Genomic DNA, 115,343 nt, shown 5'->3' on the forward strand with positions numbered 1-115,343 from the left:
TTACCACGAGATGGGCTTAAGTGCTGTATTAAACCCATTTTTTCGAAGTATTCATTAATATTTACCTTATGTATTTGTTGTGCTGTTTTATGATTAAGGGCGCTAAGCACAATCACTAATAAACCACGAATAATTTTGGCATCACTGTCGGCTTTAAACGAATAGTAGCCTTGGCTATCTTGTGCAACTTTCAGCCAAGCAAGGCTTTCGCAGCCAGAGATGAGGGTTTCATCATCACGCAGCGATTTTTCCATTCTAGGTAATTTTTTACCCAGCAGCATAATTTCTCTATGTCGGCTATCCCAACCTTTCGTTTTGGCAAAGAGGGTAAGAATATCAACCATTTCATTACTCGATGCCCTTTTTCCACTGCCATTTTCATCGGGCTGTTCTTGTTCGAGACAAGCATTAAGTAAAAATTTATTTAAGCACTCAATAAGGTAATCAATTTCCACCTTAGTATTATAAGCAGCTAGAGAAACCCTTAGGCAACCATCGATGTTTAAATGCGCCATTAAAGGCATAGCACAATGATGACCCGAGCGAACAGCGATACCATAAGTATCCAACGAAGTCGCTACATCGTGATTATGATGTCCGGTTAAGGTAAAAGCGATAACGCCAATATCAGGTTTGCCTTCGACTATAAATTTAACTTGCGCTATTTTAGCTAAGGCGTGATAACAATAATCAAGCAGTTGTTGTTCATATTCCTGGTAACTTTTACTAATATCGGCTAACAAAGGTGCTAAGAAGTTGATACTTTCACCAAAAGCGATCACCCCGGCAATATTGGGTGTACCCGCTTCAAACTTAAAAGGTAAGGAGTTAAAGCGAGTACCTTGAGTAAAACTGACTGTTTTAATCATTTCCCCTCCCCCCTGATATGGCGGCATAGTATCAAGCAGCTCTTTTTTACCATAAAGGACACCAATACCTGTTGGGCCATACATTTTATGAGCCGAAAAAACATAAAAATCACAGTCAAGCGCTTGTACATCGATAGATAAATGTGCCACTGCTTGAGCGCCATCTATTAAGGTTATAGCACCAACAGCTTTTGCCTTAGCTATAACTTTCTCAATGGGGTTTATCCGCCCTAACACATTAGAAATATGGGCACAGGCGACAAATTTTGTCTTATCCGTAATGACATTATCTAGCTTAGTACTATCGATATAACCTTGCTTAGTTAAAGGTAAAATCTTGATCACCGCGCCAGTTTGCTCGGCAACTATTTGCCAGGGAACAATATTTGCGTGGTGCTCACTAGTACACAGGACTATTTCATCCCCTGGCATTAAGGTATTTCTAGCCAAGCTTTGCACCACAATATTGATACTTTCCGTGGCACCCTTAGTCCAAATAACTTCTTTAATACTACGCGCACCGATAAAGCCTTGAACTAGGGTACGGGCATTTTCAAAAGCTAAGGTAGCTTTGCTACTTAGTTGATGTGAAGCTCTATGGACATTGGCATTATATTGGCAATAAAAATCTTGCTGGCTATCAATAACAGTTCGTGGTTTTTGTGTGGTCGCTGCATTATCAAAATACACTATAGCGTGATGTTGGTCGTCTTTATCATGCCTAGGTGAGCAGATATTTTGTAATAATGGAAATTGCTTTCTAAAGAGGTAAGGCTCAAATGTTTTCATAAATACTCTGATAAATAAAATTGTGCTATAGACAAACCAAAATCTACAACTAAACATTATAACTTATTTTTCCGCTACAATTTAAGTACTTAGTAAAACTCGCCCATTTTGTAAACTAATGAAGATAGAAAAACAAGCGTATACCTAGGTAAAAATGAGGTATTTAGACTATAACTAATAAAGTGTCCTCTCAAAGGGTATCAGAATGAGATTTTTTGCCTACCTATATCAGTTTAAAAGCAATCTATATCGTTTTTTTCAATTGAAAAGAACCATTATCACTAAAGAACAAAAAACTACATATGCTGATGAATTAAGGCTCGTTCAAAAAAATGACCTTAGGCTGAGGTGTAAAAAAGCCGCCCAAGAGATCCAATACTTAGGGCGTTTTAGCCACTGGCCAATTGCTAAAGTGAAGGTAAAGATAGAAAAAAACTCGTTGATCTATTTAGATGTTAGCCGCAGCAGACGAACATTTTTTGCAGATAAAATTCAAGGACAGGATAAAATCATGAGGGTTTTTGATAAGACGTTATTGTCTGATAAAAGAGTCAAAAGACTTCCTTAACCCTAATCTAGGCTTGCACTAGCAAAGCCTGGATTAAAAGCTGCCTGATAATATCCGAGCTTTCCTTAACGCTTCACTTTCCCATACTGCCGCTTGCGCTAACCAGAACTTTGCGCCAACAATATCACCTTGCTGGTATAAAGCTAAGGCAATATTGTAATGAAAACTCGGCATCAAATAGGCAAACGGTTTTGCTTTTAATATATTCAGGTATTCTTGAGGAAATTCATTGGCGAAATATCTTAGTTGTGTACGCCGATTTAACGGCTTAAAAGCTGAATAACGTGGCGCAACATGACTTGCTGATAAGGCTTTGCCCGTACTAGACTGTTGACAACTTTCGGCCAAATAGAGGCCAACTTGCTCTTTAAATGCTATCGGCGTACCTAAACGCCATTTTATTTTCTCGTTGAAATTTTCATCAACGGCTTGTAAAATTGGTGTACTGGCTTTTATTTTACTGGCCCATGCTACCTCGGCTAATACCCTGGCTCTGACCTGTTTCCGTTCACCTTGATAGTAATTGGCCAATACCGCAATATTATGGGCAAAGGGTTTATGCTGTACTCCTTGGCATTTATCATGGTTTTTACTTAAGGGGTATTCATCAACAAAACCGAGCAAATGGCTTATTTCATGGCTAAAAACATCCGCATTATCCTCGACATCAAAATAGAGAATTCCTAAATGGACATTGGCACCACCTTCGTTAAGCATTAAACCTATATGCCGGCTAGTCACGTCCTTGGCGACACTTTGCCAATGTGCTTCATTACAATAAATAGCTTGCTGTGCATGTGCCTGACAATCAAGACGTTTGCGGCTAATGTAGCGCGGTATTGGCAAACACACATACTGTGCCAGCACTTGCTGCTCATTAAAGCTATTAATCAGCTGTTCAAGGTGCTTTAAGTGCTCCAGATTAGTCGCAAAAAGTTGTAAACTGGTAATGCAACTTGATAACGCTTCAAAGGGCAGTTGGACTTGGCCATTAACTTTACTTATTAGTAATGGGCTATCTTTGATGACCGCATATTTATCTAGCTGCGCTAATAGAGGCTGAATTTTACTATTAGCCTCTTGCTTAAACACCGTAGAATTTACTAGCTGCTTCACCAGAGCCACATCGCCTAAAGAGACGGCTATTTTAATGGCTAAAACTGAGTGAGTTTCAGCTAAGTTAATATTGTTAATCATTGCTGGCAATTGCCCTAATGTCGTTTGTGCTAGGGCAAACTTACCTTGTTGAAAATATAACTGTGCAAGCGCGACCATGGCTTGTTGCGACTGTAAGCGAATTGCTTGTTCAAACCACATAATAGCCGTGGTCACTAGAGCGATATTATCTTCTTGTTGAGCTTTTTTTTGATACCAATAAGCAAGCTTTAATGCCGCGTTTTTTTGGCTTTTGGCTAGGGTTTGGTTCAGTGTTAACCAATGAGTACTAGCAATATTCGCTGTTTTTTCGGCAATGGTTAGCGCGGCAATGTAGTCATGCTTTAATGCGTAGGAAAACTGCCCTGCATGGTAATTATTTTTATGCAATTGCTGAGTTAAATAATCAGCTAAAAAAAATGAGCTTGATGACAAAGATATCATCAAGCTCAACAGTAATATATAACAATAGATTTTATCGAAACGCATTGAGTCGCTAATAAATTAAGGCTGAGTATTCGTAGTTTTTTTAGTACGCATTAAATCTAATTCAAGCTTAGCGTATCTATGCTCAACAAATTCATAAACGTTGGTACTTAATGCCAGTTTAAAGAAGTTAGCCGCACTGCCCCGAAAGCCTAAGGCTTGGTTATACTTACCTAAATAAAAATAAGCTTCACATAGTCGCTCAGTTAACTCTTTATTTGAGCGAACATTTTTTGTTAAGCCTTTAACAAAGTCTCCTTGAGATATTTCGCCAAGATAAAGGAATATCACCTGCTTCGCCCAGGTACTATCCGCAACTAATTCTGCCCGCTGTTTTAATGACTGCTTTGCTGCAATAGGGTCCAGTTCATATTCAGTCAAATACAACCACAATAGACGATACGGATCATCCTGCTGTTTTTGATGAAAGGCTTTAAAATCAAGGCTAGCTAACTCAGGTCGAGCACCATAATAAAGGGCTATGCCCCGATTTAAATAGGCATATTCATGTCCAGGCGCTAACTCTAAGGCGGAGTCGAATTTTTCATAAGCTTGGGCAAACTCTTGTAACTGGGTGTAATGAATACCCAAGAAATTATAAGCGTCAATTAAGTCAGGTTTTAATTGTAGGGCATGGGAAAAGTCAAATCTTGCCAGCGAACGTAAGCCAACACTGTCATACAAGACACCACGATCATAAAAAAGTTGTGCTCTTTGTTCATCCGGTATCTTGGCCCTATTTATCACTTCAGATAAACGCGCGATGGCTATTTCACTTTTAAAGTTAATCGCTAACGGCTCGGCAATGACCAGATTATTCATTATCGAAAAAGGTCCATTATTATCAGCTCCTTGACTAGAGGCACAGCCTTGCGTCAGCAGCGTACTACTTAACAGTAATATTAGAAGAGTAGTTTTAACAAGTGAATGCACAGAAATGCCTTATAAATAAATGACTAACAATATAAATTAATTCATTATAAACAAAAAAGGAGCCAATTGGCTCCTTTTTTACTTAATCAAATGTAAATATTTTTTACTGAGAAAGTTACTCAGCGGCAGGTGTTTCTGTCGCAGCTGGCTTTTCAATAGCTTCTTTGATACTTAAACGAACACGACCTTGGCGATCAACTTCTAGTACCTTAACTTTCACTTCTTGACCTTCTGTTAAGACATCGCTAACGTTATTAACGCGCTCTTCAGAAATTTGAGAAATGTGTACTAAGCCGTCTTTACCTGGTAATACATTAACAAAAGCACCAAAATCAACGATACGTACTACTTTACCGGTGTAAAGTGTACCTACTTCAATTTCAGCGGTTAATGCCTTAATACGGTTAATCGCATCTTGTGCTTGTTCATTTGAAGTTGCCGCTATTTTAATAGTACCGTCATCTTCAATTTCAATGGTAGTACCGGTTTCTTCCGTCAATTGACGAATAGTCGCGCCACCTTTACCAATAATGTCACGAATCTTATCTTGGCTTACTTTCATGGTGTGAATGCGTGGTGCAAACTCAGAAATATCATCTCTGTGTCCAGAAATAGCTTCATCCATCACAGATAAAATATGAGTACGTGCAGCTTTTGCTTGGTTTAAAGCAATTTGCATTATTTCTTGAGTAATACCTTCAATTTTAATATCCATTTGCAGGGCAGTAATACCACCTGTGGTACCGGCTACTTTAAAGTCCATATCACCTAAGTGATCTTCATCACCTAAGATGTCAGAAAGCACAACAAACTTGTCACCTTCTTTAACCAGGCCCATCGCAATACCAGCAACAGAAGCTTTAATGGGTACACCCGCATCCATCAAGGCTAATGAAGCACCACATACTGACGCCATTGAAGAGGAGCCATTTGATTCAGTGATTTCAGAAACAATACGGATAGCATACGGGAATTCTTCTAGTGTAGGCATAACCGCTAACATACCACGTTTCGCCAGACGGCCATGGCCAATTTCACGACGTTTAGGGCTACCAACAAATCCAGTTTCACCTACACAGTATGGAGGGAAGTTGTAATGAAACATAAATGGGTCAGTTTTATCACCCATTAAGGTATCAAGGCGTTGGGCATCACGTTGCGTACCCAGTGTTGCAGTAACTAATGCTTGAGTTTCACCACGAGTAAATACCGCAGAGCCGTGAGTTCTTGGTAAAACACCCGTCATTACGTCTAAGGCACGAATTGACTCAGGATCACGACCATCAATACGAGGGCTACCATCAATGATGCGGCCACGTACAACCGTTTTTTCTAAATCGTGGAATAAATCTTTTGCTTCTTGCACGTTTAGATCAGCATCTTGTGCTAATAAAGTTTCAACAACAGAGTTACGGATCTCGGTAATTTTTTCATAACGAACCGCTTTTTCAGTAATTTGGTAAGCTTCGTTTAATTGTGCTTCACTTAACTCTGCAATTTTGGCTAATAACTCAGTATTTTTAACGGGTGCAGACCATTCCCATACTGGGGTGTTTACTTCAGCTTTAAATTCTTTAATGGCCGTAACCACTGTTTGCATTTGCTCATGGCCGTACATTACTGCACCAAGCATTACTTCTTCAGATAATACATCAGCTTCAGACTCAACCATTAATACCGCGTTATCAGTACCGGCTACCACTAAGTCTAATTTACTTTCTGGTAATTCAGATTGCAGTGGGTTAAGTATGTATTGACCATCAACATAACCAACACGTGCTGCGCCAATTGGACCATTAAATGGTGCACCTGAAATAGCAAGAGCGGCAGAAGCACCAATTAATGAAATGATGTCTGGGGCAATTTCAGGGTTAACAGAAATAACCGTGATAATTACTTGTACTTCGTTAATAAACCCTTCTGGGAATAACGGACGAAGTGGACGGTCAATTAAACGTGCAATCAGTGTTTCTTCTTCTGAAGGGCGACCTTCACGTTTAAAGAAACTTCCTGGAATTTTACCCGCAGCGTAGGCACGCTCTTGGTAGTTTATTGTTAACGGGAAAAAGTCTTGCCCTGCTTTCGCTTCTTTTTTAGCAACAACAGTGACTAATACACAGGTATCATCCATGCTTGCCATTACAGCACCAGAAGCTTGACGAGCAATAGCGCCCGTTTCAAGTGTTACAGTATGTTTACCGTATTGAAATTTTTTAGTAATTGGATTTAGCATCTAATTAATTTCCTTAATTTTCATTATTAATATCATTTACCAATCTGTACAATTATTTATTCACTAAGTATCTTGGCCAAATACATGACAGCAAATATGCTACTAAGTTGAACAAAAAATTATACAGTTTGGATTGGTTGGTGTTAGAAAAAACATCAATGCAGTTTTAGATTTATTCGAAGAACAGCATAGGTATATTTTCACCGACATTATACTAAGTAAGCAGGTGAATGCTAGCGTCAAAGCGCAATTATTACCTTAAAGCACAGATTAACTGACATTTTATTATCTATTTTTAATCGTGTTAACGGCAGAGCACAAAAAAGGAGCCAAAGGCTCCTTTTTTTAAATCTTATAAGTTACGTTCGTTAGCAAGTTGCTATTAACGACGTAGACCTAATTTACCGATTAATGTACCGTAACGCTCAACATTTCTACCTTTCAAGTAATCAAGTAATTTACGACGTTGGGCAACCATACGTAATAAACCACGACGTGAATGGTGATCATGGATGTGCTCTTTAAAATGACCTTGTAAGTGGTTGATTTGTGTAGTTAACAAAGCAACTTGAACTTCTGGAGAACCAGTGTCACCTTCTGATTGAGCATATTCTGCAACGATTGCAGCTTTTTGTGAAGCATTTAAAGACATAAAAAATCCTTAGTGTGTTAACCCTTCCCTCAATATTATTGAGTTAAAGGTAATTAAAAAACGCATCAAGCCAAACACTAATTTAGCCTTGATGACGAAAGAGCGCGTATTTTAGCAGCGAATAATTAAAAAGCAAGACATTACTGCCTCGATAGTTTAACAACTGTAATACGTACCAAAACCTGTCTTATCACCTATAGAACAAAGACGCTATACAAGGAAGCGCTTTTATACAACAACGATACGTTTAGGTGCGAGTAAGCCATCATCATCGATAAAACCTACTCCAATAAATTCAGCGTTAACATCGTTCTCATCTTCACCGATATACACTTGCACGCAACCCTCACTTGGCGAATTATGAGCTTGCACAGGGTTACCATGGCGTAAGAAATTTGCCGACATATCGTCAACATAAACACAATGCATGCCATCTACAGCACTATTCATCGGCAGCAATAAGGGGTCAAGTAACTCTGATGGGCTTATTTCTTCTTCATTCGCTTGTTCGAGTAAGGCTTCAAGCTGAGGCAGGGTTACCATTTTATCCATGGGATAATTCCCCACGGCAGAGCGTCTAAGGTCAGCTACGTGTGCGCCACAACCTAGCAGTTCACCTAAATCATCAACTATGGTGCGAATATAAGTACCCTTTGATACATGGATATTTAATTCAACTTCATCATGCTCAAAACGTAATAACTCAAGGTTATAAACAGTAATGTCCCGCGCTACTCGTGGCACCTCAATACCTTCTCTGGCATATTTATACAAAGGCTGGCCTTGGTATTTAAGTGCTGAATACATAGAAGGTATTTGTTTAGTGGTGCCGCGAAAGCTATCTAAAGCTGCGGCTAACTGTTCATCAGAAACGTTAACCGCTTTTTCACTGACAATTTCACCATCGGCATCACTGGTGGTGGTACGAATACCTAGCTTGGCTGTGACTTGATAGGTTTTATCGGTATCAAGCAAGAATTGTGAGAACTTAGTGCCCTCACCCAAACAAATTGGCAACATGCCTGTTGCCAATGGATCTAATGCACCGGTGTGCCCTGCTTTTTGAGCAAAAAAGATGCGTTTAACCGCTTGCAAAGCATGGTTTGATGACATTTCATAAGGCTTATCTAATAACAATACGCCATTAATCGGGCGGCCCTTTCTACGTTTAGCCATGTATTAGTCGCCTTGCTCACTATCATTATTTTTTTCACTGTCCACGGCTGAGTTATCCGCCTGTTTATCTTTATTTTTATCACTAGCAACCGCTTTGTCAACCAAGGCACCTATACGCACACCTTCTTTCATGGAGCTATCATAAACAAAACGTAAATGCGGCATTATACGGGCACGTAAACGTTTACCTAATAATGAACGAATATAACCTTCAGCTTCAGCTAAAACGCTAAGCGAGGCCTTAATTTCGTCAGCATTATCGTTGATAAACGTCACAAAAATCTTAGCGTAAGCTAGGTCGCGTGTTACTTCAACCGCAGAAACTGTGGTCATGCTTAAACGTGGATCTTTAATTTCGCGCATTAAAATAACGGCGATTTCTTTTTGGATTTGCTGACCAACTCGGTCAGTACGGGCATATTCTCTAGCCATCGTATACTCCTATGAAGCTGTTACTCACAATTCGCAGCTTTCTTGGTTTATTAATTAGTTATAAATTATCAACACAAAAGGGGCATAAGCCCCTTTTAAAAGTATTTAACTCTCTGTTGCTTTAGATTAAAGCATATTACGTTGCGAGCATAGAGGAAGCACGGAGTTGACACAGGTCAATGAGTACTTCCGATGATGCTATCGGTGTAATTTGCAAAAATATAAAGTTACAGCGTTCGTTTAACTTCAATCGTTTCAAATACTTCGATTTGGTCGCCGACACGGACATCATTGTAGTTCTTAACACCGATACCACACTCAGTACCGTTACGAACTTCTTGTACGTCGTCTTTAAAGCGACGTAATGATTCAAGTTCACCTTCGTAAATAACTACGTTTTCACGTAAGACACGAATTGGCGCAGAACGTTTGATAAGACCTTCAGTAACCATACAACCAGCAATAGAGCCAATTTTAGGTGATTTGAATACGTCACGAACTTGGGCAAGACCAAGAATTACTTGCTTGAATTCTGGCGCTAACATACCACTCATGGCTTGTTTAACTTCATCTATTAATGAGTAGATAACACTGTAATAACGTAAATCAATATTTTCCGAGTCAATCACTTTACGGGCAGGTACATCTGCACGAACGTTAAAGCCAATCACTATAGCGTTTGATGCTGCAGCAAGTGTGGCATCCGTTTCAGTAATAGCGCCGACACCAGAGCCAATAATTTTAACTTTTACTTCATCGGTAGAAAGTTTCAATAATGAATCGGTAATAGCTTCTAATGACCCTTGTACATCAGCCTTTAATACCACGTTCACTGCTGAAATTTCACCAGATGCCATGCTAGCAAACATGTTTTCAAGTTTAGCTTTTTGTTGACGAGCAAGTTTCACATCACGGAATTTACCTTGACGGAACAAGGCAACTTCACGGGCTTTTTTCTCATCTTTAACAACGGTAACTTCATCACCTGCAATGGGTACACCACTCAGACCAATGATTTCTACCGGTATAGCGGGTCCTGCTGACTTAATCGCGTCACCGTTTTCATCACGCATGGCACGAACACGACCGTATTCTAAACCACACAGTACGATATCGCCTTGTTTTAAGGTACCTTCTTGAATAAGTACTGTGGCAACAGGGCCGCGACCTTTATCTAATCTAGCCTCAATGACCACACCACTTGCCATGGTGTCAACAACAGCCGTTAGCTCTAATACTTCTGATTGCAGGAGAATTGCATCAAGCAACTCCTCAATACCTAAGCCAGTTTTTGCTGATACATGACAGAATTGTACCTCACCGCCCCACTCTTCTGACAGCACATCGTGTTGTGATAACTCACTCTTAACGCGATCTGGATCAGCTGACTCTTTATCCATTTTGTTAACGGCAATGATAATTGGCGCATCAGATGCCTTAGCATGTTGAATTGCTTCAATGGTTTGTGGCATAACACCATCATCGGCAGCGACCACAATAATAACAATATCCGTGGCTTGAGCGCCACGAGCACGCATTGCCGTAAAAGCAGCATGACCTGGTGTATCTAAGAAAGTGATCATGCCATGACCCGTTTCTACATGATAAGCACCAATGTGCTGAGTAATACCACCGGCTTCAGTATCTACTACTTTTGCTTTACGAATATAATCAAGTAATGATGTTTTACCATGATCTACGTGACCCATGATAGTAACAACGGGAGCTCGAGTTACCGCTTCACCGGCATTATCACGATCGGCCAATACTGCTTCTTCTAAAGCGTTTTCTTTAACAAGTACTACGTTAAAACCCAATTCTTCAGAAACTAATGCCGCCGTTTCTTGGTCAATAATTTGGTTAATGGTTGCCATGGCGCCCATTTTAAACATAGCTTTAACGACTTCAGCACCTTTCTTCGACATTTTATTGGCAAGTTCAGCAACCGAAATTGTTTCGCCAATACGAATGTCTTGTACTTTTGTTTCAACTGGCTTAGTAAAACCATGTTGTAAACTTTGTGGGCTTAACAAGCCTTGCTTACGACCACGGGCATTACGACCACGGGCATTACGATCGGCTGGTTTTTTCTTCTTACGGCGACGACCGGCAGTTTCATCGGCAGCATCACCTTTATCTTCAGCTTCTTGTGCGTATTTAGAAGAAGTTACATGAACCACTTCTTTTTCTTTCGCTTTACGTTCAGCTTCTTGCTCTTTCCAGCGACCTTCATTTTCTTCTGCTAATTTTTTAGCCGCTTCACTGGCTTCTTTCGCTTCAACTTCAATTTTAGCGGCAACTTCTTTTTCTTGGGCTAAACGAAGGTTTTTTGCTTCTTCTGTTTCTACCACTTTAGCAGGAGCATTCTCAGCATTTTTTACTTTATCAACCGCGGCTTGTTTTGCTTTTGCAGCAGCTTCAACTTTAGCTGCTGATTTACGTTCAGCTTCAACTTCAGCTTTTACTACGGCCACTGCTTTAGCATTTTCAGCTTCTTTTGCTTGAGCATCCGCATCAACTTTAGCTTTAGTATCAGCTAAAATAGCGGCTTGTGCTTCTGCTTGTGCAGCTTCTTTAGCTAATTTTTCATCTTCTAATTCACTACGTTTTACATAAGTACGTTTTTTACGTACTTCAACATTGATCGACTTAGCTTTAGAGCCATGACCCATGGTCAACGTAGATTTTGTTTTACGGTTTAGCGTAAGTTTGCTCGGATTTGCGGCCGAATCGTCACCATGTTGTTTTTTTAGGTGACCTAATAAGGCTTCTTTTTCATCTTGCGAAATAGCATCGGCAGCCGATTTCTTCACGCCTGAGTCAGCTAACTGACTGACTAAGCGATCCACCGGTGTTCCGATTTCTTTGGCAAGTTCTGCTACAGTTATATCTGCCATCTATAATATTCTCCGGTGTTATTATTCTTCGTTAAACCAACAAATGTTACGTGCAGCCATGATTAGCTCACCCGCTTTGGTTTCAGTTAATTCTTCAATATCGCTAATTTCATCGATACCTTGTTCCGCTAAGTCTTCTAAGGTGCGAACACCGCGACTTGCTAAAACAAAAGCTAAATGACGATCTAACCCTTCAAGGTCAAGTAAATCTTGTGCAGGCTCTGCACCTTCTAACGTTTCTTCACTCGCTAGCGCTTGGGTAGTTAACGCTTCTTTAGCACGCTCACGTAACTGTTCAACAATTTCTTCAGTGAGACCATCTATATCTAGCATTTCAGCTACTGGTACATAAGCAATCTCTTCTAATGAAGTAAAACCTTCATCGGCAAGTAATGCCGCGAAATCTTCATCAAGGTCGAGCTTATCAATAAATAAATTTAATACTTTATCGTTTTCTGCCTGATGTTTCTCTTTCATGTCAGCAACAGTCATTACATTCAATTCCCAGCCAGTTAACTGACTCGCTAAACGAATGTTTTGGCCATTACGGCCGATGGCCATGGCTAAATTACCTTCTTCAACGGCAATATCCATAGTGCCCTTGTCTTCATCAACAATAATTGAGTCAACTTCCGCAGGTGACATAGCATTAATTACGTATTGGGCAGGGTTGTCATCATATAAAACGATATCAACACGCTCACCGCCTAGCTCGCTAGAGACGGCTTGTACACGTGAGCCACGCATACCAACACACGCACCAACAGGGTCAATACGCTTATCATTACTTTTAACGGCAATTTTAGCACGAGAACCAGGATCGCGAGCGGCGCCTTTGATTTCTAACATTTCTTCGCCAATTTCAGGTACTTCAACGCGGAAAAGTTCAATTAACATTTCCGGTTTAGTACGGCTGACAAATAATTGAGCGCCACGTGCTTCTGGTTTAATTTCATATAATAAACCACGTACTCTATCACCTGGACGGAATGTTTCACGTGGTAACATATCATCGCGATAGATTACTGCTTCCGCATTATTACCTAGATCAATAATGACACTGTCACGGCTGGCTTTTTTAACAACACCGGTAACAATTTCGCCTAACTGGTCTTGATAAGCATCAACAATTAAAGCACGTTCAGCTTCTCTGATTTTCTGAACAATAACTTGCTTAGCTGTCTGTGTGGTGACACGGTCAAACGTTACTGACTTAATTAGATCTTCAACATAATCACCGGCATTTAATTCTGGCTCATCATATTGAGCGGCTGCCAATGTAATTTCAGCATAAGGGTTTTCTAACAACTCACCCTTATCATCAATAATTAACCAACGGCGATAAGTTTCAAACTCTCCCGTAACACGGTCGATAGCAACACGTACTTCAATGTCACCTTCGTATTTTTTCTTAGTAGCTGTTTCTAAAGCTGTTTCCATCGCTTCAAATATGCTTTCTCGCGGTAATGCTTTTTCATTAGAAACCGCATCAACAACCAGTAATATTTCCTTACTCATGCTAGTTAGCCTTTAATTTATGTTAATTTTCATCAAATATATTTAACGTTTACAACTTTGCGACAAGGTTCGCTTTATCTACGTTCTTGAACACAAGTTCGTAATCAATGCTATCAACTTCCACTATTAAGGTGTCTTTATCTACGGCAATTAATGGCCCTTTAAATTTTCGACGACCATTTAAAGGTAACGATAACTTTACGTTAATAGTTTCACCAATAATTTCTTGAAAATGTGCTAATTCAAATAAAGGACGATCAACACCTGGTGATGAAACTTCTAAGCTATATTCACTGCTAATGGGATCTTCTACATCTAATAATGCACCTGCTTGACGACTTACTTCTGCGCAATCATCAACATTGATGCCATTTTCATGGTCAATAAACAAACGTAAAACAGAGTTATTACCTGCACTGATAAATTCAATGCCCAGCAAGGTTTTACCAGTTTCCTCAACTGCAGGCCTTAATAAATCAGTTAGTTTTTGCTCAAATTTAGCCAAGCGTTTTCTCCTGTTACTCTCCCCATGATAAATTCATGAGCAGTACAATTAAAATTTTAGATATAAAAAAAGGGCATATAGCCCAGCGAAATTTTGCCGTATTCATTTTTATTAGCGACATTGCCCACTATAAAAAACAAAAAACCCCAAATCAGGGGCTTATTCCACTGTTTTCCCCCTAGATTAAACAAGTGACGCTGTTTAATCAGGTTATTAATAGCAGGACTATCAATAATATTAATAAGAATATAAACAACACAAAATTTGCGGGTTTATCCAGTGACATCTTACTAAGTTCTATTATGACAAATTATATAATGGTGCGCTAGTAAGCGCAAGAGACATTAAGCATTATCGATTAGAAAAGTATATTCTTTTACTATAGTCAGTCTCTATTAATAATGTTAAAACATGATCTAAAATTAATTTATATTTTACAATATGTTAGTATTGACCCTATAATATAGCTATCGTTTCTTATAAAGAAATTGCACTGCTAATAAGAAGTACTACCCCCCCTCTTGATAGGATTTAAACGGAGCATTTAATTTCATCATGTATAAGTATTCTAAGTTATTTATCAAAAATGCATTATTCGCATTAACCTTTATTATAGCCTTCGTGGTTATCGCATTTTCTTTATTAACACTCTATATAGATAAACAAACTCAAGCACATAAAAAAACCATACAAACCATTAGTCAGCAGTTTGTTAGCAATGAGCAGTCTATAGAAGAAATAGCAGCAAAGCTCGCTACTATTTTAACAGCCAGCACAGATTACCAAACATTAATTATCAAAAATAATGCCACAGTATTATTTAGTTTTCAGAGTAAACAAATACCACCACTCAATATTGTTTTAACGAAACGAAAAACAGTCTCTACCGGTAAACTAAATTTGCAAGTTCAATATAAGCTAGGTTTTACTGGCATAATTGATTTTCTAATACAATTATTTATCGGCGTTATGGTATTAGCTATTATTTTTGTATTTATCTCGGCACAACTGAATTATAAATTACAGTCGATTATTTTTGGTATAATTAGCAAACAAATCAGTAACGAATTAGCCAAGATTAATGACGCGGATTTTATCACCCAAGAAAATGATAATGAGCAGTTATTCGAGATCCCGGCATTAAAAAAAGGCATCACCGAAATTCGAGCTATGATGACCGAGCAATTCAAAAACACCACTAATCTAGAAATAGAAGCACATGTTGATAGTTTAACTGGGATTGAGAATCGCAACCGGTTTGTGCAGTTTTATGAAAAACAAATAGTACAAGAAAGTCCGGTTAAATTTGGTGTGCTGCTGATCACTCGCTGCTCTGAACTGCAGACCATTAATCAGGTACATGGCTATAACTCAGGTGACAACTATATTATAAAAGTTGCCGACATAATCAAAAGCGCATTAGTAACTCGGCCTGCTGGTAAACTTTTCCGTTTAAATAGTTCCGACTTCGCCACCATATTACCCAACGAGCAGTTAAAGTCGGCGGAACAATATGCCAGCGAATTAACCCTTAAATTTAATGATTACCAGCAAATTAATGAGTTAGACTCCGTCGCTTTTACTGGTTTAGTTTATTTTGATAAGTCTAAACCTTTGGGTGAATTATTAGCCTTAGCAGACACAGGCGTCAGTGTTGCTCAAACACAAAAACCGAACTCATGGTACTCACAAACCAATATCAATATTTTAACCGATAACAGCGCTAATTTTGGCAGTCAAAATTGGCGACAAGAGATAGATGGTGTATTAGAATTTGGGCGCATTAATTTATTAGTACAACCAATCCAACCTAGTGGCCGTAATACCCGTGTCTATGGAGAAATTTTAGCGCGTTTTCTAAATGCTAACAATGACATGTTACCTACTGCTACTTTTATCGCCATGGCCGAAAAACTCGATAAAATAATCCAAATAGATAGATTGATTATTGAAACGGCTATTAAAGTGATAACCAGTAAAAACATGCTCGATAGTAGCTATGGCATTAATCTTAGTGCTAGAAGCATAAATGATGAACACTTTATGATTTGGCTTGAACGTAAATTACTACGTGAACCGGGTATTGCCCCTCGATTAGTGTTTGAAATATCTGAGTTAGGACTACAGCAAAATATAAAGACAGCTAAACGTTTAGTAGACATGTTACATCGTGTTGGCTCTAGAGTAACAGTAGAGCGATTTGGTGTTGGTTTAACCTCCTTTAAGTTTTTTAGAGATTTAACCCCTGACTTTATTAAAATGGATAGCTCTTATACACGTGATATCGATGACGATAAAAACAACCAATACTTCCTACGTTTAATGGTTGATCTAGCCCATAGGCTCGGTATTAATGTCCTGGCAGAAAGTGTCGAAAGCCAAGAAGAAAAACATACTTTAGAAAAACTATTTATAGATGGTTGCCAAGGTTATTACGTGGGCAAGCCTACACCACTATAATAATAAAAAAGCACCAGCAGGTATTATCCCCGTTAACAGGAAAAATGCCAACTTTCAATGGACATTTACCTGACTCTAGGTAAGTAAATTTAACGAGTGTCATGCTATGCTTTGATTATATAACGCGGTATAAAGTGAGTTAAAATCCGTCAAATAAGCGCTAGAGTTATATCACTGCGGCGTTGCTATCACTTCCTAATGAATATAATTGAAATAGCGCTAGCGCTCTGAAACATGCACCTTGATTGCTAACGGCTATATAAAGCGTAATACCCCTACTGCTGATGTGTTGTTATATAGGATAAAAACACGGATAATAGCGGTACTATGATAATAAATAACCTAATGACCTTTAAAGTAAATGACTGATTACCTGTTACTTCTCGTTGGTACTGTACTTGTAAATAACTTTGTTTTAGTACAGTTTCTTGGCCTGTGCCCTTTTATGGGGGTTTCTTCACGTACTGAAACCGCTATTGGCATGTCATTCGCCACTATTTTTGTGATGACGTTAGCATCACTATTAAGTTATTTAGTAACCACCTATCTGCTTGTGCCCCTCGACCTTGAATACCTAACAACCATGAGTTTTATTTTGGTGATTGCTGTCGTGGTGCAGTTTACTGAAATGGTGGTCCATAAAACCAGTGCTAGCCTTTATCGATTACTCGGTATTTTTTTACCGCTTATCACCACAAACTGTGCGGTATTAGGTGTGGCCTTATTAAACTTAAGACAACAACATAGTTTCTTTGAATCCATTATTTATGGCTTTGGTGCCTCATTGGGTTTTTCATTAGTACTCATAATGTTCTCTGCCATGCGGGAGAAGCTAGCGAATGCCGATGTCCCTGCACCTTTTAAAGGCACTGCCATTGCGATGATTACCGCTGGTTTAATGTCATTGGCTTTCCTTGGCTTTACCGGTTTGGTGAAGATTTAACATGAATATTCTTCTTGCCATTCTTGTGCTTGGTAGTATTGCTGCCATATTTGGTGCGCTATTAGGTTATGCCTCTGTTCGCTTTAAAGTGGATGCTGATCCCATTGTTGAGCAACTTGATGATCTTCTTCCACAAACACAGTGTGGTCAATGTGGTTACCCTGGTTGTAAACCCTACGCGCAAGCGGTTGCTGATGGCGAGGCCATCAACAAATGTGCACCTGGTGGTGAAGATACCATAAAGAAAATCGCTGACTTAATGGGGGTTGAAGTGCAGCCCCTTGATGAAAGCCATGTCCAAGGTGACACAACAGCAAGTAACCGCCCTAAAGTTGCTTTTATTATTGAAGAAGATTGCATTGGCTGTACAAAGTGCATTCAAGCGTGCCCTGTTGATGCCATTATTGGCGCAGCAAAACAAATGCATACCATTATCATAGATGAGTGTACCGGCTGTGATTTATGTGTCGCCCCCTGCCCGGTAGATTGCATTGAAATGCGTGAATTGCCAGATACCATTCATAATTGGCAATGGGATTTAACCAGTATTCCAGTAAAACAACTGGATTAGGAGAGTATGGTGGAATCAGTTATAGAGCGCATCACCCGTGGCCATTTTTGGGATTTTCATGGCGGCATTCATCCTCCTGAACAAAAAATGCTAACCGCAAGTAAACCTATCAAACAACTGGCTTTACCAAAACAGTTAATCATCCCGCTACAACAGCATATTGGCCGTGAAGGTGATTTACTGGTTAAAATCGGCGATAAAGTATTAAAAGGGCAAGCCCTAACCTTAAGTACCAACCCTATGGTGGTGCCAATTCATGCACCGACCAGTGGTACTATCAGTGCCATAAAAATGTCAGTCATAGCCCACCCTTCTGGCTTAAGTCAATTGTGTGTATTTCTTGATGTAGATGGTGAAGATACCTGGCGTAAAAAAACTGTGTGTGCCGATATCGAGCAGTTATCGAACAGTGAAATAATTGAAAAAATTGCTGATGCAGGTATTGCGGGGATGGGCGGCGCAGGTTTTCCAACACATATCAAAGTAAACAGTAAAACTGATATTAACTTCCTCATTATCAATGGCGCGGAATGTGAGCCTTATATCACCGCTGATGACTTGTTAATGATGGAGCAAAGTAACGCCATCGTCGATGGCATTAAAATTCTCGATAAGTTGTTAACCCCTAATTTTATTTTAATTGCCATAGAAGATAACAAGCCCAAAGCAATTAAAGCGCTACAACAAGCAACTGCTGCTATTGAAAAAATAAAAGTCTGTGTTGTGCCAACTAAATACCCTGCAGGTGGTGAAAAGCAACTTATTCAAATATTAACCGGCCAAGAAGTTCCTTCAGGTCGTTTGCCGATTCATACCGGCATTGTCATGCAAAATATTGCCACCTGTTTTGCTATTAATGACGCCGTTAGACATGACATCCCCTTGATTCGTCGTGTGGTTACTGTCACTGGACAAGCGTTAAATAAACCACAAAATGTATGGGCGTTACTTGGCACGCCAATTAACTTTTTGCTGAAACAATGTGATGTACAAGCCATCGAAAATGAGCAGCAACCAGTGATAATGGGCGGCCCTATGATGGGCTTTAGTGTATCGAGTGAGCTAGTCCCGATAGTTAAAACCAGTAACTGTATTTTAGTGCCCAGTAAAACAGAAATGCCAAGTGCTTTTGAAAAAGAAAGTAAAGAAGTTGAATGCATTCGCTGTGGTCAATGCAGTGATGTATGCCCAAGTCAGTTACTCCCGCAAGAGTTGCAGTGGAGCGCCAAAGCTAAAGATTACCCACAGTTAGAAAAACTCAATTTAAGTGATTGTATTGATTGTGGTGCCTGTGCTTATGTTTGCCCAAGTCAAATTCCTCTGGTGCATTACTACCGTATTGCTAAAGCTGAAATACGTCAACAACAACAATTAGATTTAAAAGCAGAAAAGGCAAAAACTCGCTTTGAAGCCCGTAATTTACGGTTAGAAAAAGAAAAAACAGCCCGCCAAGAAAAACATAAAAAAGCGGCCGCGGCACGAAAAGCAGCAATGAATATAGCGACACCAGAAGCGACCGGCGCAAAATCAGCCGTCGCAGCAGCACTAGCACGGGTAAAAGCTAAAAAAGCCGCTCAAAGTCAAAGTCAAAGCCAAGCCAGTACAGCAGAGGCACAAAAAAACCTAGCACAGAGTAATGAGCTAGCAACTGAGGCAACTAACCCGGTTGATGAGCAAAAGACGGAAGTAGCAGCCGCAATTGCTAGGGCCAAAGCGAAGAGGATACTTAAACAAGAAGCGGCCAATAAGCCCATAAGCTCTAATGAAGGGGTTAAGCAAACAGTAACGGCACAACTTGAGGTGTCTCAACCACCAAGCAATGATGATAAAAAAGCAATAATTGCCGCTGCTATTGCTAAAGCAAAAGCAAAAAAACTCAGTAAAGCTGCTGACGCTGTTAAGTCAGTAAACCTGGCAGAAAGCACAGCGGCTGAAAAAGCAGTCAATTTAACGGATAAAAAGGCAAAAATAGCTGCCGCAATTGCTAAAGCAAAAAGTAAAGCGCTGGCAAAAAAAGCCAACCAAGAAACGCCAATAACAACGGCAGAAGATATTCACCTTGAGAAAATCAAAGCAGTGCGTGTTGAAAGTAAAGATGAAAGCGACAGTAAAGCCAATGCTGCGGCCGATAAAAAAATAAGAATTTCCGCCGCCATAGCGAAAGCTAAAGCAAAGAAAAAACTAAAAGAAGCCCGCAATCTTGCCGGTACCGTCAAAAATAACGACCAAGATAGTGGCTAAACATGAGTAACAAAAAAACAAACTTGAATAAAAATTATCAGCTAAACAACCCGACGAGTCGACATAAATAATGGCATTTTGGATAGCAAGTTCACCACATAACCATAACCAAACAAAAACACCTAATTTAATGCGTTTGGTTATTTACGCCACCCTGCCTGGCATTTTAGCTCAATGGTATTTCTTTGGTTGGGGAAATTTAATTCATATTGGCATAGCCATGATAACGGCACTGGTTTGTGAATTTACCGTGCTGTCACTGCGTAAAAAACCTATTGCCCATGAATTACTCGATGGTAGTGCCTTATTAACCGCTTTATTGCTCGGTATATGTTTACCGGCATTAGCCCCTTGGTGGATTTCGGTTATTGGTACGATTTTTGCCATTGTCATTGTTAAACAGCTATATGGTGGCCTTGGTCATAACCCATTCAACCCTGCCATGGCTGGTTATGTCATGTTGTTGGTGTCTTTTCCTTTGCAGATGACACTCTGGCAACCACCCTTGAGTTTAGTGGCTGTTGATTTAAATTTTACCAACACCTTAACTACCATTTTAACGGGCTTTACCGTTGAAGGTTATTCAGTAGAACAAGTGCGTAACACCCTTGACGGTATCACCATGGCAACCCCCCTTGATACCCTTAAAACAAACATTAACCAAGGTTTGACCGTATTGGAAAGTCTTAACAATCCAGTGTTCGGTGATAATTTCGCTTTAGGCTGGGAATGGATAAATGCTGGCTTTTTATTGGGTGGGCTTTTTCTTATCTTTAAAAAAGCCATTGCATGGCAAACACCGGTTAGCTTTTTAATCAGTTTATTTATCTGTTCTTTTATCGGCTATAGTATGAGCCCTGATAGCAGTGCTTCCACTATGTTTCACTGGTTTTCTGGCGCAACCATGCTCGGGGCATTCTTTATTTTAACCGACCCGGTTACTGGCGCTACCAGTACTAAAGGTCGTATCATCGTTGGTTTACTTGCTGGACTGTTAGTCTATTTAATTCGCACCGCTGGTGGCTATCCTGATGGTATTGCTTTTGCTATTTTACTCTGTAACATGTCGGCGCCCTTGATTGATCAATATACTCGCCCGCGGACTTATGGTCACCTAAAGGGAGATAAGTGATGTCTAATTCAGATAATGATATCCCCAAAAAAAGCAGCACTAAGCCGACTAAAAATGTCGTGGAAAAATCTGCTCTAACTATTGCCATCTCTAAAAACACAAAAATTCTTGCGCTCTTTGCCATCGCTTGTACTTTTGCTGTGGGTTTAGTCAGCGAACTGACTAAAGAACGCATAAAACAACAAGAGCAAATATATTTATTAAAGACCTTACATAGCATTATAGAGCCGAGTCGTTATGACAATGACATCGCCAATGACTGTATTATGATAAGTGCTCCTGAGCTAGGCATAAATAAAGTCCACACGGCTTATATCGCTAGAAAAGCTGGACAAGTCATTGCGGTGGCCATGACCAGTACCGCACCAAAAGGCTACAATGGCAACATTGATTTTATTATGGCGATCAACAATGACGGCAGTGTCAGTGGTGTTCGAGTGCTCAAACACCAAGAAACCCCTGGTTTAGGTGACAAAATTGAAATTAGAAAAAGTAACTGGATTACCAGTTTTACCGGTAAACGCATGCTGTCAGAAGACGATAGCCGCTGGGCGGTAAGTAAAGATAATGGTATGTTCGATCAATTTACCGGAGCGACCATTACCCCACGTGCAATAGTAGACGGGGTTAAAAATACCCTAATTTACTTTACTAAAAATAAAGCAAGTTTATTAACTCGCCCTAATGCTTGTGGCGAAGATAAACTAAAATCAACATCGACCCCCATAAAGCATGAGGCTGAAAATGAGCAATGATATAGCCCCACAAAACAGTAAGGCAGCGGATATTGCTGACGACCTGGATGAGCAGGAAAAAGCGGCTGAAAAATCACAAGCCGCAGCGGATCTTAAAGCAGAATATAAAGAATTAGCCCTACAAGGGTTATGGAAAAATAACCCTGGCTTAGTACAACTACTTGGTTTGTGTCCTTTGCTGGCAGTAACGTCAACTGTGACTAATGCCCTAGGTCTTGGCTTGGCGACACTGCTGGTACTTGTTTGTTCAAATGTTACTGTATCGGCAATCCGCCATTGGGTACCTAAAGAAATTCGTATACCCATTTTTGTCTTGATCATTGCCGCTTTTGTCACCTGTGTGCAATTGCTGATGAATGCCTATGCCTATGGTATTTACCAATCTTTAGGCATCTTCCTGCCGTTGATTGTCACTAACTGCGCCATTATTGGTCGAGCAGAAGCTTATGCGTCAAAAAATCCGGTTAAACAATCCGCTTTTGATGGACTTATGATGGGGCTAGGCTTCGCCATTATATTAATTATATTAGGCGTAATAAGAGAGGTACTAGGGCAAGGTACCCTCTTTGATGGCGCAGACTTATTACTAGGTGACTGGGCAAGTGTACTTCGAATTGAAGTGATGCAACTTGATAGTCAGTTCTTACTTGCGATTTTACCACCCGGAGCCTTTATCGCCATGGGGTTTTTAATTGCACTTAAAAACACCATTGATAGCCATATAAAAGCTAAAGAAGTGGCCGATACTGACCTAGTTATTGAACGAGTACGGGTAAATTTTGACTCGTAGCGCCAATATTATTAAAGAGCCATTAATAAAGAACAATCAATAACAAATCACCAAGCAGCCAAGACAGTAAAGAGAAATAGAGAAGAGCAAAGCCATGAATAAAGAGAAACGCTTAGAAATGTTAACGCGGCTGCGTGATGAGAATCCAGAGCCAACGACAGAATTAAACTTTTCTAGCCCGTTTGAACTGCTTATTGCCGTATTACTTTCAGCACAAGCAACGGATGTTGGTGTCAATAAAGCCACCGATAAGCTCTACCCTGTTGCCAATACACCACAAGCTATTTTAGACCTAGGCCTTGATGGTTTAAAAAGCTATATCAAAACCATTGGTTTGTTTAATACCAAAGCCGCTAATACCATAAAAACTTGTCAAATGTTAGTGGACTTACACGGTGGTGAAGTACCCGAAAATAGAGCGGCATTAGAAGCATTACCAGGGGTAGGTCGAAAAACGGCGAATGTGGTATTAAATACCGCCTTTGGCTGGCTAAAAGATAATGAAGGCAAATATTTTTTAGCTGTCGATACTCATATATATCGGCTTGCTAACCGAACTAGATATGCTCCAGGTAAAAATGTTGACCAGGTTGAAGCCAATATAATAAAACTAACACCACGAAAAACAGAGTTTATGTTTAACTTACATCATTGGTTCATCTTGCATGGTCGTTACATCTGTACCGCGAAAAAACCTAAATGTGGCGCTTGTATCATTGAAGATTTATGTGAGTTTAAAGAAAAGACCAGCTGATAGCGGCTATTGATAAACAACACGTTGAATGCCAATTAACTCGGTTTAGCGAGGTGATATACCGATATACCATTGTTACTTCAAAGTATAGACTTCAAAGTACAGACTTCAAAGTGCAGGCTTCAATTGGAATTGGAAACGCCTTTAGACCGAACTTAACCTTAAAAGTAGAGAGCCTTATGAAATTTTTACATACCATGGTACGTGTCCGTGATTTAGATGAATCACTCGATTTTTATATCAATAAACTTGGCTTAATTGAAACAAGACGCAGTGAAGTAGCCGCGGGTAAATTTACCTTAGTTTATTTAGCCACCGAAATCGGCGGCCCAGAGGTTGAATTGACTTACAACTGGGGCTCTACTGAAGAATACTCTGCAGGACGCAGCTTCGGCCACCTAGCTTTTGAAGTCGATGATATATATAAAACGTGTCAAAAATTACAAGACGCAGGCATAACTATTAATAGACCGCCACGTTGTGGACGTATGGCCTTTATTAACTCACCCGATGGTATCGCTATCGAGTTATTGCAAAAAAATGGCGCTTTAGCGCCGCAAGAGCCGTGGTTAAGCATGAAAAACAGCGGCAGTTGGTAAACGGTTACCCATAAATCAATACCCTAGCGAGTACTGATAGCGATGAATAAAGAACAAATCCCGCTACCGACAAAGTTCAGTAGCGGGCTTTTTAGTTAGCTCAACAGTTTTAGCAGCATTATATGGCTGGCTTACTGCTTATGTGGCTACTGTCTCTCCGGCTTTAAAGCTTCTTTTAGCGCCGCTAAACACAAGACAACATTTTCATTACGTGCCGCATAGCCCATTAAACCAATACGCCATGCTTTACCAGCAAAAGCACCTAAACCTGCGCCAATTTCTAAATTATATTCATTTAATAAAAACTGTCGTACTTTGACATCATCAACACCTTGAGGAATAGTTACCGCATTAAGCTGCGGTAAGCGCTCGGATTCTGGCACAATAAAATCTAGCCCTAAATCCCTTAAACCAACACTTAATTTATCATGCATGGCTTTATGTCTAGCCCAGCTATTTTCCAAGCCTTCATTTTGTAATATCACTAATGATTCATGCAAGGCATATAAAGAATTAACCGGGGCGGTATGGTGATAACTGCGTTTACCTGCTCCTGACCAATAGCCCATTACCAGTGTTTGATCTAAAAACCAACTTTGCACAGCCGTGCTGCGATTTTGAATGACCGCGACGGCTTTATCACTAAAACTCACCGGTGATAAACCAGGAACACAAGATAAACATTTTTGACTACCTGAATACACGGCATCTATTTGCCATTCATCAACGCGAAGTTCAACACCACCAAGTGATGTCACCGCATCAACTATGGTTAAACAATCATATTGCTTGGCAATAGCGCATAACGCTTTGGCATCTGATAACGCCCCCGTTGAAGTTTCTGCATGAACAAAGGCGACAAAATTGGCTTGTGGGTTGGCTTGTAAAGCTGCCTCTAAAGCAGATGGTTGCACCGCTCTGCCCCATTCTCCCTCAACAACCACCAATTTGGCACCAATACGATTAACATTTTCAATCATGCGCAGGCCAAATACGCCATTAACACAAACAACCACAGTATCATTTACCGTCAGCAAGTTAACAAAACACGTTTCCATACCGGCAGAGCCGGGAGCAGATACCGCCATGGTAAAGTTGTTTTTAGTTTGAAAAGCATATTGCAGTAATTCTTTTATTTCATCCATCATACCGATAAAACAAGGGTCAAGGTGTCCTATGGTCGGCCTTGCCAGCGCAGATAAAACACGGGGACTCACATCTGATGGTCCTGGACCCATTAAAGTACGTTGCGGTGGAAAAAAAGATTGGATTGTCATGTACGCCTCTCAAAGGTTTCATTATAAAATAATGTAAAATTTATCACTGGCTTTATCATGCTTTAAAACCAGCCATAAGTAGAATAAATCATCCTTATCCTAATTATTCACTTGATAAATATCAATCAAATAGTAGGTATACTACCTGCTGCTCAGTATAAGTCTTACCAAGCCTTATACTGACTTTTGGCAAGATAAGCATCATGCTGTTATGATAGCCGCCATTATTCCTTACCTCTAAGTACATATGGCCCTTAAAGCGACTATATATAAAGCTAATATCGAACTTGCCGATATGGATCGTAATTATTACGATAGCTTGCAACTTACCCTTGCTCAACATCCCTCTGAAACACCGCAACGATTAATGGTGCGTTTAATGGCTTTTATCCTTAATGCTCACCAAGACTTACGGTTTGGTAAAGGCTTGAGTGATGAAAGTGAAGCGGCACTTTGGCAAGTTAATTACAGCGATGAAATTAACCTGTGGATTGAGCTAGGACAGCTCGATGAAAAGCGCTTGAAGAAAGCCTGTAATCAAGCAAAAGCGGTTAAGCTGTATTGTTATGGCACCAGTGTAAAGACCTGGTGGTCACAAGTTGAACAAAAACTGAATAAATTTGAGCGCTTAACCATAGAGCAATTTGAGCCAAGTACCTGTGAAGCTTTAGTTAAGCTACTTAGCCGTAATATGGATTTTCAATGCAGTATTCAAGATGGTCAATTATGGTTAACTTCAGATGAAGAAACCCTTTTGGTTGAAACCATAAAACTCAAGTAAGAGACTCGCCTTTCATGACAATGATGACCCGAACAACGATGAATAAACGTTTTAAGCCTGTTGCCCTAGCAACCTCTATAACCCTAATTTCACTGGCCAGCTTATCTTTGACCGGCTGTAACAACGTGAATCTAGCACACGATGCTGAGCCGATTTTTACACCCAGTGCTGATCAGACTCAAAAAAGTGTCGCCGCTAGCGTAGATAACACCATCACCTTAGCGCAAATCACCAAAGATGTTAGCTATTTAGCCAGTGATGCGCTCAAAGGCCGTAATAACTTTACCTTAGAAATTCGCCAAGCCGCCGATTTTATCGCAAAACGCTTTAACGAGGTAGGTCTTAGCCCAGCACCGAGCGCACCCAATTTCAAACAGTACTATTCGCTCCAGAAAATCATACCCGATACGCTTAGCGTGGAAATTAATGGCCAAGAAATTGCTGCTGAATCGTTAGCAATGGCAACAACAAAAATTGATTTTTTATGGGACAGTAATACCCTAAAAGGTAATCAATCAATAAAACGTTCTCCCGTCAATACTGTCATGATTGGTGAAAACGACAATTTACGTAAAGCGCTACGTGAGCTAAACCACCAAGGCGGTCAACATTTAGTTTTATTGCACCCAAAACATGAAAAAAGTTTTAAACGCTATCAAAGTTATTTTGCTCGTGGGCTAACTAAACTGGTCGATGAAAAGTCCACTGCAGATAGCGGTGGCGTAATCGTTATCGCCTTAACAGATATCAGCCAAATAAAGCGTTTTACCGTTAAGGGTAAAGCCAAAGTTACTGATACCAGCTTAAGTAATGTCGTTGGCATTTTACCCGGTAAAAGCAAAGCGCATGAAATTGTGCTCTATTCAGCGCATTATGATCACCTAGGTGTTAAACCCAGCGTTGATACGACACCTAACAGTACTCCCCTAACAGGTAATGAAATTTTTAATGGCGCCGATGATGATGCATCAGGTGTTTCAGCCATTATCAATTTAGCCAATCACTTTGCCATAATGGGCAACAATGAAAGAACCTTAATGTTCGCGGCTTTTAGTGCCGAAGAGATTGGCGGTTTTGGCTCACGTCATTTTTCTACCCAGGTAGAGCCAAAACAAATTACCGCCATGATCAACATTGAGATGATTGGCAAGCCCGCGATATTTGGCGAAGGTACTGTGTGGATGACCGGTATGGATCGCTCAAATTTAGGAGAGCAATTAAATCAGGCACTAGCATCACAAAACTTAAAAATTTATGCCGACCCTTATCCTAAACAAAATTTATTTTATCGCTCAGATAATGCTACCTTAGCTAGATTAGGGGTACCAGCACATAGTTTTAGCAGTACACAACTAGATAAGGATCAACATTATCACCAAGTCAGCGATGATATTAATAGCTTGAACTTACCGTCAATGCTGCAAGTCATTAGAATGCTAGCGACCGCAACTACGCCACTGGTAGATGGCTCTATTACCCCTTCACGTATTGACCCAAATAAAGTAAAACGTAACGGACTTATTTATTAAGGACAGTTACTAGGCTCTTTAACCCAGTAAGTTTACCACGCTATTTTACTTAGGCGTTTTATGCAATTCGTTTCCTTAGTTCGAGAGTAAGGGTTGCTGCTTAGCTTAAACTAAGCGGCAATCACCTCTAATGGGCAACGTAATAGATATTCCAAGCGAGTTTTTTTCTCTACTTGAAAACCATGCCTAAGATACAAACCTCTCGCTGGATTTTTCAATAAAACATTTAGGGTGATCGGTAAGCATAATTGCAAAGCCCGCTTTTTCACTACCGTCAGCACCTTACTACCTATGCCCTTACCTTGGTATTTAGGCATAATTTGTATCTGTCGAATGTGTAAGCTTTTATGGGTATTATTAAGCGCCACCACACCCATTTTGAGCAAACCAATAGGTTTACGGTCCGCCAAAATAATGTGACTTTCATAAAAATGTTCTTTGATGCGAACTAAGTGTTGTTCGTCGGTCATACGAATACCTGCCGCGAGCAAATGCTGGGTCATGGTTTTTCTACGTAATGACAACAAAAAATCTATATCTTCATGTTTAACTTTTCGAAAGCCAAGGGTAAATTTCATGTTTGAGTGTCCATTTACGCTTAGAAGTAAGATTATCACTAAGTTTACTTCTTTTGTGCAGAGCACAACACCTATTGGTCGTAATTATATAACAATCTATCGAGCTTTCATTGAATTAGTGCTACACCTTAGGGCACACTAGAAACAATGCAAATTATATAAGTGGAATGAGAAATAGTATGACCTTTAAAAAAACCCTCTTAGTCGTTGCTGTTACGACGGCTTTATTGAGTGCTTGCTCAGCAGAAAAAATTGCCCAACAAGATAATAACAAGCAAGCAACTGCCGCAGCTAATGTAACCGCGCTAACAACACAAACAGCCTCAGAGCAAGCGAATGAATTATTCGATACTATTTTCCAGCAAGGCGTTGACCGTGACCCCGTTAGACAGACTTATTTAGGTATTAAAAAAGATTATGACAAATGGCATGATCTTTCCGAAGAAAACGCAGCCAAAGAGCTAGCCATAGCCAAAGAAAACCTCGCCTTAATCCAAGCCATTGATGTCAGCGCTCTTGATGCACAAACTAAAATAAGTCGCAGTTTATACATTCAAAACTTTGAAAATCACATCGCCGATTATAAATGGCGTTTTCATAGTTACCCGGTTAATCAAATGTACGGTACTCATTCACAAATACCTGCCTTTTTAATTAACCAACATTCCATCAGTAATGTAAAAGAAGCGCAAGATTATATTGCTCGTGTGCACGGGGCGCATAAATTATTAGTACAACTTGTTGAGCAACTAAAATTACGCGAAGCAAAAGGCATTATTGCCCCTAAATTTGTTTTTCCACATGTCATTAGAGATTCAAGAAACATTCTAGTCGGCGCGCCATTTGATGATGGAGAAAACAGCACGATATTTGCCGATTTCACCGGTAAAATAGCTAAACTCAGTATTAGTGATGACGAAAAGGCGACTCTAATTACCGAGGTGAAAGCCGCATTAATCGACAGTTTAAAACCAGGTTATGAGCAATTAGTCACCTACTTAACCGCCCTTGAGAAAAAAGCTGATACTCGTGATGGTGCATGGAAATTCCCTGACGGAGAAGCTTTTTACAACAATGCTTTAAAACGTACTACTACCACCGATTTAACCTCAGAACAAATTCATAACATTGGCTTAAGTGAAGTTGCACGTATTCATGATGAAATGCGCGTCATCATGAAGAAAGTCGCTTTTGACGGCAGTCTAAACGAGTTTTTCGACTTTATGCGTAACGACAAGCAATTTTATTACCCGGCGACCGTTGAAGGTAGACAACGCTATATCGACGAAGCAGTAGCACTTATCGATGATATGGAAGGCCGACTAGATAGCTTGTTTTTAACCAAGCCCAAAGCGGCATTAAAAGTTAAAGCGGTAGAAAGCTTTAGAGAGAAATCTGCCGGTAAAGCGTTTTATGAACGCCCTGCTCCAGATGGCTCACGTCCGGGTATTTATTACGCCAATCTTTATGACATGAAAGCTATGCCTATTTATCAAATGGCCGCTTTAGCGTACCACGAAGGTATTCCAGGACATCACATGCAATTAGCTATCAAGCAAGAATTAACCGGCATTCCAATGTTCCGTAAATTTGGTGGTTATACTGCCCATACTGAAGGTTGGGGCTTATATTCAGAGATGATCCCAAAAGAAATTGGCTTATACCAAGACCCTTACTCTGACTTTGGTCGCTTAGCCATGGAACTATGGCGCGCGTGTCGTTTAGTGGTTGATACCGGTATTCACACAAAAAAATGGACACTAAAAGAAGGTATAGAATATTACGCCACTAATACCCCTAACGCTATGTCTGATGCAGTTAAGATGGTAGAACGCCATGTAGTTATGCCTTCGCAAGCCACTGCTTATAAAATTGGTATGAACAAAATAATTGAATTACGCGAACATGCCAAAGTTCAGCTGGGTGACAAGTTTGATATTCGTGAATTTCATGACGTAGTATTAAAAAATGGTCCGGTACCGCTTAACGTTTTAGCCGACTTAATTAATGACTACATAAAAACTAAAAAATCCTAGTTTAATGTTTGTTAACCCTAGCTAAGGTTAACTGTCCTTAGCTAGGGCAACACTTAAACACTTAATATTTTCGATAAAATCCGCGCTGACCCCGCGGTTTTTTATGCTCGACTTTTCTACAGTAACCACTTAACCTTAATTTATAACTCTTTGATTTTAAGAGAACAATACAGTAATCTCTAGGCCTTATAATACTATGGACGATTAAGTTCATCTGCTAGAAAATATAAATATCCTCTTAATTATTACCTTTAAAATCTAAATAAAGTAAGCATCACTTTTTGAAAACCATCATAAAATCAATGCTATTACCTTTAACGCTAGTGGTATCATCTCCAACATTTGCAAGCGACGATTTCACTTTTGGCATAGGTCTTGGCAGCCTTTACAGTGGTATTGGTGTTAATACCGGCATGCAATCTAATGTTGATTTAAAATACATTTCTGCTGGTTGTGTTAGTTACTCCTCTCAGGGATCGACCTGTGCCATGGGCATTGGCTGGGTAAAAACCGATATATTTGGCTTCAAACACCAAATCATGGTGCCAGTTTATATCTTGGCGTTATTGGCAGTGAGCACGGTTATGATGGTGCCCAAGCTGTTTACGGAGCAGGCTTAGGCTATCATTATTTTTTTAATGGCATAGGTAAATCGGCCGTTAATCTAGGCGTGACTATAGTTTCAGGCAAAGGAGATTACGGCAGACTTACGGGGTTAATGTTGCAACTTGGTTATCAATATTTAAACATAACACCAAACGCTTGGCCACGCTCGTGCCTCGCGTATTTAAGCCAATAATTACAAGCCCTTTATTGTGACATTATAACGATAAGGTGTACTCAGTGAGTCGTGAAAATATTATCAAGTTAACTACTACTGCTTTAACATTTCCCATACTGTTTTTATTATTAGCCTACGTTACTGCAGGCGGTATGCTTTCTATTTTAACTTTTATATCTTACTTGTTACTTGCTGTTGTTGGTGGGCTAATTGATCATTTTGTTTTTTTAGCTTGAGCAATGAAATCGTTGAAGTAGTCAATATGCTGGTCGGTCTTGCGAATACCGACAAAGATCTGTTTACTAATTCCTTGCTCGCCAAAACGAAGACTCTTGATAGGCATTGATTTTGAGTACTCATCTACTAGCCAGCCCGGCAAGGCACAAACACCTCGACCCGCGGCGACCATCTGTAACATGATCTCAGTTGTTTCAATGTGTTTGTGTTTCTTTACTGAACACTTTGCTGGATTAAGAAATTGGCTAAAAATATCGAGTCTCAGGGGCTCAACAGGGTAAGTAAACAGTACTTCTTCGCTTAATTGCTCGGGTAAGACAAAATTTTGCTTTGCTAATTTGTGAGACGCAGAAACGACCAGTCTATGTTCATAAGAAAAAACGGGTATGTAGGCTATTTTAGGTTTAAAGAGCGGATCTGGGGTAATAAGTACATCTATTTCGTAGCTAAGTAATGCACCTAAAGCGCCAAACTGGAACTCCTGCTTCACGTCCATATCAATATCTGGCCACCGCTCTAGATAAGGCTGAATAACTCTAAGTAGCCATTGATAACAAGGATGGCACTCCATGCCTATGCGTAGCGAGCCCATCTCACCTTTTGCAATCTGATTCAGTAATAATTCCGCGTGTAAAAACTGAGGCAATACTCTATTAGCAAGCGTTTGGATGCGTTCTCCAGCAGCGGTAAGACGCAAGTTTCGACCGTCTTTTTTCCATATCGGCGTCGCAATTTGGCCTTCTAATTTTTTAATACTATGACTTAACGCAGATTGGGATAAGTGCAACGAATCAGCCGCTTTAGTCAGGGTGCCATGCTCTTTTATTGCAGTTAGTATTTCTAAATGAATCCTCTCCAGCACCGGTTAACTCCTATCTTTAGTTTTAATGATGAACGACAGTCATTGATTGATAAAATTATATCATTGTATCAATCAAACAAGTTTATTTACCATGGGAATAGAATAAATAATTACCACCATACCTTGCCTTGGCTTTTGCCAGAATCGAGCTGCTGAGACATGCTTGAGCTGTTGTTTTACTTAAAGAGCTAACAACGGCGGCTGCAGCTGACCTTGAATTTTTGCTGTTTAATAATTCACTGCAAAAGTAATCTCGACAGATCAACAGCCCCTATTAACAGCAATAAAAGCTATATAAGCTATAAGAAAAATTGCACCAGCATACGTAAGCCCGTAAATAGTAAGACCAAGGCAAAGATCTTTTTCAGTTTTACCGCATCTAATTTTGCTGCCAGTGATGCCCCTACCGGTGCGAATAATACCGTTAGCGGCACAATACACGTGAAGGCAAACAGATTGACCAAGCCAAAGGTACCCGCGGGAGCATCGGTTGGTGTACTGCCCAAGGTCAACATTATTAGCGCAGCTGGCAACGAAATGATTAACCCTATTGCCGCCGCTGTGCCAATGGCCTTGTGGGCGGGATAGTTATATAGGGTGAGTAGTGGCACCGAGAGTGTGCCGCCGCCGATTCCTACCATAGAACTGAAAAAGCCAATGGATGCCCCCATAACCGATTGTCCGGTTTTATTAGGCAGTTTTTGGTACAGAGCGGATTTTCCCGTTCGAAACAGCATGTTTAGTGCCGATAAAACCGCGATCACCCCAAACAATATAGTCAGCATAGTGCCTTCAATACGAGTCACTAACCAGCTACCAAGCAATACCCCCATAAGAATAAATACCGCCCAACGTTTGAGCAGGTCAAAATCCACATTACCTTTTTGATGGTGAGCACGAATGGAACTAATAGACGTGGGTACTATGGTGGCCAGTGAGGTTGCTGTCGCAACTAGCATCGCCGACTCTGGTGATACACCAAAACTCTGGAACAAGAAAAATAGCACAGGTACGATTACGATACCGCCACCTACACCTAACAAGCCAGCTAAAATGCCGGCGAATACACCGGTGGCAACCAAGGCCAAAATGGTAGAGATATTATTTGTTATAAATTCAATGATATTCATTAACGACTACTTCTATTTTTAATCACGGCAAAAATCTTATAGCAATGGTATTACTATCAATTAAGGCTATTGCTGTTAATTGTTATTGAACAGTAAATGGTATGCCCCCTATAAGCATTATTATACATACCTATGACGTTTACTCAGGAACTCTTTGTAAACGTCATCTTCGAAGTCTCTGATCGAAGATCCATTGCTCTTTTAGAAATGGCTCCAGGACAATAAGCTCAGGATAATATGCTCCTGCATTATCTAATAAGGTACTTCCTGTACCGTCAGCATTGTCTAATAAGTGCCATCCATGGCAAGTCCGATTAAAACACCACGGGGATGACGATCCTGAGCCAAGTGCATAGGCATGTTTTATATGGGTTAGTTACTGGTGGCGAGTTCTCTTCGTACTATTGCTGCGCCTGCAGTTAAAGCATTGAGCTTGCCTCTTGCCACTTGCTGAGATAAAGGTGCCATGCCACAGTTGGTAGAAGGATAAAGCTTGTCGGCATCGACATACTTTAGTGCTTCTCGTAGGGTCTTGGCGACTTCCTCTGGTGTCTCAATGGTATTGCTTGCGACATCAATGGCACCTACCATCACTTTTTTACCGCGAATAAGTTCAAGTAGCTCCATTGGCACACGAGAGTTATGACATTCTAGCGAGATAATATCGATATTAGATTTTTGCAGTTTGGGAAAAGCTTGTTCATATTGTCGCCACTCAGAGCCCAAGGTATTTTTCCAATCGGTATTGGCTTTTATGCCATAGCCATAGCAAATATGTACCGCCGTTTCACACTTAAGCCCTTCGATTGCTCTTTCTAAACAAGCAATACCCCAATCATTAACCTCATCAAAAAACACATTAAATGCCGGCTCATCAAATTGGATAATATCAACACCCGCCGCCTCTAATTCTTTAGCTTCTTGATTAAGGATTTTGGCAAATTCCCAGGCGAGTTTTTCGCGACTTTTATAATGATCATCATAAAGCGTATCTACCATCGTCATGGGACCAGGCAGCGCCCATTTAATAGTTTGCTTGGTTTGCTGACGTAAAAACTTGGCATCGTCAACAAAAACTGGCTTTTGACGACTAACAGGGCCAACGACCGTTGGTACACTTGCCTCATAACGATCACGAATTTTAACGGTCTTACGTTGCTCAAAATCAACACCGTTGAGATGCTCAAGAAACGTAGTGACAAAATGTTGCCGGGTTTGCTCGCCATCACTGACAATATCAAGTCCTGCTTGTTGTTGATCTTGTAATGACAAACGTAACGCATCGTGTTTGCCGGCAATTAATTCATCACCCTGCAATTTCCAAGGTGACCAAAGTGTCTCAGGTTGTGCAAGCCAAGCCGGTTTAGGTAAGCTACCTGCAGTTGAAGTAGGTAATAATGCTTTAAGAATATTAGTTTTCATAAGTGATGATGCCGTAAATTTGGGTTAACTTTTAAACGTAACTTTTAACATAGTAATTGAACGTAACTATTGAACGTAACTATTGAACCTAGTTATTGAGCGTAGCTAGCAGACCATTGCTCAAGAACAGCTTGATAGGGTTTGATGAAATGCTCCTCAGTAAATTTTGCCTGCTCATGAGCCAACTGACCACGTTCTTCTCGATCATAAACAATTTGAGTTAATGAATGATCTAGGTTCTGTAAATTTGGCTGATAGGATTTTCCTGCAACAGCATTGGCATTATAAATCTCAGGTCGGTATATTTTTTGAAAAGTTTCCATCGTGCTGATGGTACTTATCAGCTCAAGATTAGTGTAATCATTAAGTAAATCACCAAAGAAATAAAAAGCCAAAGGCGCAACACTATTTGGCGGCATAAAATAACGAACCTGTAAGCCCATTTTTTTGAAATATTGCTCAGTCAAAGAAGATTCATTTGGCTGGTATTCAACCCCTAATACCGGGTGATTATTTTCAGTTTGATGATAGGTCTTGTTATCTGAAACACTGAGACATATCACCGGTGGCTTATTAAAATTCTGCTTATAAATATTTGAATTGACAAAAGACTGAAAGAGCTTGCCATGCAGTTCGCCAAAGTTATCTGGAATGCTAAATTTGGGCTGATTCTTATTATGAGCCTGCAGTAATACGCTAAAATCATAATCTCGCACATAAGAGGAAAAATTATTGCCGACAATGCCGGCAATGCGTTGATTAGTTTTATGATCAACAATATTGGTTTTTAATATTTCAATCGATGGGAAGGTTTGACCACTGCCTTCAATATCTATATCAACCGAAATGATGTCAAGTTCGACCGAATATCGTTCTCCTTTGGGGTTATCCCAATGCGCTAAGGCATTAAAACTATTGTCAATCATATTTAAAGCGTTGCGTAAGTTCGCTTGGCGGTAGCTTCCTCTGGCCAAATTAGCAAAGTTGGTAGTGATACGTGTATTGTCTGATGGGTGATAATTTTCATCGAAACGAATGCTCTTAATAGTAAAAGTAAAGTCTTTATTCATGGTGATCTGTATCCTATTTTCTTAGGTAAAAGCTGAGGTAAAATCCTGAGATAAAACCTAAATGTATTGGTTGCTCTCTCTGGACTTGCCAATCTTCTTTACTGATTTTCTCAGTCAGTAGTCTTTTGGCTTTATGCCTAAAGTTAAAAGCAGAGTGTGTTTTATACGTGGTTAGTTACATGAATAAAATTGATTTTATTTCATTGATATATGAACTATGTTCATGGATTGTTTTATTGGTAAGTTTTGGCGCCTTGCTACCAGTCATTTCGGGCTTATAGCCGAATTACGTAAATTGTTGAAAAGAATAAAATAAGGCGCTCAAACCAGCAGTCACCGCGGGTGGTGACTCCTTGCTTTGGACTATTAGCTAACCATTATTTTCTGCTTATTTAAGCGTAAACCGCCTATAAATGAGAGGAATATTCCAATATAGAGTATGCTATTACTCATTGAATTTTTTGTTGTTATTTATGATCATTAGCGTAAAAAATATACCGGTTGCCGAAGTCACCTGTTCAAACTGCCAAGCATGTTGTTGTAGTTCCGAAGTCAGGATCATTTCCGAGACTGGGGTTCCTGATCAGCATATTTATGTTGATCAGTATGGCAATGAATCCATGTTGCGATTAGATGATGGCTGGTGCTCAGCTTTAGATCGAAATACTTTACTCTGTTCTATCTATGAAAATCGACCGTGGATTTGCCGAGAATTTGAAATGGGCTCATATGAATGTATCAGTGAACGCACAGAAAAAATGTAGTGTGCTACGCCTTTAGCACAGTGAACTTTCCTTCCCTACACCTTGCTAAACTCAACATACCGTTGGCGGTGTTTCCTTGCTCAACAATTTCCAGGCCCTTATTGAGGCTCTAACAACTTAGGATATTTAGTTATGCCATCCATTTTAGCTTTTTTAATTTTATTTTATTTAGTTGCTTATGCTTATGACAAAACCATTGATAATGAAATTAAAAGCAATCAAGCATTAGCTAACAAGTTAACCGAATTTAAATATTTTCATTCATTACAATCACGACCTAAAGCACTTTCTTCCGTGTTAACGTTCAAATTTATGGGTATCTCAACGGCTTTAAATATTGTTGGTAGTATATTTTCTTTAATGATGTATCTAGGTTTAGGTTTTGGTCTCTATTTTATCGCACAATAATTAGCGCATAAACCGCATCACTTGGTGGGACTGTTTGAAATTTTCATGATTTAAAATCAGCTATTTTTGTTAGCTGTCTTGGTATAGAATCCGCCTATAATTTTACTTATTAAAATGTTCTAAAACGATAAAGTCCAAAACAGTAAGCTTTACTGGCAACACCTTCTTATCACTTTCTAACATGACACCAAACAAATGAATGATATAACAATAGCAACCCACAACGGTAATTTTCATGCAGATGATGTTTTCAGTATCGCTGCACTTAAGCACATTTTCCCTGCTTTTAACCTAGTACGCACCCGTGATTTAGACATTATCGCCAAGGCCGATATTGTCATTGATGTTGGTGGTGAATATGATCCAGATACCGGCCGCTTTGATCATCATCAACGAGGTGGTGCGGGTGCCCGTGAAAATGGTATTCCCTATTCCTCGTTTGGTTTAATTTGGCAGAAATATGGCCTAGCAATATGCCAGGATAACCAAGAGCTAGCCGATGCTGTGGATACTGAGCTCGTATCAACCATTGATGCCATCGATTGTGGTCATGTTGAAGGTGTTGCTACAGGTATTAGCCTTAGCCAAACTATTGCCATGTTTAACCCAACTTGGCAAGAAGATAGTCACTTTGATAGCTGTTTTGATGAAGCCGTTGATTTTGCCGCACGGGTATTAACACGATTCATTGCCGCGGCTAACGGCGGCATCAGTGCGAAGGACATTGTCGCTAAAGCTATTGAAAATGCTGAAGATGCAAGAGTGATAGTCTTAGAAAAATATACCCCGTGGAAAAGAACGGTGCATGCCTTATCTACCGAGGCTTTATATATGGTTTACCCCTCTGGCTCTGGTCAATGGCGCATTCAAACAGTACCGGTTGAACCGGGTTCATTCGAAGACAGAAAGTCGCTGCCTAAAGCATGGGCTGGCTTATCCGAGCAAGCACTTCGAGATGTGACCGGACTTGATGATGCTATGTTTTGCCATAATGGTTTATTTATTGCGGGTGCAGAGTCATTTGCCAGCACAATGAAAATGGCTGCTATGGCACTTAAAGAATAACAACATAACAATTCAAATTAGCATCTAGCACCTTCTATCGTTAACTTATCGCTACTATAGAAGGTGATAAATGACTGCCGGTTAGGTCGACTTACAAGGTAAATAATACATCACTGCGGATAATGTATTTAACCCCTTTCGTGATGGCAACTGAGCTATGTATACAGTGCAATGGATGCATACCATGAGGAAAGCATAATACGCTACCGGCTGGTGTGCGAACATCAATATTGACCACATCATCACCCGCTTGTGCCGGCTTAGTTGGCTCGTTTGCATTCACTAAGAAACGTGTTGCACCGCCTTGAAAGTCGTCACTGAGGAAAATTAACAAGGTCATTTGACTATATCGGTCGGGAAAAGCATTCGCTATCAGCTCATTATCTATGATGCGGCTACCTGGCCAAGAGCCATCAGAATGAGGCTTAAAAAAATCATCTTGGTTATATCGATAAAATCGAAAACGGGCGTTAATGCCTACCGCTTTATCACCGTTAAAAATCCCTTGCCTATCATCCATTAAGTGAGCCATACGCTGCCAAATAGTGCCATCCGTTTTTTCATCAACAATCCAGGTTAAACTGTCGTTATGACGGACACTTCGAGGTAAAGACACCGGTGCATCGGGCAAGTAACCAAGTAGCTCACTAATCTCTATTAAATTTTCACATTCGGCTTTAGACAAGACGTTCAATAGCTGAAATGCACCGGGTACTTGCGCTAACTCGTGGCGCTCAACTTGACCATTATCGTGATCATGACGTAATTTTGCCGGGTTTTCCTCGGTATTACCCCAGGCTGGTAATGATGGATTTTCAGCGCCCGGCTCTAACGCTACCACAAAAAATTTAGCCTTGGTGTCTCTATCTAACTTCATAGTTATCTCTTATCGTTATTTCTTTTTGCTCAAGTGTCTTAATCAAGACAGCTCCCTGTCATTGCTTATCCGCCTTATTTACTGATAATGCGCAGCTGAGTAAACTGTCGATGACCGGCGGCTGTGCCATGAAAACCAAAGCCACTTTGCTTAGCACCTACCCATGGCCCTGCCCCACCCGGACCTTGATTCACTCCCACCATGCCGGCTTCCATTTGTTCGGCAACGTCAGCAGCACCCGCGCCACCAAATACCGTAGCACCTAAGCCATAAGGGCTAGCATTAGCACGGGTAATCGCCTCAGAAATATGATTAAAACGGCTAATAGCTACGATAGGACCAAAGGTTTCATCATGCTCTAAACACATATCAGCCGTGATATCTGCCACTACGGTAGGTTGAATAAAAGGCAGCTCATAGTCTGCTGTACCTAACAGGAATCTTGCGCCTTTTTCCTCGGCATCTTTAAGCTGGGAAAGGACACTTTTATGTTGTTTCTGATTAACAATAGGCCCGATATTGACGTTTTTTTGGTCCCAAGGGCCCACTTGGTAACGGCTAGCAAGTGCCACGACCTTTTGTTCAAATTCATCGGCAATACGAGCATCAACATAGACACGCTCAGTTGACGTACACATCTGTCCGGCATTTTCAAAGGAACTGGCGACAGCAAATTGCACCGCTTTATCAATATCAGCGCTGGCCATAACAATCATGGCATCATTACCTCCTAGCTCCATCACTAAGCGTTTAAGCGATGATGCGGCACTGGCCATGATGTGTTTACCCGCCGCGAGCGAACCGGTAAACGCCACCATATTGATATCAGCATTGACCAAGGCTTTTCCCGTTTCGGCGTCGCCATGGGCAATTTGTAACACCCCCTCAGGCAATACTTCATTGAGGGTATTGACAAAAAGCTCGGCCACTAACGGTGTTTCTTCTGACGGTTTTAACACCACAGTGTTACCCGCCATTAATGCTGGCAACAGTAAATTATTTGCCATAGCCAGTGGATAATTCCAAGGGGAAATAACAGCGACTACACCTAGGGGCCGATATTGCAGTTCAACGCCATGTCCCTGCGACTCGGGAGCAAGAGCACTGGCAATTTCTTGGCAAAAGTAATCGGCATTTTGCACAGTACCAGTCACTTCATAACTCGCCCGTTGATAGTCTTTGCCCATCTCTTTACTGATCAACAGTGTCAGTGGCTCTTGCACTTTAACGAGCTGCTCATAGGCAAGTATTACTTGCTGGTGCCGTTCACTTAATGACAACGCAGCCCAAGATTTTTGTGCGTGCTTGGCTCGTTTAACAACACCGGACATTTTTTCAGCGGTCGTTATTGGCACTTCACCCAGTGCGAGTTGAGTGATGGGATCGTAAGAGACGAGCATGGACATCGATTTTTTCCTTAAAGCTACATTTGCTTTCGTTATAACAAGTTATCATTGGTTCTTGTGCTACATTATGATAGCGTGGAGAATTAAAGCAACCAGTATACTTTTAGTAACCAGGCTAACTTGATTGAAATTAAGATGAAAAGTACTTTAAAAACAAAGAATAAAAATATAAAAATAAATAGTGATAGCTGTGCAGAACCCTGTTCAATTGAGCGGGGTATGCGAATATTAGGAGGCAAGTGGAAGGCTTCAATCCTATGGCATGTCAAAGATGGGCCAGTGCGCTTTAATGACCTCTCTCGCATGCTTGGTGGTGCGAGTAAGAAAATGGTCGACCAACGCCTGAAAGAACTAGAAAGCCAAGGGCTCGTTACCCGAGAAGTAATTTGTACTCGCCCTATTGCGGTTACTTATGAAATCACCGATTTTGGTCGTAGTGCACTCGATATATTAGAGAAGCTTAAAGATTGGACCGAAGAAAATAACCTCTAAAACAAGAAAAACTAGCTAACGAGTTGGCACTGAGACTGGCTTTTTGCTTATTCTTCGTTATGATAGCCAGCTTAATTTTGCCTATATGCGGGCGTTTGTTATATTGGAGTATGTCAAAATGAATAGCATTGATCTATTTGTAAAAAACTGGGGCAGTAAAAACGTCATGGTACCAATAGCCAGTGATGATATTGCCGATCTTGAAGAAAAATTAAATGCTTTTTTACCTGACTCATATAAATATTTAATTTCAAGCTATGGCTTGGTGCACTCGCCAAATGTGTTAACTAAAATATGTGATTTAGGCGTCAATATTTCTGAAGTGCAAGACTTCTTAAGCCTAGACGATGTATTTTCGCTATCAAAACTCTATGAAATGGGTGGTATGCCAAAGGGGCATATTTTGTTTGCCTCTGATTGTAAGGGCAACATGTTTTGTTTCAAACTGAGCGATTGTACAAGTGCACAAACAGATAGCGCCGTATGGTTCTATAACTATGGTTTATGCACAGTGACAAAAGTATCTGACTCTTTCAGCGAGTGGCTAGAACAGTTTAATGACCTTTAAATAAATGGCGCTTTATCAGTGTTAAAGTTAATGCTAGCGATAACACTAAATAAACCTCTGCCTAGCTGACAATAGTCCTAGTCGGGGTTTAAACTGGATAGATGATGAGTAGCTAAAAAGTGCTAATAATCACCGGTGCGGGACGAGGCATTGGTGCGGGACGAGGCATTGGCGCGACAACAGCAAAACTTTTTGCCGAAAAAGCATCCGTATTAACTGTGTTCGCCCTGGTTTGATCTACACCGATATACATGCCGATGGTATTCCCCCCTCTGAATGTCCTTTCATCCACATATTATGGTTCATCAAGGTGATCTAGCTTTCAATGGGGTTAGATATTGGCATTATTTAGCTGTTAGCCGATTAGGTAAAATGCCGAAACACTTAGTCACTTAATTAGAGGTATTATGCGTAGAGCCGAGTGAACTTTAGCAGAGACAGTAATCTGCTGTTTTTATGCCTTCTTAGTGATAACACTGAGCTAAGCTCATAGTCAATGTTCAATGAAAAACAGCTCAGCGTTAATGACTTCTTGGTGCGCTTAGTTGACGTTAACTATAGGTCAATCGTTAGATCTTCTGCTTGCTAAAAGAAGACCTTGATGGCTGAATTTTAATTGATGATTTTTTCTTGTAAGCGCTAGCCTCAATAAATAATTTACGGCGATACTTTATTCACCGCTTTGCAAATTAAATAATATTCTAGCTCTCTTGTTAATGCTATGGTTTTAGTTGCTGATTGCTCTGATTGTCGAATCCGTAAGCTATAACCAAAGTGATTGACACCAAAAATATACTCAGCTAAATGTTTTAGATCTTCTTCTGACCACGTTGAGCCATAGCGGCGCAAAACATAAATAAGACAGTCATAAAGTTCATTTAAAATAGGCTGTACTGCATGCTTCAATTGCGGATTTTCAGCAATAGCCTTAGTTAGCTCAATATCCTCTATTCTTCCCCAGCCAACATTCGCTAATTTTTGCTCTAGTAATTGATAAAACTCAGCGAGAGATAACGAAAAATTTTCCTCGGTTGAGGCCAATTTAAAAGCACCTACCGAATCTTTTAATCGTTCGCCATAAAGGGTAAATAAAATTTGCTCTTTATTGCCAAAGTATTGATAAATAGAACCTGGGCTAACGCCAGTAATTTTAGCAATATTACGGGTAGTTATTGCATCGGCGCCTTGCTCTTTTAATAGTTGCCACGTTCCGTCTAATACTTTTCTTACTGTGCTTTTCGCTCGTTGTTGACTTGGCGTTTTACGCTTTGATGTTGGATTTTCTATCATGTTATTATCATTTATACGTTATAAATCGCGATTATTATGAATACTGGCATTAACGTAACAGTACTGCAATAAGCGAAATAACATTGCCAACAATTATTGTCGATAAAGCCCATGATTTGTATTGCGTTGGATTGGTTGAGGCCAACTTTTTACACCCTAAAGTAGCACCAAACCACATAAACGGAAAACAAGCGAGTGCGATGATAAAAGGAAGCATAGAAAAATCATCAATGATTAACAACACTATTAGTACATAAAAATCAATAAAACCAAAATAGTAGATTAATGTAGCACGAATTTCCATATGGTTATGCCGCCATGATAATAAATACAAGACCACTGGCGGACCACTAATACCAGCGATGCCACAAAAAAATCCAGAGACTCCTCCTACGGTAATTTCTTTTACTTTTGTTGATGATTCTTTACGTTTATAGCCGAATAACAATGCTAACGCAGCAATAATTACCAATAAAGAAATAACTTGCCCTGCTGATTTAGCTGAAAGCACTTGCAACGAGAGCACACCAAAAGGCGCGATAAAAATAGCACCTAAAAGTAAACGTTTAACCAAGGACCAATTGACATCTTGTTTAGCTGCTTTCATTAACGGTAGAGAAATACATGTCTCTAATATGATAATAGTGGCAACAGCAATGGTCGGTTCAAGAAGCAATGCCATTGGTCCTGCCATTAACATACCCGAGCCAAACCCGGCAAGACCACGTAAAAAACCTGCAATAATAGCAATGGCGCAAAGCAACATTATCGTTCCTAAAGATAACCTTGCCATTTCATTCATTAGTAATTCGAGCATGTAATCCTACTATTTATAAATTACTGGAAAATCAACATACGATGGTTTATCACCACCGCGATATAGCTTAATAATTGGCTGACCTTTAGCAGGAATTCGAACAAAGTTGTCTTTATCGGCACCCGCAATAGCAATACGAATGCGATGACCTTTGGCTATTTTTACTGACGTTGGGATCATTTCAAATTTTATTTCGGTGATCATATTAGGAGTAAGTAGCTCAGCATCTGCCCGTTCAAAACTATGATAAGGAATATGTGCTAAACCTTTAACTGGATTAGGTTTTATTTTTCGATGAATAGCCCTTAAGCCACCTTCATTAACATAAATACTATTACCTTGTTCATCAACATCTTCTAAATAGGCAATAAAGGCACCATCACTATGGGTTGAAGAAATGGTCAATGACACAATAGGCCAACCGGTAATTTGCATATCTTCAGTGAGTGGTGCACTGGTATAAATCAGTAACTTTTTATCTTCTTCTTGGCGCGCGTTAAGGTTTAACATAGGGTAGCCCATACCAGACCACCAGCGAGAGTTTTTCCCCGTGGTGGCCGAAAAATCAACTTGATACCGATCACTTTGCGATGAATATTTTGGACGTATACGAGTTAATGAATGCTGTTCATCAAAGTAAAAACGTACATTTTTACTGTTTTTTAACGGCCATACATCTGAACTATGAAAGGCTTCTTCACCTAAGTTCCAGTAAGTTACTTTCGGCCACGAAGGGTAATCATTTTTAATGCCTTTTAAGTAATAGTCAAAAAAGGTAATCGCTTTACCCCAAGTCACTTCGCCTGATGGTATAGGAGGTAATACTTTATCACTTACCGTATAAGGGCTAGCATGAGATCGGGCACCATGCTGAGCACCCGTTATGAATATTTTTTGTTCGTTAGAAAAATCGAGCATACGAACAAAATGAGCATCCACAGCCCCAGTGTCATACCAACTTGCTAATGACAATATTGCTACGCCTGAAGCTTCAATTTCTTTTTTAAAGCCACGTTGAGAAAAACTTTGGATGTTTAACTGCTGTTGACCAATTTTGTCATCACTAAAGGTTACTGATGATAATAAATCACAAACCGTTTCATTTTGTTGATGATCTTTAATAGCTTGTTGTAATAACACCGCATTTTCATCGCCATCAACGGGCATAATGGCTTTACCGGTTACCTTATAATTATTACTCCATAAAGCGGCTAAATAATCACTCCATTTACACAAAACTCCCGGCTGTACAAAACCAAAAGGTTGCATAGCATTTTTATATTCATCGTAAATACCTGACCACCCTATGACAATCGCTTTTAGCGCAGGATGTTGAACCGTGGCGGCCATACCAGCGGTCATACCCGTATAAGAAATACCATAAGCACCCACTTTACCATTTGACCATGGTTGAGCAATTATCCAATCAAGTAAGTCATAGGTATCTTGAATCTCGGCTGGTGGTAAAGGAGAGTTTCTGTGGCCAAAGGAAGCACCCGTACCACGGACATCTGTTTTAATGACGACATAACCTTGCTTTAATGCTTGAAACTCTATTGGGCTGCTGGCTTTATGATCCAATTTTGGCATATTTTGCCAATCATTTTTTTGGGAGATATTGGGTTTGTCAACTAGTGGAATTCTAGAAGAGCGTTGATAAATAGTTTGATAAAGTAATACCGGTAATTTATCACCTTTACGATAAAATGTTGGTAAATGTATATCCACCGCAATACGTACGCCATCACGCATGGTGACATAGACAGAAAAACTAGTCGCTGCAGCTTGCTCTTTAGCTAACTTTTCCTCAAGTGTTTTTGCAAACGATAAATCACTAGTAAAAATAAACAAAGCAAACAATAGATAATTTAACAATGATTTGAGCGGAGTATAAGATGATGACATAAATTTCCTTACCAACAAGTACTTGATAAAAATGAGGGGGTTATAAATAAAATCAATCGAGCCATACGAGAGATTCAAGTATGGCTCTTTTAGCTTACTTTCGACGTTAACGTGTTACCAGTTATAGGTAAGTTTAAGTCCTGCCGTTCTGCCAAGTGCATAACGCTCACGTACACCAAATAAACCATCACCACGAGCTTCTAAACGATACTCTTCATCTAGTGCATTATCGATGTATGCCATTATGCTCCACTGTTCATTAGCATCACCGATACGATACCGCACATTAACCAGTGACACTGCTGGCTCTTGAAAAATAGCCGTTTCTATCTCTGGGTTAGTAATTAGTGATAAATCTTGCTGAGAGCGGTAGCTATATTCAAGCTGTAACATACCCTGTAAGTTATCCGTTAGTTCATGCTCGTGTCGTGCTGAAAAGTTACTGCTAAATTTGGAATAATTAGGCAAGTTTAAACCCTCTAAACGCGCACTACCTAATAAAGGAAGCACAGAGTTAACGGTAAAATCACTTTTAGAAATTTTAGCGTCGGTATAACCTAAACCAAGCTGAAAAGTTAAATCTTCGGTGGCGGCCCAAATTACTGATAACTCACCACCGTGAGTATCAACATCACCAATATTGGTTAAACGAGCAATTTTAATAACGTCATCTGGGTTAGCCGCATTTAACTGCACGTCTTGTCTATCATATATAAAAACAGAACCATTAACGCGCAGCGTATTGTCGAATAAGTCTGATTTAAAACCTAATTCGTAAGCTAATATAGTTTCTTCTTCAAAAGGAGCAAGCTGATCAGCATCGGTGGCAAAACCACCAAAGTAACCACCCGTTTTAAAGCCTCTAGAAATATTAGAAAATAGCATCATTTGCTCATCTAACTGCCACGTTAAGCCAACTTTCCCAGAAAATGCGGAAAAATCTATTTCATCATCGATATAAACTAGTGGCGCTTCAACACCATTTGAAAAACCAACAGTTGAACCACCAATAAACGATTTTGTTTCACTGGTATAACGAAGCTCAGTCACTAAATTAACGCGTGAAGCAAGGGCATATTCACTATGCCCGTATACTGCATAAGCACTGGTTTCTTGAGTGTAATCTTGCTTTGAATAGGTGCCGCCACCAAAAAGTAGCGGTAAAATACCTTCGCCACCTAATAACGTTGAGTCTTCAATAATTTTATCGTGACTGTAACTAGCACCAACAACCCAGTTAAAACTATCATTTTCGGGAGAAGTTAAACGAAACTCTTGTGAGTAAAAACTAATGTCAGAGCCATATTCTACATCTTGGAATTCAATTATCGTGGCATCAGAGTCAATATAACGGAAATAATCAATACTGTCATAAGCACTAATACTGGTTAAGGTACCAAAATCAAAATCAATATTGGCAATTAAGCTAGCGCCAAACCACTTATTATTTAAATACGATAAACGCCCACCGGTGGCTGAATCATAAATATTATCGTCATTTAAACCATAATCATTAGGCGTAACACCGGTAAGTGTTGCACACGTTGTCGGATCGCTACCCTTACCATCAAGAATTGATTGACACAAACCCGCAGAGCCAGCACCAAACAAGCCATTAAGCAAACCTAAAGAAACATTAGGAGCACCTAAGTCGGTGCCATCACCAATATTCGCATATAAACCCAACGCACGTTGCAGAGGTAACTCGGTATCATCATCACCGCCATGAATTTTAAACAATAATTCCACATCATCAGTTGCTTGATACATATATTGCATTCTTAAACCCCAGCGTTCTGAGGCACCATGGTGCACATCATCTGGGATACTGTAATAATCTTTATCACCACTACTATCAACACGGCCTGATATTCTTAACGCTGACTTATCAGAAATCGGCACATTAACACCAAACTCAAGCTCTTTTGACTCAAAGCTACCACTAACTAAATCAATATAACCAGAAAAGTCTCCGTCGATTTCAGGCTTACTTGAAATTATTTGAATAGCTCCACCAATAGTATTACGACCGTATAAACCGCCTTGCGGCCCCATTAAAACTTCAAGACGCTCTAAGTCATACATTGAAAATTCAGCAGAAGCTATTGACGTTTGGTAAACTTCATCAATAAAAAACGAGCTAGTTGGCGAGTCGTTAATTCTAAAGTTTTGCAAACCGATACCGCGCATAATAACCACTGGAACACCACCGCCACCAACATTACGAACGGAAAAATTAGGCATCACCTTGTCAATATCGGTTGGGTTATTAATACCTTGCTCACGCAATGAATCGCCATTAAATGCCGTTAACGCAATACCGACTTCTTGAATACTTTGTATACGTTTTTGTGAGGTAACGTTAATACGTTCTATGCCAGAATAATCCTCGGTTTTTTGTTGCTCTTGGGCATTAATTGTTGTGCTTAATGCTATTGATATAGCTATCGCTAACGTAGTTTTTGTTAAATTGTTTGTTGTAATCCTCATAGTGTTTCACCTTTTTGTTATATAATAATTATATTTATTGTTGATTTTTTATTTTTATTTTTATTTTTTGTTATTGTTATTGTTATTGTTATTGATAGAGTGGTTAATTTAATTGCTTACTGTCCCAGCAGTTTCCAGTCACATTTTTGTTATTAGCAACAAGCTTATGTTTGGCAATTTTTTTACTGGGCGTATAAGGGAAGTCGGTTACAAACTCAATGTAACGAGGTATTTTAAACGCAGCTAACCGCGTTTGGCAGTGTGCAATAACTTGCTCAGGCGATAATCTTTTATCTTCATTTCTAAACAAGATATAGGCTTTAACTTCTTCACCACGATAGTCATCAGCTATAGGTACAACAGCGGCTTGTTCGATTAAGGGATGTAGTGACAAAACATGTTCAACTTCCATGGCTGAAATATTTTCACTAGAGCGACGAATCATATCTTTAAAGCGGCCAATTATTTTAAAGTAACCTTTTTCAGTTTGAATAAACTTGTCGCCAGTGCGAAACCAACCATCAACAAAAGACTCTGCATTGGCTTCTGGCTTGTTATAGTAACCATTAAAAATGCCGTCGCCCTTGATCCATAACTCACCCGCTTCATTACGCTTAGCTTCTTCACCGTTTTCTAACACCACCTTACATTGCCTAAAAGGTGCCATTAGGCCACAAGTGCCAAGTACATCAGCATCTGAAATTTCTTCAGGGACAATTAAGCCAGGACCTATTTCAGTCATACCATAGGCGTTACTTACCTTAATGCCAAAACGTTGTTGTAAATTAACAATGTTCTCGGCACTGGCACCGCCGATAAAGAGTTTTTTCAATGGTAAGTTAACATCTTCAGGTGATGCTGCTTGGCTAAGTAATGGTCTAGGGACCCACGCCATTTCAATATCATAGGTTTTGATACGTTCAATGAATTTTGATGCGGATAAACGCCCAGCTACATTTAAGCGAGCACCACAATGCAGTGCCATCACCAGTTGCCACTGGGGATCCATGTAAAAAAACGAATGGTCAGTAAGAATGTTATTAATGGTATAGTCCATCATCGACTCAACAACACAACCAAGTAATATCCAATATTTTTGTGTTTGCATGCAACCTTTAGGAAAACCAGTGGTGCCTGAGGTATATTGAATATTGAGTAAATCAGTACTGTGCAAAGGCCAATCAGGAATAAAATCAGCCTGTCCTGATGCACAAACATCATGCCAAGACTGAAAAACTGCGTCTTGAGGGTTCTCTAAAGAGCTAGCAACAATAATTTGAGCAGCGGTAATGCTTGCTGGCATTGCTGTCATATCGTCAAACACAGTTAAAAATTTATCTTCAGTAACAATGTACTCAGCATCGCTGTCATTAATTATATAGTCCAGTTCTTCACCGGTATAACTGGTATTAATTGGCACCATTACTGCGCCTAAAACAGCAAGTGCTAACCAAGTAATAGGAAATTCAATCCTATTAGTCATCATAACGGCAACATGACTACCTTTTTTCACACCTTTCAGTGTTAAACCATGAGCTAAGCGATAAACGCTATCATGCAACTCAGCAAAGGTTAACTGTACGCCTACACCTTTTATTGATTTTTGTTCAAAAAAATTGACGGCAGTTTTATCGCCATAATTTTCATTAGCAAAAGCTAATAATTCACGAAAATTCTCGGGGAAGTTAATGCCCGTTTCAATATGCTGCTTCTTAGTGAAATAGGCTTGTAATTCAGCTTCTAATGACATTATTTTTTACCTTTTTCACTGCTTGAGCGATTCTTTAAATCTTCAACTGCACTATGACCAGCTGCCAAGTGCCACTTACGTTGATTAATATATTGCTCGGTAGCATGTTGCAAAGCACCTGAGCGTGAAAGCTCAGTACCACGATGTAAGCCATCAAGTTCAGTTTTAATGGCGATAAGTGGATGACGGGCAATTTGATTAGCAATCTCCATCGCCCGGGAGAAACACTCTCCATCACTGGTTACTTCATTCACTAAAAAATATTCTTTAGCTTGCTGCGCGTTAATTTTTTCCCCTGTTAATGCTAAGTAAGCCGCATGTACTGCTGGTATTTGTATTCCTAAACGGGTTGCACCACTAATACCGCCCATGCCATAAGCTATTTCAGGGAAGCCTAAGCGAGCACTGGTCCCAGCAATACGAATATCGGTAAGTAATAAGCTATAAACAATACCTTGTCCTAAACACCAACCATTGATGGCGCTGATCATCGGCTTAGTTCTGCGTTGATTAAGAAGTAACTCATCCCAGCGTAAGTTTTTTCGTGACTTTATCTCAGTATCTGATTCTTTTAAATCGTCACCAGCACTAAAGTTTTCGCCTGCGCCAGTAAGCACAGCAACTTTGGCATTATCGTCATCCATAAATTGCAAATAACTACGGTAAAATTGTTCGTGCATTTCCATGGTAAAAAGATTTAACTTGCCATTATCTATAGTAAAAACGGCAACATTCCCTTCAAGGTGATATTTAACAGGCATAACAGATGTCCTCAGATATAATTTGATTCAAACAGAGAGAAAATAAAAGTAACCAGCTCACTACTTAGCTTTAAGATTAATGAGCAAAGGTTGGGTAGCTAATGATGGTTTATAGGTAAGTTGACTCATTAACCACATGGCGAAACTACTACTCACCAAGGCTAATAAAATGGGCTCAACACCTTCGGGCAAGTAACCTTGCATTTTTGCAAAAAAAGCAGATAACTGCACGACTGCGCCAACAATGGCAGAAGTTAATGCTGCGGTTGCAGTGGCTTTTTTATAAAATAAGGCAGACATAACAGGTACAAATAAACCGGAAACAAAAATGGCTAAAGAAAGCATCATTATTTCAAAGATATTGCTTTTTTGTAGCGCAAAAATAAGGCCAAATATACCGACAACAAAAATAGTAATTCGAGTAATAAGAAGCTGTTGTTTATCTGATATTTCAGGCTTTAGCACTTTAACTAAATCGGTACTAACCGTTGTACCAGTAACTAAAAGAGCGGAATCTGCAGTCGAAATTATAATCCCCATAATAGCGGCTAAACAAATGCCTTTAACCAAAGGAGGCATATGATTCAAAACGAGTGTTGGAATAACGCTATCGCGATGAGCTAAGTCAGGCAAAATATTAAAGGCAATTACGCCTAGTGTGACAACAATTAAGCTCCAGAACATAAAGATACAAGCTGTTGCTATAAATGCAGGTTTTAAATCAGCACTATTTTTAGAGGCTGAAATTCTTTGCCAAATAGTTGGGTCGATTAATACAAAAGCGAAATAAATAGGAAAGAATGACAGTACATAGCCCCAATGCATACCTCCTAAAAAATCAATAGCTGGAGAAACTAGCGCGCTGCTAAACTGATCACCAAGATCTATCGTTAAAAAAATAGGTAAGAGTAAACCACCACCAATTAACATAATAATAGTTTGAAATAAGTCATTATAGGCTACCGCTAATAAGCCACCGACAAGGGTATAAACAATAATGACGACAGTTGCGATAACAACAGCGTACTCAAACGTTATACCAAAATCAGAGAATACCGCCTCTGCGGTTAGGCCAATGGCAATTAACTGCGCGCCAAACAATGCAATAACAGCAAGTACTAAAACAACAGCCGCAATAATACGCATAGGTTTGCCGAAACGACGTTCCAATGCTCCAGGAATGGTATCAATTTTAGCTTGTTGAAGTTTTGGCGCTAAAAAGCAAAGGACAATGTAACCTAAGACATAAGCAACAGTAGCAATCAATATCGCATAACCTACTTCATAGGCCTTACCTGCTTTACCAAATGTTGCCGCAGCACCAATAGCCGAACCAACCAAAGTTCCTAGTAATACAGGAAAACCTAATGACCGCCCAGCTACCATATAATCTTCAGCATTTTTTATTTTACTGCCTGCATATAGACCGATGCCTATTAACACACAAAAATATACACCAATAACGACTAAATCAATAAAATCCATAAACAACCCTATAAATATTAAATTCTTTTTTGTTCTAGGCCAAATAAACACTAAAGATAAACAAATATAAACACGAACAAACGTTCACATTTCGAATTCAAAGTATAGCCACACTTTAAAAAAAAAGTCAACAATAAGAATTATGATATGAATTAGTTGATAATTATCAACTTGTTATATTGATGAGTACTATAGAAGGAATTTGTTAAGCACGAGATATTGAACCATATCAGCCAAACGATTAACCAAAAATTCAAACCTTATGATGACTACAAACTTAATTTTAGTGACGAGTAATTTTTATATTTTAATATTATTTCTACGGCGCTATGTGCCCGCTAAAGTGGAATAGAAGTCTTAAAAGAGAATTTTCATTAGGGTCAACTTATCGCTAGGTTTAATAGCTGTAATGGCAACTGTGAGCCTAAAACTTTCATTAACAGAGTTCTATTTAAGGGGCACTTTGTGCGCTAAGCCGTCATTAGCAATAAGTTTTTTGTCCTATATTTTCTAATGAATATTTTATGTCATGTTACTGAGCCGGCTCAGTAACACTCCTAAAAAACACCAATAAACGTCTATTTGATTGATCTTAGTGTGATTTATAGCGTTTTCTATGATGGGTATTACTGGGCGGGCTTAGTAACATCCTATATTTCATTAAATAATTGGTTGCAGTAGTTTCTAATTCTTTGAATTTGTGGGACATTAATGTAAATTAAATTTTAATTATGGAACGGACATTACTGAGCCGGCTCCATAATAAGCTGTTAGGCTTTTCTAAAGGTTCGAGTTTATGAATAGTATCCAGACTAAGTTAGATCGCCCCATTATTTTTAGGACAGTAGATAAAACTGTCTACGATTCCACTTTAACAAGTGGTTCTTTATGGTTACGCTCAAGTCATTATTATCGAAATATCGAGGATCAAACAAGAGCTGATAAATCAGAGGGTATTAACGGGACACAATGCAGTTTCCCTCTACATTTTAAACCACCATCTGCTCAAGCTTTATCATTAGAAGGTAACGGAACTATTGGTACTGAAATTATTCCTCATTACATAATCTCAATGCACGGCACAAGTATCGCAGATAAAGTCAGGCAAGAATTTGGTGGTTTTACTATGGGTGTCAGGTGTCTCGCCGACCTTAGTGCGGAGATACTTTTTCAAGTTTCACAGCAATTACCTGTGACCTCATATAGATTCGGGCAAGTAGCTTATCAACGTACAGCGCTTTCTATGTCTCATAATCTAAATAGCGCGGCACTTAAACTCGATGGTAACCCATCGATAGCAGTTAAATCGATAAATACAGATGTTTTACGTAAAGATCCAGTTGAACCATTCATACTTCAAGATGAATGGAGAATCGCTATTTTTACACAAGGGTATTTAAATAACGATCCCAATGAGCCTCTAAAAATTAACGTCGACACTAAGCATTTTTACGAGTACATAAAAGCCTAATAAGAAATTAAACAAGGACAAAAAACAGTTGGCTTTTGCTCCTTTGTCGCTTATTTTATCCGCTTAACGAGGCGTTAGGCTTTCAAAAACTCCGTTAGCCTTGCGTATGTTTATGTTGGAGTTATTAATAATAAAAAGGACTTACCCATGAAAGATATATTTTTTTTCGACTCGATGTTAACCCCTAAAATTATCACTTTTGTTTATTGGCTTATGCTTTTAGGCACTTTAGTTTCAGGTCTTGGGTCAATGTTTACACAATATGGCGGTGGTTTTCTAGCTGGCTTAGGTATAATTATTTTTGGCGCTATTGGCTCAAGAATTTGGTGTGAACTACTAATTGTTTTATTTAAAATTCATGAAAACTTGCAAAAAATCGCTAACAAATCAGAGTAAAAGCCTAATCGGGTAGCCAGAGGTATCTAACCTCCAGCCCCACACCACCCTGCATGCGCCTCCGCACAGGGCGGTTCAGAACCCCTAATCTAAAAACTCTGATTAGATTAGGGTAGTGAACCTTGACCCATCCCTCTCTTAGAAAATATAGCGAAAATATAGCCGAAATATAGCAGACACCCACTCAAACGAAATATAGCGAAAATATAGCAGACACCCACTCAAAGGTGGAACTCTACGTCTGCGGGTATTGTGCTACCAGCCAAAATGCTTTATTTATCCCCTTTAGCCTTATTTCAAGTAATATACTGTTGACACTTTGTTATTATTTAGTAACATTTGTTAACTACAAATTAAGAAACAAGGAGGTAAAATTGTTTATTGAAAGAAAATTATTCATTATTTTTTATTTCAAATGCATATTACTCACCTCTATAGCTTTTTTTCCGGCCTATGCTGTTGAAGATGAGCCAGGACACGATCTGGACGCTATCGATTCGGCAGCTCGTTCCTTCGATCCTAAAAACATTAAAACTATCTCTTTATCCGTGATAGAAAACCCTCCAGTGATTGATGGTGAATTAAAGGATGCATTTTGGGCAAAATCTGAGGTACTAAAATTAACGATGGAGCTTTATCCAGAGCGTTTTGGTAAGGCTGTAGTTGATACCGATGTATTAATAGGCACTACCAGCACTCATGTTTATTTTGCCTTTAATGCCTATGACCCCGATGTTTCAAAATTAAGAACGGCCATAAGAGAAAGAGACGGTATTAAGAATGATGATTATATTTCAGTTGTTATTGACCCGACCGGAAATTTAAGAAGAAAATATGAATTTAGAGTTAACCCTAGCGGCTCTATATCAGACATTTTGCAAAATACCATCAGTGATCGATATATTTATGACTGGGATACCGAATGGCAGGCTGCAGCTAAAATTACTCCTACGGGTTATTTGGTTGAAATTGCCATTCCTATTGATTCATTAAAACAACCCAAAGCTAATATCAATGAAAAAAACACCTGGATGCTTATTCTTAAACGTAGCTATCCAAGAAATATAAGCCGAACTATGGGAGGTGTTTATATTATTCATCCGCCCAACATCGCAGAATTACAGGCAAAACAATTAGCAGAAAAAAGTGATGAGCCATTCGAAGAATTCTTTCAACAAAAAAAAACGTTTAACTTAAAAGGTTATGCGATAAGGCATCCAAATCAGAAAAGAAAATTTGGTGAACAATTCAAACAAGTCGCTGATCAAGATAGTTTTAATGTGGGTTTTGATACCAGTTTAACAATAGCCAGTGCGACTAAACTGTCGATTACTGTTAATCCAAATTTCACTGAAGTTGAAGCTGATATCATTAGGGACAGTATCAACAACCCGTTTAATGTTTTTCAACCAGAAAAAAGAAGCTTTTTTCAAGAGAGCATGGAGCAATATTCAACACTTTTACCTCTGGTATACACTCGAAATTTAATAGAACCAAGCTTTGGCGCTAGTTTTTCTCATGAAGGTATACAAGCGAGCGGTAATGTTTTATGGGTGAAAGATCTACAGACTACTTTGGTTATGCCAGATAATCTAGGTTCTGAAAAAGTAGAGTTAACAGATTTTAGCAATGAAACCGCTGCATTTCGTTATATTACCGCGAACAAAGGCAGTGCTTACGGAGTATTGGCAACAAGTAGGTCAGGAAATTCATACCAGAATACACTTATCTCTACCGACGGGCTAATCAATTTAGGCATAGATGATAAACTTAGATACCAACTAGCATATTCTAAAAGCAATTACACCACTCTCTTTGCAGAAGACCTATGTAATGATAACGGTTGTACCGAAATTCCACCTGAGCAAGAATGTTTATTAGGTGAGTGTGCTACTAATACAAGTGTGCTCAGGGCTGATGCTAACCGTACCTTGGAAGATCATGCCTTACAAATTAAGTATAAACACACCGGGCAAAAGACGTTATTTTGGGCCAACTACTTTGATGTCGGTGCTGATTTTAGAGCCGATCTAGGTTTTGTAAAAAGAGTGGATTATAAACTTTATAATATCGCCTATGGTCGAAACTGGTACTTTCAAACATTTAAGCAAGATGAAGGAAAATCTAGAGGAAGAGCCTATTTAGTACTTAGTGCATTAAACTCACAAAAAGGTGAGAAAATAGAACGTAGTGCCGATATTTGGGCCGAGTTTAGAGGGAGTTATCAAACCGTTTTTAGACCTGGGATACGTATAAAGGAACGGGCAGTAAATAGAATTAATCAAGCTTCATTAGCTTTAGGTGACAACGCTCCCCTGTTCGATGAACGATATTTACAGTGGTACTTTGAAACATCACCTTTCTCACCGTTAACGGTTGGTTTAGATGGTAGAGTTGGCGACATCGCCGATGCTGATAACTTAGTACTAGGAACCATGTATGAATTCAAGCCAAGAGTTAAATTTATTTACCAAGACATTCAGGTCGAGTTGTCACATGTATATAGAGATTACCAGTTAGATAAAAAAATGCTCTACTTAGAAAATTTTTCTACTTTCATCATAAAGCACCGTAGTTCAAAGGGCACAAGTAATCGGCTTTTGATAAAATATGACAGTACTAAACGAGATACCCAACGTTTTCTCGGTAATGAACCTGCTTTTGAAAGAGATGTGGAAATAGAGTTCACCCATACCCGTAAACTAACCAAACAGCTTAATTTATTGCTAGGAGCTAAAATAACTAAAACCCACAATGCTACCTATGACCAAATTTATACTAATCAACGTGAAATTTATTTAAGGTTGAACTATGTCTTTGAAAAGGCTTATTTTTAATCTGCTAGTAAAAATTACTAAATAAAGCTAAAGTAAATAAAGCTAAAGTAAAATATAGCCAACTGATATCACCCCCCCTAAGACAAAGCTTAAAATTAGGCAAAAAAAAAGAGCTAAAACTACAGCTCTTTTGCTAATATTTACTCTGGACGCATTAAATCTCTTTTAAAAATCTATAATTACCTTTAATTTGTGCACGATAATCATCACAAAGTTCGCCTAGTGGCGCTTCAATTTTTAACATACCGTAACCTTGGTGTGCTTTTTTCTTAACACGTTCCCAACTGATACCTTCAATAGTCATATAACCTTCTGAAAAAGCTTTGATTTTAGCTAATTCTTTAAATTTTTCAACATCCATCGGCTTACCACAGTCGCGCTCTAGGTATAATAATTTACTGGCTGCTTCTGCAAGTAATAATTCAACTTCACCTTTTTCGACTTTTGTTAAAGGCTCTGCTGCAAATGCTGTACTACTTAGTAATAGCAGCGGTAAAATTAAAAATTTCATTTGTTAGTTTTCCTTGTTAAATTTTCATGATTACAATGGTTGGTGTATTCTAAAGATATCCGGTTTTATTAAGTAATTCAAGTGTCTTAGATACCAAAGGTTATGGTGTTAGCAACTAAATAATGTTCGATAACAGAGTAATGTAAATCTACTTTTTATTGCTCGTTATAGCCCTTAAATTCCTCTCCTTAATTTAAAAGACACCCACTCAAATGGAAATAATGAGTGACTCGACTATGCTTAAATAATAATCAATAAATTTCCATTGAGAGTTATTATGGCCACGGCAAGAAAACAACAAATAAGCTTAGTTGACACGCCTTATTATCATTGTGTATCTCGTTGTGTTCGGCGGGCATATCTGTGTGGTGAAGATAAACACACCGGGCAAAGTTATGAGCATAGACGTGCTTGGGTCGCCGATAAACTACAGGTATTAAGTGAGGTGTTTGCTATCGATGTCTGTGCTTATGCAGTCATGAGTAATCATACCCATTTGGTATTATTTATTGATGAGCAGCAAGCGAAGTCATGGACAATGCATGAAGTGATTAGCCGTTGGCATCAGTTATTTAAAGGCACTTTGCTAACCCAGCAATATTTACGGGGTGAGCCACTTATTGATACCTTACAACAGGTTGTAAACGAAACCGCCAAGGTTTATCGTCAGCGCTTGATGGATATCAGTTGGTTTATGCGTATTTTAAATGAAACCATTGCTAAACAAGCCAATCGAGAAGATAAGTGTACCGGCAGGTTTTGGGAAGGACGTTTTAAATCTCAAGCCTTGCTTGATGAAGCCGCGTTAATAGCCTGTATGGCTTATGTTGATTTAAATCCAATTAGAGCTAAGAGTGCTAAAACCCCAGAAACATCAAACTACACCAGCATTCAACGACGGATACAAGCAGCGGTTAAAGGAAAGCAAGCCCAACAACTACTGCCCTTTATTGGCAATCCAAGAAAGAACATGCCTACAGGTTTACCGTTTGAATTAAGTGACTATATACAATTGCTTGATTTAACCGGCCGCTGTATTCGAGCCGATAAACGCGGTTATATTGAAAAATCCCAACCTGAAATATTAACCCGCTTAGGTATAAGTCACGAAAACTGGTTGGTGTTAACTACACAATTTAGGCAGTGTTTCCATGGCGCAGTGGGAAGGACACAAGCGCTCACGGATTTTTGTGAACATCAACACTTAAAGAAACGCGCTACGGTGTCAATTTGCCAAAAGTTGCTTGCTTAATAATCCATATAACTCATCGGGATAAATTACTCACTTAAGGCTAGTCGTGCCTTAAATTGGATGAAAACTCTGTTTTTGTGCATTTGTTTGCAGACCCTCTTCGACACCATAAAAATCAAAGTAAAATTCGGCCCAATGTAAATAAGAAACGATGATTTATTGAACTTATGTATTAATTATTTTGAGTGGGTGTCTGGTGATTTTTGTGGTCTCGTTGAAACGGCTAAGGCTAATGGCCTAGTCGTGCATGATTATATCTCAAGATGCTTGCAACATATTGCTGAGCAACCAAACAACCTTGAACCGCTGTTACCATGGAATATTGAGCGCGGCTAGGTGCCGATCCCTATACGCTTACGGTTGATTTAACCGGCCGCTGTATTCGAGCCGATAAACGCGGTTATATTGACAAAGCCCAACCTGAAATATTAACCCGCTTAGGTATAAGTCACGAAAACTGGTTGGTGTTAACTACACAATTTAGGCAGTGTTTCCATGGCGCAGTGGGAAGGACACAAGCGCTCACGGATTTTTGTGAACATCAACACTTAAAGAAACGCGCTACGGTGTCAATTTGCCAAAAGTTGCTTGCTTAATAATCCATATAACTCATCGGGATCAATTACTCACTTAAGGCTAGTCGTGCCTTAAATCGGATGAAAACTCTGTTTTTGTGCATTGTTATAAATATTCTATTCGTCACCATAATAATCAAAGTAAAATTCGGCCCAATGTAAATAAGAAACGATGATTTATTGAACTTATGTATTAATTATTTTGAGTGGGTGTCTGGTGATTTCACAATTAGAGCTAATGTAGCTAAAACCCCAGAAACATCAAACTACACCAGCATTCAACGACGGATACAAGCCGCGATTAAAGGGCAACAAGCCCAACAACTACTGCCCTTTATTGGTAACCCAAGAAAGAACATGCCAACAGGTTTACCGTTTGAATTAAGTGACTATATACAATTGCTTGATGTAACTGGCCGCTGTATTCGAGCGGATAAACGCGGTTATATTGACAAAGCCCAACCTGAAATATTAACCCGCTTAGGCATAAGTCACGAAAACTGGTTGGTGTTAACTACACAATTTAGGCAATGTTTCCATGGCGCAGTGGGTAGAGCGCAAGCACTCACGGATTTTTGTGAACATCAACACTTAAAAAAACGCGCAACGGTGTCAATTTGCCAAAAGTTACTTGCTTAATAATCCATATAACTCATCTAGATACATTAGTTACTTAAGGCTAGTTGTGCCTTTAATTTGATGAATTCTCTGTTTTTGTGCATTGTTATAAATATTCTATTCGTCACCATAATAATCAAAGTAAAATTCGGCCCAATGTAAATCAGAAACGTTGATTTATTGAACTTATGTATTAATTATTTTGAGTGGGTGTCTTGTGATTTCATGCAGACCATCTTCGACACCATCAAAATCAAAGTAAAATTCGGCCCAATGTAAATAAGAAACGATGATTTATTGAACTTATGTATTAATTATTTTGAGTGGGTGTCTGGTGATTTCAAATTGGATGAAAACTCTGTTTTTGTGCATTTGTTTGCAGACCATCTTCGACACCATAAAAATCAAAGTAAAATTCGGCCCAATGTAAATAAGAAACGATGATTTATTGAACTTAGGTATTAATTATTTTAAGTGGGTGTCTGGTGATTTGCAGGCTGAACGACTCATTTGCAAAAGTTATAATCAAAAGCCTCATGTTTTATCTATGGGGAACGTCCGCTATCGGGAAACTACCAGTGTAATTTGATTGTTTAGCCATGTCCGCTGTAGATCAAAACATACACAAATTTTAGTGAAAGTTCTCAAATGTTAAAGTCAACAATGTGGTAAATTCGGGCGGAGTTATCTCAATACAAATCTATTAAAGCAAACCCCCATGTACACACCTGATATTTTCATCTAAGAAAATTTAGCTCTACATTAAAAACCATTAAACCAATAAATGCTAAGGGAAGCTAAATAGATTGTTCGTAATCGCCCATGAACCCTATTAGGGCGCTGAAATAGCCCCCTGTAACTTGCTCACTAGTTTACTTTGTAACTTTACCCTGTAGAAAGTGGCGTAAGAATTTCTTCAGGAATAGGCTGTAAGCGTTTTTGTTTATCTAAACAAACCATTTCAATGTCAGCAATAACAGCGGCTTTGCTGGCATTAGGACGCCATAACTCTTGTCGCCATAAGGTCTTATATTTACCCTCAAATTGATAGCTAGTGCGCACGTCGCAAATTTCCGCAAATTCAACGCCGTCTTGAAAAATCAAATTGGCTTTATAAACCGCAAAGCCTAAGCCTTTTTCTTGCCACAAGGTGGCCAGCTTATCACTGTCGATAACATGCTCACGCGCGCGCTCAAAATACTTGAGAAAATTAGGGTGATAAACGACACCCGAGTGGTCGGTATCTTCATAATATATTTGTACGGGATGATGGTAAATTTTACTCATGATACTCACTTTACTTAATGATTTTTTATTTAATGCTATTTTACTAAACGCCGAACTGCTCGGTAATTGGCTAGCGAATAGCTAACGATAACTAAGCCTTTACTTGCGACTTTCTAAAGATAATTTAAGTTGTTTCATGCCGGCATCAATGCTAATAAGCGGCATATAACCTAAATCTTTTTTCGCGGCACTGATATCAAAGTAATGACAGGTAGAAAGTTGTTTGGCAACAAAACGCGTCATTATAGGCTCTTGTTTTTTATTCAACAGTGTATAAAGCCACTCTAACGTTGCGCCAACGGCATAAGCAACACCACTGGGGACGCGTTTTGTTACTGGCGGTAGATCAGCACAGTTAAGAATGTTATTGAGCATAGCCGCCATAGTGATGGGCTGATCATTACTAATAAAATAAGCCTTGCCAAGACAATTCGCTTGAGGTTTTGCCAAAGCAATAGCAGCTAAAATATGCGCATAGGCGGCATTATCAACATAGATGGTATCAACAAGTTTATCTTCTTTGCCGACAAGTTTGAGCTTACCGGCACGAGCACGCTCTAGGACGCGGGGCACAAGATGAGGATCATTTGGCCCCCAAATTAAGTGCGGACGTAAGGCAACGGTTTTCAGCGACTGATTTTGCTGAACATCTTGATTAGAGTCTATTGATGCCGCCAAGACCAGCTGCTCTGCTAGTGCTTTTGACTCAGCATAGTAATTTAAAAAGTTATCGGCATAGGGCTGCGATTCATCAATACCGGCTTCATCCACGCCAGCAAAAGTAACACTAGGGGTGCTGGTATAAACCAAGCGGGTAATGCCGAGCTCCTGACAAGCGCGGATAATATTTTCTGTACCTTGCACATTCGCTTGAAAGTAATCGTCTTTACTGCCCCAAACGCCCGCTTTAGCGGCGACATGAAAGACCAGATCACAGCAGTGCATCGCCTCTTTAAGGCGAGAATAATCGCCAATATCGCCTTGCACCATAGTTACGCCCATTTGACTTAACTCTGGATAATGACCCCGAGCATAGCCGGTGACGCTGATATTTGCCAAACGCAGTAATCGACAAATGGCTGTACCTAAAAATCCGCCAGCACCGGTGACAAACACATGTTGTGTTTGCCTGGCTAGCTCACTCAGTGGCGCTTGCACAGCTTGGTTAAAATCGGCTGTCATTGCTGAACTAATTTCACTAGCTGTATTGTTGTGGGTTTGTTCTGTCATGTTTTAGCTCTAGTTATCGGCAAAATTAGTCAAGCTCTGCTTGTGCCCAAACGGCAAGCTTTTCACGGAATATTTTGGCGTTATGACGTATATCAACCGGAAAGTCATCATGTATTAAAAAGTGGGAAATCGCGGAGGTTTGTTTATGAGCAAGTGCTAGCACTTTTAACGCTGAAAACAGCATAGTCTCATCAAATTTATCATCTTTTTTGGCTTCATCGGTTAACTCAACACAAAGCAAAGGCACACTTTTCTGGTAAATCGTTACCGACACTAAAGCGGTGCGTTTCACTGCGCTATGGATGTTAAATATTCGTTCACAAGGAATAGAAAAGAGCACATCCGTTTCGGTGGTAACACGATGGGCTTTTCGTCCACACATCCACAGTCGACCTGATGCATCAAGATAACCTAAATCGCCCATACGATGACGAATCTCCTGGCCATCACGAATCTTAGCCTGTGCTGTCGCCAACTCTCGACGATAATATTGATGACTCACCATGTCGCCTTTAACCACTATTTCACCAATAGTGTTGACGGGTAATACTAGCTCATCAGACCAAGTGTCAATAATATCTTCACTGATGGCGATAATGCTCAGTTCAACACCCTTAACCGGACTACCGACACAAATACCGCCACCATTGTCGGTGATATGGCTGGTTGCCAGTAGATCTGCACTGCTAATTTTAGTCAGTGGTAGTGATTCGGTTGCGCCATATGAAGTTAACACGGGCACATTGTCGCTCAGTAATTGAGTAAATCGCGCTATTGACGATAAGGTTGCTGGCGCGCCCGCAGAGATCACCCGCTTTAAACTGTTTAGCTTAACTATTTCCTTAACTGAAGCCTTGAGCAAAGGTTTATTAGCTGAGCTATCGGGTACTCCCGCCTGCCCTAACACTTCAATCAGTGCTGGGTTAGCAAACAAGTTAGTACATTGATATTTTTCAATGGCGGCAAAGATAAAGTCAGCATTGGCGGTGATCGGTTTACTGGCATCCATATCAGGGACAATAGAGGCCATGCCTAATGCCGGACCAAATAATGAAAATAACGGAAAGGTAGCTAAATCACGCTCGCCAGGTTTAATCCCATAGTCTTCTTTTAGCGCGGTAATTTGCGCCTCAAACATTTTATGGCTGTAGACCACACCTTTAGGTATACCGGTACTACCACTGGTAAATAAAATGGCTGACATCTCATCATCGCTAAGTTTTACCATAGTAAACGCTTGCCCTGGTTTTACCGGATAACGCTTTAATAAGGTGGTTAAACTCATGCCACCAATAAGTGTAGCCAACACATCTGCGCCAATGCCATTTTCAGTGACCGTTAATAATTTTTTAACGCTGGCTTTACCCCAACCAAATAACATTCTCGCTATATGGGCCTTGGGGATACCAATAAAAACATCCGGTGCCGACTCAGCAAAGCACTGCTTAAGGTTTTTAATGCCCATACCAGGGTCAACTAAAATAGGGATAATACCCGCTTTAAATAGGGCAAAGGTTAGGGCAAAAAATTCAATACTTGGCGTTACCATCAGCACTGCTTTCATGCCAGCTTTTAGCCCGTAAGCATTTAACGCATAAGCAATGGCATCACTTTGCTGGTGCAAAGTAACAAAATCAATTTCGTGATAGTTAAGTTGGCCACGTTGGTATTTTTGTACGGCAACCGCTAACGCCTTAGGTGTTGTTATGGCGGCATGTGCGAGGTGGCGACACAAGTTTGCTTCTTTGGAAGCAGCCATTGTCTCTGTCATGTGTCGTTTCCTACTTAAGTTAGGGTCTTATTAAGCTATTACTTATGAAGATAAGGACGCTTCACTGGTCTTTAAGAAGTTATTAATTAGCGGCACGACTTCATCACTGGCATCTTCTAAAATATAGTGACCACAATCATCAAAAGCATGTACTTTTGCATGAGGAAAACGTTGTTGCCATTCATCTAGAAAGTGTTTATCAAAAACGAAGTCTTTTAAGCCCCAACAAATCAACATAGGTAATTTTTTGAACTGCACTAGATTTTCGCTAATGTCAGTAACCAGTTGATAGTTTCTGTCAGCTGGTTTTAACGGGATATCTTGAATAAAGCGCAAGGTTGAAATACGGTTTTGCCATGAGTTAAAAGGCGCCACATAAGCTTGACGAATCTCTTTAGCCATAGGCTTGCGCTTAACGCCGATAATCGAGGCAATGCTAGAGAAGGCATTAAAGCCTCGGACTAGGACAGTACCGATAAAGGTATTTCGACCCAGCCATAACGCTGAAGGTAATTTTTTTGCTTTAGGTAAGTGAAAGGCGCCGGTGTTTAAAATAACCAGACGTTTGATCCTTTCCGGATAGCGCGCAGCATAGCCCATGCCTATCATGCCGCCCCAGTCATGTACGACCAGAGTAATATTTTCTTTTACGTCTAAGTGCGCAAGTAATGCGGCTAGATCATCGATACGATTAGCTAGGGTGTAATCATAGTCTTTGTCCCCAGGCTTATCAGACAAACCACAACCAATGTGATCTGGCACTATGCATTGATGATTTTCACTTAATGCGCTGATCAGATTACGGTAATAGAAAGACCAGCTAGGATTACCATGAACCATAACAACGGGCGAGCCTTGGCCTTCATTGACATAATGATATTGATGACCATTACGATTGATATAGTTGCGGGTAAAAGGAAAAGATTTTGTTAACAATTTATCTAGCTTGTTTTCTGACTGACTTTCTAGCATAACTACCACTTAAGCCCTAACATCATGCAATTTAAACCACTACCTATGCCTAAAAAGCTGACATTATCGCCTTTTTGTAAGAAGCCTTGATCATGCGCCATTGCCGCGGTAACGGGTAAAGAAACTGTGCCCATATTACCGAGATACTTAAAGGTAGGAAATTCTTTTTCTACCGGAATATTTAAGGCGGTTAATACTTTCTTTTGGTTGGCCACGCCAACTTGATGACAAATAACCTTATCAACTTGCTCTTCAACCCACTGACGTTGCTCTAAAAAGTGTAGCCAGGTATCTTTTGCTAAAGATACACCTTCTTTCAGTAAATTGACGGCATCGGTGCGCATAAATTCACGAAATAATTGCGGTCCCACTTCTTTTAAGCCCCATTGACATAAATTATTATGCTCGGGTGCCGATAAGTGACTTGCCCCTAATAATTGATGATTACGGTCGGTGGTTAAATTTAAACTTCCATCAGTCAGTAACACAGCTACTGCACCTGAGCCACCGGTTAAGGTTGCTAAAGAGCTAGCATAATTCTGCATGGTTGGCTCGGCCAGCATGTCATCTATGGTCACATCAACAATATGACGTGCCGATTCACATGAAACCACCAAACCGGCTTTAATTTGTCCTAGTTCAATACGATTCGCAATATCTAAAATACCCGAGAGTACCCCTAAACAGGCATTACTGATATCGTAAATTGCCGTGTCTTTTAACACGCCAAGTTTTGCTGCGATACGACAAGCCGTGGCCGGCTCGTGTTGATCACGACAAACACCGGTATACACTACAGCACCTAAATCAGCAGCAGAAATGCCAGTTTCATGCATTGCTTTTTGCGCGGCGACAATAGCACCATCGGAAAGCATGTGATCTTTTGGCCACCAACGGCGTTCGACAATTCCTGTTAAGGCAGCGAGCTGGCCCATAGGAATACGAAGCTTTTGATATAAGGGGGTCAAACGAGATTCAAGCTCTGCACTGGTTACCACTTCAGGGGCCAGCTCATACGCTAAGCTATTAATAAAAACGCGGGAATATTTCATTTAGATGGCGGTTGCTTATTTTCTTGGTTAATTCTTACACCCTTGTACAATTTATTCGATAAATTGCGCTAAACATGCAAGTTAATTAACCTATGTTAATTATTTATGACTATGGGGCGCCATTTGAGCAAGAATATGCCAAGGATTCAACCCCAAATATGATTTTATCGATAATCTACGGTCAATTAAAGCAAATTTTCTTCTTTGATTAACTTATTGTGATTTACTGGTAAATATAAAGGCCCTCAAAATGAGAGCCTTGCCATATTCAGTTAAAGGTTAAATTTCAGCTGTTTTTTCAAACTCAAAGTACGTAAATAAAGTAACAGCATTAGCGTTAGCAGTGCCCAGAAAGAGACGCTACCACTACTCACTTTTTCCGGGGTAACATCCAATGAAATAGTATTGTTGTCAACCACCGCGATACCTCCGGGATCATCAATGACACCATTAGCAATACCATCGCTATCATTGGCACCGCCATCTTCAATAATTAATTTTAAACAAGTGTCACCGACATTGAGACCTACTTGATAAAGTTCACTGTGTGGCGGCGGACAAACACCATTAACAGCGGCACTAGTGGCAAGTACATTATTGCTGTCTTCGACAAAATCACCCCATTGTAGCTCGCCATTGACTTTACGATAAACAGAGTACTCAACGATGGCTTCGCTAAGCGGTAAAACAATAGCAACTGAACGACCAAAAGGGTAAATATTGTGTATTTCAAAATCAAAATATCCCATGGTATTGACTAGGCTGTCTTGCTCAACTAAGCCAGTGGCGAGTATTTCTTGCTGTGATAGTTGCAGGCCATCGGAGTTTTGTAGCAGAGCAAATTTACCCAGTCTTAAGTGTAAGCCGGGCTCAGTTTCTGCCAATTTAACTACCGCAGCATTCACATGGAGTGGCTGTAGATACGGAATGGTTGAGTTATCCATATAAGCAGGTAAGCCATCTAAATCATCGTCGCTATAACCCTCAACAATGTCACTGATACCGTCGTTATCACTATCTTCGCTAGTTAATATTTTCTGGCTGACAAATAAAGGCAAGAAAAGCTGTTTAGTTTGCGACAACTCGGCACTACCACTATTGCTGCTAGTACCGCTGTCAGTTACCGTGACCGTGATATTTATCAAGCCTTTATTTATCTCAGGTAAATTAACGCCATCAGCAGGGAAAACTAGCTGTAGCTCATCACTGGTAAGTACTGCATTTAAGTAGTCAGGTATTTGCCACTCTATCTGATGAGTATCTTGGCTATTCGAGTCGGTAATGGTTAACACCACCCTCACCTCACCATCATTTTTAGCAATGCTAGGGACTCTTATGCCTTTTTGCCAGACCGCTATCTTGATATTAGGGGCAACATTACCTTCTGTTACCGTGATAATATGTTTTGCCTGTACGCCGGCATTAACCCCTGGTGCAAAGCTAATAATGAGCTGTTCATCAGCTTCAAGTTGAAAGTCATTATTGAGCTGAATATCGATATAACCAGCCGTGCCTTGCGTTATTACTATTTTATTATCGGACACATTATAATCGGCATTATCGACCGTGCCGGTAATGGTGAATGGTACCGTCACTGGATAAGCAGGTGCCTCACCCGATAAAATGACCTCAACTCGGGCAATACCACCTTCTGCCACCACTTGCGCCGATGAAAAATTCACTAAGGGGTGAATATTTAATACTTGCGCTGTGGTGGCAATATTACCGGCCTTATCTACTGCTCGCCAAATTATGGTCTGTAAACCTGAACTAACATTCTTAGGGCCGGTTTCAAAACCCAGCGCCGTTAAACCACAGCAGTTTTGACCGTCTAAGCCATCACGTACGGAAATTTGGGTCAAATCGATTAGCTGCTGTAAATTTAGTAGGGTAAAGGTATGTTCAGCATTGATATGCAGCGCCTGTGGCGGGGTAATAATAGGGGCATAATCATCCAATAATGGATTTGTGTGTGCTAACGCTTCTGCTGCGTTGGTAACGCCATCAGAATCAGTATCAAGCAGTGCATCATTAGCATCCAGTGGATTAAAATCATACAATATTTCAAATTCATCACTCATGCCATCGCCATCATCATCAAGATCGGCATTGTTACCAATACCGTCACCATCGGTATCAATATGTTCACTGGCATCTAGTGGCAGTTGGTCCTCAAAATCTAAATAACCATCATTATCATCATCGGTATCTAGGACATCACCAATACCATCGCCATCAGTATCATTTTGCTCACTGGGGTCAAAAGGAAATTCATCTAGGTGATCTGGGATACCATCATTATCATCATCACTGTCTTCATTATTGCCTAAACCATCGTTATCACTGTCTTCAAATTCGTTTGGATTGAGCGGAAATAAATCTAACGCATCGATAACACCATCATTATCATCGTCTTGGTCTCTCACATTACCAATACCGTCACCATCGGTATCAAGCCACTCTAGTGGGTCTAGCGGTAAGTCATCTTCACTATCGATATAACCATCATTATCATCATCACTGTCGGCGTTATTACCTATACCATCACCATCGCTATCTAGCCATTCTAGAGCATCTAATCTAAAGGCATCATCAGCGTCTAAAACGCCATCACCATCATCATCAGTATCGGCGTTATTACCGATACCGTCACCGTCAGTGTCGAACCACTCTAGAATATTGGTAGGAAAAGCATCGTTACTATCAGGATAACCGTCATTGTCGTCATCACTGTCAGTATTATTGCCAACACCATCACCGTCGGTATCTAACCACTCACTTGCATCTAACCTAAAAGCGTCTTGGCTATCAAGTACACCATCACCATCATCATCGGTATCACTGTTATTACCGATACCATCACCATCAGTATCTAGGTACTCACTAACATCTAGCGGAAAAGCATCGCTGCCATCAACAATGCCATCATTGTCATCATCAGCATCACTGTTGTTGCCTATGCCATCACCATCGGTATCTAACCATTCAGCTGGATTTAATGGAAATAGATCATTAACATCGAGTACACCATCACCGTCATCATCGGTATCGGTAACATTAGGGATACCATCACCATCGGTATCTGTTGTTGCTAACATATCAAAAGGAAAAGCATCGCTGCCATTAGCAATGCCATCACCGTCAATATCAGCATCACTATTATCACCAATACCATCTCCATCGGTGTCAGTATCTTCGCTATTGTCTAATGGAAATACATCACTTACATCTGGTACACCATCACCGTCATCATCTAAATCGGCATTATTACCAATGCCATCACCGTCAGTATCAATAAATTCTGTGGCATCAAACGGCGCAAAATCAGTCGCATTATCGACACCATCGCCATCAATATCATTATCGCTATTGTCACCTATACCGTCATTGTCGGTATCAAATTGCTCTAAAGCATCCAAAGGGAACGCGTCATTGATATCAAGGGTGCCATCACCATCAGCGTCAAGATCTGGACCATCACATATACCATCATTATCGGTATCAAGGCGCTCTAATGGATCAAGTGGGCATTTATCTAAAGCATCGGATACACCATCACCGTCATCATCAGCATCGGCATTATTCCCTATGCCGTCATTATCGGTATCTACACTTTCAGCAGCATCTAGGGGAAAGGCATCATCGACATCTAAAACGCCATCATCATCATCATCAAGGTCGGCATTATTACCTATACCATCAAGGTCGGTGTCATACCATTCACTAGGGTCATCGGGCCAAACATCATTACCATTGATAACGCCATCGCCATCTCTATCGGCGTCGGCATTATTACCCACGCCATCACCATCAATATCAAGTGATTCACTCGCATCTAGGGGAAAGGCATCATCGACATCTAAAACGCCATCACCATCATCATCTAAATCAGCGTTATTACCAATACCATCAAAATCTGTATCAATAGTTTCTAAAGGGTCTAGGGGAAAGACATCATAAACATCAATAACACCATCATTGTCATCATCACTATCAGCATTGTTGCCGATAGAATCATTGTCTGTGTCGATACTTTCAAGGGGATTTAGGGGAAATACGTCGAGCAAATCAGGCACACCATCATTATCGTCATCGGTGTCTTCATTATTACCTAGACCATCATTGTCTGTGTCTAACCATTCATGATGGTTTTTCGGAAAAGGATCATAAAAATTAATAACAAGATCGCCATCATCGTTATTGTCGGGGCCAAAAGGAAAACTATAACCATTATCAAGGCCATCACCATCAATATCAGGATCGCTGTTATTACCAATACCATCGAGATCGGTATCAAACCATTCAAGTGGGTCATTAGGAAATAGATCAATGGCATCATCATAGCCATCACCATCGGTATCAATAGCAAAGGCACTACTACTGATGATAAGTAAAACTATGCTTAAAAATTTAAAGCAACGTATTTTATACTTCAACACACGCTTCTCCAAAAAAAAGTGGCACCTAGAGTAACTCTAGGTATTTATGTCAATTAACCTTAGATACAACTTTCAGCTGGAATGACTGAAAATCGCATCTTGAAGTATCCTGAGTATGTAAGGATATAGCGCTAAGTTTAGCTGCAAAAAACTGACTTGAATTATTAACATTTAAATTATACTGGTAAAGTACTGCCCTTTACTGACAGTGAATTGCCAACTAATAGCCTATCTGGCGACCAAAGCGATAATTAAAACCAATGAATAAGGTACTGATACTGCCGAAGTCAGAAAAACTTGGGTAATGCTTAAAGCCGATGTGCATAGCAGAGTTTTTGCTGAAGCTTTTTTGTAAAGAGAAAGAGAGCACCGGATTGATATCACCTTGCTTAGCAAAGAAAATATCATCCCGGTCAAAGTCGGGTCTAAAGACAAGTTTATGTTCGCTGAGATTAACCGAAGCACCTAGTTGCAACTCAAACATCAGACTATTAATGAGTTTGTCGTAAGATCTTGGGTAATAACGATAGCCTAGAGCTAAGTCGATTGTTTGCAAGCTAAATTCAAAACCGGCTTTATCCCAAACATCACTGATATCATCTAAATCGGCAATCGTTACATGTTCAAAACGGTGGTAACTTACCTGCCAATTAAACGCCTTTTGCTGAAAAAATTCATCGCCAATTGAAAGGCTATAACCAAAACTGGTCTCTTGATCGACTTTATGCAATTGCACTGAACTTTCAAGTGCATGACTATTGCCATGAAAGATGACCATAAAAAGGCACAACAGTTGTGCGATATACTGAAGGTTTTTCGCCATTACTATTTTACTCCTGCCAACAATTTGTCGGTATTAGAGGTACAACATATAAATAGAGTTAAGCAAAAATCGCACCAAAATAAGGTGCGTTGTTAGAATTAATCATGGTTTCGGGGCTATGACCATACGCTGGGCGCGTATCTTCCCCTGCGGTTAACAAAGTAGCCTAGTGCGTCGGCATATTGATATTATTTCAACGCTAGGTTTAACGCCCTAACGCCAGTCCTTCACGGCGCGGATCTGCACCACCAACAAGTCCGTCTTTGGTCACTTCAATGCCGTGTAAACCACTATTTAGTGGCCTAACGTTCACCCTATGTCCTCTTGCTTCCAGGGCCGGCTTTAACTTGGCTATAGCGGTATTTTGCTCTAACGTGGTGACATAGTTGCGGTTAGTCACTTTAGGTAAGTTAATCGCTTGTTGTACATTGAGCTGCCAATCTAAAACACCGACAATGGTTTGCGCGACATAATTAATAATACGGCTACCACCGGGGGCACCGATCACCAAACGTAATGAATTATCTTCATTAAAGACCATAGTAGGTGCCATCGAGCTGCGTGGTCTTTTTAACGGTTCAACACGATTAGCAACCCACTGACCATCACGCTTTGGCGCGAAGGAAAAGTCGGTTAGTTGATTATTTAAAATAAAACCCTGTACCATTAAAGCCGAGCCAAAACCATTTTCAATACTGCTGGTCATTGAAATGGCGTTACCTTGCTTATCAACAACGACCAAATGCGTAGTAGAGGGTCTTTCAATAGCGTTATCATCGGCAAACTCTAAACTATTTTGTGGACTACCCGCAACGGCCTGGCCCATATCTCTTTTTTCATCAATTAAAGCGCCACGTTTCGCTAAGTAATCAGCGGCGAGTAAACCGGCAATGGGCACACTAACAAAATCACTATCGGCAATATATTTATTCCTATCGGCAAAAGCTAACCGCGCACTTTGCGTTAATAAGTGCACCGCCTGTAATGAGTTAGGCGGATATTGCGCAAGTTCAAAGGATTGCAATTGCGCTAATATTTGAATAACAGTGATACCACCAGAGCTTGGCGGCGCCATGCCACACACCTTATATTGATGATAAGGTGCACAAACAGCAGCTCGCTCTATCGCTTGATATTTTTTCATATCATCAAGACTTAACAGTCCAGGAGAAATGATTGCATGTTGCACTTTTTCGACAATTTTTTTCGCTAGCCAGCCCTGATAGAAAACCTCAACACCCTCTTTAGCAATACTGCGCAAGGCTTTGGCAAGCTGAGGGTTCTTCAAAGTATCACCGGCTTTTATGCCAATACCATTGGGTGAAAAATACTGCTTAATTTCTGGCAAGGTATGTATGCCTGGATTAAAATTCATCCCTAGTAATTTTTCTAAACGCTTCGAGACAATAAAACCGTTATCGGCTAAGTCAATCGCTGGCTGAAATAGCACCGACCAAGGCAGCACACCAAATTGTTGATGAGCTTGATTAAGCGCGGCAAGTAAACCCGGTACACCAACCGATTTACCACCCACAACCGCATCTACCCAATTTAAGGGTTTACCCTGTTCATTTAAAAACAAGGCACTGCTTGCTTGTTGCGGCGCCGTTTCTCGGCCATCAAATGTAGTTAATTGTTGTTTTTTATTATGCCAATGCAAGATAAAAGTTCCACCACCAAGGCCTGATGATTGTGGCTCAACTAAACTCAGCACCAGTTGCGCGGCAATAGCAGCATCCACAGCACTACCACCTTGTGCAAGCATGTCCACACCAGCTTGACTTGCATAAGGGTTAGCAGCAACGACCATATATTGCTTGGCAGAAACCGCTTGTTTTTGATTAAAACCGGTTGCGCCTTCGGGTTCACGAATTTCAGCTTGTGCTTGCGCTGCTTGGCTAAGAAGAAGCTGAGCAACAATCAATGTTAGCGTATAAAAACGTTTTAAAAATGCATGATGTATCATCAAGTTTCCTCAGGGGTTTTATGCTCAGGTCTAAAAGATAACTGAAATTGGTTAAATTGTTGAAATTTTTCCAGTAAAGGCTGATATTTACCGGCATTTTTCGGGCTCACTGGTAAATCGTCATTACCCTGTTCAAGAATGGCTAAAGCATAACAGCTTGCTTCTAAACTAGATAAGGCATTTTTTTTCGCGACTTTTCGAATATGGTATTGCCCTGCATTGGCCAAATGCTCAGGCAGGCACACTTGCGGTAAATGTTGCAAGGTGGTTGACAACATAAACATACGATAGGCTTTTTTCCAAGTTGCATCGAGAATAACGAGACAAATAGGCTTAGTATTATCTGCAATAATATACTGATTTTTTTCTGCACCAGGCCGATGATTAGTCAATTGCACCAGTAAGTTAATATCCAGAACATGTGCTTGCTCACCTGGATAGAGCAAGACTGGTTGATACTGCGCCATCACAGATAAAAAACTGGGCATAGTATCAACAATTTCACCAACCAGTACCTGGCACTTGCGTAGCGATTTAGCTAATAAAGTAACCGTACCTTTAGTGTGGCATTCTTCACTCGGGTGTTGTAAAACCACAAGGTGGATATCATTTGCTATATCCGCAGTAAAAGCACAAATACAAGCAATTTTAGGCCGATGACAGCTAGGGCAAAGCGTTCTAGACATAGGTAAATAAATTAAAGCACTATTAATAAAGCAGTCATTGTATACTTTCATTAATTTTTTATAAATCCATATCTTATAAATACCAAATAAACACTCGACCAACCGCTGACTATAAATTGATATGTGATTTACAAGTGATTTATAAGTAATTGATAAAATTAACTAATAGCCATTAAATACATGAAATTTACCGTTAAAAACTTACCTTTTGCCAAGCAACACAGTCTGCTCGTGTTAACCGTTGCCTTTTTGGCTATTCTGGCTTTTTTGTTCGATACCGCCCTGAGTAAACCTTTAGTTTACCAACAGCAATTAATCAGCCAAGGTGAACTATGGCGTATTTTTACTGGCCATTTCTTGCACACTAATGGCTTTCATCTGCTATTGAATTTGGCGGCATTAATACTGTTATGGGCATTGCATGGCCAATTTTACAGCTTAAAAAATTACAGCCTGTTATTTATCAGTTCGGCTTTAACGTGCAGTGCCGGCTTGTACTTTTTTTCCCCTGATATCCATCAATATGTCGGCCTCTCAGGGGTATTACACGGAATTTTTATTTTTGGGGCCATGATGGATATCCATCATAAAGATAAAACTGGCTACCTGTTATTCATCGGCGTCTGGTTGAAAATAGCCCATGAGCAGTTTTACGGGGCCAGTGAAGACGTGTCGGCCTTGATTGATGCTAGTGTGGCAATTGATGCGCATTTATGGGGCGCAGTCGGTGGCTTAATATTTAGCGGTATGTATTTGCTTTATCATTTAAAGAGTAAAAAAAAGACCAAGAGCAGTTAGCTGTTAGTCTTTCGTTATGATGGCAACGGGTATATATATTGTTAACTGGCTGATAGCCTATTAGCTTTAAAAACCATTAGGATTTTCTGACTGCCAGCGCCAGGTATCTTGGATCATAGCGGTTAAGTCTAGCTTGGCTTGCCAACCTAATAGTTCATGGGCTAATGAAACATCAGCATACACGGTCGCTAAATCGCCAGCTCTACGCGGCACGACTTGATAAGGAATAGGCTTTTTACTGATGTCTTTAAAGGTATTAACAATTTCTAATACTGAGGTACCGTTACCCGTGCCTAGGTTAATTGCCTGACAACCTGTTACCGTGCCTTTCGCATGACCAAGACTTTCTAACGCTTTGACATGACCTTGCGCTAAATCAACCACATGAATATAGTCACGCACGCCAGTACCATCTGGGGTATCATAATCATCGCCAAAAACTTGCAATTGCGCTAAACGCCCCACGGCAACTTGGGCAACATAAGGTAATAAATTATTAGGGATACCGTTTGGATTTTCACCAATTAAGCCCGATTGATGGGCGCCAATCGGATTAAAATAGCGTAAACAAGCAATGGACCACGCGGGATCACTTTTGGCTAAATCAAAGAGGATATTTTCCACCATTAACTTAGTTTGACCATAAGGGTTAGTCGCTGAAGTTGCCATGGTTTCAGTTAAAGGAGAAACGTTATTGCCATAGACTGTCGCTGAAGAGCTAAACACTAAGTTTTTAACATTATGCTCGGCCATCACTTGCAATAAAGTTAAGGTACCGGCGACATTATTTTGATAATAAGCCAAGGGGATTTGATTGGACTCACCTACCGCTTTAAAACCAGCAAAGTGAATAACTGCAACTATATCATGCTGGGTAAATATTTGCTCTAAGGCATCGACATCACAGATATCTGCTTTTATGAAAGTCACGGTTTTATTGGTGATAGTTTCCATACGCTCAAGCACTTTAGTGGACGAATTTGATAAATTATCGACAATAATTATATCTTGCTCATTACTGCTTTGTAGTAATTCTACTATGGTATGACTACCAATATAACCGGTGCCGCCTGTGATTAATAAACTCATGGTATTCCTTACTCTTATCATTTACTTGTTAAAAGCTAATAAAGCCGTGCAACCTAATAGCACTATTTTAACGCTTAGTTTTTCACTTTGATAGTAGTTTCTGACCTTGGTACTTGCTATTTGTTTCACTGTTGATAATAACTGCTAACTTGGTTAATAAATTCATCTAAGCGACTTTTGGGTAAAGCATTAACCCCCGCGGCTGCGGCTCTACCGCCGCCAGTTGGAAACTGAGCACAAAGTTCACCGGCGCCTTGTTTATTATTTAACGGTGCACGTAAACTTACCGTATAACTTTGCTCGCTTTGTTCACTCTGGGGTGTTTTCGGCGGATTGAGGGTGATAACGATATGAGCTTTATCGGGTGCTTGATTAGCCAAGGCGTTACCAAAAACGCCACTGACTCGTCGAGCCCAAGGGGCATCTTCAAGGACAATAGTCTGCACCAAGTCATTATCACTCAGTACTTTAGCCGCTTCAGCCTTTTCCATATCAGCTAAATAGGCTGTTTTCAATTGGCTAAAAATAGAGTCTTGTTGCGCAATTAATTCAAAGGGGTCTGGGTAGTGGGTTAATAGCTTAAATAACTCTGCTGGATGAAAATGTAAATCACTGAGCGCCTGTCCATAGCCGTTGTAATTGATATACGTGCCGAGCTCATTAAGTTGTCCTTGCTGTAACTCAGATAAAGCAACTTTTTTTGCTAAAGCTCTGGCACTAGCATGCATATTATCACCATACGCTGCCGCTATTGCCCAGTAGACATATTTACCGTTAAGGTAGTCATTGATTAATAAACTAGTACAAGTATTGGCATCCGTATCAAGTATGCTGGTGAATAAAGGTGATTGTGGAATATCACCGGTACGATGATGATCAACATAAAATACCGGCACTTGTGCCGAAAGTAAATGTTGTAACGCCTGACTGTTTTTTTCTAAAGAGATGTCTAATACGGTTACCGAAGTGGCTTTGCTGCTATCGACTTGTTGCAATAAGTTAATATCACGCTTAACACCCGTGATCAGCTGATAAGGTGCTTGCTCATGACCTTGAGCTAAATGAAGCTGTAATAAAGCAATGATGCCATCGGCATCACCATTAAAAACATTATAATGCATGGAGGTGATTTTCCGTTTTAGTGCAGCTTAATTCAAGTTATCAACGCTAATAAAATTATGCTCGATTAAGTAAGCGACAATTTGCTCGGCGCACTGCTCAATTGAGTTTTCTGCTGTTTTGATATGAATTTGCGGTGCAGCAGGTACATCATAGTTTGAATCAATGCCAGTAAAGTCCTTGATCTCCCCAGCTCGTGCCTTTTTATATAAACCTTTAGGATCACGCTGCTCACAAACACTTATTGGCGTATCAATATAAATTTCAATAAATTCTCCGGCGGCAAGTTTCGCTTTTGCTAGTGCTCTATCACTGGCAAATGGTGAAATAAACGCGGTTGAGACAATAAGGCCGGCATCAAGAAATAACTTGGCGACTTCAGAAATTCTGCGAATATTTTCAATGCGCGCTTCATCACTAAAACCTAAATCGCCATTAAGACCATGGCGGACATTGTCGCCATCGAGTAAATAACTATGACAGGAATATTTATACAATAAAGCATCAACGGCATTAGCCACGGTAGACTTACCTGAGCCACTTAAACCGGTATACCAGAGTAACGCTGGCTTTTGTTTTTTCAACGCGGCGCGTTGCCCTTTACTGATGTGTTGGTTATGCCAAACGGTGTTTTCTGTTTTCATTATGAAACTCTTGTTAGGTAATTGACGGCATTAAGTACACGTTCAAGCGGTACTGCAATGACTTAAAAAGGGAAAACTAACGGGATCATCAAGATCACGGTAATAGAATAAATAATGGAAATCGGTAAACCAAAACTGACAAAGTCTTTTAATTGATAGTTACCGGCATTATATACCATGACATTGGTTTGATATCCGTAAGGGCTAATAAAGCTGCCACTAGCAGCGAAGGCCACCGCCATAACAAAGGGGGTAGGATCAACACCAAGCCCTAAGGCAATATTGTAAGCAATAGGAAAGGCTAACGCTGCTGCGGCACTGTTAGTGATCAGCTCGGTCATGATAAGGGTCAAGATAAATATAACCACAAAAGCCAGGTAGGTACTGTGGCCGAATAACAAGGCCTCAATGTTTTGCGCAAACATGGCGGCTATACCGGTATTTTCCACCGCCGATGCCAAGGTTAACGCCCCTAAAACTATCATCCATATCTCTAAGGGGAAACGACGCTTTATTTCATTGACCGAAAGCGAGCCACTAAAAATCAAAAAAGCTAAATAAACAAATAAGCAGCTAAGTAGCGGTAACGGGGTACATACGGATACTAGGATACTGGCGATAAAGCCCCAAACTGTGGTGTGATCACGCCAGCCATTGAGCATATTATCGGCTTGATGACCCGATAATATGTAAAAGTTTTTCGATAGATTCGCTCGAGTAGAAAAATCTTGACCAACGGCTAATACCAGAAAGTCACCTGGTTGCAGCACTATATCACCCAACTTGCCCGATAAAGCACAACCTTCTCGGCGCACGGCCACTACGGCAGCATCAAAGCGAGCACGGAAACCGGCACTTTTTAAGGTTTTTCCGGCAATAGTGGAATCGGCTTTAACCAGTACTTCCGTTAGATTATCACGCAATAAGTTATCTCGCAGTAAATTACCTTGCTCGGCATATAAATTTAAGCCATCAAACTGCTGTAAGGTCAGTACTTTAGAGATATCACCACTGAAAATTAGTTTATCCTTTGCTTGCAGGTTTTCTTCTGGCTTCACTGGTGAGATTAATCGTCCCTGACGGACTATTTCAACTAAAAACAAAGCGTCTAAATTTCTCAGGCCATTCTCTTCAATGCTTTTACCTATTAAGCTTGAGGTCTGCGCGACCTCGGCTTCGAGTAAATAATCATTGGTGACTAATTCATCATCAACCATGTTGGGTAAAGAGCTACTGCGCAGTAAAATAACCGCCAAACATAAAACAAAAGCCGCTAAACCAATTAAGGTAAAATCAAAAAAATTAAAACCTTGATGGCCTTGCTTAATTAATAAACTATTGACTATAAGGTTGGTGGATGTACCAACTAAGGTCAGTGTTCCGCCAAGAATTGCAGCATAAGAAAGCGGTAATAATAATTTACCGGCGTTAATGAGCTTGTTTTTTTTCACGGTATTAATGAGTGTGGCGACCACAGCCGTGTTACTCATGATAGCCGATGCCAAGGCGGTACCGAGTAATAAACGTAAGGTGGATTTCGTTTCAGAGCCGTTAAAAACCCCGGCAGATAAGCGCCGTAAAATACTGGTGCGTTCAAAAGCGAAAGAACATATCACCAATAAAACCAGCGTCACTAGACCCGGGTTAACCGCATTACTCAGGATGTCATCAACACTGACAAAAGACAAAGCCAAACACACGAGTATAGTCACGGAGAAAACTCGCTCTGGTACTTGGCTGTATTTAACTAAGCTGATAAAGGTGCCGAAAAAGACAGCTATCATCAACCACTGCTCTATTGTCATTGTTAAACCTCATAAAATAACAAAGTAGCGCGAACAAGTTCCCGCTGACAAATCATTTAACTTGTCGGCGGGATTTTAATCGCGCTTTAGGCTTGTAGGCGGGATTTTAATCGCGCTTTGAGTTATTTAGTGATGTCGCGAGCACCCCAGTGTGGGAACTGCTTGCGAACTAGTGCATTCAACTCTAATTCAAAGCTTGAGTACTCATGAGTTTGTTCATCAATAGCATGATTAATCATACCGGCACCAACAGTGACGTTACTTAATCTATCGATGATGATAAAAGCGCCCGTAGCTCGGTTGTCTTCATAAGCATCAAAATGTAAGGTTTCACTGGTAACAAAGTTAACGATACCTATGTCATTAATCGCTAATTGTGAGCTAGGCAATTTTTCCATGGTATTAATGTCATACTTGCTAGCAATACTTTTAGCATGACCGGTCGTCATTTTACTGCCGTGCTTGATATAGTATTCACGACCGGGCTCAAGTTCATTTTCATGCATCCAGACGACCGTGGCACTAAACTCTTTCGCTGAAATAGGCAAGCTGCCTTTTTTAACAATGCTTTCACCGCGACTGATATCAATTTCATCTTCAAGGGTTAACGTTACCGCCATGCCTTTATCCGCACGTTCTAAATTACCATCAAAGGTGACAATTTCTTTTATCACACTTTCTTTACCTGATGGTAATGCCACTATGGTATCGCCAACGAGGACATGACCTGAAGCCACAGTGCCGGCAAAACCGCGAAAGTCGAGATTAGGACGGCTAACTAATTGTACTTGGAAACGAAATTGAGTGAACTCTTCTTTGGTCTTAATATCTATGGTATTAAGCAATTTCATTAAGGTTGCGCCCGGATACCAAGGCATATTTTTACTTTCGTCAACCACATTGTCGCCATTTAACGCTGACATAGGAATAAAACGGATATCAGAAAATTCAAGCGACTCAGTAAATTCACGGTACTCTTTTTTAATCGCTTGGTAGCGCTCTTGTGAATAATCAACCAAATCCATTTTATTGACGGCAACAATAATGTGTTTAATACCTAATAATGAACAAATAAAGGAATGACGACGAGTTTGAATTTGCACACCATAGCGAGCATCAATCAAGATAATGGCGATATCACAGGTTGATGCACCAGTCGCCATATTGCGGGTATATTGCTCATGACCTGGGGTATCAGCGATAATAAACTTACGTTTATCGGTAGAGAAATAACGATAAGCAACGTCTATGGTAATGCCCTGCTCACGCTCAGACTGTAAACCATCCACTAATAACGCTAAATCTATATTATCACCGGTAGTACCTGATTTTTTTGAATCTTTTGCAATGGCAGCAAGCTGATCTTCAAAGATCAACTTTGAATCATGCAATAAACGACCAATTAAGGTACTTTTGCCATCATCGACACTACCACAGGTTAAAAAACGTACTAACTCTTTGTTTTCATGTTGCTTTAAATAAGCTTGAATATCTTCTTCGATTAAGTCTGATTGGTGACTCATAAGTTGTCCTTGGGAAATTTTTTATCAATTCTCGTCAAAAAATGGTGCTAAAAAGTAAATGCAGGCTTAGCTGTTAATATTTAAAAGTAGCCTTCCATTTTTTTCTTCTCCATCGAACTAGAGCTATCGTTATCTATCACGCGCCCTTGACGTTCAGAGGTCTTGGTTAATAACATTTCTTGAATAATGGCAGGTAACGTATCCGCAGTTGACTCAACCGCGCCCGTTAGTGGGTAACAACCTAGCGTTCTAAAACGCACACTCTTCATTTGAATTTCTTCATCTTCACCAATGGGCATACGATCATCATCCACCATGATCAAGGTACCGTCACGCTCAACTACAGGACGAACCTTGGCTAAATAAAGCGACACAATAGGAATACTTTCTAAATAGATGTACTGCCAAATATCAAGTTCAGTCCAGTTAGATAACGGGAAAACACGGATGCTTTCGCCTTTATGGACTTTACCATTGTAGATATTCCACAATTCAGGCCGTTGGTTTTTTGGATCCCAGCGATGGTTTTCATCACGAAAAGAATACACACGTTCTTTCGCACGTGATTTTTCTTCATCACGACGGGCGCCACCAAAAGCGGCATCAAAACCGTATTTATTAAGCGCTTGTTTCAAGCCCTGCGTTTTCATGACGTCAGTATGGGTAGCACTACCGTGGGTAAATGGCCCCATGCCCATAGCCATGCCTTCGGGGTTTTGATGAACAAGCAATTCAAAGCCATACTCTTTCGCTATTTTATCGCGAAAGACTATCATCTCTTTAAATTTCCAGTTGGTATCAACGTGTAATAATGGGAAAGGAATTTTACCTGGCGCAAAGGCCTTACGGGCAAGGTGCAATAATACCGCGGAGTCTTTACCAACAGAATAGAGCATTACTGGGTTATCAAATTCAGCCGCTACCTCACGAAAAATATGGATAGACTCGGCTTCAAGTTTTTTTAAATGGGTTAAATTCATCTGCTAATACAAACTCTATGAGAAATCAATAAAGCTATAATGACATAAATAGAGTTAACTTCTATATAACAAACGCATTAAATATAACTAAAAGTAATAACTAAAAGTAATAACTAAAGGAAATAATTAGCTTAGGTTTTTATTACCAGGTGTCCTGCAAGCCGCTGTTCATCATTTATAGCCGCTAATTTTTTGCCCTTTAAAAGTACAAAAAAAGTCAGCCTAGGCTGACTTTTAAAGATAATATCGCCACTGCTATTAAATACTTAAGCGCGATTTATTGGCTTTCACTATCTTTTCACCAATACCACTGACCTTAGTTAGTTCATTTATCGATTTAAACCTACCAAACTGCTGGCGATAAACAATAATGGCTTGAGCTTTGGTATGCCCTATACCTTTTAGACTGAGCAACTGCTCGAAAGTTGACTTATTAATATTAACCATGCTTTGCTGTTGCCTGACCTCGGTTTTACTCGCTGATACGGAGGGAACATCTTTAGCATGGCTGACGACCGTGCTTATTGACAAGAGTAAAGCTAATGATGCAGTAAATAACGCTCTAGTAAGTACATTTGATTTCTTCATATAGTTCTTCCTTGATATGGATTATAGGGGTGAATGCCAGTTAAAATTTAACCCTTAAACTGTATAACTAATAAGTCGCTAGCTTAGCTAGTCACTCACTAGGTTTAGTTGTCATGCTTGCTAAAGTCAAAAATAATTTAGCGCTAACAACACTAAAAAACGAACGCTTTATCACTAAAAACGTCCCTGCTCTGATCAGCACGCCCCCATTGACTTGATAGCTAAGCCAAACAACAATCGCAAATGATAATCATTATCATTGCTAACTTTATGGTTAACTGCTAGCATTCATTTATCTCTTTACGCCCCTTAAAAAGGAAAGATATATGGCGCGAATTTTTTACCTGCTTTTATTGATGATATTACTAACGAGTACCACGATGGCAATGGCCGAGCCGACTAAAAAGTTTAAAGTACTCACTAGCTTTACCATTATTGCCGATATAGCAAAAAACATCGCCGGTGACGTAGCTCAAGTTGAGTCGTTGACTAAAGTCAATGCCGAAATTCATAATTATCAGGTAACGCCGAGTGATATCCGCCGAGCCGTTGATGCTGATTTGCTGCTATACAATGGCTTAAATTTAGAACGTTGGTTTGACAAGTTTCTTAATAACCTAGCGGGTGTTCCTAGAGAAGTGATCAGCAAAAACATTATTCCCTTAGGCATTGGTTTAGGGCCTTATAAAGGCAAACCGAATCCCCATGCTTGGATGTCTGCTGACAATGCCATTATTTATATTGACAATGTCCGGGCAGCATTGGTGAAACATGACCCTAAAAATACTGCCACTTATAATAACAATGCCAAGATCTACACCGCTAAGTTACAAGCAGAGTTAGCGCCATTAAAGCAGCAACTTAGCCGTATTCCAGCAGAGCAGCGCTGGTTAGTGACCAGTGAAGGCGCCTTTAGTTACTTGGCCCGAGATTATCAATTAAAAGAGCTGTATTTATGGCCGATTAATGCCGATGCTCAAGGTACACCACAGCAAATAAGACACGTCATAGATAAAATCAACGCGAATAACATCAACACAATATTTAGTGAAAGTACCGTGTCGGCGAAACCTGCTCAGCAAGTTGCTCGGGCTACTAACATACACTACGGCGGCGTACTTTATGTCGACTCTTTAAGTAATAAACAAGGTCCTGTGCCCAGTTATATCGAACTGCTCAAAGTGACTTTAACGACTATACATCAAGGGTTACTCCAGCAATGAAAGGTTTAGAAGTTAACAATATTAGTGTCAGCTACAACAATGGTCATTGCGCATTAGTTAATGCCAGTTTCACCTTACCAATGGGCTCAATTACCGCCTTAGTCGGTATTAATGGTAGCGGTAAATCAACCATGTTCAAAGCCATTATGGGTTTTGTCTCTCTTAGCCAAGGTCATGTCGAAATATTGGGGCTAACGGTTAAAAAAGCGTTAAAAAGCAATCTAGTCGCTTATGTGCCACAAAGTGAAGAAATTGATTGGCATTTTCCTATCTTGGTTGAAGACGTGGTTATGATGGGTCGCTACGGTCATATGAACATGTTTAGGCAAGCGAAAGAAAATGATCATGTACAAGTGGAGCAAGCCTTAGCTCGCGTTAATATGAGTCAATATCGCTACCGTCAAATCAACGAGCTTTCTGGTGGCCAGAAAAAACGCATTTTCCTTGCCAGAGCACTCGCGCAAGAAAGCCAGGTTATTTTACTCGATGAACCCTTCACCGGCATAGATGTACAAACAGAAGAGCAAATAATGGCCTTACTAAGGGGCCTTCGTGACGAAGGAAAAATCATGTTGGTATCCACTCATAATTTAGGCAGTGTGCCTGAGTTTTGCGATAGAACGGTATTCATAAACAAAACCATTTTGGCGCAAGGTGAAACCAAGCAGGTTTTTACCCAAGAAAACCTGCAAAAAACCTTTGGCGGTGTCCTACGTCACTTTGTTTTGGCGGGTGATACGCTTCATAAAGATGATGATGCTAGGCAAGTGACTATTTTATCCGATGATGAACGTCCGGTAGTGCTGTACGGAGAGCAAGATAACAGTAAATTGCGCCGCCATGCTGATAGCGCCAGTGAGGTTATTGAACAATGATTGCCGAGCTACTTAGCCCCTTTAGCTATGATTACATGGTTACCGCTATGTTTGTCAGTGCCCTAATTGGCGGTGTTTGCGCCTTTTTATCGGTGTATTTAATGTTAAAAGGTTGGTCGCTGATAGGAGATGCTCTCTCTCATTCTATCGTACCCGGTGTGGCTGGTGCCTATATGTTAGGGCTACCTTTTGCCCTTGGTGCCTTTTTTTCTGGTGGTTTAGCGGCAACCACCATGTTATTTTTGCAACAAAAATCAAAACTAAAAGTAGATGCCATTATCGGTTTGATTTTCACCTCCTTTTTTGGCTTAGGGCTATTTATGGTGTCCCTCTCACCAAGCTCAGTCAATATTCAGACCATAGTGCTAGGCAATATCCTAGCAATCACCCCACAAGATACGGTGCAATTAGTACTAATCGGTGGTATTTCTTTAGCAATTTTATTAGTAAAGTGGAAGGACTTAATGGTGGTTTTTTTTGACGAATACCACGCCCGTAGCATAGGTTTAAACCCTGGGGCACTTAAAATACTGTTCTTTACTTTACTCAGTGCCTCGACTGTGGCGGCGTTGCAAACGGTCGGTGCTTTTTTAGTGATCGCCATGGTGGTCACTCCTGGGGCAACCGCCTACTTACTCAGCGACCGGTTTGTCAATGTACTTAAACTGAGTGTTGCTATCGGTACTAGCAGTGCTTTTTTTGGTACTTATTTAAGTTACTTTATTGATGGTGCCACCGGCGGCGTTATCGTGTTATTACAGGCAAGTATATTTCTGCTAGCTTTCGTTTTTGCCCCTAAATATGGTTTGCTCGCCAGTAAGAAAAAAAAGCGTCAGAACTTGAGCCAAAGTGCGTTAAACAATAATAAGCCAGAGCAAGAGGTGGAAAATGTCATTGTTTGAACCTCTATTAACCAATAGTTACTTAGCTTTATTATTGGAGCCTCTGCAATTTACCTTTATGGTGCAAGCCTTTATCCTAGTGATACTGATAGCGATACCAACCGCCCTATTGTCTTGCTTTTTAGTACTCAAAGGCTGGTCATTAATGGGCGACGCCATTTCACATTCAATCTTACCTGGGGTAGTTATCGCTTATATCATGGCAATCCCCTATGCCATAGGGGCCTTTATCGCAGGCATTTTTTGTGCGCTAGCCACTGGTTATATTAAGGATAATTCGCGTTTAAAAGAAGATACCGTAATGGGGGTGGTTTTTTCTAGCCTGTTTGCCTTAGGTCTAGTACTGATGAGTAAAATTGAAACGGGTGTGCATCTGGACCATATTTTATTTGGTGATCTTTTAGGACTGAGTTGGGAAAACATTATTGAATCAGCCGTCATCTCAATAGCTGTGATTGGCTTTATCGTGGTTAAAGGCAAGGATCTAGTGGTTTATGTCTTTGATCACCAGCATGCAAAAGCCATTGGTTTATCGGTAAAGTTTTTACATTACAGCTTACTGGTCACCTTATCTTTAACAATCGTCGCATCATTAAAAGTGGTTGGCATGATTTTAGTGATCTCTTTATTGATAGCGCCAGGTGCTATTGCTTTTTTATTAAGCAATAAATTTAGCCATATGCTCTGGTTAGCTGTGCTTATTTCAGTGTGCTGTTCAGTCACTGGTGTTTATCTGAGTTTCTTTATTGATAGTGCACCCGCGCCAACGATAATATTGCTGATGGCAGTGCTTTTTATTCTGGTGTTTAGTTACCAACAAATTAACAGCGCCATGATGAAGAGGCAAGCAAGGTCAAACAGTGACACCAGCACAAAAACGTCCGCATGGTGAGCTGATGTCATCCGCCAGTCAGTGCCAAATTATTTTACTTAATTGCGCTTGCCCTTCAGCTAAAGTCATTTGTATCACTTTATTATCTTCATCAACACTGATTAATCGCGGTATGCCGCCACCAGCAAACCTTTTATAAATACTACGGTCTTCATCAATCGCTAGTGCAACGTTAATACCATGTTTATCTCGCCAAGCTTTAACCGTTGCTGCATCTTCTTCTCTAGCAATAGCAACAATTTCTATGCTGTTATCTTCGAGTAAAGGCGAGTTATTTAACGCAGCCAGTAAGCGGTTAGAATCCGTACACCAGGTAGCAAAGAGCACAATTAACTTTTTCTTATCTCGGCGATGTAAATTCATTTCAACACCATCAATGGTGGTAATCGAATGAATGGGTAATATATCCCCGCTAGTAATATATTCAGGGAATGTCTTGGGCTCAGTATTGACCAATACACCTGGGCTTTGACATGCCGACAGGACTAACCATAAACAGGCAAGTGTGCTTAATTTAATGGTGTTATTAATGAGCTGTTTTAACATGTAAAAATCCCTATGTAGTCGGTGTTATGGCTTTAATCGTTGTTAATGCCGTAAAATAGTACCGCAAATTATGCTCAAGTGATAAGTTGTTAGCATAAAAAAAACGCCGCAGCGTTTTTTTATCAGTTAGTACGGATAACTACGGTATTTATAAACCACCATAAGTCAGTTTGGTTGGCTCAAGTAATCGTTCTAACTCGGTGCGAGACAGTTCGGTATGTTCTTCAGCTACCTCAATGATTGGACGATTTTCTTTATAGGCCAATTTTGCGATTTCGGCCGCCTTGGTATAGCCAATTAACGGGTTAAGGGCGGTGACTAAAATAGGATTCCGGGCTAAGGCCTTATTTAAGTTATCGGCACGAACGGTAAAGCTGGCAATGGCCTTTTCCGCCAAAAGTTCGCTGACATTACTGAGTAACTTGATGCTATTAAGTAAGTTATGCGCCACCATGGGTAACATAACATTCAACTCGAAATTACCTGACTGACCACCAATGGTGATAGCCGCATCATTCCCTATCACTTGCGCAGCGACCATAGCTGCCGCCTCAGGAATAACGGGGTTAACCTTACCGGGCATAATTGACGAGCCTGGTTGTAGCGCTTCTAACTCTATCTCCCCTAAACCAGCTAAGGGACCAGAGTTCATCCAGCGTAAATCATTGGCAATTTTCATAATAGAAACAGCAAGGGTTTTTAATTGTCCAGATAAAGCCACAACGGTATCTTGAGTGCCTATCAGGAAAAAAAAGTTATCACCTGCTTTAAAGGTTAAACCGGTAGTGCCACTCAGTTGGCGAGCAAATTCATCGGCAAAATCCACATGGGCATTTATGCCGGTACCCACCGCGGTGCCCCCTTGAGCAAGTAATTGTAATTTTGGCTGAAGACTACGCAATAAATGAATATTTTGCTCAATCTGACTAGCCCAACTCAGTAAACTTTGACTAAAACGCACTGGCATAGCATCCATTAAATGGGTACGGCCAGTTTTAACATAACTGTCCAGATCTTGCGCTTTCACTTCAATAGTTTGTTGTAATAGCACTAAAGCGGGCAACAATTTTCGCTCAAGCGCAATGGCGGCACTGATATGGATAGTACTCGGAATGACATCATTACTACTTTGACCACAATTAACGTGATCATTCGCACTGACCGGCTCGCCCAGCTTTAAAGTCGCTAAATGAGCAATCACTTCGTTGGCATTCATATTCGAGCTAGTACCAGAGCCCGTTTGATAAATATCAACCGGAAAGTGCTGTAATACGTTAACGGAATTAAGTAGGTCATGCACAGCAGCAATGATTCCTTGGCCAAGCTTTTTAGAAATCAAACCTAATTTGATATTAGCCGCGGCCGCAGCTGCTTTCACCATTAATAATGCCCGGATAAACTCTTCCGGCATAGTCTGACCACTGATGGGAAAGTTGTTAATGGCTCGTTGGGTTTGCGCGCCATAAAAGGCTTCAGCAGGAACCGCTAGCTCACCCATGCTATCTTTTTCGATGCGTGTTTTCATAAAATACTCCTTGAATAAATGCTTTAGTGAAAGAATAAGACAGGGTCTTAAAAAAAATTGTCAGTAATAGCCATTAACAGTGGCTTTTAACAATGAAAGTATTGACTGGTTATATTTAATTCTAGCCATAAATGCCGTAAACGCTTCTTACTTGCTTCACATTGGCTAATACGATTTAAGTCAGTTAGAGGGCGGTAAATATTATCTAAACAAAGTTGCCGCCAGTGCTCAGATAATAAATTATCGCAAATAGCATCAAGCAGTAGGCGGAATTGTCCTTGATACAACTGCCAACGGGCGTCTTCACTAACATTGATATCACTAGCAGTAAACAGTGTTTGCTCTGCCATGAGCCAAAAAGAAAGTAATTGTGGGTTATCTTCATCCTCAGCATAACGGACCTTTTGACGAACACTGTTAATCGCCGTTGTTTGTATTTCGAAGTAGGTAAAAATCACACATAAACCCCATTGCAAATGATTCTCATTATCATACAATAGATTTTACCGTTAAACAATGACGACAATGAATGAGCAACGCTATTCAGTACTACCTATTGACCATTAACAATGACCGCCACTAATGACTGTAACGAATGAAAAGTAATAAAATACAACTAAAGCATTTATCTACTAGCGCTTTAGCCTTAGAATAGCGGTCATTATTGTTTCGCCTGTTAATTAGTGTAAGGAAATCATGAGTAAAGCAAGCAGTCTATTGACCCCTGTATTGGCCAAGCGCCGTGGCAAGAACCCCGATAAGAAAAGCTGGCATAATTTACATGGTAGCAGTAGTAGTTTAGCCTTATACCAAGCAGCGCAAACCGCGCAAACGCCTATTTTAGTGATTACCAGTAATACCCCGGAAGCGCTAAGAATAGAGCAAGAATTACTCAGTTTAGCCAAAAGTGCTAGTCAAAGTTCTAATCTCAGTTCTAAGCAAAATAAGGCCAGCATCAGCTTATTTCCCGATTGGGAAACCTTGCCTTATGATAATTTCTCCCCTCACCAAGACATTATTTCTCAGCGCCTGGCCACGCTTTATCAACTATCACGGATGGAGTCTGGCATTATTATTGTGCCAGTGACCACGTTAGTACAAAAATTAGCCCCCAAGCAATACATTGAAGCAAATAGCTTAGTGATAAAAAAGGGTGAGAAAAAAGATTTGCAGCAAATGCGGCGTACGCTTGAAGCGAATGGTTATCGCCATGTTGAGCAAGTAATGGAACACGGTGAATTTTCTGCCCGTGGCGCCATTCTCGATATATTTCCCATGGGCAGTAAAACCCCGTTTCGTTTAGACTTTTTTGATGACGAAATTGATGAAATAAGACTTTTTGATCCCGAGAGCCAACGTTCAAAAGATAAAATATCGGCAATTAACTTACTACCCGCTCATGAATTTCCCACCGATGAAGCCGGGATTAATTTATTTCGTCGCCAATACCGTGAGCAATTTAGTGGCAACATTCATAAAGAGTCCATTTATCATCAAGTCAGCAATGGCATTTTACCCCCAGGCATTGAATATTATCTGCCGCTATTCTTCGATAATAAAGAGTTCGATAATAAAGAGCTTGATAATAAAAAAACTGCCAAGCAAGGTGCTAATACCGTCAAAGCTAAGCCTAATAATATTGGCCTTAACAATACCCTGTGCGATTATTTAACCGATAATACCCTCATCGTTATCAGTGGTGATATAGAACACTCTTTAGCACAATATTGGCTTGATATTGATACTCGCTATGAAAACAGACGCTATGATCCAACGCGGCCTTTATTGCCACCCGAGCAACTTTTTTTAACAGAAGCGGGTCTATACAGTGCGCTTAAACCTTTTGACCGTATCACCATTGCAAAAACTGTTGCTGTCGAGCCAGACCTTAACAAAAGTGACGACCAAATCAGCGCTGAAGACAGTGTTGAACTGGCCGCTAAAGCTAAAAGTAAAACGAGCCAAATATACTTTGATGTTAAGCCCCTGCCAGATTTAACCATCAATCATAAATTAAAACAGCCCTTTGAGTTAATTAACCAGTTTATTAGCAGTAAAGAAACCCCAAGCAAAATACTCTTTATCGCCGAAAGCCAAGGCCGACGAGAAAGCGTGTTGGAGTTACTGGAACGCGATAATATTAAACTGACACAATTTTCCTGCCTCGATGACTTTATCAATGCCAGCGACGCCATAGGCATAACGGTAAATAGTTTAAGCCAGGGTTTTACCTTTCAAGCGAAAGGCACGAGTGCCAAAAACGCCATTGCTTTAATTACCGAGGCAGAGTTATTGGGCGATCATGTTGCCCAAGCCAGGCGGAGAAGCAAAGCACAAGATATACAAGCAGATGCCATCTTTAAAAACCTGGCTGAACTCAGTATTGGCCAAGCCGTAGTACATATTGAGCATGGCATTGGCCGTTATCAAGGTCTGCAAACCATAGAAAATGGTGGCATTACCACAGAGTTTTTAGTACTGAGTTATGCCAATGAAGCCAAACTTTATGTCCCAGTTGCCTCACTACACCTTATTGGTCGCTACTCAGGCGCAGACAGTGAACATGCACCGTTACACAAATTAGGCACTGATACTTGGAGTAAAGCCAAACAAAAAGCGGCGGAAAAGGTCCGTGATGTCGCGGTAGAATTACTCGATATTTACGCCAAACGTGCCAGTAATCACGGTCACGCCTTTAAACGTGACAAGCAAGACTATCAAGCGTTTAGTGACAGCTTTGCTTTTGAAGAAACCTTCGACCAAAAACAAGCAATTAACGCGGTAGTCAGCGATATGCTCTCCCCAAAAAGCATGGACAGACTGGTTTGTGGTGATGTCGGTTTTGGTAAAACCGAGGTAGCCATGCGCGCGGCTTTTGTCGCAGTCAATGATGGCAAGCAAGTCGCTATTTTGGTGCCGACCACCCTATTGGCACAACAACATTACGAAACTTTTAGAGATAGATTTGCCAACTGGCCGGTAGTGACAGAGGTATTATCACGCTTTAAAACTGCTAAAGAACAAAAAGAAATCATCGCTCGAGTAGAGTCCGGGGAAATTGACATTCTTATCGGTACTCATAAATTACTACAAAATAGCATTAAATATAAAGATTTAGGCTTACTTGTTGTCGATGAAGAACATCGATTTGGTGTTAAACAAAAAGAGAAAATCAAACTATTGCGCAGCAATGTAGATATTTTAACGCTCACGGCAACACCTATCCCACGGACATTAAACATGGCCATGGGCGGTATGCGTGATTTATCTATTATTGCCACACCACCAGCAAAACGTTTGGCGATAAAAACTTTTGTGCGCCCATACGATGTCGCTTTGATTCGCGAGGCTATTCTAAGGGAAACCTTACGTGGTGGTCAGGTGTATTTCTTACATAACCATGTCGACACCATAGAAAAAACCGCCGCTGATATTCAAGCTTTAGTCCCTGAGGCACGTGTAGTCACGGCTCATGGACAGATGCGCGAGCGTGATCTTGAGCGTATTATGAGTGACTTTTACCATCAACGATTTAACGTCATCGTCTGTACCACCATTATTGAAACCGGTATTGATGTGCCCAGTGCTAATACCATTATTATGGACAGAGCCGACCGTCTTGGTTTAGCACAATTACATCAACTGCGTGGTCGAGTTGGTCGTTCACACCATCAAGCGTACGCCTATTTATTAACGCCCGATGAAAAAATCATGAGTAAAGATGCCAAGAAACGCTTAGAAGCTATTGCCTCACTGCAAGATTTAGGCGCTGGCTTTACCCTTGCTACCCATGATTTAGAAATTCGTGGTGCTGGAGAATTACTCGGTGAAGATCAAACAGGCTCAATGAGTCAAATTGGCTTTAGTTTGTATATGGAGATGCTCGATCATGCCGTAGCAGCACTAAAAGAAGGTAAAGAATTATCACTGAATCAAGTGATGTCTACCCAAACCGAAATAGAATTAAGGGTACCCGCACTACTGCCCGATGATTATATTTTTGATGTTAGCTTACGCTTAAGTTTATATAAACGTATTGCCAGTTGTAAAAACAAAAGAGAGTTGGATGATATACAGGTGGAACTAATTGACCGTTTTGGTTTACTGCCACAGCCAAGTAAAAATTTAGTGCAAATAGCCAAAATTCGCCTTAAAGCGCAAACCATTGGCATATCACGTATTGAAGCAAGCACCACAGGTGGCTCCATTGAGTTTAGTGATAAAACCAACGTTGACCCTAGGTTAATTATTGGCTTAATTCAAAAACATCCGGCGGTTTATAGTATGGCTGGCGCAAGTAAATTGAAGTTTGTCAAAGCAACCGAAGATGCGCAAGCTCGCTTTACCTTAATTGCCAATATCTTAAATGACTTAGCCAAATAAAGACTTATAATGGTAAACTTGAACCAGTAATGTTTTAGCAGGCTTACCTTGTTCACGCGCTTTACAAGTGACCTTTATTGATAGCAATAAAGGTCACCAGCCTTGCTCGATAGCTATAATTTTGCCTTAAAATACGGACTTTTAATGAAATACCACTTTCTTCTTACCTCGGCATTAACTTCATTATGCTTGTTAAGCAGTAACACAGCACTAGCGGCTAACAGCACTAAAGTACCTGCAGAAAAGCCAGCACGCTGGTTTGAGATTGAAGTCATTCTGTTTAAACACCTCGCAAAAAACTCCGACAATAAAGAGCAATTTACCGCCAGAGATCTCAGCGCTAAAAAACGTGTCGCCTTTGATTTATTAACACCCTACCTACAACCTAACATTGCCTCATTAAAGCAATTACTGCCCAACTGTGAACAACCACAGAGCAAGTTACCCTATAACATCACTATGACCCCATATCACTTATGGCCAACTGTTGCTGATAAACAAGTGAGTGATGAAAAAATTACTGATGAGCAGAGTGTCGACACAGCAAGTGAACAAAATAACACTCAAGCTAACAAAGAAAATAATGCAGCAGTATTTTCATCAGCGAATATGTCGGTAATTGTGCTGGCCGATGCCAGCCATGATAGTGCAGCAGTTGGGCTTGCGGCAGAAACAGCAGCCAACTTGGCCGAACGGAGTGAACAAGGGCAATATGTTCACATGGAACTGCCTGTTTATACTCAATATCCGAGCTCTAGTCAGGCCGCCTTTTGTGTCATTCCAGCCGATTTTTTCCAACAGCACCTAAGCGCTGAGCAACTTGCACACTTTAGTATCGATGGCTTTGAGGTAGAGAAATTAGCAACCACAATCAATGGCATTGAACAATGGCGAGACGATGAAAATGGTGCCATCATTTGGGCCAGTGATAAGCCCTACTTAATTAGCCAAGATTCGCTACGGTTAAAATCTATCGCTAACCGCATCAAGCGCTCTCGTGATTATAAACCATTATTACATCTGGGCTGGCGCCAAATTGGCGCCAGTAGAAGACAAGCACAAGCGATGCAGTTATTTGCTGGTGAGCATTTAGAGCTTGGCTACCAACAAGCACTCACTCAACAGCAAGGGGAGCAAAATACCCTGCAGTTACAAGCTATTTTAGCGCAACGACAACAAGCACTTATTAACAGCCAATTGCTGATGGTTGAGAGTGACGGCGAAAGTATGCCAGTGCAAGCTAACGACACAGCTGCGCTGAATAAGACACTTATCAATGCCGACACAGACCCCAGCAACTTAGATGCGCCTGGCAGTACCTTAATCAAGCTGGCAAGCTTAGATGAACTTTCAATCACAGAGCAACTACGCCAGCAAGCCAAGCAGCAACAACTTGACAGTATCTATCAGCAGTTTGCCGCATTAGACTCGGCCTTGTTAAACGCTTCTTTGTTAAATAAGGCCGAAGCTAGCGATACGAGTGTCAATGGTGCTAAAGCTACTGACACTGAAGAAGTAATTAAAACTATTGTAGCCCAGCTCTCTGCTGACATTAACCAGCAACAACGCAGACAATTGACCGCCAAGGACGAGCAAGAAAAGCCAGTAGCAACACCACCACTGCAACCTTGGTATCTTGATGGGCTATTTAAAGTACACCTAGAGCATTACCTTTATATTAATAGTGAATTTAATATGGTCGAGACGTCAAATCAGCCATCGATGATAGCGGGCAACGCTGATAAAAATGCTAAAGATAAGATCATCTCTTTTAAGCAAAGTCGTCGAGTGATCACCGGCGAAATCCATTATTTTGACCACCCATACATAGGTATGATAGTGCAGATCAGACGCTTTGATCCAAGTAAACCTGCTAAACAAGCAGTGACGCAATCGAAAAAATAAAGATAAGCAACAACAATATCAAACCAACAATTACCATAAGAAGGTTAGCAACATGGATAAAGAAATAGAAATTCAAGCAGCGGTATTTCGCCGTTTACTTGCCCATTTAGATTCACGAAAAGACGTACAAAACATTGAGTTAATGAACTTAGCGGGTTTTTGCCGTAATTGTTTTAGCAAATGGACGGTAAGTGAAGCTGAGAAGTTAGGTGTTGATGTTGATCTAGATACGGCCCGTGAACAGGTTTACGGCATGCCTTACAGTGAATGGAAAGAGAAACATCAATTGCCGGCAACGGACGAGCAAATGGCTAAGTTTAATGAGCTAAATAAAAAATAGTCATTAGCTGCTAGCAAAGTGAGTGGCTAAATCACCGAGCTAGTTTCCCAGCACGTTATCCCTGTTTATTGCCCAACATCTTATCTGAAGAAAAAACACCAGCTGCTGGGTTATGAAAACAGGGCTATTTCATCTGGGCTTAATGCGCGCCACTCACCTGGCGCTAAATCACCCAGTACTATTTTCCCTATTTGCTCTCGGTGTAGACCCACTACCCTATTACCGACCGCGGCAAACATACGCTTAACTTGATGATATTTACCCTCGGTAATGGTCAGTAATACTTCACTTTTATAACACTGTTCATCAAGTAAGTCCTCTTCGGCGACCCGCGTTAAGATAGCCGGTCGAGTTAGTGAGTCTTCGCCTTGTAGCTGCAAGCCTTGCGCAAACTTAGTCACTAAAACCGCTAACTTATCATCGTCAATAGCATTTCGTAACCATACCCGGTAAGTCTTTTGGCATTGTTTTTTCGGCGAGATAACATTATGCGACCAACGGCCATCATCGGTGAGCAAGACTAAACCTGTGGTATCGGCATCTAAACGCCCGGCGATATGCAAATCAAAGGCCTTATCGACCTCAATAAAATTGAGCACCGATGGATAGCCTTCATCAACATTTGAGCAAATGCTGTCGACAACTTTATGTAGAATATAATAGCGTGAGCCACGTGCAGTGAGCTGTTGGCCATCAATGGTAACAGTATTATTTTCATGGACTTGCATAGCGGCATTTTTAGCAACGTCACCATTAACCCGCACTTCCCCGCTTTTTAGTACTTTTTTAGCTTCGGTTCGGGTCAGTTCAGTACTTTTACAAATAAATTTATCTAGGCGCATAATCTGAATCAGGCTATTAAAATAATAAAGAAAAGCGCCATTATCCGCAATGTTGCTCAACAAGCAATAACTAATATCACTTTGTTGTTAACTGGGGAAAATATGGCGCCTTTAACTGCGGTTTTACTCGACTTCGGCCAAATACCAATAACCTTGGTTAAGCAGTTCAGTGGCAAGTTCAACAAAGGCGGCATTATGACTCCATTCACTGAGATCGTCAGGCAATAGCATCACCTTATCGCAAAGCAGTTTCACGCCATTGGCTATTTCGGCCGAAAAAGCCAATTCTGTGCCATTGATATAACACAAGCCTTGCTCAATGGTATCTTCAAAGTAGAAAGCACGTAAGCCGCCTAAACGTTTAATAGCATGGCTATTAAGTAAGTTACTCACTTCAGTCAGCTCAAACGGTTCATCGGGTAATAAAACATCGAGATCATGTTTAGCCGTGGTTAAAAACTGGCCGGTAAAGCTTTTAAAGCTAGCATCGTCATCAAGTAACTGCTGAATTTGGCCTTTAATACTGGCGTAATCCTCGTTACTTACTTCGCCACTATGGCTAACAACCTGTCTATTAGGATCCGTTAATAACTGGCTACCTTTTTCATTATCAATTAAATGATCAGCAAAAGCGCTGAGCACACTTACCGCTGAATTAGCGCGGAAACCAATAGAAAAGCTCATCGAGGTGTCAAGGGATATGCCTTCATGAGGAAAGCCTGGCGGAATATACAAGATATCGCCAGGGTTGAGTTCTACGTCGATAATAGCCTCAAAGGGTTCGACATGTAATAAGGATTCATGAGCAGCAAACTCTACATGGTCACCATTATCGCCAACGCGCCAGTGACGTTTACCTGAGCCTTGGCAAATGAAAGTATCATAGTTATCCATGTGTGGACCAACACTGCCGCCTGGCATAGCAAAACTTGCCATTAAATCATCTAGGCGCCAATGGGGCAGAAAACGGAATGCTTCCAGCATTTCAGCCGCTTCTTCAGAGAAGTTATCCAGGGCTTGTACTACTAGTGACCAGTTTTCCTTGCCTAAGTGTTCATAGCTTTCAAAGGGACCAAAATCCGCTTGCCATTGGCCGTCTTTTTTATGAACCAAACGCGACTCTATTTGTTCTTCCATGGCAAGGCCGGCCAATTCGTCCGCAGTAATCGGGTCGACAAAGTCTTTAAACCCTTGGCGAATGACCACGGGCTTTTTTTGCCAGTATTGATCGAGGAATTCTTGTTGAGTCATTTGCTGCAAGTTTAAGCTATACATAGTGTTCTCATTTTTCTCTGTTAGTTATTTTAGCGGTATTAGCGGTATTAGCGTACGCTGACGTTAAGCCACGGACATGACGGAACTTTGGCCATATTGGCCAAGTGCACTGCTAAAATCAGCCTAAGCTTGCGGCATATGCCCGGGCTTTGGCTAAATCATCTGGGGTATCAACACCTTCAACCGGTACATGGCTATTGGCTACCGCCACGTGAATTTTCTCCCCTTGATAAAGCACTCTAAGTTGCTCAAGGGCTTCAACTTGCTCCAATTCACTGGTTGGCCAATTAACATAATCCTTAATAAAACCGGCACGATAAGCATAGATACCGACATGTCTTAGATAAAAATCGCCGATGGCACGAATGTTTTCCTCGGTGCTGGCATTAGCCGTTAAAAAGCGCTCTCTATCATAAGGGATAGTTGCCCGCGAAAAGTATAAGGCATAGCCGTCTTTATCAACTAGTACTTTAACCGCATTGGGGTTAAACGCTTCCTCAACGCTGTCAATCTTAATAGCCAAAGTCGACATACGAGCAACATGACGATTTTGTTGCTGGTTTGCTAAGTTATTGGCTACTTGGGCAATATTTTCTGGGGGAATAAAAGGTTCATCACCTTGCACATTGACGATGATTTCATCATCACTAAACTGGTATTGCTGCATAACTTCAGCCAGGCGCTCAGTGCCCGATTGATGATCGGCACGTGTTTTACACACTTCACCACCAAAGCTGCGCACGACGGCAGCAACTTCATCATTGTCCGTAGCAACAATTACCTTGCTGGCACCACTTAATTTTGCTTTTTCCACAACCCACTGGATCATAGGTTTACCATGAATATCCGCTAACACCTTGCCCGGTAAACGCGAAGATTGGTATCTGGCTGGAATGACCACGATAAAGTCAACCTTGGTTGGCGTATTGTGCGGTGAACCGTCACAAACAGACATGGCTAATTACCTTGCTCTGTTTGCTGGTCAGTTTTAATTTCGCGGGCTTCGCCTTCCAGTAGCACCGGGATATCTTTATCGATGCGATAAGCAAGTCGGTCAAAATGACAAATAAGCTCTTGCGCTGCTTTATCATAATCCAACTTACCTTTACATACTGGACAGGCAAGAATTTCCATTAATTTAGTATCAAAAGCCATGTTAATTTCTCTTTGGTTAATTATTTAATAGATGAACAACGCTTATAGTAACGGCTATAGTAACGCTTTAATTTTATCGGTGAGCAAAGCTCGGTCGACGTCACTAAAGGTGGCGTCAACAGGTAAATACCACCAATGACTCTGACAAAAACCTTGGCATTTAACCGCATCTTTTTCAGTCATTATTAGCGCTATAGTATCATCAAAGTCACTAAAATCAGCTAGAGTGAAACTATGATGGTCAACAAAACTTTGCTGCTTTTTCACGTTAAACTTGTTTATTTTTAGGGTATCAAAAAAACGTTGCGGCGCGCCAATGCCAGCAATAGCATTGACGCTTGGATTTAGCTTAATAAAATCTAGCAACTTAATGCACTGGCCCGATTGCACGTTAGCAACTTCAGTGGCAGCCAAAGTCATTGTTAAAGGTTGACTAGCATTTTTCTTTGCCTTCTTACCATTGTAAATAACTAAATCGCTTGTTGATAAGCGCCACTGTCCTTCTCGTAAAGGACCAGCGGGCAATAATAAACCATTACCAAATAAGCGTTGGCCATCAACAACAATTAATTCAAGGTCACGCTCTAAGCGATAATGCTGCAGGCCATCATCACTAATAATAATGTCGCAGCCTTGAGCAATAAGCAGCTCAGCACTGGCAATACGATCACTACCCACAGCCACAGCGACCTGACAACGTTGTTGAATAAGTACGGGCTCATCACCGGCCTCTACAGCGGTTGACTCGGCGGTAACTAAATAAGGATAATGTGGTGCCTGCCCGCCATAACCACGTGAGATAACCCCTGGAGTTAAACCCAATGAACGGCTAAGTTCAACCAAGTAAATAACCACTGGGGTTTTACCATTACCACCAACACCGATATTACCGACAACAATGACAGGTTTTGTTAATTTCACCGACCGGGCTAAGCCGACTTTAAAGCTAAGTCGTCTTAGGGTACTGAGTAGCCAAAAAAGTCCGGATAAAGGCAGTAATAGCGGTACCAGCAAGTACTTGGCGGGATGGCTGTTAAACCAAACCTTTTCAATTAAGCGCATAACATACCGGCCCTACTCAAACTGAAAACTATGCAATTTCGCATAGACACCTTTTTTCGCTATTAAGCTTTGATGATTACCTTGTTCAACAATTTTACCTTGCTCCATGACAATAATTTTATCGGCATTTTCAATGGTCGATAAACGATGGGCAATCACTATTGAGGTTCGGTTTTTCTGTAAGGCTTGTAAAGCATCTTGGATATGACGTTCTGATTCGGTATCTAGGGCACTGGTCGCTTCATCTAAGATTAAAAAGGGTGCATCACACAACAAAGCACGGGCAATGGCTACGCGTTGTCTTTGCCCACCAGACAGTAAGGCACCATTTTCACCAATATTGGTATCAAGGCCATGTGCCATATCGTCAGCAAATTCCATCACATGAGCACTTTTTGCAGCGGCAAGGATTTCAGCGCCACTTGCCTCAGGTTTACCATAAGCAATATTATTGGACAAGGTATCATTAAACAAGACAACCTGTTGAGATACATAGGAAAATTGCTTACGTAAGTCCTTTAATTTAAACTGTTCAATATTGGTATTATCTATTAAAATCTCGCCACTAGTGGCATCATAGAAGCGCAATAATAATGCACTAGCGGTTGATTTACCACTGCCTGAACGACCAACTAAGGCTAAGGTTTCACCTGGAGCTAGGTCGAAAGTAATATCACTTAAGGCGAGTTTACTCTGTTGCCCTTTTTCACCACCACTTATACTGTGGTTATTGTCATAAGAAAAATCAACATGACTAAAAGACAAGGAGCCTGAAGCTCTTATCAGCGTTTTTTCACCATGGTCTTTTTCTTTTTCCTGATCGAGTATCGAAAAAATACTGACACAAGCTGCCATGCCTTGTTGAAATTCGCTATTGACATTAGTGAGCATTTTCAAGGGTCTTAACAACATAGTCATATAGGTAATAACGCTGACAAAAGTACCTGGCGAGATAGTGTCACTTAAGCTATCAGAAGTGATGGCATAAAAGACAAAAGCTAAAGCAAAAGAAGCGATAACCTGAATAATGGGCACACTAGCCGATTTTGTTGCTTGCATTTTCATGCGTTGCTGACGATTATGTTTATTGATTTTGGCAAAGCGAGCAAACTCCCGTTGCTGACCACCAAAAGTTAATACAACTTTATGGCCATTAAAGGTTTGCTCGGCCACCGTGGTAACCTCCCCCATAGCGCCTTGTATATTTTTACTGACTTTACGAAAACGTTTTGATACCACACTAACAATCACGGCAATAGCGGGGGTTATTAATAAAAATATCAATGATAATTGCCAGCTCATATAAAACATCAAGCCCAATAAACCCAGGACAAAAGCGCTTTGTTGCACCATAACTAAAATAGACTTACTGACCGAATTTAAAACTTGCTCGGTATCGAAGGTTATTTTTGAAATAAGTGCGCCAGTTGATTGTTGATCATGAAAAGCCACCGGCATTGACATGATATGTTCAAAAAGGTTTTGCCTTAAATCGGCAACGACATGATTACCCACCCAAGCGAGGCAATAGTTAGCAATAAAATGGGCGATACCACGAATAATAAAAGCGCAGACGATAAATAAAGGCGCCCACTTCATAAAATCAGCATTTGCCCCCGCAAGACCTTCATCCACTAGGGGTTGTAATTTTGATAAAAAGTAGACGTCAATAGAGGCGTAAGCAAGCATACCAATAATCGCCGCAACAAAACCGCTTTTGTAGGGTTTCGCGTAACTAACCAGACGTTTGAAGTTTTGCCAAGTAGTGGCCGTGCTTGGTGCAATAGTTGAAGGTAAGGCGCTTGTTTTTGCAGATGATGCCATTAGTTCTGATTACTCGAGTAGGTGAATTGCCTAAAGGGAAAATTGATAAACATTAACCATAAATACTTTTATCATAGGTACATGGTCAATACATATACCCATGATACCTCAAAATGCGTGTTTCAGGATACCTGAGCGATTCATGATCAAGGCGCCTCTTTTTATTAAGGGTTATTCCCTTAAAAATAGAGTCAACGATGAGCATTATTTGTTCAGGCATCCCCAAAGGGCTGGTTTAGCAACGCTTTATGTTGCGTTATTGATTTCGACAATAGAATAACTATTTTCTTCAATCAAGGCCTTACCTAAAGGCGTTTCTAATTCCAGCTGAATCCTGCATCTTGAAGTAACATGGGTATATACCCATGATACCTCAAAATGCGTGTTTCAGGATACCTGAGCGATTCATGATCAAGGCGCCTCTTTTTATTAAGGGTTATTCCCTTAAAAATAGAGTCAACGATGAGCATTATTTGTTCAGGCATCCCCAAAGGGCTGGTTTAGCAACGCTTTATGTTGCGTTATTGATTTCGACAATAGAATAACTATTTTCTTCAATCAATGCCTTACCTAAAGGCGTTTCTAATTCCAGCTGAATCCTGCATCTTGAAGTAACATGGGTATATAGTAACGAAATAGTATTTTACCGTGAATCGACGTGACAACCAACAAAAACTATAGCCATAACAATAACAAAGTTAGTGCGCAGGCTATGACCAGACGGCTGAGCTAGCTAAAGTCGCGGGCTAAGGACATTAGCGGCTAAACCAAAATGGCCGTAAATCGTCAACATAGCTCTGTTTACTTATGCCTCCTTCATCGATAGTGACAATGATCTGGCCTAAATCAGCGCTATTTAATAAGACAATATTACCATCAAGATAACGTTGGCTAACACTCGCTACCGGCATATGCCAACGATTTAAGTAACCGGCACTGACTAAGGCAATTTGTGGCGATAACTGACGAAGAAAGGCCTGACTCGATGACGTTTTAGAGCCATGGTGCGGTACTTGTAAGATATCAACACTGAGCTGAGGATAAAGTTTAAGGAGTTGCCGTTCCACTTTTGCGGATATATCTCCAGTCAACAGCAGTTTATTGCCGGTTGAGTCCGTAATTAAAATGACACAAGAATCATCATTTTTTTGCCTGCCAATATTTTTTTTGCCAGCCTTACTGGTTCCATCCGCAGAAGAAATCGGCGTAAGCGGCCATAAGATGTCAAACGCTAAACCTTGCCAAGTAAAACTCTGACTTGGTTGGCACGGTATCAGTGGCGTATTACTCAGGGTTGCCTTAGTGCTAGTTAGATTAATCGTAGCCGGGTTATTGGCAGTGGTAATAGCCATGGTAGCCTTAATGATGCTGGCATCATTACTGATAACTTCATCAATGCTTATATTCTCTAGCAGATTTTTTAACCCTCCAGCATGATCGTTATCACTATGACTTAATATGACTTTATCAAGGGTCTTAATCGCTGAATATTGCAGATATGGCAGTATGACGGCTTCACTGAGGGTAAAACCACTGGGATAAGCCGCGCCAGTATCATATAAAATGGCCCGTTTATTACGTTGTATTAACACAGCTAAGCCCTGACCGACATCAAAAAAAACCACTTGCCAGGGGGTGAAATTAGGGGTTACTGCTAAGACCATGCCATTATCTTGGCCGCTTTGCTCTGCCAGTAACAACGGTACTTGTAACAGTGCCTGACTAACAGGGTGTGACCTTAACATTGCTAAACTTAATACTGAAAAAAGCACTAAAACAAGCACTGAAACAAGCAAGATAGCTATGCCTTGCTTGACTCGCCTAGACCAATAAAAGCATGACAGGTAGAGCATAAAAAAACCTAGTATAGCGAGCAACAAGATAGACATTTGTTGGAAAAATGATAATGGAATAAGGGCATAAGGCTGCTTACTGAGCAGTTCAAGGTAAGACCAAAGCCAAGTTAATGACTGCAACGATATCATCATAAACCATAATGACAATTGTTCACTTAATGGCATCAGCATTACCGATATAAGCGCACTAGGTATACTGACAAAGCTCATCCAAGGCACGGCAATAATATTGGCCAGTAGACTAACCAATGACACCTGCTGAAAAAACAAAGCGCTAATAGGCATTAACATAACCGTTAGCGCTAGTTGAATAACAAAGAGCCCTTTAAAAAAGCGCCACAGTGGTGAGCCTTTAGTTAGCCAAGATTTAAATCGCCATAGCGAAACAAAAATAATAGCCACCGCATAAAAAGATAACCAGAAGCTGGCTGTGAATAAACTAAAGGGGCTGACAATCAATAAAACAAAGACTGTTACTAACATTAGCCGTTTCGCCGATAACTTTATCGCAACTAAACGACTAAACCAGTACAGGTTTAACATGATCAAAGCACGTTGTGTTGGCAAGGAAAAACCCGCCAAATAGGCATATATAGTCGCCAACAAGATACTCATGGCAATGGCAAAATAACGAATATTTAGCCCTTGCCAACGAGAATTTTGCAAAGGCAGATAGTTAAAAAAAAGCATCACTAGAAAAAAGGTGCTACCCGCGAGTAAGCCAATATGTAAACCAGAAATAGCAATAAGGTGACTGGTACCCGTCGCTTGTAGCACCTGCCAATGTTCGGGGTTGAGTAAACTGCGTTCACCAAAAGCTAATGCCAATAAAATAGGGGTAAGTTGATGTGTTGGTGTTAGGCTTTGATATTGCTGAAATAGCTGTTGCCGGATAGTGACATCGGCTACAAGTAACTGATTTTTACTTCCCTGGTTAAAACGTTTTATGCCGTGTTTGCTACTTTTTCTCGGATTAACGACATAACCTGTGGCAACAATCTTGTTAGCCTTAAGCCAGCTTAAGTAATTAAATGTGCCGATATTGGCTAAACCATGGGCAGGCTTGAGCTTAACGTTAAGCATAAGCCTTTGCCCTTGAGCGACAGCTATAGTCGCATTCTGCCAACTTAGCCGGATAATAAAGGGCTCGCTAAGCTGCAGTTGATTTATTTTACTGATACGAAAATTAAAGCGCGTAGTCAAAGCAGTTATTGGTTGAGTTGACGTTGCTGCTATCGTTTCGTTGAGCTTTTCAGTGCTATTAACCTGTAAAGTAAGTACTTGACCCGCAACAACAAATAACTGTTTTTTTTGCATTTTCTCAATCAAATCGCTTGGTAACTGATGATGATAGAGGTAAGCTTGTCCCAAGAGCCAGCAAGCACCAAACCATATCCCAGAGCTAGAACGTAATCTTTTATGGCAATAAAAGCCAATAGCGAGACAAAGAAGTAAAAATAGCTGAAAAATCGCTGGCACTTCCGGCAAAAATAGGGACAATATAGCACCAAGAAAAAATGTCAGTAACCACCAATCCATAGTGATAAAAATCCTTTTATGTTTTGCGGTTAAATTCTGGTGCTAACACCTTGCTGACATTCGCGCTTGCTATACTTAGCTGTTAAGAAGTGTAGTGAATAGAATAGATTAACTAAACAGAGTAAATACATTATTTACCACACTACTTTCTAGTCAGGGACCTATTGACGTATATGCCAAAAAAAACCATTAAACGTATGATGCCAGATCATCAAACGATCAAAGATAACAAATACCTAAAGATTTTTGGCAACTTACTGCACAATGCTAACCTTTGGCATTTAAATCGTCATTCGGTAGCCAAAGCCTTTGCTGTAGGTTTATTTTTTGCTTTTATCCCAGTACCTTTTCAAATGGTATTAGCAGCAGGTGCTGCCATTGTTGTTCATGCGAACTTGCCCTTAGCCATCACTTTAGTATGGCTGACAAATCCTCTCACCATGCCATTTATTTTTTATGCTTGTTACTTAGTGGGTACTTGGGTATTAGCCGAGCCTGAGCAGGCGTTTGCTTTTCAAGCAAATTGGCAATGGGTTATTGATAGTTTATCAACCATAGGGCCAGCCTTTTTAGTTGGCTGTGGTGTCCTTGCCGTTACTTTTTCTATTTTAGGTTATTTCGGTATTCAAGCCTTGTGGCGTTACCAAACTATTAAAGCGTGGAAAAGTCGTCCGCACCGTTAAGTTATCATCGCTATAAATACAAAAATGCCAGCATTACTTTATAGAGAGTAATCTGGCATTTTTAGGCATGATATTTTATAGATAAAAACAGCGCTACTCAACTGGCTCTTTGATAAGGCCAAAGTGTTGATAGGCTCTATCAGTAACAATACGCCCGCGTGGTGTGCGCTGTAAAAAACCTTGCTGAATTAAAAAAGGCTCGATCACATCTTCAATGGTTTCCCGCTCTTCACCAATGGCAGCCGCTACATTATCTAAACCAACCGGCCCACCCATAAACTTATCAATAATAGCGTGTAGTAGCTTTCTATCCATGATATCAAAGCCTTCACTGTCAACTTCGAGCATATCTAAGGCCGCCGCCGCAACGTCTTGGTTAACTATACCGTGAGATTTGACATCGGCATAATCACGTACTCGGCGTAATAAACGGTTAGCAATACGCGGTGTGCCACGCGAGCGGCGCGCCACTTCAAATGCCCCTTGCTCGTCTATGGTTAAATTCAAAAAGTGTGCCGAACGCCGAACAATAGTTGCTAAGTCGGTAACATTATAAAACTCTAGTCGCTGGACAATACCAAATCGATCACGTAATGGTGAGGTTAATGCCCCTGCCCTAGTTGTCGCACCTATCAGGGTAAATGCCGGTAAATCTAATTTAATTGAGCGAGCAGCTGGCCCTTCACCAATCATAATATCTAATTGGTAGTCTTCCATCGCTGGATACAGTATTTCTTCAACCACAGGGCTTAACCGGTGAATTTCATCAATAAATAGAATGTCATTTTCTTCTAGGTTAGTTAATAGCGCGGCTAAATCTCCGGCTTTTTCTAACACAGGTCCTGAGGTAGTACGTATATTCACGCCCATTTCATTGGCAACGATATTGGCTAAGGTGGTTTTACCTAAACCCGGCGGGCCAAAAATAAGCAAATGGTCTAAGGGCTCACCACGATTTTTAGCGGCCGGAATAAAGATTTCCATTTGTGCTTTGATATGCTGTTGACCGGTATAGTCTTTTAGCATTTTAGGGCGAATAGCGCGATCAACCCTTTCATCTTCTACCGATGCAATGGGTTCAATTAAGCGATCTGCTTCTATCATAAATTACCTAAGTTCTAAAGTGTATTAGCGCATCATTAAAATGCGCTAAAGCTAAAAGATTATCAATCTGCCGAGTAAATCATGCTGCTAGTCCTTGCTAGAAAGTACACATGGATTCCCGACTAACTGAGACATCATGGGTAGACATTACACCATTGACTTTAACGCATCGCGAATAATATCTTCACTAGACATGCCGCGATTATATACTGATTTAACCGCTTTATCCGCTTGTACTTGTTTATAACCAAGCGATAACAAGGCATTAATAGCATCCGTTTTATTATCGCTAATAAAGGTAGTCTCTTGGCTAAGATCAGCGGATAACTGCTCGGGTATAACACCATCCTTACTAACTAATTGCACCGGTTGTTGTGCCTGCCAATCTTTTAGACGGTCACGCATTTCAATGAGTAAACGTTCTGCTGTTTTTTTACCGACACCGGGGATTTTTACAATGGCGGCAATATCATCGTGACGAACACAAGCCACAAATTGATCCGCAGACATGTTAGACAATACCGCAAGCGCCAATTTTGGGCCAACACCATTAACTTTTATCAATAAACGAAATAATTTTCGCTCAACCTTATTGGTAAAACCATACAGTAATTGCGCATCTTCACGAACAACAAAATGAGTATAGATAGTCGCTGGTTGCTCAAGTTCAGGTAAGGCATAAATACTGGTCATTGGCATGGTGACTTCATAACCGACACCAGCACATTCAATTAATATTTCAGGGGAGTTTTTTTCGACAAGCGTGCCACGTAAACGACCAATCACAACAAGTACCAAGGACTATTATTAAGGAAATAAATAATACCACTATATATTTATACAGTAAAGCATTCGCTAAGTGATAAAACGCCTTGGCCTTATTTGGCAAAACTCTTATAAAATCATTTAGCGTAAACGTCCTCTCACTGTTTTACTGGCTTGGCCAGCTAATCTGGCAATAGTGGTATGAGTATGAGCATGACATATAGCCACCGCTAAGGCATCAGCCGCATCGGCTTGTGGCGTACCTGGCAGCTTTAACAGAGTTTTTACCATATGCTGTACTTGACTTTTATCTGCTGCACCCGTACCTACTACCGCTTGTTTAATTTGCCTGGCTGAATATTCACTAATGGTTAAACCGGTATTGGTTGCGGCAACGATGGCGGCACCCCGTGCTTGGCCAAGTTTCAGCGCGCCACCTGGGTTTACCCCCATAAAAACTTGTTCAATGGCAAACATGTCTGGTTTAAATTGAATAATTATCTCAGAGATACCGGCAAATATAGTTTGTAGCCGTGAAGCTAACTCATCGCCCTGGCTGAGCGCCTTAATGCAGCCACTGCCCAGATAAGTTAACTGTCGATTTTCTTGTTTGATAACGCCATAGCCGGTAAAACGTGAACCGGGATCAATGCCTAAAATAATTTTCATTCAATACCTTAAAATCAGTTATACCTGTTTCATTAAGTTTGTGCTCTTGTTGTGCATAGGGAAAATATATCAGGGCAAGGCGCTCGATTGAACAATAGCAGGCTATTGGGATTGAGAGCAACGCTGACATGACCTATTTTAACCAACACAAGTAAGCAATAATTTAACATGCCTATGTAGTTTACGCAGGAACTCTTTGTAAACGTCATCTTCGAAGTCTCTGATCGAAGATCCATTGCTCTTTATGCACTGGATCCCCGATTAAAACACCACGGGGATGACGATCCTTAGCCAAGTGCATAGGCATGTAATTTAATGAAATTGGTCTTATACCAAGCAGACTAATTTATTGCTCTGTTTGGTAATAAAGTGTGTAAACAAACTGCGTGTATAAAAAAAGCGTATTGACGGAAAACCCTCAATACGCTTTTTTCGTAACTACTAACCCTTTAATCGTCATCCTCGTGGTGTATTAATCGAGGATCCAGTTTTTATCAGGTAAGTAGCTAATTAATTAGTCATCTACTGTGTTGTTCTTCTCATTTAGAATTTGTATACCCAGCTCTTTTAGTTGCTCTGGATTTGCTTTACCTGGTGCATTGGTTAATGGACAAGCTGCGGTCGTGGTTTTAGGGAAAGCCATTACCTCACGGATTGAACTGGCACCTGTCATTAACATCACTAAGCGGTCTAGTCCAAACGCTAAACCAGCATGTGGCGGCGCACCGTATTGTAGTGCTTCAAGTAAGAAACCGAATTTTTCTTGGGCTTCTTCATCACTGATACCTAAAATTCTAAACACCGCTGCTTGCATATCTTGCTTATGAATACGTACCGAGCCACCGCCAAGTTCACAGCCATTTAATACCATGTCATAGGCATCAGATATCGCGTCAATGGGGTTTGCTGCTAACTGCTCTGGCGTTAAATTAGTGGGTGCGGTAAACGGATGGTGAATAGCATGCATATGGCCATCTACTTCTTCAAACATGGGGAAGTCAACAACCCATAGCGGTTTCCACTCACCTTGCAGTAAATCCAGCTCTTCACCCAGTTTAAGGCGAAGTGCACCTAAAGATTCCGTAACAACATTATACTTATCAGCACCGAAGAAGATGATATCGCCTGTTTTTGCGTTAACACGTTTTAATAGGGCGATGGCTACATCACTGGATAAGAATTTTAAAATCGGTGATTGTAAACCGTCAACACCCGTGGCAAGGGCAGCATCAATATCTTTAACTTTTAACCAAGGCATACCTTTTGCGCCGTAAATGCCAACAAATTTAGTTAAATCGTCAAGGCCCTTACGTGAGAACTTAGCTGCGCCTTGTGGTAAACAAATAACCGCCACACGTCCTTTTTCATCGTTAGCCGGTCCTGAGAATACTTTAAATTCAACATCTTTTAAAATATCAGCAACATCGATTAGCTCTAATGGGTTACGTAAGTCAGGTTTATCACTACCAAAGCGAGTCATTGCTTCATGGTAAGACATACGTGGGAACTCACCTAAATCAACATCTAACATGGTTTTAAACAAATCACGGATCAAAGTTTCGGCAATAGCCATTACCTGATCACTACTCATAAATGAGGTTTCAATATCTATTTGAGTGAATTCTGGTTGTCTATCAGCACGTAAATCTTCATCACGGAAACATTTAACGATTTGATAATAGCGTTCCATACCTGACATCATCAACAATTGTTTAAATAATTGTGGCGATTGCGGCAGCGCAAAAAACTGACCTTTATGAGTCCGACTTGGTACTAAGTAGTCTCTAGCCCCTTCAGGGGTTGCGGCAGTTAAAATTGGCGTTTCAATATCTAAAAAGCCTTCGGCTTCTAATGAACTGCGTACTGCTGAGGTGACTTTTGCACGAAAACGTAAACGCTCAGTCATTTCAACACGACGTAAATCAAGATAACGATACTTCAATCGTAACTCTTCTGAGTTAACTTGATTGGCATCTAATGGCAATGGCGCAGACTTATTCAAAATAGTCAGCTCTAAACCCAATACTTCGATAGCACCAGTTTTCATGTCTTTATTCACTTGACCGTCAGGACGCGCGCGAACTTTACCTTTAATTTGTACACAAAATTCATTGCGTAAAGTATTGGCTTTTTTGATTACTTCAGGTAAATCAGGATCATAAACAACTTGCACTAAGCCTTCACGGTCACGTAAATCTATAAAGATCACCGCGCCTAAATCACGACGTTTGTTAACCCAACCACATAAAGTTATTTCTTGCCCGATGTGAGACTCGTTTACTTCACCACAATAAATACTGCGCATGTATTTTGCCCTATACCAATTCTATTAAATTTATTAACAAGCACTAACTAGCGATTGTCAGGATAATTTTTGGCATATTATAAAGCAAAGATTGTTAATGTCACCTAGAACAAGCAGAAGCGCTAATTAAAGGCACAACAAGCGTATTTTATCGTTAAAATTTATGGATTCCCGACTAAACACGTCGGGAATAACGGTAGAGGTGGATTTGAGATTCGAGTATCAATGAAATAAATGAATGAATGAATAAATATTTAAAAGGTGAACTCGTCATGGTCGAAGTGTCCAGTCGAATACCCATTAACTAAAAATGAACTCTGACTAAGAAAGGTCGATAATTAATTATCTATCTAATTAAAAATATAGTGATTTTTACCGGCCGCTTTTACCTTGTACATCATGGTATCAGCAATTTTCAGTAGCTCGGTATCGTTATCACCATCAGCGGGATACATGGCAATGCCTATGCTACAGCCGATAAATGCCTCGGTCTTTGATAGTTCAAACTCTTTTTGCATCAACCTTAATACTTTTTCAGCAACATAAGCGGCTTCATTGGGGCTATGCAAACCAGTGAGTAACAAGACAAATTCATCACCACCAAAGCGCACTACGGTATCGGAACTTCTCACACATCCTTGCAAACGCAGGGCAACTTGTTGCAATAGTTCATCTCCGACATCATGGCCATGAGTATCATTAATATTTTTAAAGCCATCTAGGTCGATAAAGAGCACCGCCATTTTCAACGACTGACGTTGATGAAACGCTATAGCCGTGCTTAACCTATCTTTTAATAACACTCGATTAGCAAGACCCGTTAACTCATCATGGGTTGCCATATGCTTCATTATTTTCTCAAGCTGCTCACGATGTTTAATTTCAACTTGTAAGCGTCTATTCCACATCACAATAACACCAAGCACCAACAAAATAATTACGCCAATTTGTGCGCCTACTTGTAAGACCACATTTTTATCAAGACCGGTTTTTATCGCTAACGTAAACCAGTTATCATAAATAATTTGTTTTTCTTTCTCAGTAATCGACCGTAAACCTTTATTAATAATGTCGTTCAATAACGGTAACTGTTTGCTGATAGCAAAATGACTGGTATCTAAGCTAACGTCTTCCATCATAGATATCATCAAGGTAACTATATTTTCTTGCTTTAGTAAGTGTGTCGCCGAAGCCATAGTTGTGATGAAACCATCAATACGCTCTTGTTGTAGTGCAACTAGGGCTTGCTCTCGATGATCCACTAATTTAAAAGTGATTAAGGGGTGTTTTTTTCTTAAATTAGCGATTATGTAATAGCCTTTGACAATCGCAACTTGTTTGCCATAAAAATCTTCAAGCTTGTTTTTACGGCCATAATATTGCGGGTGTACCATTACCCATGGCATTTGCCAATAGCTATCAGTAAAGAGCAGAACTTTTTCACGCTCTGGGATTGGCGTGATACTGCCGAGCATATCTATTTCATTGGCTAATAATGCCTTATATAACTGCTGCCAGCTATCAAAAGCCACATAGTTAAACTCAATACTGGTTCTATCGCTAATTAAATTAATAATATCACGGTTAATACCGGCAAAATCTCCCAGTTCATCAATAAACTCAATAGGCGAGAGCTGCTTAATAATACCTAAGTTGATTTTTCCACGGGACGCTAAAAAGGCTAATTCATCATCATGCAAACTGATTTTTTGTGCTTGCTTTTTATAATAATATTCACCCGTATTACCGTTCAACCACCTTGCTTCAATTTGAATAAGGCTATTAATATCTAATTCGTTGAAGCCTTTATTAATGATTTGCATTAACTTGGTATTTTGCTGATGGATAAGCGGCGATAAATTCAAGGTGATAACAGGACTGTCTAGGCGATAGAACAGCGCTTGCAAATTACTTTGCACTAACTTGGCATTAATTATATCAACTAAGCCGACAATGGCAGATATTTCACCCTGATCAGCGGCATTTAGCATAGTACTGAGACTACTAAAGTAGCGGATATTTATCTGCGGGTATTGGGCAATAAATTGTTCTTTAAAACTAGCATCTTGCCAAATACCAATAATACCTTGACTAAAATTTTTAGAAAATTGTTCGAGGGAATGTATCTTTTTACCCTCACTATTTTTAAGGGCATGATTAACAAATACTTGAACATTTGATAAATATATGGGTTTGGCAAATAAAGTATTTTCCGGTGCCTTCATATGATCGGGATAGACTAAAAGTATATCCGCTTTTTGCTCAGCAATAAGGTCTACCCCCTCGACCATATCACGGGCGACAAATTCAACATTTATGCCGACACTTTTAGACCATAAACGCCACACATCTATCAGTAACCCTTGCGGCTCTCCCGACGGACTAACCCCCATGTAAGGTGGGTAATGTGATGAAAAGACAACCAGTAAGCTATCCTTTTGTTTATCTAAGCCTAGCCATTTACGCTCAATGGCGGCGCTTTCTTTTCTGGATATCTTTGCAAAACCTTGTTCGATAAAACTAAGTAAACTAGCGTTATTTTTAGCGACTGCAACACCGTAATCTCCTTGTTGATAGCGTAAAACTTTATGCACAGGAAAGCGTTGCCGTAAACGTTCATAATCAGGAAAATCATCTGCTAGCTTCTCTAAACCGGTAAAAACTAAAATCTCGTTATTTAAAGCCGCTCGGTATAAGTCATGACGATTATCATAGCTTTTCAAGGCTAAATCAGGATGGAATTTTTGCAATTTTTCAATATGCGCCGAGCCGGTAACGACACCAATACTATAGGGCTTTAAATCGGCAAGGCTATCAACGCTATTAAGTTGCTGATGCACATAAAGATGGCTATAAACATGAAAAAGTGAGGCTGAAAAATCAAGAGTATCACGACGTGAATCGATAATACTTAAACCGCCATGAATATCGACACTGCCTTTAGCGACTTGGCTTAGTGTTTCCAGCCATGGCAGCACAACAAACTGGATATCAACGTGTTGTTTTTTTGCCCATAAACGCCACATATCAGCCATCAAACCAATGACATTGCCTTGTTCATCAATAGCATGATAGGGGAAAGAAGTTTCATTAATGGCAATCGTTAACGGTTGCTTAATCGACAAAGTCACCGGAGTTAACTCTTTTTCAAGCGCAATAACAGGCTTTGCTGCCAAGGTACTTAGGCTAACAAAGCTTAATAAAAAGACCACAACAATGAAATGCCTGGTCTGTTGGTAAAAAAAATTCAAAAAAACACCCTATAAATATAGCGTTGCTAACAAGATCGGTTAAAATAAGGCTTTATTTACCCGCTAGTCATCAAGATACCTGTTGCAGAGTACGTTGACTGCTAACGAGTATAACTACTAACCTTAACATAATAGAGAATATAGCAAAGCTAATGCATAACTCTGATACCGATTTAATTTATTCACAAGCGCATAAGCAAGTTAAAAACTTTACCTTTGATGCTCAAGTCGTTGAAGTTTTCCCCGACATGATTTCTCGTTCTGTGCCAGGCTATAACACTATTATTGACACTATAGGCCGACTTAGCCAACAGTTTGTCCAAGAAAACAGTAATATTTATGATCTCGGTTGTTCTTTAGGGGCGGCTAGCTTAGCGATGCGCAAAGCAATTACCGCTAAAGGCTGCAAAATCATTGGTGTCGATAATTCTAGCGACATGGTCAAGCGCTGTAAAATGCATATTAATGCTTTTAAAGGCAATACTCCCGTTACTATTATTGAAGGGAATATTCAAGATATGGTGATAGAAAATGCGTCCATGGTGGTGTTAAATTTTACTTTACAATTTATAGAAAAATCACAGCGCCAAGCATTACTGAGTAAAATTGCTCAAGGTTTAAAACCTGGCGGCTTATTGGTGCTTTCAGAAAAAATCAGCGCGGAAGACCCAGCCATTGATAAAGTGTTAATTGAGCTACACCATAACTTCAAACGAGATAATGGCTACAGTGAATTAGAAGTTGCCCAAAAACGAAGTGCTTTAGAAAAAGTCATGTTGACCGACTCACTTGATGTGCATAAACAGCGTTTAGCTCAAGCTGGTTTTAGTCATAGTTCCTTATGGTTTCAATGTTTTAACTTCACCTCGCTTATCGCAATTAAATAGCTGCCATCAAATAAGCAAATACGCCACTTTCAAAATACTAATTAGAATCCTATGAAACAGTTCAACCACTTTTACCAACAAATCGCCTCTAACCGTTTAAGCCATTGGTTAAATACCTTACCTGGACAATTAACGCATTGGCATGAAAATAATTTACACGGTGATTACAAACATTGGCAAAAAACATTAGACGCCTTGCCCAGTGTTGACGGTAATTCAGCCATTGAGCTAATAAATAGTGTCAAGGTTGGTGAGCTAGGTGACTTAAATAACGGCGAATTTAAACGCCTTGAAAACTTAATGAAAAAATTTAAACCGTGGCGCAAAGGTCCCTACCATATTCATGGTTTACATATAGATACCGAATGGCGCAGCGACTTTAAATGGCAGCGATTGGCGCAGCATATCAGCGATTTATCAGGTAAGTATGTATTAGACATAGGTTGCGGTAGTGGCTATCACCTATGGCGGATGCGCGGCGCTGGCGCGAAATTTGTCGTCGGCATTGACCCTACGCAGCTTTTTTTAATGCAATTCAATGCGATAAAACACTTTATCAATGATGATCAGGTACATTTATTACCTTTAGGTGTTGAGCAACTACCCGAGTTAAAGGCTTTTGATACCGTTTTTGCTATGGGTGTCTTATATCATCGTAGATCGCCAATTGATTTCCTCTACCAATTAAAAGCACAACTGGTTAAAGGCGGTGAATTAGTGTTAGAAACTCTCATTGTTGATGGCGATAAAAACACGGTATTAGTGCCAGGTGAGCGTTATGCAAAAATGCGCAACGTGTGGTTTTTACCCAGTGAACAAGCCATGTGTGCCTGGTTAGAGCGTTGTGGCTTTAACAATGTTCGT

94 protein-coding genes (2 of these 94 cut by a window edge) are annotated in these 115,343 nt (G+C 40.3%); 37 read left to right on the plus strand and 57 right to left on the minus strand.

The features are described 5' to 3' along the window. A protein-coding gene (locus tag CMT41_RS10120; RefSeq protein ID WP_058027179.1) for a SufS family cysteine desulfurase crosses the window boundary here: on the minus strand, nucleotides 1–1,658 show its 5' portion. It extends 46 nt beyond the left edge of the window; the window shows 1,658 of its 1,704 coding nt (coding positions 1–1,658); its start codon is at nucleotides 1,656–1,658; its stop codon lies beyond the left edge, outside the window. A gap of 205 nt (nucleotides 1,659–1,863) precedes the next feature. On the opposite strand from CMT41_RS10120, the gene CMT41_RS10125 reads away from it, so the two are divergent. After that, complete coding sequence (locus tag CMT41_RS10125; RefSeq protein WP_058027180.1) at nucleotides 1,864–2,226, plus strand: hypothetical protein; 363 nt, start codon at nucleotides 1,864–1,866, stop codon at nucleotides 2,224–2,226. Between the two features lie 33 nt (nucleotides 2,227–2,259). Here CMT41_RS10125 and CMT41_RS10130 read toward each other — a convergent pair whose 3' ends face one another. The 9 genes from CMT41_RS10130 to rimP all read right to left on the minus strand — a co-directional run bounded on the left by CMT41_RS10130 (nucleotide 2,260) and on the right by rimP (nucleotide 14,213). Further along, on the minus strand, nucleotides 2,260–3,825 hold the full coding sequence (locus CMT41_RS10130; RefSeq protein ID WP_232300069.1) for a hypothetical protein: 1,566 nt from the start codon (nucleotides 3,823–3,825) through the stop codon (nucleotides 2,260–2,262). Between the two features lie 60 nt (nucleotides 3,826–3,885). Continuing rightward, nucleotides 3,886–4,800 (minus strand): lipoprotein NlpI, encoded by a 915-nt coding sequence (nlpI, locus tag CMT41_RS10135; protein ID WP_083494263.1) that lies wholly within the window; start codon nucleotides 4,798–4,800, stop codon nucleotides 3,886–3,888. 115 nt (nucleotides 4,801–4,915) lie between these two features. Beyond that, nucleotides 4,916–7,033, minus strand: coding sequence for a polyribonucleotide nucleotidyltransferase (pnp, locus tag CMT41_RS10140; RefSeq protein ID WP_057181184.1), 2,118 nt, complete (start codon nucleotides 7,031–7,033; stop codon nucleotides 4,916–4,918). 382 nt (nucleotides 7,034–7,415) lie between these two features. Continuing rightward, entirely contained in the window at nucleotides 7,416–7,685 is a 270-nt protein-coding gene (gene rpsO, locus CMT41_RS10145) for a 30S ribosomal protein S15 (RefSeq protein WP_057181185.1), read from the minus strand. 228 nt (nucleotides 7,686–7,913) lie between these two features. Then, entirely contained in the window at nucleotides 7,914–8,861 is a 948-nt protein-coding gene (gene truB, locus CMT41_RS10150) for a tRNA pseudouridine(55) synthase TruB (RefSeq protein WP_057181186.1), read from the minus strand. Between the two features lie 3 nt (nucleotides 8,862–8,864). Continuing rightward, the gene (gene rbfA / locus CMT41_RS10155) at nucleotides 8,865–9,293 is read right to left on the minus strand and encodes a 30S ribosome-binding factor RbfA (protein WP_057181187.1); all 429 of its coding nucleotides are present in this window, start codon (nucleotides 9,291–9,293) and stop codon (nucleotides 8,865–8,867) included. Between the two features lie 227 nt (nucleotides 9,294–9,520). Further along, nucleotides 9,521–12,190, minus strand: a complete 2,670-nt coding sequence (gene infB, locus CMT41_RS10160) for a translation initiation factor IF-2 (RefSeq protein ID WP_057181188.1) — start codon at nucleotides 12,188–12,190, stop codon at nucleotides 9,521–9,523. Nucleotides 12,191–12,211: 21 nt separating this feature from the next. Continuing rightward, nucleotides 12,212–13,708, minus strand: a complete 1,497-nt coding sequence (gene nusA / locus CMT41_RS10165) for a transcription termination factor NusA (RefSeq protein ID WP_058027182.1) — start codon at nucleotides 13,706–13,708, stop codon at nucleotides 12,212–12,214. Nucleotides 13,709–13,757: 49 nt separating this feature from the next. Beyond that, the gene (rimP, locus tag CMT41_RS10170; protein ID WP_057181190.1) at nucleotides 13,758–14,213 is read right to left on the minus strand and encodes a ribosome maturation factor RimP; all 456 of its coding nucleotides are present in this window, start codon (nucleotides 14,211–14,213) and stop codon (nucleotides 13,758–13,760) included. A 555-nt stretch (nucleotides 14,214–14,768) separates the two neighbouring features. Between rimP and CMT41_RS10175 the strand changes: the two genes are divergently transcribed. The 9 genes from CMT41_RS10175 (at nucleotide 14,769) to CMT41_RS10215 (ending at nucleotide 24,458) form a co-directional block, all read left to right on the plus strand. Then, nucleotides 14,769–16,673, plus strand: a complete 1,905-nt coding sequence (locus tag CMT41_RS10175) for an EAL domain-containing protein (RefSeq protein WP_057181191.1) — start codon at nucleotides 14,769–14,771, stop codon at nucleotides 16,671–16,673. A gap of 361 nt (nucleotides 16,674–17,034) precedes the next feature. After that, on the plus strand, nucleotides 17,035–17,616 hold the full coding sequence (rsxA, locus tag CMT41_RS10180) for an electron transport complex subunit RsxA (protein WP_057181192.1): 582 nt from the start codon (nucleotides 17,035–17,037) through the stop codon (nucleotides 17,614–17,616). A 1-nt stretch (nucleotide 17,617) separates the two neighbouring features. Beyond that, nucleotides 17,618–18,187: an electron transport complex subunit RsxB gene (gene rsxB, locus CMT41_RS10185; RefSeq protein ID WP_057181193.1), complete on the plus strand. Its 570-nt coding sequence runs from the start codon at nucleotides 17,618–17,620 to the stop codon at nucleotides 18,185–18,187. A 6-nt stretch (nucleotides 18,188–18,193) separates the two neighbouring features. After that, a complete protein-coding gene (rsxC, locus tag CMT41_RS10190; RefSeq protein ID WP_057181194.1) occupies nucleotides 18,194–20,428 on the plus strand; it encodes an electron transport complex subunit RsxC in 2,235 nt (744 codons plus the stop codon). 70 nt (nucleotides 20,429–20,498) lie between these two features. Beyond that, the gene (rsxD, locus tag CMT41_RS10195; RefSeq protein WP_057181195.1) at nucleotides 20,499–21,560 is read left to right on the plus strand and encodes an electron transport complex subunit RsxD; all 1,062 of its coding nucleotides are present in this window, start codon (nucleotides 20,499–20,501) and stop codon (nucleotides 21,558–21,560) included. An 86-nt stretch (nucleotides 21,561–21,646) separates the two neighbouring features. After that, nucleotides 21,647–22,315, plus strand: a complete 669-nt coding sequence (gene rsxG, locus CMT41_RS10200; RefSeq protein ID WP_057181348.1) for an electron transport complex subunit RsxG — start codon at nucleotides 21,647–21,649, stop codon at nucleotides 22,313–22,315. Beyond that, on the plus strand, nucleotides 22,305–23,105 hold the full coding sequence (locus CMT41_RS10205) for an electron transport complex subunit E (protein ID WP_083494264.1): 801 nt from the start codon (nucleotides 22,305–22,307) through the stop codon (nucleotides 23,103–23,105). The genes rsxG and CMT41_RS10205 overlap by 11 nt, the downstream gene beginning before the upstream one ends. A gap of 94 nt (nucleotides 23,106–23,199) precedes the next feature. Further along, nucleotides 23,200–23,859, plus strand: coding sequence for an endonuclease III (gene nth, locus CMT41_RS10210; RefSeq protein ID WP_057181196.1), 660 nt, complete (start codon nucleotides 23,200–23,202; stop codon nucleotides 23,857–23,859). Between the two features lie 179 nt (nucleotides 23,860–24,038). Next, nucleotides 24,039–24,458: a VOC family protein gene (locus CMT41_RS10215; protein ID WP_058027183.1), complete on the plus strand. Its 420-nt coding sequence runs from the start codon at nucleotides 24,039–24,041 to the stop codon at nucleotides 24,456–24,458. A gap of 146 nt (nucleotides 24,459–24,604) precedes the next feature. Here CMT41_RS10215 and CMT41_RS10220 read toward each other — a convergent pair whose 3' ends face one another. Then, nucleotides 24,605–25,735: a pyridoxal-phosphate-dependent aminotransferase family protein gene (locus tag CMT41_RS10220; RefSeq protein ID WP_057181198.1), complete on the minus strand. Its 1,131-nt coding sequence runs from the start codon at nucleotides 25,733–25,735 to the stop codon at nucleotides 24,605–24,607. 247 nt (nucleotides 25,736–25,982) lie between these two features. On the opposite strand from CMT41_RS10220, the gene CMT41_RS10225 reads away from it, so the two are divergent. Then, complete coding sequence (locus CMT41_RS10225) at nucleotides 25,983–26,516, plus strand: YaeQ family protein (RefSeq protein ID WP_057181199.1); 534 nt, start codon at nucleotides 25,983–25,985, stop codon at nucleotides 26,514–26,516. Nucleotides 26,517–26,530: 14 nt separating this feature from the next. Further along, entirely contained in the window at nucleotides 26,531–28,045 is a 1,515-nt protein-coding gene (locus CMT41_RS10230) for a M28 family peptidase (protein ID WP_057181200.1), read from the plus strand. A 110-nt stretch (nucleotides 28,046–28,155) separates the two neighbouring features. Here the strand turns inward: CMT41_RS10230 and CMT41_RS10235 are convergent, their stop codons facing one another. Further along, nucleotides 28,156–28,623 carry a GNAT family N-acetyltransferase gene (locus tag CMT41_RS10235; protein WP_057181201.1) on the minus strand — a complete coding sequence of 156 codons (468 nt, stop codon included), beginning with the start codon at nucleotides 28,621–28,623 and terminating at the stop codon, nucleotides 28,156–28,158. Nucleotides 28,624–28,802: 179 nt separating this feature from the next. Here CMT41_RS10235 and CMT41_RS10240 point away from each other — a divergent pair, with 179 nt between their 5' ends. The 3 genes from CMT41_RS10240 (at nucleotide 28,803) to CMT41_RS19140 (ending at nucleotide 31,676) form a co-directional block, all read left to right on the plus strand. Beyond that, on the plus strand, nucleotides 28,803–30,659 hold the full coding sequence (locus CMT41_RS10240; RefSeq protein ID WP_057181202.1) for a DUF885 domain-containing protein: 1,857 nt from the start codon (nucleotides 28,803–28,805) through the stop codon (nucleotides 30,657–30,659). A gap of 281 nt (nucleotides 30,660–30,940) precedes the next feature. Continuing rightward, nucleotides 30,941–31,279: a hypothetical protein gene (locus tag CMT41_RS10245; RefSeq protein WP_157466355.1), complete on the plus strand. Its 339-nt coding sequence runs from the start codon at nucleotides 30,941–30,943 to the stop codon at nucleotides 31,277–31,279. A gap of 223 nt (nucleotides 31,280–31,502) precedes the next feature. Continuing rightward, on the plus strand, nucleotides 31,503–31,676 hold the full coding sequence (locus CMT41_RS19140; RefSeq protein ID WP_157447806.1) for a hypothetical protein: 174 nt from the start codon (nucleotides 31,503–31,505) through the stop codon (nucleotides 31,674–31,676). Here the strand turns inward: CMT41_RS19140 and CMT41_RS10250 are convergent. The 4 genes from CMT41_RS10250 to CMT41_RS10265 all read right to left on the minus strand — a co-directional run bounded on the left by CMT41_RS10250 (nucleotide 31,655) and on the right by CMT41_RS10265 (nucleotide 36,161). After that, a complete protein-coding gene (locus CMT41_RS10250; protein ID WP_057181204.1) occupies nucleotides 31,655–32,539 on the minus strand; it encodes a LysR family transcriptional regulator in 885 nt (294 codons plus the stop codon). The genes CMT41_RS19140 and CMT41_RS10250 overlap by 22 nt on opposite strands. A 299-nt stretch (nucleotides 32,540–32,838) precedes the next feature. Beyond that, nucleotides 32,839–33,669: a sulfite exporter TauE/SafE family protein gene (locus tag CMT41_RS10255; protein ID WP_057181205.1), complete on the minus strand. Its 831-nt coding sequence runs from the start codon at nucleotides 33,667–33,669 to the stop codon at nucleotides 32,839–32,841. A gap of 372 nt (nucleotides 33,670–34,041) precedes the next feature. Then, complete coding sequence (locus CMT41_RS10260; RefSeq protein WP_058027185.1) at nucleotides 34,042–35,091, minus strand: methionine synthase; 1,050 nt, start codon at nucleotides 35,089–35,091, stop codon at nucleotides 34,042–34,044. Nucleotides 35,092–35,183: 92 nt separating this feature from the next. Then, complete coding sequence (locus CMT41_RS10265; RefSeq protein ID WP_058027186.1) at nucleotides 35,184–36,161, minus strand: DUF1852 domain-containing protein; 978 nt, start codon at nucleotides 36,159–36,161, stop codon at nucleotides 35,184–35,186. 473 nt (nucleotides 36,162–36,634) lie between these two features. On the opposite strand from CMT41_RS10265, the gene CMT41_RS18690 reads away from it, so the two are divergent. The 3 genes from CMT41_RS18690 (at nucleotide 36,635) to CMT41_RS10275 (ending at nucleotide 38,398) form a co-directional block, all read left to right on the plus strand. Further along, on the plus strand, nucleotides 36,635–36,925 hold the full coding sequence (locus CMT41_RS18690) for a YkgJ family cysteine cluster protein (RefSeq protein ID WP_082606528.1): 291 nt from the start codon (nucleotides 36,635–36,637) through the stop codon (nucleotides 36,923–36,925). A 132-nt stretch (nucleotides 36,926–37,057) separates the two neighbouring features. Then, nucleotides 37,058–37,333 (plus strand): hypothetical protein, encoded by a 276-nt coding sequence (locus CMT41_RS10270; protein ID WP_057831721.1) that lies wholly within the window; start codon nucleotides 37,058–37,060, stop codon nucleotides 37,331–37,333. 195 nt (nucleotides 37,334–37,528) lie between these two features. Beyond that, the gene (locus tag CMT41_RS10275) at nucleotides 37,529–38,398 is read left to right on the plus strand and encodes an MYG1 family protein (protein ID WP_058027187.1); all 870 of its coding nucleotides are present in this window, start codon (nucleotides 37,529–37,531) and stop codon (nucleotides 38,396–38,398) included. 91 nt (nucleotides 38,399–38,489) lie between these two features. Here CMT41_RS10275 and CMT41_RS10280 read toward each other — a convergent pair whose 3' ends face one another. Next, nucleotides 38,490–39,275, minus strand: a complete 786-nt coding sequence (locus CMT41_RS10280) for an oxidoreductase (RefSeq protein ID WP_058027188.1) — start codon at nucleotides 39,273–39,275, stop codon at nucleotides 38,490–38,492. 74 nt (nucleotides 39,276–39,349) lie between these two features. After that, on the minus strand, nucleotides 39,350–40,681 hold the full coding sequence (locus CMT41_RS10285) for an aldehyde dehydrogenase family protein (RefSeq protein ID WP_058027189.1): 1,332 nt from the start codon (nucleotides 40,679–40,681) through the stop codon (nucleotides 39,350–39,352). A 135-nt stretch (nucleotides 40,682–40,816) separates the two neighbouring features. On the opposite strand from CMT41_RS10285, the gene CMT41_RS10290 reads away from it, so the two are divergent. Both CMT41_RS10290 and CMT41_RS10295 read left to right on the plus strand, forming a co-directional pair. After that, nucleotides 40,817–41,173 carry a winged helix-turn-helix transcriptional regulator gene (locus CMT41_RS10290; protein WP_058027190.1) on the plus strand — a complete coding sequence of 119 codons (357 nt, stop codon included), beginning with the start codon at nucleotides 40,817–40,819 and terminating at the stop codon, nucleotides 41,171–41,173. 118 nt (nucleotides 41,174–41,291) lie between these two features. Continuing rightward, nucleotides 41,292–41,741 (plus strand): SMI1/KNR4 family protein, encoded by a 450-nt coding sequence (locus tag CMT41_RS10295; RefSeq protein ID WP_058027191.1) that lies wholly within the window; start codon nucleotides 41,292–41,294, stop codon nucleotides 41,739–41,741. Nucleotides 41,742–42,398: 657 nt separating this feature from the next. Here the strand turns inward: CMT41_RS10295 and CMT41_RS10300 are convergent. The 7 genes from CMT41_RS10300 to CMT41_RS10330 all read right to left on the minus strand — a co-directional run bounded on the left by CMT41_RS10300 (nucleotide 42,399) and on the right by CMT41_RS10330 (nucleotide 52,239). Beyond that, entirely contained in the window at nucleotides 42,399–43,031 is a 633-nt protein-coding gene (locus CMT41_RS10300; RefSeq protein WP_058027192.1) for a TetR/AcrR family transcriptional regulator, read from the minus strand. Between the two features lie 49 nt (nucleotides 43,032–43,080). After that, nucleotides 43,081–43,848 (minus strand): sulfite exporter TauE/SafE family protein, encoded by a 768-nt coding sequence (locus CMT41_RS10305; RefSeq protein WP_082606512.1) that lies wholly within the window; start codon nucleotides 43,846–43,848, stop codon nucleotides 43,081–43,083. Nucleotides 43,849–43,857: 9 nt separating this feature from the next. Further along, nucleotides 43,858–45,753 (minus strand): CocE/NonD family hydrolase, encoded by a 1,896-nt coding sequence (locus CMT41_RS10310; protein WP_058027193.1) that lies wholly within the window; start codon nucleotides 45,751–45,753, stop codon nucleotides 43,858–43,860. Between the two features lie 114 nt (nucleotides 45,754–45,867). Continuing rightward, the gene (locus tag CMT41_RS10315) at nucleotides 45,868–48,243 is read right to left on the minus strand and encodes a TonB-dependent receptor (protein ID WP_058027194.1); all 2,376 of its coding nucleotides are present in this window, start codon (nucleotides 48,241–48,243) and stop codon (nucleotides 45,868–45,870) included. Nucleotides 48,244–48,346: 103 nt separating this feature from the next. Continuing rightward, nucleotides 48,347–49,993 (minus strand): class I adenylate-forming enzyme family protein, encoded by a 1,647-nt coding sequence (locus CMT41_RS10320; RefSeq protein WP_058027195.1) that lies wholly within the window; start codon nucleotides 49,991–49,993, stop codon nucleotides 48,347–48,349. Next, nucleotides 49,993–50,754, minus strand: coding sequence for an enoyl-CoA hydratase/isomerase family protein (locus CMT41_RS10325; protein WP_057181219.1), 762 nt, complete (start codon nucleotides 50,752–50,754; stop codon nucleotides 49,993–49,995). The genes CMT41_RS10320 and CMT41_RS10325 overlap by 1 nt, the downstream gene beginning before the upstream one ends. Nucleotides 50,755–50,814: 60 nt before the next feature. Continuing rightward, on the minus strand, nucleotides 50,815–52,239 hold the full coding sequence (locus tag CMT41_RS10330) for a sodium:solute symporter family protein (RefSeq protein WP_057181220.1): 1,425 nt from the start codon (nucleotides 52,237–52,239) through the stop codon (nucleotides 50,815–50,817). A 796-nt stretch (nucleotides 52,240–53,035) separates the two neighbouring features. Between CMT41_RS10330 and CMT41_RS10335 the strand changes: the two genes are divergently transcribed. The 3 genes from CMT41_RS10335 to CMT41_RS10345 all read left to right on the plus strand — a co-directional run bounded on the left by CMT41_RS10335 (nucleotide 53,036) and on the right by CMT41_RS10345 (nucleotide 56,943). Continuing rightward, nucleotides 53,036–53,710: a hypothetical protein gene (locus CMT41_RS10335; protein ID WP_058027196.1), complete on the plus strand. Its 675-nt coding sequence runs from the start codon at nucleotides 53,036–53,038 to the stop codon at nucleotides 53,708–53,710. 147 nt (nucleotides 53,711–53,857) lie between these two features. Beyond that, nucleotides 53,858–54,106, plus strand: coding sequence for a DUF4282 domain-containing protein (locus tag CMT41_RS10340; protein ID WP_058027197.1), 249 nt, complete (start codon nucleotides 53,858–53,860; stop codon nucleotides 54,104–54,106). Nucleotides 54,107–54,480: 374 nt separating this feature from the next. Next, nucleotides 54,481–56,943: a hypothetical protein gene (locus CMT41_RS10345; protein ID WP_058027198.1), complete on the plus strand. Its 2,463-nt coding sequence runs from the start codon at nucleotides 54,481–54,483 to the stop codon at nucleotides 56,941–56,943. Between the two features lie 154 nt (nucleotides 56,944–57,097). On the opposite strand, the gene CMT41_RS10350 is transcribed toward CMT41_RS10345, so the two are convergent. Next, nucleotides 57,098–57,454, minus strand: coding sequence for a hypothetical protein (locus CMT41_RS10350; protein ID WP_057181223.1), 357 nt, complete (start codon nucleotides 57,452–57,454; stop codon nucleotides 57,098–57,100). 277 nt (nucleotides 57,455–57,731) lie between these two features. Between CMT41_RS10350 and CMT41_RS10355 the strand changes: the two genes are divergently transcribed. From CMT41_RS10355 to CMT41_RS10360, 3 genes are all read left to right on the plus strand, one after another. Further along, the gene (locus CMT41_RS10355; RefSeq protein ID WP_058027199.1) at nucleotides 57,732–58,706 is read left to right on the plus strand and encodes a transposase; all 975 of its coding nucleotides are present in this window, start codon (nucleotides 57,732–57,734) and stop codon (nucleotides 58,704–58,706) included. Nucleotides 58,707–58,865: 159 nt separating this feature from the next. Further along, entirely contained in the window at nucleotides 58,866–59,042 is a 177-nt protein-coding gene (locus CMT41_RS18695) for a transposase domain-containing protein (RefSeq protein WP_198149737.1), read from the plus strand. Nucleotides 59,043–59,461: 419 nt separating this feature from the next. Beyond that, the gene (locus CMT41_RS10360) at nucleotides 59,462–59,920 is read left to right on the plus strand and encodes a hypothetical protein (protein WP_058027200.1); all 459 of its coding nucleotides are present in this window, start codon (nucleotides 59,462–59,464) and stop codon (nucleotides 59,918–59,920) included. 864 nt (nucleotides 59,921–60,784) lie between these two features. On the opposite strand, the gene CMT41_RS10365 is transcribed toward CMT41_RS10360, so the two are convergent. The 9 genes from CMT41_RS10365 to CMT41_RS10405 form a co-directional block, all read right to left on the minus strand. Continuing rightward, entirely contained in the window at nucleotides 60,785–61,186 is a 402-nt protein-coding gene (locus CMT41_RS10365; RefSeq protein ID WP_058027201.1) for a thioesterase family protein, read from the minus strand. A 99-nt stretch (nucleotides 61,187–61,285) separates the two neighbouring features. Continuing rightward, complete coding sequence (gene oleD / locus CMT41_RS10370; RefSeq protein WP_083494266.1) at nucleotides 61,286–62,416, minus strand: 2-alkyl-3-oxoalkanoate reductase; 1,131 nt, start codon at nucleotides 62,414–62,416, stop codon at nucleotides 61,286–61,288. A gap of 25 nt (nucleotides 62,417–62,441) precedes the next feature. Further along, nucleotides 62,442–64,187, minus strand: coding sequence for an olefin beta-lactone synthetase (oleC, locus tag CMT41_RS10375; protein WP_058027202.1), 1,746 nt, complete (start codon nucleotides 64,185–64,187; stop codon nucleotides 62,442–62,444). A 42-nt stretch (nucleotides 64,188–64,229) separates the two neighbouring features. After that, nucleotides 64,230–65,159 carry an alpha/beta fold hydrolase gene (locus CMT41_RS10380; RefSeq protein ID WP_157466357.1) on the minus strand — a complete coding sequence of 310 codons (930 nt, stop codon included), beginning with the start codon at nucleotides 65,157–65,159 and terminating at the stop codon, nucleotides 64,230–64,232. A 2-nt stretch (nucleotides 65,160–65,161) separates the two neighbouring features. Then, nucleotides 65,162–66,211 carry a 3-oxoacyl-ACP synthase III gene (locus CMT41_RS10385; protein WP_057181227.1) on the minus strand — a complete coding sequence of 350 codons (1,050 nt, stop codon included), beginning with the start codon at nucleotides 66,209–66,211 and terminating at the stop codon, nucleotides 65,162–65,164. 272 nt (nucleotides 66,212–66,483) lie between these two features. Then, nucleotides 66,484–70,650: a thrombospondin type 3 repeat-containing protein gene (locus tag CMT41_RS10390; protein WP_058027203.1), complete on the minus strand. Its 4,167-nt coding sequence runs from the start codon at nucleotides 70,648–70,650 to the stop codon at nucleotides 66,484–66,486. A 220-nt stretch (nucleotides 70,651–70,870) separates the two neighbouring features. Beyond that, nucleotides 70,871–71,473, minus strand: a complete 603-nt coding sequence (locus tag CMT41_RS10395; RefSeq protein ID WP_058027204.1) for a hypothetical protein — start codon at nucleotides 71,471–71,473, stop codon at nucleotides 70,871–70,873. Between the two features lie 205 nt (nucleotides 71,474–71,678). Next, nucleotides 71,679–73,439, minus strand: coding sequence for a gamma-glutamyltransferase (ggt, locus tag CMT41_RS10400; RefSeq protein ID WP_058027205.1), 1,761 nt, complete (start codon nucleotides 73,437–73,439; stop codon nucleotides 71,679–71,681). After that, entirely contained in the window at nucleotides 73,439–74,176 is a 738-nt protein-coding gene (locus tag CMT41_RS10405) for a tRNA-uridine aminocarboxypropyltransferase (protein ID WP_232299944.1), read from the minus strand. The genes ggt and CMT41_RS10405 overlap by 1 nt, the downstream gene beginning before the upstream one ends. Nucleotides 74,177–74,305: 129 nt before the next feature. Here CMT41_RS10405 and rrtA point away from each other — a divergent pair, with 129 nt between their 5' ends. Further along, a complete protein-coding gene (gene rrtA, locus CMT41_RS10410; protein WP_058027206.1) occupies nucleotides 74,306–74,923 on the plus strand; it encodes a rhombosortase in 618 nt (205 codons plus the stop codon). A gap of 66 nt (nucleotides 74,924–74,989) precedes the next feature. On the opposite strand, the gene galE is transcribed toward rrtA, so the two are convergent. The 7 genes from galE to CMT41_RS10445 form a co-directional block, all read right to left on the minus strand. Beyond that, nucleotides 74,990–76,012: a UDP-glucose 4-epimerase GalE gene (gene galE, locus CMT41_RS10415; RefSeq protein ID WP_057181232.1), complete on the minus strand. Its 1,023-nt coding sequence runs from the start codon at nucleotides 76,010–76,012 to the stop codon at nucleotides 74,990–74,992. Nucleotides 76,013–76,137: 125 nt separating this feature from the next. Then, nucleotides 76,138–77,133, minus strand: a complete 996-nt coding sequence (locus CMT41_RS10420) for a hypothetical protein (protein ID WP_058027207.1) — start codon at nucleotides 77,131–77,133, stop codon at nucleotides 76,138–76,140. Nucleotides 77,134–77,160: 27 nt separating this feature from the next. Further along, on the minus strand, nucleotides 77,161–77,775 hold the full coding sequence (gene cysC, locus CMT41_RS10425) for an adenylyl-sulfate kinase (protein WP_057181234.1): 615 nt from the start codon (nucleotides 77,773–77,775) through the stop codon (nucleotides 77,161–77,163). Between the two features lie 62 nt (nucleotides 77,776–77,837). Next, nucleotides 77,838–79,580: an SLC13 family permease gene (locus CMT41_RS10430; protein ID WP_058027208.1), complete on the minus strand. Its 1,743-nt coding sequence runs from the start codon at nucleotides 79,578–79,580 to the stop codon at nucleotides 77,838–77,840. Between the two features lie 122 nt (nucleotides 79,581–79,702). Then, nucleotides 79,703–81,103 (minus strand): sulfate adenylyltransferase subunit CysN, encoded by a 1,401-nt coding sequence (gene cysN / locus CMT41_RS10435; RefSeq protein ID WP_057181236.1) that lies wholly within the window; start codon nucleotides 81,101–81,103, stop codon nucleotides 79,703–79,705. An 80-nt stretch (nucleotides 81,104–81,183) separates the two neighbouring features. Then, nucleotides 81,184–82,083: a sulfate adenylyltransferase subunit CysD gene (gene cysD, locus CMT41_RS10440; protein ID WP_057181237.1), complete on the minus strand. Its 900-nt coding sequence runs from the start codon at nucleotides 82,081–82,083 to the stop codon at nucleotides 81,184–81,186. A 258-nt stretch (nucleotides 82,084–82,341) separates the two neighbouring features. Continuing rightward, nucleotides 82,342–82,671: a ComEA family DNA-binding protein gene (locus CMT41_RS10445; RefSeq protein WP_057181238.1), complete on the minus strand. Its 330-nt coding sequence runs from the start codon at nucleotides 82,669–82,671 to the stop codon at nucleotides 82,342–82,344. Nucleotides 82,672–82,997: 326 nt separating this feature from the next. Here CMT41_RS10445 and CMT41_RS10450 point away from each other — a divergent pair, with 326 nt between their 5' ends. From CMT41_RS10450 to CMT41_RS10465, 4 genes are read left to right on the plus strand one after another with little or no spacing between them, the layout of a single operon-like run. Continuing rightward, entirely contained in the window at nucleotides 82,998–83,894 is an 897-nt protein-coding gene (locus tag CMT41_RS10450; protein WP_058027209.1) for a metal ABC transporter substrate-binding protein, read from the plus strand. Continuing rightward, nucleotides 83,891–84,769 carry a manganese/iron ABC transporter ATP-binding protein gene (locus tag CMT41_RS10455; protein WP_057181240.1) on the plus strand — a complete coding sequence of 293 codons (879 nt, stop codon included), beginning with the start codon at nucleotides 83,891–83,893 and terminating at the stop codon, nucleotides 84,767–84,769. The genes CMT41_RS10450 and CMT41_RS10455 overlap by 4 nt, the downstream gene beginning before the upstream one ends. Then, the gene (locus CMT41_RS10460; protein ID WP_058027210.1) at nucleotides 84,766–85,671 is read left to right on the plus strand and encodes a metal ABC transporter permease; all 906 of its coding nucleotides are present in this window, start codon (nucleotides 84,766–84,768) and stop codon (nucleotides 85,669–85,671) included. The genes CMT41_RS10455 and CMT41_RS10460 overlap by 4 nt, the downstream gene beginning before the upstream one ends. Next, on the plus strand, nucleotides 85,658–86,563 hold the full coding sequence (locus tag CMT41_RS10465; RefSeq protein ID WP_058027211.1) for a metal ABC transporter permease: 906 nt from the start codon (nucleotides 85,658–85,660) through the stop codon (nucleotides 86,561–86,563). The genes CMT41_RS10460 and CMT41_RS10465 overlap by 14 nt, the downstream gene beginning before the upstream one ends. 18 nt (nucleotides 86,564–86,581) lie before the next feature. Here the strand turns inward: CMT41_RS10465 and CMT41_RS10470 are convergent, their stop codons facing one another. From CMT41_RS10470 to CMT41_RS10480, 3 genes are all read right to left on the minus strand, one after another. Then, a complete protein-coding gene (locus CMT41_RS10470) occupies nucleotides 86,582–87,109 on the minus strand; it encodes a TlpA family protein disulfide reductase (RefSeq protein WP_057181243.1) in 528 nt (175 codons plus the stop codon). A 148-nt stretch (nucleotides 87,110–87,257) separates the two neighbouring features. Further along, nucleotides 87,258–88,634 (minus strand): class II fumarate hydratase, encoded by a 1,377-nt coding sequence (locus CMT41_RS10475; protein WP_058027212.1) that lies wholly within the window; start codon nucleotides 88,632–88,634, stop codon nucleotides 87,258–87,260. Nucleotides 88,635–88,720: 86 nt separating this feature from the next. After that, nucleotides 88,721–89,092, minus strand: a complete 372-nt coding sequence (locus CMT41_RS10480; RefSeq protein ID WP_057831521.1) for a hypothetical protein — start codon at nucleotides 89,090–89,092, stop codon at nucleotides 88,721–88,723. A gap of 238 nt (nucleotides 89,093–89,330) precedes the next feature. On the opposite strand from CMT41_RS10480, the gene mfd reads away from it, so the two are divergent. The 3 genes from mfd (at nucleotide 89,331) to CMT41_RS10495 (ending at nucleotide 95,262) form a co-directional block, all read left to right on the plus strand. Continuing rightward, nucleotides 89,331–93,017, plus strand: coding sequence for a transcription-repair coupling factor (mfd, locus tag CMT41_RS10485; protein ID WP_058027214.1), 3,687 nt, complete (start codon nucleotides 89,331–89,333; stop codon nucleotides 93,015–93,017). 144 nt (nucleotides 93,018–93,161) lie between these two features. Then, nucleotides 93,162–94,922, plus strand: a complete 1,761-nt coding sequence (locus CMT41_RS10490) for a CsiV family protein (protein ID WP_058027215.1) — start codon at nucleotides 93,162–93,164, stop codon at nucleotides 94,920–94,922. A gap of 52 nt (nucleotides 94,923–94,974) precedes the next feature. Beyond that, nucleotides 94,975–95,262 (plus strand): DUF1244 domain-containing protein, encoded by a 288-nt coding sequence (locus CMT41_RS10495; RefSeq protein ID WP_058027216.1) that lies wholly within the window; start codon nucleotides 94,975–94,977, stop codon nucleotides 95,260–95,262. Nucleotides 95,263–95,372: 110 nt separating this feature from the next. On the opposite strand, the gene CMT41_RS10500 is transcribed toward CMT41_RS10495, so the two are convergent. The 7 genes from CMT41_RS10500 to CMT41_RS10530 form a co-directional block, all read right to left on the minus strand. After that, on the minus strand, nucleotides 95,373–96,104 hold the full coding sequence (locus CMT41_RS10500; RefSeq protein WP_058028207.1) for a pseudouridine synthase: 732 nt from the start codon (nucleotides 96,102–96,104) through the stop codon (nucleotides 95,373–95,375). A 123-nt stretch (nucleotides 96,105–96,227) separates the two neighbouring features. Further along, a complete protein-coding gene (locus tag CMT41_RS10505; protein ID WP_058027217.1) occupies nucleotides 96,228–97,379 on the minus strand; it encodes a cupin domain-containing protein in 1,152 nt (383 codons plus the stop codon). 118 nt (nucleotides 97,380–97,497) lie between these two features. Continuing rightward, nucleotides 97,498–98,334 carry a 3-deoxy-manno-octulosonate cytidylyltransferase gene (gene kdsB / locus CMT41_RS10510; protein ID WP_057181250.1) on the minus strand — a complete coding sequence of 279 codons (837 nt, stop codon included), beginning with the start codon at nucleotides 98,332–98,334 and terminating at the stop codon, nucleotides 97,498–97,500. A 2-nt stretch (nucleotides 98,335–98,336) separates the two neighbouring features. Beyond that, complete coding sequence (locus CMT41_RS10515) at nucleotides 98,337–98,534, minus strand: Trm112 family protein (RefSeq protein WP_057181251.1); 198 nt, start codon at nucleotides 98,532–98,534, stop codon at nucleotides 98,337–98,339. Nucleotides 98,535–98,588: 54 nt separating this feature from the next. After that, complete coding sequence (lpxK, locus tag CMT41_RS10520; RefSeq protein WP_058027218.1) at nucleotides 98,589–99,596, minus strand: tetraacyldisaccharide 4'-kinase; 1,008 nt, start codon at nucleotides 99,594–99,596, stop codon at nucleotides 98,589–98,591. Between the two features lie 12 nt (nucleotides 99,597–99,608). Continuing rightward, nucleotides 99,609–101,420: a lipid A export permease/ATP-binding protein MsbA gene (gene msbA / locus CMT41_RS10525; protein ID WP_083494267.1), complete on the minus strand. Its 1,812-nt coding sequence runs from the start codon at nucleotides 101,418–101,420 to the stop codon at nucleotides 99,609–99,611. 755 nt (nucleotides 101,421–102,175) lie between these two features. After that, nucleotides 102,176–104,815 carry a DNA internalization-related competence protein ComEC/Rec2 gene (locus CMT41_RS10530; protein ID WP_058027219.1) on the minus strand — a complete coding sequence of 880 codons (2,640 nt, stop codon included), beginning with the start codon at nucleotides 104,813–104,815 and terminating at the stop codon, nucleotides 102,176–102,178. Nucleotides 104,816–104,988: 173 nt separating this feature from the next. Here CMT41_RS10530 and CMT41_RS10535 point away from each other — a divergent pair, with 173 nt between their 5' ends. Then, complete coding sequence (locus CMT41_RS10535) at nucleotides 104,989–105,498, plus strand: DUF2062 domain-containing protein (protein ID WP_057181254.1); 510 nt, start codon at nucleotides 104,989–104,991, stop codon at nucleotides 105,496–105,498. Between the two features lie 93 nt (nucleotides 105,499–105,591). On the opposite strand, the gene ruvB is transcribed toward CMT41_RS10535, so the two are convergent. The 5 genes from ruvB to CMT41_RS10560 all read right to left on the minus strand — a co-directional run bounded on the left by ruvB (nucleotide 105,592) and on the right by CMT41_RS10560 (nucleotide 113,592). After that, a complete protein-coding gene (ruvB, locus tag CMT41_RS10540) occupies nucleotides 105,592–106,602 on the minus strand; it encodes a Holliday junction branch migration DNA helicase RuvB (RefSeq protein WP_057181255.1) in 1,011 nt (336 codons plus the stop codon). A 147-nt stretch (nucleotides 106,603–106,749) separates the two neighbouring features. Further along, a complete protein-coding gene (gene ruvA, locus CMT41_RS10545) occupies nucleotides 106,750–107,388 on the minus strand; it encodes a Holliday junction branch migration protein RuvA (RefSeq protein ID WP_058027220.1) in 639 nt (212 codons plus the stop codon). A 120-nt stretch (nucleotides 107,389–107,508) separates the two neighbouring features. Beyond that, nucleotides 107,509–108,036, minus strand: a complete 528-nt coding sequence (ruvC, locus tag CMT41_RS10550; protein ID WP_058027221.1) for a crossover junction endodeoxyribonuclease RuvC — start codon at nucleotides 108,034–108,036, stop codon at nucleotides 107,509–107,511. A 514-nt stretch (nucleotides 108,037–108,550) separates the two neighbouring features. Next, nucleotides 108,551–110,341, minus strand: coding sequence for an aspartate--tRNA ligase (aspS, locus tag CMT41_RS10555; protein WP_058027222.1), 1,791 nt, complete (start codon nucleotides 110,339–110,341; stop codon nucleotides 108,551–108,553). A 350-nt stretch (nucleotides 110,342–110,691) separates the two neighbouring features. Continuing rightward, nucleotides 110,692–113,592: a diguanylate cyclase domain-containing protein gene (locus CMT41_RS10560; RefSeq protein ID WP_083494268.1), complete on the minus strand. Its 2,901-nt coding sequence runs from the start codon at nucleotides 113,590–113,592 to the stop codon at nucleotides 110,692–110,694. A gap of 152 nt (nucleotides 113,593–113,744) precedes the next feature. On the opposite strand from CMT41_RS10560, the gene cmoA reads away from it, so the two are divergent. Continuing rightward, complete coding sequence (cmoA, locus tag CMT41_RS10565) at nucleotides 113,745–114,479, plus strand: carboxy-S-adenosyl-L-methionine synthase CmoA (RefSeq protein WP_057181259.1); 735 nt, start codon at nucleotides 113,745–113,747, stop codon at nucleotides 114,477–114,479. Nucleotides 114,480–114,530: 51 nt separating this feature from the next. Beyond that, nucleotides 114,531–115,343, plus strand: partial view of a tRNA 5-methoxyuridine(34)/uridine 5-oxyacetic acid(34) synthase CmoB gene (cmoB, locus tag CMT41_RS10570; RefSeq protein ID WP_058027223.1) — the 5' portion only. It continues 156 nt past the right edge of the window; 813 of the gene's 969 nt are visible here — the first part of the coding sequence; it begins with the start codon at nucleotides 114,531–114,533; its stop codon lies off the right edge, out of view.

This window comes from Colwellia sp. MT41, assembly GCF_001444365.1.
In the GTDB taxonomy this organism is placed as follows: Bacteria; Pseudomonadota; Gammaproteobacteria; order Enterobacterales; family Alteromonadaceae; genus Colwellia; species Colwellia marinimaniae.

Coding starts and splice junctions, on each gene's coding strand:
- CMT41_RS10125 (WP_058027180.1), top strand. CDS start 1,864: ATGAGATTTTTTGCCTACCTATATCAGTTTAAAAGCAATCTATATCGT.
- CMT41_RS10130 (WP_232300069.1), bottom strand. CDS start 3,825: ATGATATCTTTGTCATCAAGCTCATTTTTTTTAGCTGATTATTTAACT.
- pnp (WP_057181184.1), bottom strand. CDS start 7,033: ATGCTAAATCCAATTACTAAAAAATTTCAATACGGTAAACATACTGTA.
- rpsO (WP_057181185.1), bottom strand. CDS start 7,685: ATGTCTTTAAATGCTTCACAAAAAGCTGCAATCGTTGCAGAATATGCT.
- truB (WP_057181186.1), bottom strand. CDS start 8,861: ATGGCTAAACGTAGAAAGGGCCGCCCGATTAATGGCGTATTGTTATTA.
- rbfA (WP_057181187.1), bottom strand. CDS start 9,293: ATGGCTAGAGAATATGCCCGTACTGACCGAGTTGGTCAGCAAATCCAA.
- infB (WP_057181188.1), bottom strand. CDS start 12,190: ATGGCAGATATAACTGTAGCAGAACTTGCCAAAGAAATCGGAACACCG.
- nusA (WP_058027182.1), bottom strand. CDS start 13,708: ATGAGTAAGGAAATATTACTGGTTGTTGATGCGGTTTCTAATGAAAAA.
- CMT41_RS10175 (WP_057181191.1), top strand. CDS start 14,769: ATGTATAAGTATTCTAAGTTATTTATCAAAAATGCATTATTCGCATTA.
- rsxA (WP_057181192.1), top strand. CDS start 17,035: ATGACTGATTACCTGTTACTTCTCGTTGGTACTGTACTTGTAAATAAC.
- rsxB (WP_057181193.1), top strand. CDS start 17,618: ATGAATATTCTTCTTGCCATTCTTGTGCTTGGTAGTATTGCTGCCATA.
- rsxC (WP_057181194.1), top strand. CDS start 18,194: ATGGTGGAATCAGTTATAGAGCGCATCACCCGTGGCCATTTTTGGGAT.
- rsxD (WP_057181195.1), top strand. CDS start 20,499: ATGGCATTTTGGATAGCAAGTTCACCACATAACCATAACCAAACAAAA.
- CMT41_RS10205 (WP_083494264.1), top strand. CDS start 22,305: ATGAGCAATGATATAGCCCCACAAAACAGTAAGGCAGCGGATATTGCT.
- nth (WP_057181196.1), top strand. CDS start 23,200: ATGAATAAAGAGAAACGCTTAGAAATGTTAACGCGGCTGCGTGATGAG.
- CMT41_RS10215 (WP_058027183.1), top strand. CDS start 24,039: ATGAAATTTTTACATACCATGGTACGTGTCCGTGATTTAGATGAATCA.
- CMT41_RS10220 (WP_057181198.1), bottom strand. CDS start 25,735: ATGACAATCCAATCTTTTTTTCCACCGCAACGTACTTTAATGGGTCCA.
- CMT41_RS10225 (WP_057181199.1), top strand. CDS start 25,983: ATGGCCCTTAAAGCGACTATATATAAAGCTAATATCGAACTTGCCGAT.
- CMT41_RS10230 (WP_057181200.1), top strand. CDS start 26,531: ATGACAATGATGACCCGAACAACGATGAATAAACGTTTTAAGCCTGTT.
- CMT41_RS10235 (WP_057181201.1), bottom strand. CDS start 28,623: ATGAAATTTACCCTTGGCTTTCGAAAAGTTAAACATGAAGATATAGAT.
- CMT41_RS10240 (WP_057181202.1), top strand. CDS start 28,803: ATGACCTTTAAAAAAACCCTCTTAGTCGTTGCTGTTACGACGGCTTTA.
- CMT41_RS10255 (WP_057181205.1), bottom strand. CDS start 33,669: ATGAATATCATTGAATTTATAACAAATAATATCTCTACCATTTTGGCC.
- CMT41_RS10260 (WP_058027185.1), bottom strand. CDS start 35,091: ATGAAAACTAATATTCTTAAAGCATTATTACCTACTTCAACTGCAGGT.
- CMT41_RS10265 (WP_058027186.1), bottom strand. CDS start 36,161: ATGAATAAAGACTTTACTTTTACTATTAAGAGCATTCGTTTCGATGAA.
- CMT41_RS18690 (WP_082606528.1), top strand. CDS start 36,635: ATGATCATTAGCGTAAAAAATATACCGGTTGCCGAAGTCACCTGTTCA.
- CMT41_RS10270 (WP_057831721.1), top strand. CDS start 37,058: ATGCCATCCATTTTAGCTTTTTTAATTTTATTTTATTTAGTTGCTTAT.
- CMT41_RS10275 (WP_058027187.1), top strand. CDS start 37,529: ATGAATGATATAACAATAGCAACCCACAACGGTAATTTTCATGCAGAT.
- CMT41_RS10280 (WP_058027188.1), bottom strand. CDS start 39,275: ATGAAGTTAGATAGAGACACCAAGGCTAAATTTTTTGTGGTAGCGTTA.
- CMT41_RS10285 (WP_058027189.1), bottom strand. CDS start 40,681: ATGTCCATGCTCGTCTCTTACGATCCCATCACTCAACTCGCACTGGGT.
- CMT41_RS10290 (WP_058027190.1), top strand. CDS start 40,817: ATGAAAAGTACTTTAAAAACAAAGAATAAAAATATAAAAATAAATAGT.
- CMT41_RS10295 (WP_058027191.1), top strand. CDS start 41,292: ATGAATAGCATTGATCTATTTGTAAAAAACTGGGGCAGTAAAAACGTC.
- CMT41_RS10300 (WP_058027192.1), bottom strand. CDS start 43,031: ATGATAGAAAATCCAACATCAAAGCGTAAAACGCCAAGTCAACAACGA.
- CMT41_RS10305 (WP_082606512.1), bottom strand. CDS start 43,848: ATGCTCGAATTACTAATGAATGAAATGGCAAGGTTATCTTTAGGAACG.
- CMT41_RS10310 (WP_058027193.1), bottom strand. CDS start 45,753: ATGTCATCATCTTATACTCCGCTCAAATCATTGTTAAATTATCTATTG.
- CMT41_RS10315 (WP_058027194.1), bottom strand. CDS start 48,243: ATGAGGATTACAACAAACAATTTAACAAAAACTACGTTAGCGATAGCT.
- CMT41_RS10320 (WP_058027195.1), bottom strand. CDS start 49,993: ATGTCATTAGAAGCTGAATTACAAGCCTATTTCACTAAGAAGCAGCAT.
- CMT41_RS10325 (WP_057181219.1), bottom strand. CDS start 50,754: ATGCCTGTTAAATATCACCTTGAAGGGAATGTTGCCGTTTTTACTATA.
- CMT41_RS10330 (WP_057181220.1), bottom strand. CDS start 52,239: ATGGATTTTATTGATTTAGTCGTTATTGGTGTATATTTTTGTGTGTTA.
- CMT41_RS10335 (WP_058027196.1), top strand. CDS start 53,036: ATGAATAGTATCCAGACTAAGTTAGATCGCCCCATTATTTTTAGGACA.
- CMT41_RS10340 (WP_058027197.1), top strand. CDS start 53,858: ATGAAAGATATATTTTTTTTCGACTCGATGTTAACCCCTAAAATTATC.
- CMT41_RS10350 (WP_057181223.1), bottom strand. CDS start 57,454: ATGAAATTTTTAATTTTACCGCTGCTATTACTAAGTAGTACAGCATTT.
- CMT41_RS10355 (WP_058027199.1), top strand. CDS start 57,732: ATGGCCACGGCAAGAAAACAACAAATAAGCTTAGTTGACACGCCTTAT.
- CMT41_RS10365 (WP_058027201.1), bottom strand. CDS start 61,186: ATGAGTAAAATTTACCATCATCCCGTACAAATATATTATGAAGATACC.
- oleD (WP_083494266.1), bottom strand. CDS start 62,416: ATGACAGAACAAACCCACAACAATACAGCTAGTGAAATTAGTTCAGCA.
- oleC (WP_058027202.1), bottom strand. CDS start 64,187: ATGACAGAGACAATGGCTGCTTCCAAAGAAGCAAACTTGTGTCGCCAC.
- CMT41_RS10380 (WP_157466357.1), bottom strand. CDS start 65,159: ATGCTAGAAAGTCAGTCAGAAAACAAGCTAGATAAATTGTTAACAAAA.
- CMT41_RS10385 (WP_057181227.1), bottom strand. CDS start 66,211: ATGAAATATTCCCGCGTTTTTATTAATAGCTTAGCGTATGAGCTGGCC.
- CMT41_RS10395 (WP_058027204.1), bottom strand. CDS start 71,473: ATGGCGAAAAACCTTCAGTATATCGCACAACTGTTGTGCCTTTTTATG.
- ggt (WP_058027205.1), bottom strand. CDS start 73,439: ATGATACATCATGCATTTTTAAAACGTTTTTATACGCTAACATTGATT.
- CMT41_RS10405 (WP_232299944.1), bottom strand. CDS start 74,176: ATGAAAGTATACAATGACTGCTTTATTAATAGTGCTTTAATTTATTTA.
- rrtA (WP_058027206.1), top strand. CDS start 74,306: ATGAAATTTACCGTTAAAAACTTACCTTTTGCCAAGCAACACAGTCTG.
- galE (WP_057181232.1), bottom strand. CDS start 76,012: ATGAGTTTATTAATCACAGGCGGCACCGGTTATATTGGTAGTCATACC.
- CMT41_RS10420 (WP_058027207.1), bottom strand. CDS start 77,133: ATGCATTATAATGTTTTTAATGGTGATGCCGATGGCATCATTGCTTTA.
- cysC (WP_057181234.1), bottom strand. CDS start 77,775: ATGAAAACAGAAAACACCGTTTGGCATAACCAACACATCAGTAAAGGG.
- CMT41_RS10430 (WP_058027208.1), bottom strand. CDS start 79,580: ATGACAATAGAGCAGTGGTTGATGATAGCTGTCTTTTTCGGCACCTTT.
- cysN (WP_057181236.1), bottom strand. CDS start 81,103: ATGAGTCACCAATCAGACTTAATCGAAGAAGATATTCAAGCTTATTTA.
- cysD (WP_057181237.1), bottom strand. CDS start 82,083: ATGAATTTAACCCATTTAAAAAAACTTGAAGCCGAGTCTATCCATATT.
- CMT41_RS10445 (WP_057181238.1), bottom strand. CDS start 82,671: ATGAAGAAATCAAATGTACTTACTAGAGCGTTATTTACTGCATCATTA.
- CMT41_RS10450 (WP_058027209.1), top strand. CDS start 82,998: ATGGCGCGAATTTTTTACCTGCTTTTATTGATGATATTACTAACGAGT.
- CMT41_RS10455 (WP_057181240.1), top strand. CDS start 83,891: ATGAAAGGTTTAGAAGTTAACAATATTAGTGTCAGCTACAACAATGGT.
- CMT41_RS10460 (WP_058027210.1), top strand. CDS start 84,766: ATGATTGCCGAGCTACTTAGCCCCTTTAGCTATGATTACATGGTTACC.
- CMT41_RS10465 (WP_058027211.1), top strand. CDS start 85,658: ATGTCATTGTTTGAACCTCTATTAACCAATAGTTACTTAGCTTTATTA.
- CMT41_RS10470 (WP_057181243.1), bottom strand. CDS start 87,109: ATGTTAAAACAGCTCATTAATAACACCATTAAATTAAGCACACTTGCC.
- CMT41_RS10475 (WP_058027212.1), bottom strand. CDS start 88,634: ATGAAAACACGCATCGAAAAAGATAGCATGGGTGAGCTAGCGGTTCCT.
- mfd (WP_058027214.1), top strand. CDS start 89,331: ATGAGTAAAGCAAGCAGTCTATTGACCCCTGTATTGGCCAAGCGCCGT.
- CMT41_RS10490 (WP_058027215.1), top strand. CDS start 93,162: ATGAAATACCACTTTCTTCTTACCTCGGCATTAACTTCATTATGCTTG.
- CMT41_RS10495 (WP_058027216.1), top strand. CDS start 94,975: ATGGATAAAGAAATAGAAATTCAAGCAGCGGTATTTCGCCGTTTACTT.
- CMT41_RS10500 (WP_058028207.1), bottom strand. CDS start 96,104: ATGCGCCTAGATAAATTTATTTGTAAAAGTACTGAACTGACCCGAACC.
- CMT41_RS10505 (WP_058027217.1), bottom strand. CDS start 97,379: ATGTATAGCTTAAACTTGCAGCAAATGACTCAACAAGAATTCCTCGAT.
- kdsB (WP_057181250.1), bottom strand. CDS start 98,334: ATGTCTGTTTGTGACGGTTCACCGCACAATACGCCAACCAAGGTTGAC.
- CMT41_RS10515 (WP_057181251.1), bottom strand. CDS start 98,534: ATGGCTTTTGATACTAAATTAATGGAAATTCTTGCCTGTCCAGTATGT.
- lpxK (WP_058027218.1), bottom strand. CDS start 99,596: ATGCGCTTAATTGAAAAGGTTTGGTTTAACAGCCATCCCGCCAAGTAC.
- msbA (WP_083494267.1), bottom strand. CDS start 101,420: ATGGCATCATCTGCAAAAACAAGCGCCTTACCTTCAACTATTGCACCA.
- CMT41_RS10530 (WP_058027219.1), bottom strand. CDS start 104,815: ATGGATTGGTGGTTACTGACATTTTTTCTTGGTGCTATATTGTCCCTA.
- CMT41_RS10535 (WP_057181254.1), top strand. CDS start 104,989: ATGCCAAAAAAAACCATTAAACGTATGATGCCAGATCATCAAACGATC.
- ruvB (WP_057181255.1), bottom strand. CDS start 106,602: ATGATAGAAGCAGATCGCTTAATTGAACCCATTGCATCGGTAGAAGAT.
- ruvC (WP_058027221.1), bottom strand. CDS start 108,036: ATGAAAATTATTTTAGGCATTGATCCCGGTTCACGTTTTACCGGCTAT.
- aspS (WP_058027222.1), bottom strand. CDS start 110,341: ATGCGCAGTATTTATTGTGGTGAAGTAAACGAGTCTCACATCGGGCAA.
- cmoA (WP_057181259.1), top strand. CDS start 113,745: ATGCATAACTCTGATACCGATTTAATTTATTCACAAGCGCATAAGCAA.